Source organism: Salinibacterium sp. NSLL17 (assembly GCF_015864935.1).
Classification (GTDB): Bacteria; Actinomycetota; Actinomycetes; order Actinomycetales; family Microbacteriaceae; genus Rhodoglobus.
Genome location: NZ_JADYWH010000001.1, coordinates 1 through 114391 on the forward strand (window position 1 = coordinate 1; position 114391 = coordinate 114391).

Here is a 114391-nt window from a genome sequence, read left to right on the forward strand (position 1 = left end):
GCTTCACCCCAGGGCTTTCAAAACCTGTGTTGGCAACCTCCGCTGAAAGCGAAAGGCAACCTGTCTAACTTACCAGCATTACCGCGCTTGTCAAACCAGCAGAACTGCACCAGAACGGCACACAACAACTGGTCAACACGCGAATAAAGCGGGTTCTCATCCTAAGATCTGACACCGCAACCCACAAGAGGTAAACCGATGTTTGACTCGACCCAAACCTAAAAGATTTCGGAGGATGGTGGCCCCCACTTGAGGCCGGAAACCTAGCAGCAGAACTGCCCGGGACTTCCGCACCTTTGGGGTGACAAGAGGAAACATTACGTGCATTTTGCCCCCCTCGCCAACACCGCCCACATCCCGGGCGTGTCGCAAAAATGAGGCCCCCAAAACACTGTGTTTAGGATGCTCGAAGTCGCACCCGGTATCCCGGAGCGAAGAGAGCAGGAGGCAGCTCGATACCTACGCGCCGATAGACCTCGCGAGGAATCCCAATGTCAGCCAGCCAGAGCGCGCCGACGGCTTCGGCATCCAACCCCGTCTTCGGAGCAGCGAGAGTCATCGTGTGGGTGGCGGTGACGTGATCCCCTGGCGCTACGCCGGTCGTGGAATCGACCCCGGATGGGATGTCGAGGGAGACGACCGGGGCGGGGTGGCGCGACATCCATCTGATGAGTTCGGCAGCTGCCCCGTGCGGTGCACCACCGAGGCTGTAGCCCAACACGGCATCGACGAGCAGGTCAGCATCCACGGTGTCGAGGTCAGCGACCGTCGCAACTCGTGCGCCAGTGGCGCGGTAGAGCGCGAGTTGGTCAGCAGGAACGCCCTTGAGATGAGACGGGTTAGAGATCACCAGAGTGACATTGCCACCGTGGTTGGCCAGATGGCGGGCGGCGCAGATTCCGCCGCCACCATTGCCGCCGGTTCCGGCCAGCACCATTATCGGTGCTGACGGCCAGCGATCGCCGAGGAGCTCCACACACAGCGACGCCAGATTGCGGCCCGCGTTCTCCATCATTTGATAGAGATTGGGCCCCAGCTCCTCGACCGCAACCCGATCGACCTCGCGCATCTGCGTCCTCGTAATAGCAGGCACGACAAGCCCGGTTTTTGTTCGAAAGCTGCTCGCTGCCATGACCCGCGCTCTTAGCTCGCAGAAGTCGACGGAAAGAAGTGCGTCTTGGCCTGAGTGAGCTCGATGCCATCGATGAACATGTCGAGCTTCTCGTTATAGAACGCCACGAGGCCGGCAATTGGCAACAGTTGTCGCGTGGGGAACGAGTACGACCACGCCAAATCGTCGTGGACCGTGCCGCCCACCTCCACCGACCAGTAGTCGGTAGTGGTTCCCTTATAAGGGCACTCGGTCACGGTGTCATTGGCGACGAGATGCTGGAAGTTCACGTCCGTGCGGTTGAGGTAATACCGCGTCGGCAAACCCGTTTCATAAACCATGACCGGAGACGAGGACTCGGCGAGCACAACCCCCTCGAGTTCGACGCGCACCGTGCGGGTCGAGCGCACGGCATCCACTCGGGCATAGGGGCTTCGAGGGTGCACAAAAACTTGCTCATCCTCCTCGAACCAGGAGTCGAGAGCATCCCACTCAAAACGCACCATGTCGGCGAGGCCCTCTAGCCCGTCGCCAGCGTAAACCTTGGCTGCTGCCGGATGCTCGCGCTCCCCCACCGCAAGACCCTGGACGTGATAGGTGCCGCGCGCGGGATGGTGCTCCTGCCCTTCATCGACGAGGAACTCAGACTTCACATCGGCGAGCGGGATGTAGAACTGCGGATACGGAGCCCACTCCCACACATACAGCGCTGCTGTCGTGTCGAAGATGAGCTCGCCCGCGAAATAGCCGCGAATGCGACGCGGGACAGGCTCGATGAGGTTTTTCTTGGAAATCATTCCTGGATAGTCGTTCATCAGAACCCTCTTTCGTCAGTGGGTCCAGCCTGTCACCGTCGCCTGTGAGGGACAATCAGCGGCCGAGGGTTGGCTACCTAAAGTTCACTCCACCATTGATGTCGATGACCTGACCGGTCACGAACGACGCGAGGTCGGAAGCCAAGTAGAGAACGGCGCCCGCGACGTCATCCACGTTTCCGGCACGGCCGATCGGGATGCCGGCGATGATTCCCGCGCGTGCGTCATCCGGAGTGAAGGTGTCGTGGAAGGGCGTGCCCTCGATGAAGCCAGGGGCCAAAGAGTTGACCGTGATGTTCTTGGCAGCCAGTTCCTTGGCCAGTGCGCGCGTGAAACCGACGACGCCGGCCTTCGACGTTGCGTAGGCGACGGCTCCCCCGCCTCCGCCGTTTTCTGCCGCCAAGGATGCCATCGTGACGATTCGGCCAGCCGACGACTTCTCCAAGTGCGCGATTGCTGCGCGGCACACGTAGAACGTGCTTGCGAGGTTGACGTCGAGCACCTTCATCCAGTGGTCATCTGACATCGTGGCGACGGGCGCACGCCCCACCAGGTGGCCGGCGTTCGTCACGACGATGTCGAGCCCGCCGAGAAACTCGGCTGCGGTAGCGACAAGGTGGTCGGCCTGAGCCGAGTCGGTGAGATCCGCTTGCACAGCCAGCGCTTGACCGCCGAGAGCCTGGATGAGGTTCACGGTTTCAGCAGCCTCATCGGCACTGCCGTTGTAGTGCACGACAACATTGGCGCCCGCACGGGCGAGACCGAGCGCGATTCCTGCGCCAATTCCGCGCCCGCCACCGGTAACAAGCACTCGTCGAGAAGTGAGATCGATCATTGTTTTTTACGTCCTAACCATTCGCCGTCGACTAGGACGGCTGTTCCATTGATGTAATTTGCAGCGCGTGAAGTCAGAACTGTCACTACAGCGGAGTGCCAGTTCTGTCAGCGAGGGCGGTCGTGGAGCCGGGGGATATTCCCTCGGCAGACATCAGGCTGAGAGACGAACGTTCGCGGATGCCCCGAGCAACTTGGAGATGGTGTCAGCGGTCTGTCGCACGAGAGGCCCCAGCACTAAGTCCAACTCTTCGGTTACCTTTGCCGCTGGCCCTGCGATGCTCACCGACGCGACGACCGAATCAGTGTGGTCGAAAATAGCTGCGGCATAACCACGAATGCCCTCGCGGTTCTCCATGTTGTCAATCGCAAAGCCCCGCTCACGCGTCACCGCGAGATCTGCCATCAGTGCATCCCGCGTCGTGATGGTGTTCTCGGTGCGAGCAGTCAAGGTTGCAGGAAGACGACGCTCGAGCCGGTCAGCACTGGTCCACGCCAAGATCGCCTTGCCAACACCAGTAGCAAACGCGGGAACCGAGTCGCCGACGCGGCTGAAGATTCGAACAGGCTCAGGGCTATCGACGACCTCGATGTAGACGACATCCGACTCGCTCAGCGTCGCCAAGTGAGCGGTGTCGCGGCTCTCCGCCACGAGCTCCCGCATCGCCGGAAGCGCAATGCGACGCAGGTCGATCCGGCGCAAGTACTCAGAGCCGATTCGCAAGTTGGCCACGCCCAGGCTGTAGACCATCGTTTCTTCGTCGTACGCGAGGAAATCGCGCGCCACGAGAGTGCGGAGCATCCGATGCGTCGTGGCCTTGCTGTACTTCAGCATCGTGCTGCATGCGGCCAAAGTGAGCCCTGGCTCCGGACTGTCGGCGATCGTGATCAGCACTTCAAGCGCGCGATCGAGACTCTGGGTTCCCGCAATCGGCGCGTCGTCGCTTAGCTTGTCGGTGCTCATAAGAACTCCTCAGTCAAAAAGTCAGATGCGATCGGGTAATCGCGGTCGGGATTCATTCGCCAAGCTCAATAACTGAGACTTGGTCCATATCGGTGAAGCTTTGATTCTCCCCCGCCATGACCCAAACGAACGAGTAATTCGTTGTTCCGGCGCCGAGATGAACTGACCAACTGGGCGAGATCACTGCTTCGTGATTGCGCACAGCCACAGCTTTCGGCTCGGCCGGAAGACCCATAAAGTGCTGGATGCGGTGCTCCGAAGGTAGATCCATATAGAGATAGACCTCGGTGCGGCGGTCGTGCGTATGCGGAGGCATGCTGTTCCACACGCTACCCGGCTTCAAGGCCGTGATGCCAAGAACGAGCTGGGCCGTGCGCACCCCGTCTTCGTGCAAATGCTTGTAGATCGTGCGTTCGTTAGCAGTCGAGGAGTCGCCTGCCTCGGCACGCAACGCCTCACCCAACGGCACGAGAGTAGTGGGATAGGTCACGTGAGCCGTGGCCGAGGCGAGATAAAAGGATGCTTCTGCCCCCTCAGACTCGAAGCTAATCTCCTTCGCGCCCCGGCCAACATAGAGAACGTCTTTGGCAGCCATCTCGTAGCGAACACCATCCACCGTTACCGAGCCGGGCGCTGCAACAGCAACGATTGCGAGCTCGCGACGCTGGCAGAAGTACTCCGAGCGAAGTTGATCGGGAGCCTCGAGCGTGAGCGGCGTTCCCGCCGTGGGCACAGCACCGCCCAACACCATGCGGTCATGGTGGCTATAAACGAGAGAAACCTTGCCTGGCGTAAAGAGGTCACCGACGACGAACCTCGACTTGAGGCTCGTGAGGTCAAGTGCGGCGAAGTCGTCGGGATGTGTTGCGTAGCGAGTCTGCATGGGAGGCTTCCTAGTCGATGACGTTCGTCGGTGTGCCTGCGGCAAACGCCACAATGTTCTCGCCCGCGAGACGGAAAACGTCGTCGGCTTCATCCGTGTGAAAACCGATGTGAGGCGCAAGAACGCTGTTTGTCGCTGCGCCCGGAATCACGGATGCCGACGGCGGCTCCTCCACGAAGACGTCGAGACCCGCACCGAAGATGGCTCCGGCCTCAACGATTTCTTTGAGCGCGACGTTGTCCATGACTTCGGCACGCGCGGTGTTCACAAGGATGGCGGTGGGGCGCATGCGCTCCAAGAGAGAACGCCCGATCATGCCGTCGGTCTCTTTGTTGTGGATGAGGTGCAGCGAAACCACGTCGCAGGTCTCGAAGAGCTCCTCGAGTTCCACCCGCGGCGCACCGAGCGCTTCGTCACGCTCCGGTGACGCTGTTCTACTCCAGTAGACGACATCCATTCCGAGCGCCTTAGCCATGGTGATGACACGGGCGCCGATGGCTCCGGCCCCCACAACGCCGAGGCGGCGGCCGGCAAGCTTCAGGCCTTGGTTCTTCGCCCACTCCCCCGAACGCACGATTGCATCGCCTTCGACAACGCGACGTGCGACAGCAAACATCAGCGCGATGGCGTGCTCGGCGACACTCTGGCTCGCGAAGTCAGGCACGTTAGTGACGGTGACTCCGCTTGCTGCGGCTTCATCCATCGAGACGAATCGGCGAGCGCCCGTTCCAACAAAACTCACCATGCGGAGCCCGGGATTGTTCTTCATGAGGCCGGCAGGAACCGGACCTTGATCGCCCACGACGTAGAGCACGTCGTAGCCAGCGGCGCGGGCCGTTGCTGCCTCGATGTCATCAAACGACTCTTCGAACCAGTCGAAGGTGTGGCCCAGCTTTTCGAGGGGGATCTTTACATCCCGCTCAACGATTTCTCGGTACTGGGACTCGCCGTCGATGCAAACGATCTTCATGGTGTGTGTTCCTTATCTTCGTGCGGTGTGATGCCAAGAGGTGGATGCTCGCGCCAAGTGATCAGCGCGAGCATCCGATTAATTGATTACTGCCCGACCCAGCGGTTGAACTGGTCGAGAACCTCAGTGAGGCTCTCTAGGTAGTAGTCGCTGTCCTGAAGAACGGAGCCATCAACGTTCGAGCCCACGGGCAAGAACGCCTGAACCTGTTCGGGGAAGTCGGTCGGGCTCAGAGCCTTGACCGATGCCGGGATGGGAGTCGGAACAACAGAAGCGAAAGCGATCTGGCCTTCGGTGTTGTTGATCACGTGAGCGAGCAGTTCCTGCGCGGCGGCCGCGTTGGGCGCACCGGCGGGAATCGACCACACGCTGTTGGAGTACCCAGCTTCGTTCCACGTGATGTTCATCGGGAAGCCGTTGGCATCCAATGCCGTGAAGGCACGGTTGGCCCAAAGGATTCCGATGTCGCACGAACCGTTCTCGAAGGACTCGATTGACTGAGCTCCGCTGGTCCACCAGGTGATGTCGTTCTTGATCTCATCGAGCTTCTCGAGCGCGCGGTCGACATCCAGCGGGTAGAGGTCATCTGCTGCAACGCCATCGGCGAGCAACGCAGCCTCAAGGGTCCAGCCGTACTGGGGGTTGTTGAAGAAGCAGCGTTTTCCGGGGAAGGTGTCGAGATCCCAGAGGTCAGCCATTTCCGTCGGCTTTGTGTCGGGGTAAGCGTCGTCATCCCAAGCGAGCACCATTCCGAAGGTTCCCACCTCGATGCCGTACTCGTTGTAGGTACCGTCGACGAGCTTGTCGACGGGAACGATCGACGTGTCGATCTTCTCAAGCAGGCCATCCGCAGCGGCAGTGGCAGCATCGTTAACCGTGGGGAAGAGCATCAGGCTCCACGGCATCGATCCGGCTTCTGCGGAAGCGAAGAACTTCGTCGCGGCTTCGTTGTAATCATCAGTCACTGAGACGCCAGTGTCGTCAGTGAAGTCAGCGAAAAGCGTTGCCGCTTCCGCCTCGTAGACCACGCCACCGCTGGTGTCGTAGAACAGGATGTCGCCGGAAATGGCACCAGCCGAGCCCGAATCTGCTGGCTCACTGGTAGTACACGAACTCAGTGCGAGGGCCGCAACGAGTGAACTCGCTCCGACGATCGAGAGTCGTCTGATTGTCTTCTTCATGGATCTCCTCGTTTCTCTGGTATCTGTAACGTGCTGCTTTGGTGCTGTAGTGATGTGGTGCGGTGGTGCGGTGGTGAATCTCTAGGCGGTTTCGCGCGGTACGAGCGCTGACTCGCCAATGCGAACGGAAAGGGTGACCCGTTCGCCGACGGCGGGGATCTGACCGTAAGGATCAAGATCTGCCGAACATTCCATGGAGTCCGTCGCGATGCGCACGCTCTGCCTCTGGCCGAGGAAGCGGCTGTCGGTGACGACACCGGTGGTGAGTTTGTGGTGGCCCTCGGGTACGACATCCCCGCTGAGCACGATCTGTTCGGGTCGAACAGAGCAGTACACCGACGATGATCCGCCGGGAACTCCGGGGCGTGCGGTGACCTGGTGGTCTCCGATTCGAACGACGGCACCCTCGGATGACTCGCTCAGCACTTCTGCCTCGAACAGGTTTGTCTTTCCCAAGAATCGAGCCACGAACAGGTCTTTGGGTGCGCGGTAGAGCTCCTCGGGGGTTCCGATCTGAGAGACCTTGCCGTCGCGCATGACGCCCATCCGGTCAGAAAGAATGAAGGCTTCATCCTGATCGTGGGTGACATAGACCGCAGTGGTCTGAGCCTCACGCTGAATGCGTCGGATCTCGGCGCCCAGATCTTGACGGAGCGCACGGTCGAGAGCGCCAAGAGGCTCGTCAAGCAGGAGCACGCGGGGGCGCTGCGCGAGCGCCCGACCGAGGGCAACACGTTGCTGCTGGCCACCACTGAGTTGAGCCGGGTAGCGGTCGCCCAACCCACCCAGCGCAACGAGTTCGATCATTTCGGCAAGACGAGCGGCGCGCGCTACGGACTTGACCTTGCGCACCTTGAGCCCGAATTCGATGTTCTCGGCAACCGTCAGGTGCGGGAAGAGCGCGTAGTTCTGGAACACGAACCCGATATCGCGGTGCTGAGTGTCCACGTCGGTCACATCAGCGTCGTCGATGGAGATGGTGCCGCGTTGCGGTTCGAGAAGGCCCGCGATGATGCGCAGTAGCGTTGTCTTTCCCGAGCCGGAGGGGCCAAGAAGGGTGAAGAACTCACCTGCGTGGACCTCTACCGACGCATTATCGAGGGCAACGTTCCCGTTGTAGTCCAGTCCGATTCCCGAGGCGAAAACCTGGCCGCGGCGTGAGTGTGAAGCGGTCATCGTGATTCCTCCTGTTGAGCTGCGCGTCGCCGCGCGGATATTGAGCCGACAACGCCTCGAACGACGACGATCAGCACGACTAATGCGATGAGTAGCGAAGCGACAGCGGGAACCGTCGGGATGATGCCACTCTCGAGATATTTGTAAATGGTGACGGGCAAGGTTTTGGTTGGGCCCGTCTGCAGGAAGAGAGCGAGCACGACCTCATCCCATGAGGTCACGAACGCAATCGCGAATGCACCCAATGCACTCGGCAGGATTCCTCGAACAACCACTGTCCAGAATGTCCGGATTCGCGATGCACCCAGAGTCCAGGCTGCAGCTTCGATTCCGCGATCGGCACCCGCCATGGACGCCGCGATGAGTGCGTAGGAGAGGGGCGCCGCAATCACGGTGTGCGCCAAGATGAGCCCGATCACCGTGCCCGTCAGCTTGAGCTGGAGTTCGACGTCGAAGATTCCGATAGCGAGCAGGATGCTCGGCGCAATGATTGGCGCAAAGGCGAGACCGCCAATGATTGCTTTTCCGGTAGTCGACGTCATTTCGCTTGTGACCCGGGCCAGCGCGAGTGCGATACCGACAGACAGCACTGCGGTACCCACGCCGACGATCGAACTCTGCATGATCGGGCCGAGCCAAGTGTCGGTCGTGAACACCTGAACGAACCACTCCAAGGTGAAGCCGCGAGGCGGGAACACCACTGTGCCGGTCTCGCCCGTTGACAACGGGAAGACGAACAACACGGGGATCACCAGAATGGCGATGGTGATTGCCGAAAGCGCGGCCGACATGATCATGATGGGCGACCAGCGGAAAGCCTGCCCCGCGCTCACACCCTTTGCTTGAACCGAGCCGACTCCGCCGGGCTGGAAGGTTCCCGCAATGCGCACCACTCCGACGTAGCAAATGACTGTCGCTATAAGCAGCACCATTCCCATGGCGCTAGCGGTGCCCCACTGGAAGATGTCGATCTGCTGCTGAATATAGACAGCGATCGTCTGATCCCGAGGCCCGCCAAGGATGGCAGGTACAACGAAGAAGCTCAGCGCGAGGATGAAGATCAGTAGCGCACCGCTCAGAAGCGACGAGCGAATCATGGGTATGTAGACACGGAAGAAGGCGTAGCTCGCTGATGCGCCCATCGTTCGAGCAGCCAGCATGAGGTTGCTATCGACTGCGACCATGCCGGCGTAGAGCACCAGAATCATGTACGGCAGAAGGTACATGACGGTACCGACCAGCGTTCCCGCCTGGGTGTATAGCAACGATGTTTCGCCGAACCCGAGCGCGAGACTCGCCTGATTCACCGGGCCGTTCGGGCTGAGGATCGAGGTGACGGCAAAGAGTCGAACCACAATCGACACCCAGAACGGGATCAAGATCAGCAGCAAGAGTACGGATGCTGTCTTCCGGTTGAGCCGGGAGATGAAATAGGCCGTGGGAAACGCGAGTGCCGTCGTAATCAACGTTGAGTTGATCGCGAGCAACAGCGTGCGGCCCTCGATCAGGAGCAGGAAGTCATCACCGATTAGTTGGGCAAAGTTGTCGAGCGTGAAACTCGGTGCTGCCGCATCGAACTTGCCGTCGAGACTCAAGCTGCGAAGAACCACCGTGAGGATGGGCCACAGAAAGAAGATCACATAGAAAGCGATGATCGGGGTCAGCAGCAGCCACCGGGACACAAGGCCTCGAACGCGGCGCGAGGGCGGCCGAGCAGTCAGCGATATCTGCGTAGTTTCCGCCTCGGTACTCATGGCCTTGTCTCCCGTTCCTGTTAGGCCTGCGCCGGGGCGGTCTTGTAGATCGTGTAGAGCTTGCGAGTGGTCTCTTCGATGTACCAAGTGCCCGTCCAGCCGGGAAGGAACTCGACGACGACACCAGCGGCGATCGGCGACACAGTGCCGTCCGGGTGTTCAATGCGGCCTGCGCCGGATACGAACTGAACAACCTCACCGATGTCGTGCTTGACCGAATCGAAAACTCCGGGGGTGACTTCCCACACACCGATCTCTAGGGATCCCGTGTCGACAATCACTTTTTCCTTGCACGTGGGGTCGCCCGAAACGATGCGTGCAGGTGCCGGGCTGGGAGCCAACTCGGCGGTAGCGATGTCGAGCAAGTGGCTGTTGAGCTCAGTCATTTCTGATCCTTCTTTTCAAATTATGGAACAACGTACCAAAAAGATATTTCCGGGGTGTTTCCCCACGAATTCCGGTTCGCGCTAATTGCTAGCGAGTCGCTCGAGCGCGGCCCGATTGGCCACGGTCGGGGCGGGTTTTCCGTCGAGTACTCCCGCGCAACGCTCGGCGAGCAGGTGCCGCAAGCGACGCTCAGACTGCTCGGAGTACCAGGCAATGTGGTTAGTGAGAGTCACGCGCGGGGCGTCAAGAATGGGATCTCCCGCCGGCGGCTCCGCCTCCAACACATCCAGGGCCGCACCGGCGAGACGCCCATCGTGAAGAGCGGCAGCGAGGTCAGCGCTGTTGATCAGGCCGCCGCGCGAGACATTGACGAGAACAGCGCCGGGCTTGACGTGGGCGAGCGCGGCAGCATCAATGAGGTGACGAGTCTGGTCATTAAGCGGGCAGTGGAGGCTAATGACATCGCCAGCAGCCAACGCCTCTTCGAAGCCGAGCAGCTCGACTCCGTCGGCCGGAGCAGCGAACGGGTCGTGAGCGACGATTCGACCGAAGAACGGGCTCATCAAGCGAATGGTTTCGGAACCGATGTGACCGATTCCGATGAGCGACAGAGTCGACTGAGAGAGGGCCTGAATGGGGCGAAGTTCGCTCCACGAGCCCCACGCGCCGTCACGCACGAGCAGGTCTGCTTCGCGGATGCGGCGGGCCGCCCCGAGGATTAGTGCCGCGGCGTGCGTCGCCACTTCCTCTTCGCAGTAGTCGGGAACGTTGACGACGGGAATACCCCGGGACGCGGCAGCCTCAAGATCGATCGTGTCGACTCCGACGCCGTAACGCCCGATGACCTTCCACGAGGGGTTCGCATCCATTTCGGCAGCGCCGATCGTGGCGTACTGCACCAGGACTCCGTCGGCAGGAGAGGTGTTCTCGCGAGCATCCCGCACCGTCACCCCATGCGCGGCTGCGGCTTCGGCTTCGAGCACGACGTCGCCGTAAGAGCTATCGAGAACGGCGAGCGAGCGTTGCATCTTTTATCCCTTGTTCGGATTTTGATACACCGTTTCATATTCTGTAAAAGCTGTCAATCATTTTTTTCTAGAGCCACTCACCACGCGCACAATTGTTCGCTGTCGAATGAGACATTCCGCTGCGGTCGGAGTGACCGTTAACCGCCGAAAACCCCACATTTCTGTGGGGTTTTCGGTTGTTGCACTAGGCGAAGAGTGGCGCGGACCCGCTCCGCGACCGTCGCTTTACATGAGCTTTCATGCCGTGACGTCGCCCAGTGTTACGGGCGAGGCTGGCCTCCTCCGCCGCCGCTTTCGCTTCCCGCTGCTGCGACTCCGGCTGTCACGGTTCCGGCTGAGTCGCCGCCAACCGTGATCGTGTAGGTGTCGCCGTTCGTGATGGCGGCATCCGACAGCACGACCGACTGGAACGACTTGATCGAGGTGAACTCGGCGATCATCGTGCCGCTGCTATCGAGCACCTGCACGGTCTGGTCGGCGCCGTACGCCTGCTCGAGCGAAGCGCTCACCCAGCCCTGCGAAGATGACGTTTCGGGCGCGGTTGCCATGAAGGTCATACCGACCGCCAGGACCGTTCCGCCGTCGACCACGATGGTGCCGTTCGCATCGAGCGCACCCTCACGGTCTTCGGACGAACCGAACACCGTGGTTGTACCGCCCGTGACCAGCATCGACCCGTTGGAGTCGATTCCATCGCCGGCTGAGTTGACCGTGGTCTCGCCGCCGGTGATCGACACCATCGCTCCGTCATCCGCTTCGACGATGCCGCCGATGTCGGTGGTGGTGCTGGTGCCGCTCGTGGCGTTGATGCCGTCATCGCTCGCGTTGACCGCGAGCGCGCCGCCTTCGATCGTGATGTAGTACGACTCGATGCCTTCGTAAGAATTGGTGACAGCGGTTCCGCCGCCCGAGATCACGATGTTGACCTCTGACTTGAGCCCGTCGTCTTCGGCCGCGAGCGTGGTTGAACCGCCCGCGATCACGATGTCGGTCTCGGCCTGCACTCCGTCATCCGCCGCCGTGAGGTCAACAGTGCCTCCCGCGATGTACACGTAGCCGCGCGTTTCGTCTTCTTCGTTGTCTGACTTGAGAGCATCGCCGCCGGCATCCACCGTGACGGTGCCGCCCTCGATGGTCAGCGAGTCTTTGCCCCGCAGGCCGTCATCGCCCGCGGTGACCGTGATGTCGCCCGAGAGGATGACGAGGTCGTCATGGCTCGTGATGCCGTCGTTGACCGAGCTGCTTACTGTGAGCGAGCCGTCGCCCGAGATAGTGAGGTCGGCGTCGCTGAAGAGTGCGGCGTTGTATTCGGCGTCGTCTCCTGTGGAGGAGAGCGTGTTGGTTCCGCTGAGCGAGACCACCACGTCTTCGGCGTTGACGACCGCGATCGCGGCGCTCGTTGAGTTGGAAATTTCTACGCCGTCGAGCACCAGTGCGACGACGTCTTCATCGTCGGTGTCGACGACGACTTGGCCGTCGAGCTGTCCCGAGAGAACGTAGGTGCCGGCCGCCGTGATGGTGATCGTGGAACCCGAGACGCTGACGCCATCGCCGTCGGCGGTCGCAGTGGATCCGTCGAGGGCAATCGAAACTGCGCCATCAAGGGTCCACTCGTCATCGTTCGTGGTCGTGGAGTTCGCGTTTGCCGCAAGAACTTCTGTCGCAACCGGGCCGAGGCTAAGCTCGACGCTCGCATCGCTGACCTCGGCCGTCACGCTGGAGGCGACGGTGGGTGTTTCGACTGCGGTTGTGCATCCGGCCAACAGCACCCCGCCAATCAAAAACGTGCTGACTGCGGCGGTAAGGGTGAAGTGATTTCGCTTCATGATCAAGCTCCTCTGGTGGGTGACGTGTTCCACTACACCGGGGTTCCCTATGACATTCCTATGAACGGGATATGCGTGAGCCGTGGATGTCGAAACGGCGCGACTACCGCGTCTTCTCCTCGTTCAGGAGGGATCACGGTTTCGTGAGCGAAGATGTACGCATGACAGCCGTTAGCGCTTCCGCCGCACCGGTCGGCAACCTCCGCGGTTGGGTTCGCGCGCCGTTCGCCGCCGCGGGCCTGACCTATGACTGCTTCGAAAAGGGTTCGGGGCCAGGAGTGGTGCTCATCCCAGAGATCCCCGGAATCACACCGGAAGTGCTTGGCCTAGCCGAGCACCTCGTCGCTGCCGGCTTCACGGTCGTCGTGCCCTCACCATTCGGCCAGCCAGGCAAAGCAAAGACCGTGGGCTACATGACGCGGATCGTGCTGCGGTTGTGCGTGGCCGCCGAGTTCCGCGCATTTGCGACGAACTCATCTCGGCCCATCACCGACTACTTTCGAGCCGTTGCCTCCGACCTCGCTGCCCGCACTCCGGGGCGAGGTGTTGGCGTGATCGGGCAGTGCTTCACAGGCGGATTCGCCTTAGCCGCGGCGATCGACGACTCGGTGGCGGCATCCGTGCTCAGCCAGCCCGCCGTCCCTTTTCCCGTCGGACGCGCGCACCAGCTCGATGCTGGAGTCTCTACCGACGAGTTCGACCGCATTGCTGCCCGAGCGGATGCCGGCGATGTCTGCGCGCTCGGCTTGCGGTTCAGCGAAGATACCGCCGCCCCGCGCGCCCGCTTCGACACCATTAAGGCCCGTCTCGGCGATGCCTTCGAGATCATCCAGTTGGACTCGTCGCCGGGAAACCCTGACGGCTACGCCGCGACCGCCCACTCGGTGCTCACCGGCGAAGTGCGCGAGAATCCGGCCAACTCGGCGGCGGCGGCCCGCGACCGGGTGGTCGCGTTCTTGCGCGAACGAATCGGGTGAGCGGCGTCTGCTGATCTGATCTAGCCGAGGCTCGATCCTAGGGCACCGACGATGTACGGGATAAGCCAGATTCCCCACACGATGACAGAGAACCGGTGAAAGCTAGTCTTCTCGGCTTCACGGTTGCGCACCAGCACGACGATTGCCCAAGCGAGGTGCACGGCCATGAGAACGATCGCGATCACTCCTGTGACGCCCATCAGCTGGTTCAAAGCGCTCTGCTCGATGCCGGCTGCACGATTCTCGGTCGCGATCAGGTTCATCAAGAACGTGCCCGTGGCATCCGCCGCCAATCCCAGCCCGAAGAGCACGACGTGCCACGGCTTGAGCACCTTCTGCACTCGCTCGCTCCACACCCCGACGGTGTAAAACACGAGGGCCAGAGTGATGAGGATGATCGCAGGCAGCAGCATCCCTCTAGTGTGGCCTGTTCACAGCTCGCGGGCGAAAGTGGTTCGGGCCATTCAGCACCGAACCTGTTCTAGCGCACATCGCGCCGTTGCGCGAAGATTCGAGCGGCGGCTTAGAATTTCGTGGGTCGCAGCACGTCGATATCGCTCATGAACAGGATCATGGCGTAGTCGGCGTAGTAGTGCTCCTGAAGGTACGCGGCGATTGCTTCGGCCGTCTCCGCGTCGCACACCACCTCGATGCGGATGTTGCTACTGGCCTCCCAGCCAGCATCGCGAACGCCGCGGTTACCTTTGCCGCGGGCATCTGTAATGGTGTACCCGTGGGCATTCAGCTGGTCGAGATCTCGAACAAGGGTGCTCTCGAGTGCGGCTTCAGTGATGACGGTTAACAACCTGCGGTGATAGCTCTGCATGGCTCTCATCCTCTCGCGAATGTATGTGCCCACACGGCAAGTGCGTGGTAGATCGGGATGCCGAGCAAGACGTTGAAGGGGAAGGTGATTCCCAGCGCCGCGGCGAGAGACAGCGTGGGGTTCGCCTCGGGCACGGAAATGCGCATTGCCGCCGGCACCGCGATGTATGAGGCACTCGCCGCCAGCGTCGCCAGGATTGCCGTTCCGCCGACGGAGAGGTCAAGAACCCAGCCCAGCCAGGTGCCCACCAGCGCTGAGAAGAGTGGCATCCCGATTCCGAAGGCGACCAGAAATGGCCCGTAGCGGCGAAGGCTGCCGATTTGCTTCGCGGTGATCAGCCCCATCTCCAGCAGAAACACGGCGAGGAATCCCTTGAAGAGATCGAAGAAGAACGGCTCTATCGGCTTCAACCCGTCCGGCCCGGCTGCCCAGCCAATGAGCAGTCCACCCAGCAGCAAAACAATTCCCTTGCCCAGGAACACCTCGTGGGCCACCGACCGCCAGCGCGTCTCGCGCGAAAGGCCCCGCGCCAGCACGATTCCCACGAGGATGGCCGGCACCTCCAACATGACCAGAAGCAGCGGCATGTGTTCTTCGAAGGGGATCTGCCTGCTGCCCAGATAGGCGACCGCCACCGCGAACGTGCCGACGCTCACGGAGCCGTAATGGGCCGCGATAGAGGCGGCATCCGCGCGCGTGAAGCGTCCCAGATAGCGCAGGACGGGGAAGGCGAGCAGTGTGAGGACGAAGCCCATGACTATCACTGCACCCATGTGTGGCAACAGGGTGGAAAAGGGCTGCTTGGCGAGTTCGACGCCACCCTTGAGCCCGATGGAGAGCAGCAGCACGATGCTGACGAACTCGTACACTGCTGCCGGTAGACGCAATTCCGACCTCAGCAGGCCCGCGACGGCTCCGAGCAGGAAGAACAGGATGATGGGATCGATCACGCGGTGACTCTCTGGTTCGCTTACGGTCCGTAGTCCCCAGGCGGAGCCCAAGGGCCAACCTCCTGAATACACGCTGTGCAATACACGATAACCATAGCGTGTATTGCACAGCGCGTGTCACCTAGGATGGAAAGATGAACAGCTGGACCTTCCTGACCAATCACGCACACGTTCTGTTGTGTGTTTCTAGGGATCCCACTATGCGGTTAAGGGACATCGCCGAAGCCGTGGGCATCACCGAACGAGCCGCCCAGCGCATCATCGCCGAACTTGTCGAAGACGGGTACCTCACGCGCAAGCGGGATGGACGACGCAACAGCTACGAGCTCTACCCGGATCTGCCGCTTCGGCACCCTCTCGAGCACCACCACCAGATCGGCGAACTACTCAAGACCCTGGGGTCCGAACCCCGCGCGTAGGTGCATGGCAGCCGAGGGCCTGCCTGTTCGCCCTGGCACCGGGAGCCTTCGCCGCCGAGACTGGCCAAACAAAAAAAGAAAGACCCCGCCAAAACAAGCGGGGCCTTTCTCGAGTGGTGCGCCCGGAGGGATTTGAACCCCCGGCCTATTGATCCGTAGTCGAAAGCCGTTTCCGCGGAGTTGCGCGGAACTGTCCAAAATCTCTGCAAAACACTGGTGACTGGGCGCGACTCCGATGCCGCGCGCTGACGGCGATGCTCCCCAAGTGTGGGTGAAATGTGGGCACGGTCAATCTGATTATTGCTCGGTAACGAGCTACGTCTCCACTGCATCGGTGGAATTAGGGAAAGAGAACAAGCAGCCTTAGATCCACGTCTTCGAAGTTAGGTCCCACGCTGCCGCAGGTTCGACTGCGTCCACGAAGACTGGATTCAGGAATGTCGACACTTCAGTGAGATGATCTTTGAGGACGGCCAAAGCCATGTCCTCGACGACGGACTTCGCACAGCGCGCGGTCCTGCTATCGGGCGATGCGTTGCAGCGCAGCAAAAGTCTGCTCCGGGGTCATGTCAGTATCTCCAAGGCGGTTCGTAGGGGCCGACCGCTCGCGGCAGGGCCTGCGCAATGGCAAACAACCTGGCGGGTTGGGATGCTCTGGGTGCTTCAACCAATTGCGCAACGCCTCAATACCGGTCTCGTACCCGACAATGCCTCGCAGCCTGAACGCGTCGACAATCGAACGCTCAGCCGAATAAAGTTCGATGCTCTGACCTTCGTCCCCTGTCGCGAGCAGAGTGCGACCAATCTCGAACGTGGCACGGTCAAACAGGTGCCAATCAACTCGAAGCGCGCAAGAGCCGACTCCAAACAGGTTGAATGGCCGAGGCTTGTGAGGCAATGTTCTCGACCCGAACGACACTCCCGTTCGCGTCTGCTGATACTTCCGGGGAGTTGCACACAGCATTCAGCATTCTGAAGGAAGAGGTTGCCCGCACCGTCACCGAGCCGGAAGCGGACGCGGCGGCGGCGGCGGCGGAGCTAATCCTGGCGGCAGGCCACGGCATCGTTACCTTGTTGGCCGCGAACAGAATCCCGCCCGACCGCGTGTGCGATCACATCGTTCGTATTGCTGGCTTCGCAGCGGACTCAGCCTCACGTTTCTGACGAGCCACTCTGACCACTATTCTCATCCGAAAGCACGCAAGCGCGACGATTTCCCATGCAGCTCGAACACGGGCGTGACCTGTGTCACAGGGAACCTCTAACGGAGGACCATCGTCATTTTTTCTTCAGACAGCTCAGGGTGACTGGGAAGCTTCGCGTAGTCGCCTGTAGCCCGAAAACCGACACGCTCATAAAACCGGCGCGCTCGTTGGTTCTCGACAACCACCCAGAGAGCAAGCGTTGTCGCACGCATGCCTTTCGCCTAGGCACACATGGCATCGACCACGAGTGTTGCCACCCCAGTTCCCCGCTGTTCGGGGTCGACCCACATCCCTACCAGCTCGTGCCCACCGGTCTCCCGCTTAACGATTCCACTCACCATTCCGATGGGCTCCTCGTCCGCCCAGGCGAGTACCGAGAAGCCGTGCGCGATGCGTTGCCGCCAATCACCCTCGGTGAGAAGGCTTTCTCCGCCCGCGGATGAGCCAAATGCAGACGGCTCACGAGTTAGTGCTCGAAGGCGGATGTCTTGCACGGCGCGCCACTCGTCAGGAACCGCTCTTCGAACGATGACATCCATCACTACATAATGATGGATCCCGGATGAATCCGCAGATCACGACGGCCCGCGGGCCGAACCTTCACCGACATGACCACCGCAGGCGGATCTCCATACGCACGCGCCAGCCCAGCTTCCGAGCCGCGGTCGCCGTCTGCAGGTTATTACCAAGCAGGCGACCGCGAAATTGATTGACGTTCACCTTTAGGGCGCGTAACTTGGCCAGCATCGTTACAAATCATCGAAACGGATCGGGAAGTCAATGAAGCTTCGCAGCCGCAATCAGAAAGTCGTCGTGGCGATCTTAGCAGTTGGTTTAGTGTCCACAATGTCAGTTGGGCTTGGTGTAACCGGGGCGAACGCCTACACCACGACGGGCTGTACCTTGAGTCCGCAGCGGTATCAAAACCTTGGCGGCACGCCGTTCGCATCCGAAGTATCTGCAGCGGTACGCGCTTGGAACGTCACAGACGCGAATCTACTCACCAGCTCCACGGCGGCGTTCACAGTGACCTATAAGAACAATGGGGCGGCGGGATACGACGGTAGGTCGACGTGGGCGTGCGATGGCCACACGGGTGAATCATGGATCAACACCTATTACACGAATTCGTACTCGGTGACGAAGCGCAAGTGCGTTTGGGTCCACGAGATCGGTCACGTGATGGGCCTCAATCATTCTTCGACCGCTACTGCCATTATGAATTCAGTTTCGACAAGCAACTACGCTGCGGGCATCGGCTGCCAACTTGTTGCGGATGACTCTCAAGGAATGAACGCTCTCTACTGATTGGATTGGGACAATGATTTCGCTCCCCAAATACGGCCGACAGTTCCTCATGATGGTGGCAGTTGTCAGCGTTATGTCGCTTGCAGCTTGCGCTCCGGCCGTTACGTTCTCATCTGGTTCACGGGTAAAGCTCTACAACTCCATCAAAGAGCTTGCCGCCGATAGCACGCTCGTGGCAAGCATCGACGTGACGAGTCAGAAAGAGTACCCCGAGACAGATTCTGCTTCTGCCTATACCGCATCCACGGCTGAGATAACGGCGATTTTCCAGCCAGCTGGACTGCCCGATGATGCGAGACTGGACCAGAAGTTTAGCGCCGGTGAGGAAATCGTGATCCGGCAGCTGGCAACTGGCAACTCGGTGTCTGAAGACGGCAGCAAAATCGTCATCGACGCCAGTGGGTCCTATCTCGTATTCTTAGTGGAATCAGGCGTGCCCGGTGCCTCCGGAAATGAGTTCTACATCACGGGTGGCACCGCCGGCCTCTTTGGTGCAGATGGTGATAAATATCAATGGCTAGGCAACGAGGGCGATAAGCTGCCGAACTCGTTGACCGCAGCAGACCTCCAACAGGGATAACTCCTTGCGTCCGAGTTTTATCCGGAATGGCCATGTAGTTCCCCGCCACGAGTTGTGCGGCGAGCTGGTCGACCGGTGGTGCAGTAGGCCGGCGGTGCAGTAGGCCGGCTGCCCTTTTTGAGAGGATGCCTGCACGAGGACCAACCGGTTCTGGACTCATCCTGCCTTGGGCGCCTGCGTCCTACATTTGACCTCAGTGAGTGCATCGAGCAATGCGATGATGCCGGCCGATGCGGCGACCACACCTTCGGACGAGAGTGAGGCTCCTGAGGTCGCTACGGTATGGAAGGCGCTGTCGCCATCGCGATGTCCCGGAGCCGTCGCGATGCAGTTGCGACTCGAACAATTACGAAGCCCGCCTCCTTGAGGACATGCCGGGCTCGGAGCGGTTTCGATGCAAATCGCGCTCCTTTTCGACGGAGCATTCATGAGCGACGGACGATTGCGCGACATCGACGCGGTCGATGTCCGCCGGGGCCGCGTGCGCCGCTTGACCGCCGTCGAACCGCGGGCAGATCGACCTGGATCGATGCGCCGAGGTGCGCTGTAACGTCCATTGATCTCAGCTCCGCGGCCCCGCGTGCACGCGAAACCGAAGCAGCCAGACTCGGCCGGATGTGGTTGATCAAGCACTCGAAGAGCACCGAGCCCGGTCTGGGCCGCCACACGGCCGACCCGGAATCGCAATATCGATCGCGAAGGCGATCTCGGGTAGTAGTTGGCGACTCATGGCGCGTAGGCCGCGCAGGCCGACCCCGGACGCGCCCGACCCGGTACAGGACGGCCCGCACTGCCTGGCAGCGTCCCGTCGCAGCAACCAAACACCGAGGGCAGAAGTGTAAAATTGATCGCTTTGTGGCGGCGTTCTGTGATCGCTATGTGGCGGTATCGCTACCCCGCAAGGGTAACCTGCTGCGGGGCAAATCGACGTTGTCTGTGCAGGATCCGCTTCCGTCGGGCAACGGAAAGACCTTACTTACGCCTCTAGTCCGTGGACCGGAGGTGAGGTTGAACGATGGTGACAGCGTTGCCGTCTGGGTCTTCGAATGTGCCCACGGTGACGGAGCTAACCGTCACGGCGTCGATCGGGAACTCTTGCGTGTCGAATGCCACCTGCAGATTCGCAAGGGACTGGGCGATCACTGTGATGTCTTCCACGTTGATCGTCGTCATCCCACCCCCGGCACGGTCGGCATCCTCCCGAAGTTGAAGCGTGCCATGCTCAGGCACCCGATCAACGGTTAGGTAGTAGTCGGCGATCTGGGGAGCGGGTCGCGCGTCAGGGGCACGACCCAACACCCGCTCGTACCACTCGATCGCAAGCGTCAGATCCCGAACTGGGAGACCTGCGAAAACCGTGAGAGCCGAAAACTCTGTCATGATCCCAGCCTAGCCGCTCTCGGATTGCCGGGCAATTGCCCCCCACCTTCATTCGCCCTCCCACAACCGGGACGAGCAGCGGACGTTCCCGAGCTATCACATGGGGCCGTCAAGAGCGCGGGCGTGTGGTGCCCGTATGACTCACCCGAGATTAAGCCAGATGAAGGTGCGTCAAACGTTCGAGGTGGGTGTCTCAGAAAGCTAAAGCTTTCGAGACACGCGGAACATCTTCCGAGCCTCGGTAGGAAGTGGCAGATTTCCGGGGCTCGATCTGTCTTGGAAACAGGTCTTTCCGCTAAGTGTCTTTGCTCCACTGCTCTGGCAGTTTCCGAGGCAGAAGGGTCTCCTGAGTGTTTCGGTTACTCCCTGACCTGCCCCTAGTTCGGTTACGCGCCGCTAGGCGCAATCACCGTCTACTCAGGCGATTGTTCAGAGGTCAATTGGTCAACTCCGCCCGCTGGACCAAAACCCAGATAAACACTGGGTTCCGCCGAGTAGGACAGGTCGATTTTTGCCCCGAAAGTACGCCCCGTTGTTTTCAAGTGTGGGCAGGATGTGGGCAGAAACCACAACAGGCCTGACCGCACTCCACGAGGAAGTGCCGATCAGACCTGTTTTAGCTGGTGCGCCCGGAGGGATTTGAACCCCCGGCCTATTGATCCGTAGTCAATTGCTCTATCCGCTGAGCTACGGGCGCATCTCATTGACTTTCGCCAACCAGAAAACTATACCAGCGGTTTTGGCCTCCCACTGCCACTTTTGACAGCCGGATGCCGCGAGCGCCTACTTTCTGACGCGAAGGTGCGTCACACCACCATCAACTTCGAGCGCGGTGCCCGTGGTTGAGCCGGAAAGTGGGCTCGCCAAATACGCGACGGCACCGGCGACTTCTTCTGGTGTCACCATGCGTCCGGTGGCCTGGCGGGCATCCAGCGCGGCGCGTTCAGCGACGGGATCGTCGAAGCCCTGCAGCATCCGTTCCACAAAGGGGGTGGAGACGGTGCCGGGGCTGACGGCGTTGACGCGCACCCCATCCGCCACATGGTCGGTGGCCATAGCGTAGGTCAGGGCGAGAACGGCACCCTTGGATGCGCTGTAGAGAGCGCGCTGCGGGAGTCCGTTGAGGGCGGCGATCGAGCAGAGGTTGACGATGGCGGCGTGCTGCGACTTGCGCAACCACGGCAGCGCTGCGGCCGATACTCGCGCCATTCCGGTGACGTTGATGTTGAGCACTCGCGCCCAATCGGCGTCGTCGTTGTCTTCGACAGTGCCGACGGCGCTGATGCCGGCGTTGTTCACGACGATGTCGATGCCGCCCAACTTTGCGGCCGCCGCTGCGACAGCCACGTCGACGGAGGCACGATCAGACACGTCTGCTGCGAATCCGTGCAGGCGAGCATCCAACCCCTCGGGGTTCAGGTCGAGCACGGCCACCGTTGCGCCTCGTTCGGCGAGAGCAAGCGCGGAGGCTAGCCCGATGCCGGATGCTCCCCCGGTGACTACCGCGACGAGGCCGTCGAATTCGGCGCTCATGCTTGCACCATCTCTTGACGTGCACGACCGAGGCCGTCGATCTCGAGCTCAACAACATCGCCAGCGCGCAAATACGGCTGGCCTTCAATACCCATTGCGACACCGGCGGGCGTTCCCGTGTTGATGACATCGCCGGGGCGGAGGACCATGAACTGGCTCAAGTACCAAACGACGTAGTGGACACCGAACGCCATATTCGCGGTCGTGCCATTCTGGCGTTCGACACCATTCACCCACAGCCGCAAGCCCAAGGCTTGAGGGTCGGACACCTCGTCGGCGGTCACCAGCTCAGGCCCGAACGGATTGAAGGTCTCGCAGCTCTTGCCCTTGTCCCAGGTTCCGCCACGTTCGAGTTGGAAAGCGCGCTCGGAAACGTCGTGCGAGACGGCGTAACCGGCAATGACGGCGGCAGCGTCATCCGGGGAGTCAAGGTAACGAGCAGTGGCGCCAATCACGACGCCGAGCTCGACCTCCCAGTCGGTCTTGACGCTCGTGCGCGGGATGAGCACGTTGTCGAAGGCGCCGACCATCGTGCTGGGGTCTTTCATGAAGATGACGGGTTCGTCGGGCAGCGTTGCCCCGGTTTCTTCGGCGTGGTCGCTGTAGTTGAGACCGACGCAGACGATCTTGCCGGGCTGGGCGATTGCCGCACCGACGCGAACGCCCTCGGTCTCGACGGCGGGAAGCGTGCCCGCGGCGATTGCCGCACGAGCAGCGTCGACTCCGCCGGACTCGAAGAAAGCACCGTTGACGTCTGCCGCGATGGGGCGCAGGTCGAACGCCGCTCCGTCGTGCAGGACGACAGGGATTTCTGAGCCAACCGGCCCGAGTCGCGCAAATCTCACTGAGTGTTCTCCTTCGTTGCTAACGCGATACCTTCGCGTTCTTGTGAATCGTATCCAGCTTCAACGACAGCCATAGTACGTATGACGTCTTTTACCGAAGTGGGAAGTTCAGAAATCGAACCCTCGACGTAGCGCTGGAGGGCGCTCATGGAGCCGATGAAAGCATCCGGGAACCAGCTGCCCTCGAAAGGTACCGGCTGCCAGCCGAGCTCGGGCTTGTCCGTGTACGCAATCTCGAGAGCATCCGGGCCACCCCGCGGATAGTCGAGCATGAGACCCATCTGAGCGCGAATGGCACCCTTGGTGCCCTCCCACTTGATGAAACTCTCTTCGAACTTGCCGCCGAATCCGTGATCGTGGTTCGTGCTGATCGTGACCCGCAGCGGTCGATCCCGATAACGCATGATGATCGTCGAGCGAGTGTTCGAGACTTGAGGCTTGGCAGGGTGCCGCACCGTGACCGCACTCACGCCATCCGGGTCGCCCAAGAATGAACGCACGAGATCCATGTAGTGCACGCTGTGCATGTTGAGCTCGAGGCGTTCGATGCCGAGCACATGCGGGAAAATCTCCCAGGGCGTCTCCGTTGCGACGCGGATCTCCATGTCATAGAGCTCGCCGATCGCGCCGTCGGCGATGAGCTTGCGCGCCTCCGCGACGTACGGCGCGAACCGCAGCTGCGTGTTCACGGCAGCAACAAGGTTCTTGCGGTGACAAATCTCAAGGAGCACACGCGCCTCGGTCAGGTTCTGACCGAACGGCTTCTGGATGAGCACGGCCGCGCCATCGGGAAGTTGGTCGAGCACCGTCGGGTATTGCTCGGGCATGAGTGCGAGGTCGTAGACGGCGTCTTTCGGGGCCGCCGCTACGGCATCCGAGAGCGACGTAAACACGTTCGGGATGCCGAACTCATCGGCCAGCGCCTGCGCCTTGGCCGCCGTGCGGTTTACGATCCCCCACACCTCGAACCCCGCCTTGCGGTAGGCCGGGAGGTGCGCATCTTTGACGATACCGCCGGCGCCAATCATGACGATCGGGCGTGGATGATCGGGCATCACGACCGTGTACGCCTCGGCTGGCTGACGTTCGGGAAACTGCGACACGGGGTGCTCCGGCTCTCGTAGGCGGTCAAACTCGTGATCAAACGATATATCAAACGTCTGCACGCGGCAACGCGGCGGGCTTGTAGCTGTCGAGCGTCACCTCCCAATGAGTGGAAACTCAGGAGATTTAAGTGCGCGATCGCCGTATTGGCAGATTGGGAACCCCGGAAAGCCAAATCTCCTGAGTTTCCAACGTCGGCGGGCCGGAAACAGCGCCGGCACCGACGACAAAGTGCGGCCCACCCCGAGGGGCAGACCGCACTTGAGTTACGTCAGTAGGCAGGTTTAGATCGCACCCCGCGGGCCCTGAATCAGATCGTCGTGATGAATCTGGGCAACGTTGGGGTGCGCCCGCATTCGGTAGCGGAGCGCATTGTCTCCATACGTTTCGAGGATCGGGCTGTTCGTGGGGTCGAGCGACAGTCCGCGGGCTTGAGCGGCGAGCTCGGGCGGCAACTGCAACTGGGGAATCACAGTGTCGAGGGCCGGATTGAAGAAGAACGGAATCGAGATGCGGTCATCGCCGATGAGTGGCGAGATGACGCGGTGCAGCGTCGCCTTGAGGTAGCCCTCGGTAGCGAGCTCGAGCATCTCGCCAATGTTCACAACAAACGCACCGGGCTTCGGTGGAACATCCACCCACTCGCCCTGGTAGTCGACCTGCAGCCCGCCCTTGCCCGGCTCCACCATCAGCAGCGTGAGAACTCCACCGTCACGGTGAGCACCGACGCCCTGTTTGGGCTCCGGGTTGGACTCGCCGGGGTATCGCACGATCTTCAACTGCGGGAAAGGCTTGTCGGCAAATGCGTTGTCGAAGACGTCCTCCGGAGCGCCAAGGGCGTGAGCCCACGCGCGCAGAAGGCGCAGCGACACGGCGCTGAGTTTGTCGTTCCATTCGTTGACCAGCTCACGAAGCTGCGGCACGGCATCCGGCCACAGGTTCGGGCCTTCAAGACGCCAGTAGTCAGCGAGCCCGGCAGCGTTGTCGACAACGTCGCGCTCGGGGCCAACATCGATTTGCTCACGCCAGTCGGTCTTGCCCTCGGTCAGCTCGCCCCCGACGCGCGTGTAGCCACGAAACTGTGGGCTGTTGATGTTTTCGACAGCCAACTTCTGCTCGGCGGGCAAAGCGAAGAACTCGCGGGATGCCGCAAGCAGGTCATCCATCAACTTCTCATCGACACCGTGCCCGACAAGGTAAAAGAACCCGACATCGTGGGTGGCACACAGCAAATCGTCCCGGAACTTGGCAGCCGCTTCTGGGCCGCCATCAAGTAGCGAGAGATCAATGACTGGGAGCGCGGAATCGTTCATTTAACGATGTTCACACGCCAAGTCTGAGAGTTTTCCTTTGTTACGCTCACAGCGTGAAGCGCGGGCGTAACACGATCACAGTTCGGAAAATTATGCTCCAACTACGGCGCGTTCGGGAATAACCTGCGGGTGCGTTTGCCCCATATGCTCAATCACGCGCACCACCTGGCTGGTGTAGCCAAACTCGTTGTCGTACCAGACGTACAACACGAGATGCTTGCCCGCGCTGATGGTGGCGAGGCCGTCCACGATGCCCGCACGGTGCGAGCCGGTGAAGTCACTCGAGACAACCTCGGGAGAATCGATGAAGTCGATCTGTTGCTGCAGAGTCGAGTCGAGCGAGAGGTCGCGCAAGTAGCGATTCACTTCGGCGCGCGTGGTTTCAGTCGCGAGATTGAGATTCAGAATCGCCATCGACACATTCGGAGTGGGAACTCGGATGGCGCTGCCGGTGAGCAACCCTGCGAGCTCCGGAACCGCCTTCGCGACGGCCTTCGCCGCCCCCGTTTCGGTAATGACCATGTTCATGGGTGCCGAGCGTCCGCGACGGTCGCCGGAGTGGAAGTTGTCGGTCAAGTTCTGGTCATTCGTGTACGAGTGCACCGTCTCAACATGCCCGTGCTCTATGCCGTACTGGTCGTTGATCGCTTTCAGCACCGGCGAGATCGCGTTCGTCGTGCACGACGCGGCCGAGAGGATGGCATCGGTGTCAGCGATCGAATCGTGGTTGAGCCCGTACACAATGTTCTTGATCTCACCCTTGCCGGGGGCCGTGAGCAAGACACGCTTCACTCCCTGCGACTTGAGGTGCTGACCGAGGCCCTCTTCGTCACGCCAGCGGCCGGTGTTATCGACGACGATGGCATCCGAAATTCCGTACTCGGTGTAGTCGATCGTGGCCGGGTCGTTCGAGTAGATCACCTGGATGAGGGTGCCGTTGGCCAGAATCGTGTTGGCCTCGGTGTCGACCGAGATCGTGCCCTCGAACGGACCATGAACACTGTCGCGTCGCAACAGGCTGGCACGCTTCACGAGGTCATTGTCTGAACCCTTGCGCACGACGATCGCGCGCAAACGGAGTCCCTCGCCGTTGCCAGCGTGCGCGATCAGGATGCGGGCCAACAGTCGACCGATACGTCCGAAACCGTAGAGCACGACATCCGCTCCCGCTGGTTTCGTTTCGCTGCCGTTCTTGAGCACCGGCTCAAGCTCAGCCGCCAAGAAGTCGCCTAGCTCGCCGCCAACTTCGCGAAAACGGTTCACGAGCTTCGCCAAATCAATGGATGCCGAACTCAGCGGCATTGCCGAGAGCGCCACCATGATCGGCATAGTCTCTTCGATCGGCAACTCGCTCTCGTTGAGCTGCCGCGCAAAACGGTGAGCCTTGAGCACCTCGACGGGTGACTGATTGATGAGGCGGCGGCCGTGAATCGAGGTCACGACACCGTGGTTGCGATACAGCCCGCCGATGAGGGGGATCATTGCCTCGGCCAGTTCTTGGCGGGCATTCCACCGGTCAAATTCGTCGCTGTGTTCGCGTTGCATCAGGTTCCTTCCGACTGCGCTGTCTCGGGGCCGCGGGCGCGCTTGTAGCGCGGCTGGTCCCCCATCCATTCTCCCAGAGGGATGCGCGGCACGCGCGCTCAGGAAGCCACAGTTCGGGCAACACTTTAGAGATCGCTAAAGGGGGCGATTCTTAACGGTGCGGCTCGCGGCTCGCGGCTCGCGCGGAAGCTAGCGCGCTGAGTTCAGTGCGGCCGCAGCCCGGATTAGCGCGTGGAAAGCATCAGCGTCAACCGCGTCGCCCTGCTTGAGATCGATCGCTCGCCTGACCTTCGCATCAAGGCTGCTGTTGAAGAGCCCGGCGGGGTCGTCGAGCGAAGCGCCCTGCGCAAACGTCAGCTTGACCTTGTCTTTGTAGGTTTCGCCGGTGCAGATCAGTCCGTCGAGGCTCCATGCGGCAACGCCGGCGGGATTGGAGGGCTTTCGCCACTTGACCTCTTCAACGATCGCGGGCTCAGCCTGCACGATCAGGGCACGAACGCGGGCAAGCGTTTCGACCCGCCAGTCGCTGTGTTCCGGGGTGACGTCATCCATGATGCTCACTCTAGTTCGCTCCATTAGTAGGATAATAAGACTTACTAACGGAGGGGCCCGCCGTGAAGATTGCACGCATCGAAACATTCCTCGTTCCACCACGCTGGTTGTTCGTGCGCATCGAGACTGATAGCGGCATCGTCGGCTGGGGCGAGCCCGTCGTCGAAGGCCAAGCCGACATCGTGCGCGCCGCCGTCGAACAGCACGCCGAATACCTCGTGGGGCTCGACGCCACCCGCATCGAAGACCACTGGCAAGTGCTCACCCGCGGCGGTTTCTACCGCGGCGGCCCCGTCGCCTCCAGCGCTATCGCCGGCATCGATCAAGCGCTGTGGGACATCGCGGGCAAAGCCCACGGAGTTCCCGTTCACGACCTTCTCGGCGGTGCTGTTCGTGACCGCATCCGCATGTACGGCTGGGTTGGCGGCGACGAACCCTCCGAGCTGCGCGACAACATCGCCCAGCAGGTCGAGTCGGGCCTGACCGCGATCAAGATGAATGCAAGCGGACGGATGTCGCCCCTCAGCACCGTCAGTGCTGTCAGCGAAGTCGTGGACCGGGCTGCGCTCGCACGCGAGGTTCTTGGCCCCGATCGGGATTTCGCGATCGACTTTCACGGACGAATGACCGCGGCGAACAGCCGCCGCATCCTTCCCCTTCTCGAACCGCACGCTCCCCTGTTTGTGGAAGAACCGGTCGTGCCCGACAAGTCGCACTTGCTCGATGGCATCGTCTCGTCAACGTCGATCCCGATCGCCACCGGCGAGCGCCTCTTCTCTCGCAATGAGTTCTTGGGACCGCTGCAGGCGGGCATCGCCGTCGTGCAGCCCGACCTCTCCCATGCCGGCGGCATCTCCGAAGTGCGCCGCATCGCCGCCCTCGCTGACATGTTCGATGCTCAACTCGCGCCGCATTGCCCTCTCGGACCGATCGCTCTGGCATCGAGTTTGCAGGTCGGGTTCAACACTCCGAACTTCTTGATTCAAGAACAGAGCATCGGCATCCACTACAACGTCGGATCAGACGTGCTCGAATATCTGATGGATACGAGCGTCTTCGACTTCACTAGTGGCTACATCGAGCGCCTCACTAAGCCAGGCCTCGGCATCGACATCGACGAAGCTGCCGTGCGTGCCGCCGACAAGATCGGGCACCAGTGGCGCTCCCCCGTGTGGCGTCACGATGATGGGTCGCTCGCCGAGTGGTAACCGGTCGGCAACGCCAGCGATAGCCGAGCGCGCGGCCGCGAGTGCCCGCTAAGCGCCGAGCGTCGTTGTCATGCCGCCGTCGACAACGAGCGAAGCGCCCGTGATGTACGAGGCACCGTCGCCAGCCAGAAATTGGATGACCGACGCGACTTCTTCAGGTTTACCCAGCCGCTGCAGGGTGGCCTGGCGTCGCGCCAACTCTTGCGCTTCAGGGGTTTGGTGATCCCACTGCCGAGTCTCGATCGATCCCGGAAGAACGACGTTCACGCGCACGTGCGGCGCATAGTCGAGGGAAAGCTGACGCGTGAGCGAAATCAGCCCGCCCTTCGCCGCCCCATACGCAGGCTGCTCGGCCCAGGACAGCACCCCGTGCACGCTCGACACATTGACCATGCTGCCCTTGGCTTCGGTGAGAGTGTCGTGGAAAGTGCGCATTGCGCGGTAGACGGATGACAGCGTCACCGAAAGCTGCTGATTCCAGTTGTCTTCGCTCTGTTCGTGTGCGATTCCCGCGACTTGGAAAAACGCGTTATTCACGATGACGGCGGGCGGGCGATTCGCGGAGCGCAGCTCACGCGAGAGCTCCTGCCAGTGCTCGGAGTCTGCGACGTCGAGGCGATGGGCGGTGGCGGCGCCACCGGCCGCGACGATCTCGGCGGCAACTGCGGCAGCGGCATCCACGTCAATATCGGTGACGACAACATCGTCGCCGGAGGCAGCGAAGAGGCGTGCAGCAGCGGCACCGATACCGTGGGCTGCGCCCGTGATGAGCACCGTACGGGCCGCCACTAGAGAGCCTGCTTGCGGTTGGCGACGAGCGCCGCGCCGATCGGGTCTTTGCTCACGATCGTGTGCGAATCGAGGTTCGATTGGTCCATCAGGAGCTTCATCGCGGTGTGGGCTGCCTCGGCATCCTGCGCGACAATCGCCGTCACCACTGCGCGATGGTCATCCAAAAATTGGGTTGTTGTTTCGTTCTCAAATGCAAGCTCGTTGCGGGCATGCAGCGCGGGTTCCAGCACAACCTCAAAGCGAGCCAACAGTTCGTTGCCGGATGCCGCCAAGATCGCCCGATGAAAAGCCAAGTCCGCTGCTACGTGTGACGTCACTTCGGTACTCTCGAAGGTCGCGGCCAACGCCGTCATCGCTGCTTCGATCTCGGCACACTGTTCGTCGCTGCGGCGAACGGCAGCCAGTCGAGCCGCCGCGGGCTCGAGCACTTGCCGCACTTCGCTGAGTTCGAGCACGAGCAGCGGGTCGGGCATTCCTTCCGAGCGCCACGTCATGACGTCGCGGTCGAGTAGCTGCCAGCGTTCCCGCGCGGTGACGAAGGTACCGAGGCGCGGCCGCGCGTCCACAAGCCCCTTCGTCGTGAGCACCTTGAGGGCTTCGCGGATTACCGTGCGGCTGACCTGAAATTCGGTGAGCAGCGCATCCGGATCGATGATGTCTCCCGACGCCAGTTCACCGCGCATAATGCGGCGGCCGAGCACATCAACAACGTGCCCGTGCAAACCTCGTCGAGAGAAAGTAGTCATCCCCGCGATAATACTGTGCCTGTCGCGAGCGTGGGGCTGCGTTAGGCCATGACCCCTATCGGCGACACCTTCCACTCGGGGAAGATGATGCTGGCGTCGGCCGCGCTGAGATCAAGGCGGTTCATGACGACCTCGCCCAGAAGATCGCGGAAGTCGTTGCTACCAGGAACGTCGCCGTGATCGAGCACATCGGCACCGAGGCCCTCCCACTTGCCGTGCACGCCACCGGTGACGCCACCGCCGAGCACCATGGCAAGGCCGCCGTGACCGTGGTCAACACCCGAGCTGTCGTTCTGACCGACACGACGACCAAACTCACTCATGAGCACCACCGTGGTGGTGTCAGCCTTCGGACCAAGGTCAGCGAAGAACGCGGCGAGACCGTTGCCCACAGCGCTGAGCATGTCGTGCATGTCGCCCTTGTCTGGCGTGCCGATGTCGGTGTGCATGTCCCAGCCACCAAGGTCCAACGTGCCAACTCGAAGTCCCACGTTCGCCCGGATGAGACTGGCCAAGGTCGCAAGATCGCTAGAGAAGTTGTCGTCCCCATAGCCACGCGCTTTCGCATCACCGGCGGATGCTGCAATTTCGGATGCTTCGCTGGAGGCGCTCAAGGCGAGGTTGGCCTGCTGCGCGATGGGATGATCCAGCCCGGTGTAGAGGCTTGCAAGGGCCGTGCGAGTGGGCTCGAGGAGCGAGTCATCCACGTCGATCGCCATGCGTTCAAGGTCGGGAACGACCAGCGCATTCGAACCGCCCACGAGAGAGCGAGCAAGTCGATCGCTTGCCCCCACCCCGCGCCAGGTCGTTCCTGGGCCACTCTGCTCAAGCGCGCGGTTGAGCCACCCTGTCTGCGAAGCGCTGCCAGCGGAGCCACCGCGTTCGAGGCAATCTTGCGCCTGAAAATGGCTGCGGGACAGATCGGGGGTGCCAATCGCTGGCACGGCAGCGATCTTGCCTTGAGCCAACATTGGCTTCAAAGCAGACAACGCCGGGTGTAGTCCGAACCCGCGTTCGAACGGGATCAATCCCGAATTCTCCTTAACGGCAATACCGGGGCGCGCCTTCAAGAGGTCGGCGTCGGTTGCCGGAACGAGCACGGAGAGGCCGTCCATTCCTCCGCGGAGGAAGATCACGATGAGTGCGCCCGTGTCTGGCGAACCCGGAGCCGCGTAGGACGCCTGCGTGGTGACAATCTGGGAGCCGATGGCGGCGACTCCGGCCATAAGCCCGCCCTGCAACATCCGTCGTCGAGTGAAGCCTTTCGACCACAACTCGCGTCGGGCCGCCTCTTCGGCCACCACGATTTCGCTATGGGCTCGCACCGCGGAATCTAAGTCGGTTGGCCCCAGCTGTCGCCAGTCGGGGCAGTCAGGGTGGAGGAAACGGGTCTCGGTCATTAGGAGGTTCTTTCTCGAGTCGGGTTCGAGCTACTGGGGAGGGTAATGCGGGTCAGCGCGGTTGATTAGCGCGGTTGATTAGCGCAATTGAAAATAGGGCGAGTCGAGCACGAGCGCCGCGAGAGCCGGAACTTGCCACGCATCGCCCGCCTCGGCCTCGGCCGAACCATCGGCACCGAGATAGGACAGCAGCACCGCACGATGGGTGTCGCTCAGCGGACGGCCGATCATGTGCTGAGCAATGCTGTCGATCCATTGAGAGTTCGACTGGCCCACGGTGGGAGCCAATTCTTCACTGAGCTTGGCTGGCGGAGTAAGCCCCTTCATCCAGCCACCGGTCAGGCTCCGGTGCAGATTCCAGCGCGAGACCGTCTGGCTGGCAGAAAGCCACGCTCCCGTGACGTCGGGGAATCCGTTAGGTGGGGTCCACGTGAGCGGCGCGTGACCAAGATTCTGCAGAACCCAGTAAAGATTCTTGGCACCATCGGCAAGCTTGTCGCTGGGCTTGGCACCAACGGCACGAGCCGAGCCCACCGCATCTTCGAGCGGACGCCGTGCCTTCTCGCCGATTGCCGACCAGAACTCGTTGCTGGCGAAAAGCTGCTTGAGCACCGGAAGGATCGCGGTGTCATTGTCGAGGTACGTCTGAGCCAGACGGTCGAGCAGGGCCTGGGGCGGTGAATCCGAGACGAAACGAACCGCGAGTTTTCTGACAACCGTTGCTGCTGTTGCCGGATGGTGCGCCAGCACACTCACATAACGGTCGCCCATGTCGAGCCCGCCCTCAGCGGTCGCGTTCTCGTCGGCAAAGAACGAGGTGGCTACGGGGCCGACATAGTGTCGGTCAGCGCGATAGCGAAATTCGCCGGTCTCGTAATCAATGCCACGGCCCGAGAGGATCATGGCGCTGTTGCGCACATCGCCCTCGGTGTAACCGGAGGCGACCCCCAGCGTGTGCAGCTCCAGCAGCTCACGACCGAGGTTCTCGTTGACGTTTACCTTGTTCGACTTCTCGTTGTTGAGATAGGTCAACATGGCGGGGTGCCGCATCGCCGCGTGCAACATGGCGGCGTAGGTGCCGAGAGCGTTCGCCCGGATAACCGAGTTCGCATAGTCGGGACCGGTAGCCCAGACGCTGTCCGACGGAGTCGTGACATTGAGCAGGTTCGAGAACACGTCAACAACAACCTCGAAGAGCTGGCGCTTGCTGAAGACCTGAGCAGCCAGAGTCGCTTGACCCGTCTGTCGTGCGGCATCCCAGCTGTACTGATTAACCGACGAGCGCACTTTAGCGGTGGACGACTTTGCCAGCGGGAAGGCAGCCCACGCGGCATCGCCATCCGGGTCTGCGATGGATGCCGGAGCGAGCTGGGCACCCAACCATTTGTCGATCCCCATGGTTGACACATCCACGAAGTCGCTGCTGCGGGGGCCAAACGTCGCACGCGCCAGTAGATGGGCGTGGGTTTGGTCGTTGTCTGCAACGCCGGTGGAGACGAACTCGGGAGCCGTTGAACCCTTCTGCGGGGTTGGCTTGGTCGCTGGCTTCGCGGCCGATGGCGTGTCGGCACGAGGTGTTGTGCCCGTTCCCGCACCCGGGTTTGCGTAACTCTGGTCGCGGTCGGCCGGCGGGTTTGCCGTTGCCGGTGAACGCGGGTCTTGAGTCGCGGGTGGGTTCGTGCCCCCGGTCGGGTTCTTCGTGGCCGGCGGTTTCGTGGATGTCGCGCTCGGCGTCGGAGTGGTCGGCACCGGAGTGTTGCGGGGAGCAGATCCTGTCGACGGAGGCGTGACGGGAGGGCTCGCCCCGTCGGGAAGCAGCGAGATTGTGCTCGCGGGGCCGAATGCGGCGCTGCTCGCCGCGGCCGCGCCCACAGCGGCAAGCGCTGCGACACCACTCGTGATGATCATGCGGCGAGCGAGTAGAGCCTCGCCGTCACCTCGCGGACGTACGTCGGGATCTACAGGAGGATTCACGCCAAAGTCCTTCGTCGGGCTCACGCACGCTGCTGCCGACTAGGTTTCGACAGCCCTACACGCACTACTGAATAACGATTCAGCATCGACCTTATGGCGAGAAACACCCCTCTGTCTACCCCCATCAGGGGGACACGCGGGTAATTGTGAAAAACTTTCGCCGAACGAGGCGTGCACGACTCAGTGCGCGGGCGCTACCGTTCCGCGCGCGGGATAATCGGTCTCGGTGACGTACTCGAGACCATGAATGATGGCCTTCACGGGCATCCGACCGAAAGGCATGCTGGAAACAGTACTCCAGAACACGGTGTTGTCGGCGTCAAGAATGAACATGCCCGGCTCGCTAAACAGCTCCGGTTCGCCCTTCTTGAAACCGCTCGAGAGGAAGAGACCCCACTCGCGAGCCTGCTCTTCGCTCAGCCCATAAGCAATCGGAAGCCGACTGAGTTCCCAATCCTCGATCGATATCGTGGCGCGCTTGAGGGTGTCCATGCTGATGGCCACGACGCGACCCACCCCGGCTTCACGCAACGCATCCATGTTGTCGTCAAGTTCGCGAAGCTGCTTGCGGCACACCGGGCAGTGCAAGCCGCGGTAGAAAATGATGAGAGTGAAGCGCCCGTCAACGCCCGTGCCGAGCGCGAGATCCTCAATGGTGCCGCCTCGCGCGAGGGGCAGCGAAAGGGCAGGAGGCTGGGTGCGCGGCAGAATAGTCATCTTCTAGACCAACATAGTGGTGGGCCGCATTCATTCCGCCACGTCGTGAACGTCTATTTATTCGACGTCGTGGGTGTGCAGCGCCGAACTCACCGTCGTGCCGTTGAGTTCCAAATAGAGTTGCCCCTCCGTCACCGACAGGGTGACGGCGTTGCGTCGTTCGAGAGCGGCCACAGCATCCTCGATGAAACCGGGATCAAAGCTGCGGAAGACGATCTCGCTTGCGTTGTGGATCTTCTTGCCCGCCCAGGGAGCAGCAACCTTCACCGGGTCGCGGTGCGTGTAGATGGCGACCCTGTCGGCCAGCTTGCTGCCGTAGTGAAGTCGCGCAGCATCCGGTGCCCCGATTTCAATCCAGGCCGTAATCGTGCCGGTGAGATCGCGCACGAGCACCGCAGGTTCATCGGTCGACGAGACTCCCTCGCTAAACACGATGCCCTCTTCATACTCGAGGCAGTACGCGAGAACCCGAGTAATCATGTACAGATCGGTTTCAGAGGGATGCCGTGCCACGCGAAGCGTGAAGTCGTCGTAGACACCGCGATCCACATCTGCCAGTTGCACCGTGAAGGTGTGGATCGTTGCGCCAGTTGCCATAACGCCCGAGCCTAGCCTGTGGATGCGACGGCGCCAGCCAGCCTTTACGTTGCCGTGACGACGGCGTCGGCTCGGTCACGCGTCGTGCGGATGAGCACGGCATTGGGTTCGTCGACGTCGGCAACCCAGCGGGCCGCATCCGTCGCCGACCGCCCGTAGCGTCGGTGGCGAGCGATAAGCCTGTCTCGACGCAGATCATCGTCGATGTCGAGATACCAAACCTCGTCGAGTAGCGGTCGAATCGCACCCCAGCCGTCTTGGTCGTGGAGAAGGTAGTTGCCTTCCGTCACAATCAACGGGGCATCACCGGGGAGAAGGATCGAGCCAGCAATTGAAGCATCGCGGTCGCGATCGAACCGCGGAGCTACGACAGTCTCGCCCGAACGCAGCCGGCGCAATGTTGAGGCGAAGCCCGCGGCATCGAAAGTGTCAGGGGCACCCTTGCGCGAACGAAGACCTAGTCGGTCAAGGTGTTCATTGGCGAAGTGGTAACCGTCCATCGGGAGGATGGGCGCCGCGAGTTGTTCAACGAAAGTGGATTTGCCCGCGCCTGGCGGCCCGACCATGCCGAGCAGAAAGGGCACGGTTGTGTCGCGCTGGGCAAGAACGCCAATTCGCGCGACAGCTTCGGCGACAGTGTAGGTCTCCACGAGGTCCCTTCACGCTGGCAAAAATGTGGTGGCGCTTAACGCAAGAAAACCCTTGAAAAATCAAGGGTTTTCTTCGCAGAGCGGAGACGGAGAGATTTGAACTCTCGGTACCCTTACGGGTACTCCACCTTAGCAGGGTGGTGCACTAGGCCGGACTATGCGACGTCTCCAGACGTACTCAGCAATCATAACCGCTCATGAGCGGAACGACGAACCGAGCCACAAATCGACTGATTTAGTAGTTGTTGGTTACCGAGCACGTGTAGTCAGCAGCGTTCTGACCGCGGATGTCGAGAACGGGAAGATCTTCCTCAACCGGTGCTGCCGTAGCGCCGTCAGTTGGCTCTGGCGTAGCCTCGGCTTCGGGAGCGTTGGGGTCGAGGATCGCGCCAACACCGTCGCCGGCTTCTTCAAGGCTGAACGGTTGGTCGGCAGCGATGAATTCCATCATCTGGTTGCCCAGGTACTCGTTGGGCTGAACCTTGCCCGAGTACACGCCCGTTCCGCCAGTGCCGCCTGGGTACTGCACGAACTGAACGCGTTCGAGGGGAATGTCTTTCAGCGCGAGAGCGATCGACACCATGGTCGGAACATCCGCGAGACTGTTCGAGAGCTGCATGTTGGTGATGGCAGCATCGGCGAGGTTGTACAGCTTCTTGTAGTCGCTGAGAGTGTCTGAACTCTTGAGTGTGCGCACGAGCGAGGAGAGGTAGACCTGCTGCGAGCTGATGCGGGTCAAGTCACTACCGTCGCCAACGCCGTGACGTGAACGCAAGAATGCGAGAGCCTTCCAACCCTTGAGGTTGTACGTGCCCGCCTTGGGAAGATCGATCCCGGTGTACGGGTCGACGAGAGGCCCATCCACACAGACGTCAACGCCACCGATAGCGTTCGTCATCTCAATAACGCCGTCGAAGGTGATGATTCCGGCGAACTGGATATCGAGGCCGGTGAATTCAGAAAGTGTCAGAACTACGCACGGAAGGCCACCGTAGGAAAGCGCCGTATTGAGGGGCTCAGTCGAGTAGTACTTGTTGTAGTCACCGTCAAGGCTCGGGCACTCGGGGATGCCCATGACCATGTCGCGCGGAAAGCTAATTGCTACAGCGGACTGACGATCTTCGGCAACGTGCAAAATCATGTTGACGTCATTGAGCTCGCCAGAAGCGTCCTCAACTGTTCCGCCGATTCCGCCCTGATCTGCACGCGTGTCACTACCTGCAATGAGAATGTTGAAGCCACCCTCAAAGCTGCCGATTTGGGGCGGCGGGCCTTCGGTCTCGCCAATGAGCGCAACAGTGTCGCGCTGACCGTAAATGCTGTCGAAGGCAACGGCTCCTACGGCCGCGCCACTCACCAAAAGGACGGCGAGCGTTGCAGCAACGACCTTGGCAATCGAACCCCACGGTCCCGGTTTCTTCAACCGACCGTGACGTGCCAGGCCTTGCACTTCGGGCTTTTTCTTAGAGCCAGTGCGGTCGACAGAGCGCGAACGCAACTCTGAGCGCGGACGAAGTTCACTCATCGCACTCCCCTTTCTATTACCGGAAACAAAACATGACACGCGGAGCGGAGGGCGTGGGATTCGAACCCACGAGACATTTCTGCCCACCAGTTTTCAAGACTGGCTCCATCGGCCGCTCGGACAGCCCTCCTTGCGTGACGCAAGTTCAGAGTGTATCTGATGCCCGCAATGCGTACCTGAATGGCAGGCTAGAAGGCTCGAAATGGGGGTAGAGAGGTCTATTCGCGCAACCGAAGAGCCGCCCACACCTCAAGTCGCCCCTCGAAGGACTCCAGATCGAGATTCAGGATGCTCGCCGCCTGGTCGATGCGCGAGCGCACCGTATGCCGGTGAACACCGAGCTTCGCCGCGGTCGCACCCCACGAACAATCGTTCGCAAACCAGGACAGCAACGTCTCCACGAGGGCAGCCCCCTGTTCAGCATCGAAATTGGTGAGCGGCGTGAGGACCCGGTGCGCCACCCGCTCAGCACCAGCAGACTGCAGCACCCCGAGCATCCCGGTGTCCGCAATTTCGGCGAAATCGGTGAGGCCAGCACGGCCACCGCGGGAGTGGAGAGCACTGGATGCCTGCCCGAGCGCTACGGTCAAGGCCGCGTAGTCGGTGGCCGCGGCACTGCCCGCTGCGAGATCGTGGTCGGTGATGAGTTGTTCCACCTCGCGCTGCACGTCGGTCTGTTCAGTGGGCCCGCCAGCTGCCCGCTGAGCTGCAGCCTCGACGAGCACCACAAGCACATCGCCGCGGACCGCAAAGAAGGCACGACCGTCAGCGTCGAGGGCCAGTACATCGAGCGCATCGAGCACGAAATGGCTCTGGGTTTGCCGCGCAATCACCACGACGCTCAGCGGTTCCACCGGAAATGCTCCCCAGACTTCGCTCGCGATTGCCCTCGCTGCGCCGAGGTTGCCGGCAAGCACCAGTTCCAACAACGACGACCTCAGCTGCCCACGCGTTGCATCCAGAGTGCGGTTTTGTTCCAGAGCGAGCGTTGCCATCGCGATCACGCTCGTCACCAGTTCATTCTCGGCACGGTCAAGCGGCACTCCGCGACCGAGGGCGAGTGCTCCACGCAACTCTCCATTTTGGCCGAGGGTCTGGATCGTCACCTGACCCGAATCGAGCGTGAGGGCCGTGGATGACCGGCTGCCCTTGCGCAGCGCCCGCGCCACCTCATCCCGCACCGGCTGCGCAAAACGATCGCCAGATCGCTGCTGCCCCGGAACAGGAACCGGATGACCAGTCGCATCGAAGAGCCCCACCCAACAGGAAAGCTGGCGCTCAAGCTCGATGAGGGTTGACCGCAGGCCCGTGGGCTTGAGGGCGGCATACGAGATCGCCTTGTGCGCGGCGATCGACCAGGCCATTCGACGGCTACGCTCGGCCGCGATCTGGTCGGCCACCTCGCGGATGACCGCAATAAAAGGAACGCGATCCGGAACGTCGATGAGAGGGAAGCCAGCCCGCGCGCACGCTGCAGCAAGCCCGGTCGGCATTCCCTGATGCAGAAAGTGAGTCGCGAAGCCGAGCCCCACAAGACCGGCCTCGATGAGACGCCCCACATAAGAGTCGTAGTCGTAACGTTCAGCATCCGCACCAAAACCGAACTGCGCGCCATCGGTGAGCAAGACGTTGCCACGGCTGAGGAACGGCGTCGGGTCATCGAGATCGGAGCTGTGCACCCACGTAATAGGAGCGGTCATTCGCGACGCGAGCGCGGTGTTGGCGATCAGGCTTTCGCGGGATTGCGTAGGGGTGCCGGCCTCGAGCGCACTGAGCCGCAGCGTGCGCTTCGTGAGCAGCCATTCAATCGTCGGGAGCATCCGGTTCTCCGCTCATCGCCCTGTTGTCACATTATGTCGAACTATTGGCCCGACGGTATACATATTGGCAGCCACAGGCGATTGCGGGCGGACGATAGTGGAGACATCAGCTCCGTCATGAAAGGTGCCCTATGAACTCCGCGCCCGCAACACCCCAGCACAGCAACGCCGACACTGTCGCGCTCGACCGCGCCCACGTATTCCATTCCTGGTCAGCACAGGGCGCGCTCAAACCGCTCGTGCTCGAAGGCGGCCTCGGAAGCATGGTCTGGGACGACGAAGGAAACGAGTACCTCGACTTCTCGAGCCAACTCGTCAACATCAACATCGGCCACCAGCACCCGGCCGTCATCGCCGGCATCAAGGCACAAGCCGACATCATGGCCACCGTCGCCCCGGCACACGCCATCAACATCCGCGGTGAAGCAGCCCGCAAGATCACCGACCACGCACCCGAAGGCATGAACAAGGTCTTCTTCACCAACGGTGGAGCGGATGCCAACGAGAACGCCATGCGCATGGCCCGCCTGCACACTGGTCGCGACAAGATCATCTCGCGCTACCGCTCGTACCACGGCAACACCGGATCAGCCGTCGTCGCTACTGGCGACTGGCGCCGTATCCCCAACGAATACGCGCGCGCCCACGTGCACGTGTTTGGGCCCTACGAGTACCGCTCCGAATTCTGGTCGGACTCCCCCGAACAAGAATCCGAGCGCGCCCTGCACCACCTTGAGCGCACCATCCAAGCTGAGGGTGCAGAGTCAATCGCCGCGATCCTGCTCGAGAGCATTCCCGGCACCGCCGGCGTGCTGACACCGCCGCCCGGCTACATGGCTGGCGTTCGCGCCATCGCCGACAAGTACGGCATCCTGCTGATCCTCGATGAGGTCATGGTTGGTTTCGGCCGCACCGGAAACTGGTTCGCGTTCGAAGCATTCGACGTCAAGCCCGACCTCATCACCTTCGCCAAGGGTGTCAACTCCGGCTACGTGCCCGTCGGTGGCGTCATCATCTCCGACGAGATCGCCGCAACCTTCGACGAGCGCGTCTTTCCCGGCGGCCTCACCTACTCGGGCCACCCGCTCGCTGCCGCCTCCATCGTCGCCTCCATCACCGCGATGGAAGAGGAAGGCATCATCGAGAATGCAGCCATGATCGGTCGCGACCACATTGGCCCCGGCCTTGCCGCTCTCGCCGAGAAGCACGACTGCATCGGCGATGTTCGTGGAAGCGGAGTCTTCTGGGCCCTCGAGCTCGTCGCGAATCGTGAGACCCGCGAACCGCTGAGCGCCGCAGACATGGGCAAGATCAAGGGCGCGCTCGTCAAGCGCGGGCTGCTGCCGTTTATCGCCGACAACCGCATCCACGTCGTACCGCCGGCCGTCGTGACTCCCGAGGAAGTTGCTCGGGCCATGGCGATCTACGACGAAGCGCTCAGCGAGCTCTAACAGAGTTCTGCGCCGAAGGGGTTCAGCGCAGAAAAGGGTGGTTTGGCCGGGCCCGGCGTTCGGGCTTGGGCTCGGCTAAACCGGCGCGTTACGCGTCGAACGCGGCAAGAATGAGCGCGGCACCGTCGTTGACATCACTCTCGGTGACCTCATTGGCCACCGCACGCACGTCATCCGGAGCCTGCCCCATCGCGACGCCGCGGCCGTGACGTGATGCCCATTCGAGCATGTCGATGTCGTTGCGACCATCGCCCATAGCGAGCACTCGCGTGCGCGGGATGCCAAGACGCGAACGCACATTTTCGAGCGCCGTCGACTTGTTGACCCCATCGGGCGCGATGTCGAGCCAGGCCGTCCAGCCGACGTTGTAGCTGACCTTGTGAAGGCCCATCTTCTCGACAACCGAGAGGAAATCGTCAACCTGGTGCTGCGGAGAAATGACAACAACACGCGTGGCCTGCACCTTCACGAGCTCCTCGAAGGCCACATCTTCGCTGATGGCGCCGAGGGCGCCATCAGGGAACTTGCCGTTGACGAAGAACTTGCCCGTCGCATCCTCGACCGCATAGTTCGCCGACCCCAAGTGCTTCTTGATGCTCGTGAGCACCTCTTGGGGGTTGAACATCTCCACAAATTCGCGAGCGTAGCCGCCCTCGCCCAGCGGATCGCGCTTGAGCGTGATCGCCCCGTTGGAGCAGACCACGTACTGCGGCTTCAGGCCCAACTTGTGCAGAATGGGCAGCGTCATGGCGACCGAACGGCCGGTGGCCAACATGACTTCGTGGCCGGCATCCCGAACCTTCGCGACCGCCGCAATCACGGAGTCGTTCATCTCGCCCGACTCGAGCAGCACAGTGCCGTCGATGTCGAGTGCGATCATCCAGCGGTCATCCTGTGCTGCGGTTGTCACGCGATTGGCTCCAAAATCTCAAGGCCGCCCAGGTACGGGCGAAGTGCTTGCGGCACCACGACCGACCCGTCGGACTGTTGGTGGGTTTCAAGAATGGCAACCAGCCAGCGGGTGGTTGCAAGAGTTCCGTTGATGGTCGCTACCGGGGCAGTCTTGCCCGACTCGGTGCGATAGCGGGTGTCGAGACGGCGCGCCTGGTACGTCGTGCAGTTCGAGGTGGAAGTGAGTTCGCGATAGGTGCCCTGAGTGGGAACCCAGGCCTCGATGTCGTACTTGCGAGCAGCACTCGAACCGAGGTCGCCACCGGCAACATCAATCACGCGGTAGCTGAGCTCGCACGCCTGCAGCATCGACTCTTGGAACGACAGCAGCCGTTCGTGCTCGGCCTGAGCATTCTCGGGCAGCACGTAGCTGAACATCTCGAGCTTGTTGAACTGGTGCACGCGCAGAATGCCGCGGTTGTCTTTGCCCGCAGAACCGGCCTCGCGGCGGTAACAGGTTGACCAACCGGCGTAGCGCAGCGGGCCCCTCGACAGATCGAGGATCTCATCAGAGTGGTACCCGGCGAGCGCCACTTCACTCGTACCCGTGAGGTACAAGTCGTCGGCGGGCAGGTAGTAAATCTCGTCGGAGTGCTCACCCAAGAACCCGGTGCCGGCCATCATTTCTGGGCGCACCAGCGTTGGCGTGATGAGCGGGATGAAGTCGCCAGCGATAGCGCGATCGAGGGCCATGTTCATGAGGCCGATTTCGAGTCGCGCTCCAACACCCTTGAGGAAGTAGAACCGGCTGCCCGAAACCTTCACGCCACGGGGGATGTCGATGGCTCCCAGGATTTCGCCGAGATCGGCGTGGTCGCGGGGCTCAAAGTCGAAGGTTGCGGGAGTGCCCACTTCGCGCACGAGCTCCCAGTCATCCTCGCCACCGACAGGTACACCTTCGACAGCGATGTTGCCGAGAGAACCGACGATGCGAGTGAACTCAGCCTCCGCCTCAGTCGAAACCACCTGAGCAGCCTTTACCCGAGCGGCCAGCTTCTGCGCCTCAGCGACGAGTGCCTTCTTCTCCTCGGATGGCGCCTGAGCGACCTTCTTGCCGAAGCTATTTTGCTCGGCCCGCAATGCCTCGAATTCGCCAATGCTGGCGCGACGCTTCTGGTCGGCGGCAATAGCGTCGTCGACCAACTGGACCGAAGCTCCGCGCGCGATTTGCGACTGCCGCACGGCTTCAGGGTTTTCTCTAAGAATTTGGGGGTCAATCACCCCTACAGCCTACCGATTCATGGCGTAGCGTTTATCTGTGCCCACCCCTCGAAACTCAAAACCTAAAGTTGCGGTTGTTTACAACCCCATCAAGGTCGATCTTGCGAAGCTCAAGAAGATGGTCACTGCTGCCGCAAAGGCAGCCGACTGGGCAGCGCCGATCTGGTTCTCTACGACCGTGAAGGATGCCGGCCAAAACGTCACTGGCAGCGCCATCCGACGGGGAGCCACTGTCGTCATCGCGGCAGGCGGCGATGGCACCGTGCGCGCTGTGGCCGAGGCCCTGGGCGGCAGCGGAGTCGCGATGGCTGTCGTCTCGGCAGGCACCGGCAACCTCCTCGCCCGCAACCTTGAGCTTCCGACGAACAGCATCCGCGACAGCATCGAACTGGCCTTCCACGGCGCCGACCACGCCATCGACCTCGGCATGGTCGAGATCGTGCGCGACAATAACGACCACGAAAAGCACGCTTTCTTGGTAATGGCCGGCCTCGGGCTCGACGCCAGGATGATCAAGAACACGAGCACGAAGCTGAAGAAAGCTGTCGGCTGGTTGGCGTATGTCGACGGCATTGCACGATCCATCCCCGAACTGAGGCCCGTAAAACTGCGGTACAGCGTGGATGGCGGCCCCAACCGCTCGCTCAGCGCCCACACCGTGATTATCGGCAACTGCGGATCGCTGCCCGGCGGGCTGCTTCTGCTGCCGGAAGCCCAACCCGACGACGGCATCCTCGACATGGCAGCCCTCGTGCCCCGCGGCCGCTTTGGTTGGCTCAACATTTGGAACAAGATCGCGTGGGAGAACGGTGTGCTGCGCAAGAGCGTCATCGGCCGCCGCATCATCGACCTCTCGAAAGACGTGCGCGACGTTCGCTACGCCAAGGGCAGTGACCTCAACATGATTGTCGACACCCCCGAAGAGTTCCAGCTCGACGGAGACGACTTCGGGCTCGCCAAGTCAGTGCACGCGTGGGTTGAACCCGGCGCCCTCATCATGCGGGTGCCGAAGGTGCACACCCGTGCCGAAGTGAGGGCGCACTCCAAAGCTCAATCGCAGGCGCGAACACACGCCCGCGCGACTGCCCGGACAACCGCACGCACGACCGCTCAAGCCAAAGCGCTCAGCAAGAAGGCTACGGCTCGCGAGTAGCCGAAGGCTCACGGGCGGTGATGGCCCGCAACCAATCACGCGCCTCCACAAAGACGTCGTTGCCATAGCGCGGCGTCACCGTGGTGGCGAGCTTGTCGGCCCGCGGGTAGCTGCCCAAGAAAATCACGTTCGGGCTGAAGCGCTTGAGACCGAGTAGGGCATCTGCCACTCGTTCATCGAGGATGTGCCCCTCAAGGTCGATGACAAAACGGTAGCGACCGAGCTCGTCACCAATCGGTCGCGACTCAATCAAACTCATGTTGACGCCGCGCGTCGCAAACTGCTCAAGCATTTCGAGCAAGCGACCAGGAGCGTTGTCGGGGAGTTCGACGATCACACTCGTCTTGTCAGCACCGGTCGGCTCAGGCAGTTCGGTGTTCGACGAGACCAGCACAAAGCGCGTCACAGAATTCTGATTGTTGGCAATGTTCTCGGCGAGAACCTCGAGCGGGTAGTGCTCGGTGATGCCGGGCGGGGCGACTGCGGCATCCGCAATGCTGTTTTCCAGCAACGATGCCGCGGCAGCAACATTGGAGCTCGCGGGAATGTAGCCGTGTTGCGGCAACTCTGCGTCGAGCCAGCGCCGAGTTTGCCCATAGGCGACCGGATGCGCGTTGACGGTGGTCACGTCGGCGAGCGTCGTGCCTGGTCTGGCCACGAGCACGAAATTCACGGGAACCAAGTATTCGCCCAAGATCCGCAGATTGGGGGTGGTGGTCAACGCATCCTGAGTCACACTGACGCCACCATCGATGGAGTTTTCGATCGCGATCATCGCGGCAGTGCTGCGGCCATTAGTGACATCGTCGAGAGCTTCGCCAACATTGTTGACGCTCTTCCAGTGGGCACCCACCGCTTCGGGAACCTGCTTAAGGGCGGCCTCCGTAAAGGTTCCGGCAGGCCCGAGGTAGCTGTAGCTCACAGTGTCGGGGTGCGGCGTCGAAGTCATGACACGAGTTTAGGGTGCCAGCGGCTAGCCATAGTTCGGCGCGGCAGGCAGCCCAAAGAACTCTTCGAGCGTTTGGATGCCCGTGCTGTGAAGTTCAGCGGCAAGTTCCTTGCCCACGTAGCGCATGTGCCATGGCTCGTACTCGTAACCGGTGATGTCGGTTTTTCCCTCGGGATAGCGGACAGTGAAGCCGTACTTCCACCCATTTGCCGCCAGCCATTGCCCCTGCGGAGTGTCACCAAAGCACTGATCGAGGGTGCAATTCGCAGGCAACGCGCTCACGTCAATCGAGAGACCGGTTTGGTGTTCGCTGTGTCCTGGTCGCGCGCTCGTGAGGTCAGCTGCCTCCTGACCGAGGCTCGATACCCATCCCGCGTACACGCTCTCTTGCGACCAGTAGCTGCGGTACGAGCTCTGCGACTGCATCTGGAGCCCGGTTTCGGCGTTGAACGCGGTGAACATCTCGACCACTGCGGCTGCGGCATCCGGCGTCAGATACGGCTCGTATGCATACGCGACATCGACGAACACGAGGTTTGGTTCGTAGGTTTGCGGGTTGAGCGGACCCAACTTGTTCGCGACGACCCAGAGGCTGGTCGCGTCGTCGTTGGAGAACTGAGCTTTGTCGAACGTGGGCGTGGGGGTAGGTGTCGGCGTCGGGGTGGGCGTGGGAGTCGGTGTCGGCGTGCGGGTTGCGGTCGCAACTGGCTCGGGACTGGGCTCAAGCGCGACAAACGAAGCCACTGCGGCGATAACGATCAGCACAAAGCCTGAGACGGCAATGATGATCAATCGCCGGCGTGACCCGCCGGATTTGGGGGGAGGAGAATCAGACACCCATCGATACTATTCCCATGCTTTGACGCGCCGCAGAACACATCCCCAGCAGAGACACCGCGACTAGGCTTTGAGAATGGCCAGCGAAGTTATCCACGACCCTGCAATGCACCGGTACGAGTTGCTTGTCGATGGCGTGCAGGCCGGGCTCGCCGACTACCAACTGCGCGACGATCAGATCGTTTTTGTGCACACCGAAATTGATCCCAAATTTCGGGGCCGAGGTCGCGGCAGCGAACTAGCCCGCGGTGCCCTCAATCTGGTGCGTGCCGAAAGCGAAACCCGCGTCGTCGCGAAGTGCGAATTCATCGATAAGTTCATCACCGATCACCCCGAGTACCGCGACCTTCTCAGCCGTTAGTCACTCTTCGCGGCCGGTCTTCCTGTCGCTGCCGTCAGCGACGGGGGACGACTACCGGATGCCCACCGACGTCGTGCAAGTCGACGGCGAGACCGTACACGCGCTCTACCCGCTCGGCGGTGAGCACTTCGCTGGGAGTGCCAATCGCGTCGAGAGTGCCGTGAGCAATAAGGGCGAGTCGATCGGAGTAGGCGCCCGCGAGGCTGAGGTCGTGCAGCACGACCACGACGGCACGGCCATCGGCAGCTATCGAGCGAGCGACTCGCATGACATCTTCTTGGTGGCGCAGGTCGAGGGCCGCGGTCGGCTCATCCAAGAACACGACAGGGGTGTGCTGAGCGAGAACCCGCGCGAGCGAGACGCGCGCCTTTTCGCCGCCGGAGAGCGTGGTGAACCGACGCTCCCCCAGATGGGCAACATCCGTCACGGCTAGCGCGTTATTGACGACGGCAACGTCGTCGCGGCTCTCGAGCGATCGCGACCAAGGACTGCGCCCCATGGCGACTACTTCAGACACTCGGAACGGAAAACTCACCGTGTTCTCTTGAGTGAGCACGGCACGCAGTCGGGCGAGCTCCGCATGTCGGATGCCGCCAAGGTCGCGCCCATCAATGGTCACGGTTCCGCTGTCTGGCTTGCGGTCGCCGCTCAAGACTGAGAGCAGCGTCGACTTTCCGGCACCGTTAGGCCCGACGAGTGCGAGGACTTCGCCGGGGGCCACGTCGAGACTGACGTCGTCGAGGATGGCGCGAGAGTCGAGCCGAACGCTGACGTTGCGTGCACTAATCATGCCCAGCCTCCGCTCTGGCGGCGTTGGCGGAACAGGAGGTAGAAGAAGAAGGGGCCGCCGACGAGCGAGGTGAGGAGACCGATCGGCAGGTCACCGCCGGGCACGACGGAGCGGGCGAGCAGGTCGGAGAGCACGAGTAGCACTGCGCCGCCGACAGCGCTCGCGACGATGAGTGGGCGGTGCGCTGGCCCTATTGCCATGCGCATCGCGTGCGGCACAACAAGACCGACGAAGGCAATGATTCCCACGAACGCCACGGCCACACCGGTGAGTAGAGCGACGATCACGATCGACACGATGCGCAGGCGTTCGACGTTCACACCAAGGTGACGAGCGTTGCGCTCCCCCAGCGCGAGCAGGTCGAACGGGCGCGCGAGCACCACGGCGGCAACAAGGCCGATCGCAGTGACGAGAGCGACGATGAGCACTTCGCTCCAGCGCGAACCATTGAGCGAGCCCAGTTGCCAAAACACGATCTGTTCGCGACTGCCCGAGTCGGCGACGAACAGCAAGAACGCGAGGCCTGCGCCAGCGAAGGCGTTCACGGCGATACCGGTCAAGAGCAACGTCACAACTTCGGTGCGACCGTTGGCCCGCGACACGAAGTAGACGAGCAGGGTCGCGAGCAGCCCGCCGACAAAAGCGAAGAGCGCAATCGCACTGTCACCGAGCGCGGCAACGCCCACTACGATCGCAATCGCGGCGCCCAGAGCGGCACCGGATGAGACTCCCACGACGCCAGGCTCCGCCAGCGGGTTGCCAAAGATGGCTTGCATCACGGCACCGGCAACGGCGAGTGCTGCGCCCACGACCATGGCCATCGCAATCCGCGGAAAACGCACCACCCAGAGCGTGGATTCCACAATCGAATCGGTCGGTGCCCAGGCGTTCTGGAAGCCGAGCGAGCGCAGCAGGGACCCGCCAACTTCGGCGGCGCTCACGGGCAGTTGCCCGAGCACGGCCGACGCCACGATGCCGCCCAGCAGCAGCGCGGCAAGGGTGAGCGTGAGGGTCAGGCCGCGGAGAGTGGTGTTCACGGAACGCGCTGCAACCATTCTTCGGTGCCGAACTTTTCAGTCACGAGTTCTTCAGCACGAGCGATCTCGTCACTGGTCAATTCACTCTCAGTGAGACCGTGCAGCCCTCGGAAGGTGGCAACCATGGCGTCGATGATGTCGGCACGTTCCATGCCGGTCTGGCTGCGCAGCGGGTCGACGCGCTTGGCTGCCGACTTGGTGCCCTTGTCGCTCATTTTCTCGCGACCGATGCGCAGCACCTGCACCATCTTTTCGCCATCAATGTCGTAGCTCATGGTCACGTGGTGCAGCACAGCACCCGCCCCGAGACGCTTCTGGGCTGCTCCCCCGATCTTGCCTGTCGGGCTCGCGATGTCGTTAAGGGGTTGGTAGCTGGCGTCAATGCCGAGTGATTTGAGGGCGATGATGACCCACTCGTCGAGAAATGCGTACGAGTCGGCAAAGGTCATGCCCTGCACGAGTTCGACCGGCGCGTAGATCGAGTAGGTGATGACGGTGCCGGCTTCCATAAACATGGCGCCACCACCCGAGATGCGACGAACAACCTCGAAGCCAAATTTCTTCGCGTTCTCAAGGTCAACTTCGTTGCGCAGCGACTGAAAACTGCCGATGACAACGGCGGGCTTGTTCCACTCCCAGATGCGCAGAGTGGGTTGGCGGCGACCGGAGGCTACCTCTTCGGAGAGCACCTGATCCATCGCCATTTGCATGCGCGGCTCAAGAGGCGGCCCAGTGACGATCTGCCAGTCGTAGTCTTTCCAGGTCGTGGCACGTTGCAGTGCACGACGGATGGCCGTGGCGACCGACTCGGCAGAGAAGCCGAGCATGACGGTGCCCTCGGGCAGCGACTGCTGAATCGCGGCCGTGATGGTCTTCGCGTCAGAGTTGGCGGGGAGCCCGTTGATGGCGGCGTTGATGTCTTCGAGAGCGTCATCCGGCTCGAGGAAGAAGTCGCCGGCGAGCCGGAAGTTGGTGATGGCGTCGTCGACAACGTCGAGATCGACCACTACGAGTTTTCCGCCGGGCACCTTGAATTCGCCGTGCATCACTCACCCCTGTCTAGTTGTACTGAATCCAGCCTACTGGGCAGTGTCAGCGTGCGGAATTGACCAGTCGAGCGGCGGCACGAACTCACCATGACCGTGCTCGATCATGCGGGCTCGCAATCGCTGAAAAGCCTCGTCGAGAGCGGCGGCACCCGGGTCACGGTTGATGCCCGTGTGGCTGTATTCATACACATTCCACGACGGCCAGACGTGCAAGTGCGCGTGCGGCACCCGGTAACCCTCGAACATGAGACCGACCCGGTCGGCATCCCACTCGTCACGCTGGGCGAGACCAATAAGCCGCCCGACACGGAAAATATGCATCGCGAGATCTTCGTCGAGCTCGCTCCACCGATCGACCTCGAGGCGCGGGATCACGAGCACATGACCTGGCTTGCGGGGCTCGATCGTGAGAATGGCAAAGACACGGTCATCCGCCCAGATAAAGCGCCCGGGCGAGCGGCCGTTCAGAATCTCAGTGAAAATTGATGCCATTTATTTGGGTTCGGTCGCCTCGGGGTGGGCTGGCGCCGGAGGCGTCGCGTCAGGATGCACGGGCTTGAGCCGAGCATCGAGCCACACCACGAGGTCGGTGATGACATCGTCTTTGTTGGTCTCGTTGAAGATTTCGTGGCGGGCACCCGGATACACGATGGCCTCAACGTCGGTGAGCTTGGAGCGCACCACGTAGTCTGCGGCGAGCGCCTCAATGCTTGCTTCGCCACCGAGCGAATCTTCGTCGCCGATCATGATGAGAATCGGGATGTCGCGAGCGAAGTGCTTTGCTGGGCGCCCCATCAGTCGCAAACCATCAACGGGGCCGAAGAGTTTGAGGGCATCCGCATAGAAGGTCAGCGGGTCGTGAACGAAGTCTTCGGCGATCTGCGGATCCCGGCTGAGCCATTCGTAGCCGGTGGTGCCGAGGTCTTTGTGCTTGGCGTTGAGGTTGCCGCTGTTCATGTGGGCGAAGGTGCGGTGGGCGGTGCCGGTAAGGACCGCTACTTCATATTCCGTGGAATGGTGGTTGAGCACGTCTTGCACCATGAGCGAGCCCCACGAGTGGCCGAGGAGCGCCAACGGAAGGTCGGGGTTGTCGGCCCGAATAATCTTCGTGAGGTCGCGGATGTTTTCGGTCGCCGCCCGCAGGCCACCCTTGCCGAGTTTGCCCAGTTTGCTGGCGTCGCCCGCGTTTTGGTCGAGACCGGTTGCACCGTGCCCACGGTGGTCGTCGGCATACACCGTGTAGCCGGCAGCGACGAGCGCTTGGGCGAGGTATTCGTAGCGGCGGGCGTGGTCGCCGAGGCCGTGCGTGAGCTGAAGCACCGCATGGGCTTTGGGCGACTGCCACACGTAATAGTGAATCGTCACTCCATGGGCATCCGTGTAGGAGTGATCAGTTCGTGGCACTGTGAACTTGGGCATTGGGCCTCCTTGCTGCACCCATTCTACGGCGGTGAAGTTCGAAGCAATATGGGTAAAGTCGGCCAGATTCCCATTTAGTTAGCAAGACTAATTTGCTAAACTAACGAAAGTGCCAGACAAACTAGACGACGAGCTTCGAATCACCCTCATGCGTATCGCTCGTCGCATCCGCCAGCAGCGTCACGACGACACCCTCAGCGACAGCCAACTCTCCGTTCTCTACGTGCTGACTCACCACGGCGGCAGCACCCTCGCCGCCCTCGCCGAACATGAACACGTCACCCCGCCCTCGATGAACCGCACCGTCAACTGCCTCAGCGACGAAGGCCTGATCACCCGCTCCAGCTCGCCAGACGACGGCCGCAAAGTGCTCATTGAAGCCACGGATGCCGGAGTCGAGTTGGTCGACAAGACCCGCCAACGCCGCGCAGCCTGGTTCGCCGCAGAGCTCGAGGGGCTCAGCCGCGAGGAGCATGCCGCCCTGCACGCCGCCATTCCCGTTCTACTGAAGTTGGCCAATTCGTGAGCGCAATGTTCCGCTCGCTTCGCCTCTTCAACTATCGCCTCTGGATCATCGGTGCTGTCGTCTCCAACACCGGCGCCTGGATGCAACGCACCGCCCAAGACTGGATCGTTCTCACCGACCTGACCGATTACGACGCCGCCGCTCTCGGCTTCACCATGGCGCTGCAGTTCGGCCCCATGCTGCTGCTGATGCCACTCACGGGAATCATCGCCGACCGCTTCGACCGCCGCACGGTGCTGCTGTGGACCCAGTTCAGCCAGTTTGCTCTCGCTCTCGGGCTCGGCATCCTCGTGATCTCGGGTCACGTGCAGTTGTGGCAGGTCTACGTCTTCGCACTCCTGCTCGGAGTCGCGACCGCGATCGACGCTCCGGCCCGCCAAGCGTTCGTCTCAGAACTCGTGAGCGCCAAAGACCTACCCAACGCGGTGGCGCTCAACTCAATGTCGTTCCAGACCGCTCGCCTCATCGGGCCCGCCGTCGCGGGCGTGCTCGTCGCCGCGATCGGTGCCGGGCCGGTCTTCATCGTGAACGCGGCATCCTTCGCCGGCGTGCTGGCGTCGCTCTGGTTCATGCGGCGCGGGCAGCTGTTCCCCGTGGCGAAGCTTGGCCGAGCGAAGGGCCAGATTCGGGATGGGCTGCGCTACGTTCGCGGTCGGCCCGACATCCTGATCGTGCTCGTCATGGTCTTTCTCGTCGGAACCTTCGGCTTCAACTTCCCGGTCTTCATCGCGACCATGGCCACGGGAGTCTTCGGCAAGGGAGCGGCCGAATTCGGCCTGCTCTCATCGATGATGGCGGTCGGTGCCGTGGTTGGCTCCCTGCTCGCCGCTCGTCGTGAACATGCCCGCTTCGGGGTCGTCATCGTGGGTTCTGCCTTCTTCGGCCTCGCCTGTCTCCTCGCCGCCTTCGCCCCCAGCTACTGGACGTTCGGCGCCGCCCTCACCATCATTGGCGTTTTCTCGCTCACCATGATGACGACCGCCAACGCCTACGTGCAGACCTCGACAACGCCCATCATGCGCGGTCGCGTCATGGCGCTCTACCTCGCAATCTTCGCGGGCGGCACACCGATCGGCGCCCCCATCGTCGGCTGGGCAGCCAACGAACTCGGACCCCGCTGGGCACTCGGTATCGGCGCCCTTTCGGGCCTGCTTGCCGCTGCTGCCGCCATCATCTGGCTCGTCTACAGTCGCGGGATGCGCGTGGGCCGCGTGCCCGAAAGCCGCTTCCGTCTGCGCTTGCGCTTCCCACCCGAGCCCACGCCCGATGAAGAGCGTGAGCTCGCGACGCAAGAGATCGCGATCGTGGAAACCACGACCCGACGCACCAGTTAGGCCTCGCGGGTAATCTCCACACTCACGAACAGCTTTGAGCCGAAGGGGCCCGCATAGACACCACGGAGCGGCGGCACGTCGTTGTAGTCGCGGCCGCGACCCACGAGCACGTGCCGGTCACCGATGTCGATGAGGTTGGTGGGGTCGTAGCCACGCCACTGCCCGTTGCAGAACCATTCGATCCACGCGTGGGATTCCCCGACGACCGTTTCACCAATCGCGGCATCCGGTTTCGGGTGCAGGTAACCAGACACATAGCGGGCAGGAACGCCAACGGAACGCAGCGCGCCCAAAGCGAGATGCGCAATGTCTTGGCAGACACCCTTGCCTCCGGTCCAGGCCTCTGTCGCCGTCGTCGCTACCCCAGTGACACCGCTCATGTACTGAATCGCGTTACCGATGGCCATCGAAATTTCGAGGGCACCAGCACAGGCATCATCTGACTTAGCCGCGATGTCTTTCGCGAGCGCAATAACTTCTGCCGGAGGTTCGGTGCGCAACGTCTGGCTCAAGTTCTCGACAGCTTCCATCGAGAGCTCAGCCGTGGCTGCCATCTCCGCCCAGCCAATGGACTCGGATTCGTGGGTGCGCTCGTGAACCTCGACCAGACTCGTCGCAGTGAGCGACAACTCCTTGTGACCCGTCAGCACCTCGAACGAGGCAACGCGGGTTCCCCAATAGTCGACGTAGTTGCTCTGGCTCGAGAGCGGCAAGATATCCAAGTTGGAGAACAACACGAGTTGACCCTCAACACTGGCAGGAAGCATCCGCGCCTCGTTATAAGAGGCCGTGACTTCTCCGCCGTAGCTAAACCCTGTGGAGTGAACGATCCTGAGACGCTTCATGAGATCTCTCCAACCCACTCGGGAGCAGCATTCGTGGGGAAGTAGCGCTGACGCACTGCCTCCGAAGCCGCACTCGTTGCTGCCTGCACACGATCCATGTGGTGCGGCAGGTCATCCAAAATTTCGGCAATCGGTCGATATTCGAGCTCACTGCGGATCTTGCCCAACAGTCGCTGAGCATCGTCGCCGACACCCACCCGGTTCATGCGGCGCGGCTCAAGCTCACGCATGCAATCCTCTGCCCGCGACACCGAGAACAGGATGCTGCGCGGGAATAACCGGTCAAGCAGCAAGAATTCGGCCGCATTGCTGGCACTCGGCACACCGCGGTAGGTGCGCAAGTAGGGCTCATAGGCACCACAGGAACGAAGGATGGTCGTCCACGACGGACCACTGGCCTCCGTGAGACTGCGGGTGGCCAGCAGTCGCGCCGTCATGTCTGCGCGTTCGAGGCTGCGACCGAGCGTGAAGAACTGCCACGCTTCGTCCCGGCTCGTCGCGGACTCGATGATTCCCACGGCAAGAGCGGAGCGTTCGCGAACCCAGGCGAAAAAGTCACTGACTTTGTCTCCGGAAATGCGACGCGGCATCCGAGCCTGGGTCGTGTTGAGGCACTCCCACAGTTCGGTCGACACGATCTCGCGAGCACGACGAGCGTTCTCGCGGGCGGCGCCGAGCGAATACGCAATCGAGGCGGGCTCGGTGCGGTCAACGGCGAGGATCGACAGCACATCGCCGCGGGTGAGAACAGCGTCGGCCGGAGCCTCGCTGCCCATCACGCTCAAGAGCGCGCGGCAGGCATCGTCTTCTTCAATCCACGGGTCTTCGAGCAACAGCTGAAGGTGAACGTCGAGGATGCGGGCGGTTCCGTCAGCACGCTCAATGTAGCGCCCGATCCAGAACAGTGATTCTGCAATGCGGCTCAGCATGATTGACCTTCCTCGGTGTCGTCACTCTGCTGTTGCTGCTCTTCTTGGCGTTGACGCTGAGTGAGCGATCGCGTGCTGTCCTGATCTTCAACATGGTCAGCGTGCCCAGATGCTTCGAGAAGCATCTCGGGAGTGATGATCGTGATTGCCTCGGTGTCTGCCTGGCGCTCCACGAGACCCTGGAGCGTGCTCTCGGACTCCTGGACTTTCTCACGACCCACAACCCAGGTGTCTTTCGAGCCACCACCCTGCGAGCTGTTGACCACCAGTTGGCCTTCCGGCAAGGCGACACGAGTGAGGCCACCCGGCAACACCCAGACATCGTTTCCGTCGTTGACCGCGAAGGGGCGAAGGTCGGCGTGACGCGGGCGCATACCGTCGTCCACGACCGTCGGAATCGTCGACAGTTGCACGACAGGCTGCGCAATCCAGCCCCGGGGATCCTTGAGGAGCTGTTTCTTGAGCGTCTCTAGTTCAGCCTTGGATGCCGCTGGGCCAATCACGAGACCCTTTCCGCCGGAGCCGTCAACGGGCTTGATCACGAGCTCATCAAGACGGTCGAGCACTTCTTCGAGTGCTCCCGGATCTTCGAGCCGCCACGTATCAACGTTCGGGATGATCGACTTCTCGCCGAGGTAGTACTCGGTGAGATCGGGCAGGTAGGTATACACGAGCTTGTCGTCGGCCACACCGTTTCCGACCGCGTTGGCGATCGTGACGTTTCCGAGGCGAGCAGCGAGCATCATGCCCGGGCTGCCCAACATCGAGTCCGCGCGGAACTGCAGCGGGTCGAGGAACTCGTCGTCAACCCGGCGATAGATCACGTCGACGCGGGTGGGACCGGCGGTGGTGCGCATCCAGACCCGACCACCAGAACAGAAGAGGTCACGACCCTCCACGAGCTCGACGCCCATGAGGCGGGCGAGCAGCGTGTGCTCGAAGTACGCGGAGTTGTAGACACCCGGAGTGAGCACAACGACGTTGGGTTCATCCACGCCGCCGGGCGCACTGGCGCGCAGAGCCTGCAGCAGCTTGTGCGGGTAGTCGCCGACGGGGCGAACCCGCATTGAGACGAACAGTTCAGGCAGCGTCTGCGCCATCACTCGACGGTTCGAGATCACGTAGCTCACACCGCTGGGCACGCGCACGTTGTCTTCAAGAACGCGCCACGCACCGACCTCGTCGCGGATGAGGTCGATACCGCTGACCTGAATGCGCACGCCATTAGCCGGCTCAATACCGGCCGCCTGCCGATGGAAATGGCTGGATGAGGTGATCATCCGAGCGGGAATCACACCATCTTTGATGGCATTCTGGGGCCCGTAGATGTCGGCCAGGAATGCTTCGAGCGCTCGAACGCGCTGCTTAACCCCCGACTCAACCTGTTTCCACTCGGAGAGATCAATAACTCTGGGAACAGCATCCAGAGGAAAGGGTCTCTCTTCGCCAGCAAAGTCGAAGGTAACGCCCTGGGCGAGGTAGCTGTCGGCGAGTGCTTCAGTACGTCCGCGCAACTCTTCTTGCGTCATTTGCGCCAGCGCGTCATGAATCTCGCGGTAGGGGCGACGTATCTCGCTATCGGCAGAGAACATCTCATCCCACGCGGCTGGTCCGGTGCGTTTGGAGGCGCTTGATGTGTATCCGTCAAACAAATCTGCCATGTACAGACCCTAGGCCGATTGTGTAATTTCCGCTCGCTAGTGCGTTGATTCAGCCGAAATGTCTTGCACAATTTACAGTTAAGTAATGGCTGCCAACCTCCCCACAATTCTTGTTCTCCCCGGCGGAGGGTATTCGCGACTCGCACCCCACGAAGGCGAGCCCGTTGCTGCCTGGTTGCGATCGATTGGCTGGAATGCCCGCGTCGTTGAGTACCCCGTCAGCACGAAGCATCCAGCCCCTTTGCTGGCAATTCAGTCTGAAATTGCGAAAGAACGTGCGCTAGGGGCCCCGTTGGTGGGTGTTCTCGGGTTCTCAGCCGGTGGCCATTTGGCCGGCCACGCCGCCGTCGCGCCCGTCGCTAAGCCAGAAGAGCGCCCCGATTTTGCAGTGCTCGGCTACCCCGTTGTCAGCATGGTGACCCCGACGCACGCCGGGTCACGCAAAGAGCTCATTGGGCTGGATGCCAACGATTATCTTCGGGAAGACACCTCCCTTGAGTCGCTGGTGACGCCCGCCACTCCCCCGATGTTTATCTGGCACACCGCCGCTGACGAGCCCGTTCCGGTCGCAGAGCACTCCTACCCACTCGCTGCGGCATTGGCAGCGGCCGGAGTGCGCCACGAACTGCACGTCTTCGCCGACGGCAAGCACGGCTTGGGCCTAGCCGAAGGCACACCAGCCGAAGCGTGGCAGGCGCTCTGCGAGATCTGGTTGAGCTCGCTGCGCTAACAGCCGCTCGCGCGCACCGACTTCTTGGTCATCCCGTTAGCGGCGGAGGCTGAAGGCTTCCGCTTTGTTTGTGGGGCCGGAAACAAGAATGGTGTCGTCGGCGGCGATCAGAGTGTCTTGGTCGGTGTAAGTCCACGCTCCGCCCTGCGGGCGCACCGCGGTAATCGTCACGCCCGCAGTGGCACGCACGCGGGATTCGCCCAGAGTCTTGCCCACAATGCTGGCTGGCGGCGCCATCTTCACGAGCGAAAACCCGTCGCCGATCTCGAGGTAGTCCTGCATCGAACCCCGCACGAGATGAGCGACCCGGCGACCCATCTCCTTTTCGGGATAGATCACGTGACTCACGCCGAGCTGCTCCAGGATCGTGCCGTGCGCGTCGCTCACCGCCTTCGCCCACACGTGGGCAACGTTGAACCGCAACAGCAGTGAGGTCGTGAGGATGCTCGCCTGAATGTCACTACCGATCGCGACAACCACGCGGTCGAACTCGGGCACGGCCAGCTGCTGCAGCACCTCTTCGCGCGTGGAGTCAGCCGCAACAACATGGGTGAGCTGGCCGTTGAGTTCTTGCACGATCGACTCATCAAGATCGACTCCGAGCACTTCGGTGCCGTTGGCCATGAGCTCCAGTGCGAGAGCGCGACCGAAACGGCCAAGCCCGATCACCGCCACCGAATCTGCCGCAGCCACGGTAGAGGCATCCGAACCAGAAAACATGCGCAACTTAGCCAATGATCGGCCTTTCTTTGGGAAGTTCATACAGGACAGCGCGCTCACGCAGAGCGAGCGCGGTAGCAAAACCAATCGGGCCAAGACGGCCCACAAACATGAGCACCGCAAGAATCAGTTGCGCCGCCACTGGCAGCTCCGGCGTAATGCCCTCCGACAGGCCCACCGTTCCGAAGGCCGACACCGTCTCGAACAGCACGGGGCCCAGCGGCAGCCCCGAGAGCAGCATGATGGCGATGGTGGATGTCGCGACGACGCCCACCGAGAGCAAGACCACCGCGATCGCTTGGCGGTGCACCGCGCGCGACAGTCTCTTGCCGAACACGTTCACGACGCCGTCTCCGCGCACCTCCGCGAGGAGGATGAAGAACAGCACCGCAAACGTCGTGACCTTGATGCCGCCGGCAGTGCCGGCGGGGCCGCCTCCGATGAACATGAGCGCGGTCATCCCGAACTGGGTCGCTTCGCTCATGGCGCCGATATCGATGCTGTTGAAGCCGGCGGTGCGGGTTTGCACGGATTGGAAGAAGCCGGCCAGAAGCTTGGTGTGCCAGTCGAGCGGGCCGAGGGTGGCGGGATTGTTCCACTCGATGAGCGTGATGTAGGCGGCACCCGCGACGAGCAGCAGCGGTGTCGCGGCGACGACGATGCGCGTGTTCATGCTCCACTTGAGGCGGTTGCCGCCAAAGCGCAGCAGTTGAATGATCACCGGGAAGCCGAGGCCGCCCAGGATGATTTCGGCACACAGTGTGAGTGAGACCACCGGGTCGTCAACGAACGACATCATGTTGTCGCTGAAGAGCGCGAAGCCGGCGTTGTTGAACGACGAGACTGCGTGGAAGACCGCAAGCCACGCCGCCTCTCCCACGCTGTAGCCGTAGCGAAGCAAGAACCAGAAGAACAGGATGAGCGCACCGGCGCCCTCAATGATCAACGAAATCTTGAGCACACCGAGAACCAGCGACCGCACGTCACCGAAACCAACATTCTTGGTTTCGGCGGCGGCCGTAATCCGAGAGCGCAGCGAGAGGCGGCGAACCACCGCGATGCCGATAATGGAGGCGAAGGTCATGACACCGAAGCCGCCCACCTGGATGAGCACCATGATGACGACTTGGCCGAAGCCCGTCCAGTAAGTAGAGGTATCGACGATCACGTGGCCGGTCACACACATCGCTGAGACCGCAGTGAAGAACGCCTCAACGAGAGTGGCGCCGCCGGGACCGGTACGCGAAATAGGTAGCGCCAGCAGGGCGGTGCCCGCTGCGATACCGATCAGAAACCCGAGAAGGGTGAGCTGCGCTGGGTGTACCAGTTTTCGCTTATTACCCGTCCCGCGAAGGATGTTGTGCACCGGCATACAGTACGCCTGTTTGGGGCCAAACGTAACGACTTCTCATTCGCTATTCTTAACATCAACCACCGCAACGACCGGAGACCTCGCCGTGCCCGACACCCCGGACGACCGGACTCGGGGCGAGCGCACCCCCACCGATCGAACGCAGGCCGAAGCCGACGAACTTCACGCACCCCTCCGACGGCCGTGGTATTTCCCGCGCTGGCGCCGACGCCTTCGGGCGCGGCTGCCCATGAACAGCGACATTGAGATAACCCGCACCGTTGTGGGGATGCCGGAGATGATCCGCATCCGGCCCCGCCATCTTGCGCTCGCTGCCCTCGGAGGCGGTCTCGGTGCTGCAGTGCGGTTCATCATTGCGCAGACCACCCCGATTTGGGAGACCCTGTCGCTCGGCACCGTCGTCGTCAACATCGCCGGCCCGTTCCTGCTCGGGCTGCTGCTGCAGACCCTGGCCGAACGTCAGGAATCGAGACGGATGCGCGTCATCCGCCTGCTCACCGCCGTCGGCTTCTTGGGAGCCCTCACGAGCTATGCGCAGCTCGCGGTTGACATCGTGATCGTCTCGGAACACCACCACGTGCTGCTCGCGGTTGCCTATGGCAGCGCAACCCTCATCGCCGGAGCGGGAGCGGTCTGGCTTGGCGTCTTCACGTCGAAGAGCTGGTACCGCATTGTGCGCCAACACGAACGGTTGGTTCGATGATCATCGGGGCGCTCTTCATCACCGTCGCGGGCGGGATGGGTGCCGCTCTTCGACTGGCGGTGAACGCGTTCGTGCACCGCCGCATCCGCACCAACTATCCGGTGGCGATGTCGATCATTAACATCAGCGGATCGTTCCTGTTCGGCCTGATCACCGGGATGACAGCCGGGCACTTTGTGCCCGAAGAACTCGGTCTCTATGCCGGGGTCGGGATGGTCGGAGGCTTCACCGCGTTCAGCACGACGAGCTTTCAGACCCTGCGCCTGCTGCAAGAAAACCGGGTGTGGCTCGCGATCGCGAACTCCTTCGGCATGCTTGCCGTTGCCGTACTGATGGCGGCACTCGGGCTCATGCTGGGTCGGGCACTCTGACCCGACCGTCCGCTCGGTCCCCACGGCGCGCTTAGGCGCTGATCGGCTCCAACACGAAGACCGGAATCTCGCGCTCGGTCTTGGCCTGGTAATCCGCATAGTCGGGGTACGCCGCGACCGAACGCTCCCACCAGAGAGCCTTCTCGTCACCGGTCACTTCGCGGGCCATAAAGTCGCCCTTGACACCCACATCGTGCAGCTCAACGTGCGGCTGAGCGACAATGTTGTGGTACCAGACCGGATGCTTCGGCGCCCCACCCAGCGAGGCAACAACGGCATAGTGGCCATCGTGTTCCACTCGCATGAGCGCGGTCTTGCGCAGCTTGCCGGATTTGGCGCCCACCGTGGTCAACACAATGATTGGCATCCCGCGCATGAGGTTGCCCTCATGGCCGTTACTGTTCTCAAAAACGTCGGCCTGATTGCGGGCCCACTCTGACGTGCTGGGTTCGTACTCTCCTGTAAGCGGCATGGCTCCACGTTACCCGCCGAGCCTGAGCCTGTTACTCAGAGATAGGTAGTTTCTACTCACGCGCCCGAGCATGGCCGAGGAGTTTACTTGGCGCATGATCACTTCACAGCGCGCGCTGAAAAGCGCCATCGCCATCTCCCTTGCGGCAGGGCTCTCCGTCTCCCTCTCCGGTTGCTTCGGCAACCCGCTCGAGGACTTCACAGACAACCTCATCGAGAACACCGTTGAGAACGCGATTGAGGGCGCAACCGGTGTCGACGTGGATGTCGATGGCGACGGCACGGGAGGCTCGTTGCCGAAGTCGTGGCCTGCAGAAGTGCCAGCGCCAGACGGCGACATCCTCTTCTCGCTCGGCATCGATGATGGCTACAGCGCCACCATCAACGTGGGGGATGAAGCGGGCGCTCAAGCCGGCTACGACACGCTCATTTCCAGCGGCTTTGAAATGGTGTCCGAGATCTCTCTCGGCGACGAGGGATTCCTCTACGGTCTGCAAAACGACAACTGGATCATTCAATATTCCTGGGGAACCACCGAAGAAGACGGCACGATCGTGAACATGATCGTGTCTGCAAACGAGGGGTAACGACCCACCGCGTTCTCGCCACAGCTACAGCTCGGCAAGAACCTCTTCAAGCTCAACCCGACCCTTGACACCCAGCTTGCGATAAATGCGAGCCAGATGGTTGTCAACGGTTCTCACAGACAACCCGAGCTGCTGGCCAATCTCGCGACTGCGTTTGCGGCCAGCAGCAGCCCGGGCAATTGTCCACTCCCGTTCAGTGAGCTCGGCAGCGTGAGACTCCCCCGGCACCTGATCCATATCGGCAGCGAGGCGGCGGGCGAGCAACGTTGCCTTGCGCTCCAACTCGCGCCGGTCAGCCTTAGCCGCGCAGCGCGCACCGTTGAGAAGACCATCGACCGCGAGCGCAGCCACTCCCGACGAGGCAAGGGCAGGGGCGAGTTCACAGAGGCGAGCGACATCCGCTTCGGCTGCCACCTCTGCCCAGTCGCGGATGCTGGCCACCAGCGGCGACGGCGAGAGGTGCGTCAGAAGTTCCAGTTGTTCGCGCGCAACAGCGGGATGCCCCACCCGAATCGCCACAGTAAGAGTGAGGGCACTCAGCAAGAAGTGACCAAGGATGATGCCCTCGGCGGCAGCAGCGACGATCACGCCGGCCGCTTCGTCGGTGCGCCCCTCGGCCGCGAGCAGCCAAGCCTCGCACTCGGCCCGCTGCAAAATGACTTTGGCGTCGCCGGCATTCTCTGGAGTGATTTCGGAGAGCAGCTCTCTGGCTGATTCGGGCTCACCCAACTGCGCGTCGACGGTGGCGTGCAAGGCAATAGCGGTGCCCAGCAATCCCGTGAAGTCGCGCCATCTCAATTGCTCAACGGCGAGAGTCGCGAGTGATTGGGCGTCGCTCAACCGCCCCTCGTGAAGGCGCACAGTGGCGAGCGCATAGGACCACACGCCTGCGGAGTCTGCGAAACGGTCGAGGCGTCGCTGGGCGGCAAAATCGCGGGCACGAACCATCTCCGCGGCGGCAACGAGTGCCAAAAACTCGGAGAGGTCGAGAAGCGAGCTCGCAAAGGGTGCTTCGAAACGGAAGGCATCAGCAAGGGGGCGGGTGTGAGCAATTGCCGCAAAAGCATCCTCAGGGTTGCCCGCCATCGTTGCCATCATCGCCGCTGTGAGGCCCGCGTTGACGGCGCCGAGTCCGCCATCTGACGACACCGGGTCAGCGGCGTGGGCGAGGGCGTGAGCGTCTCCGGTCATGAGCTGCCACTTGGCGAGTTCTGGCCGCAGCACGGCCTGGCCGCGAGCATCCATTCTCGATAGTTCGCACGTGACCCGATCGACCGCATCGGAGGGGCGGGACAGCCGGTAAACCATGTGCTGCCCCCAGCGGGCGAGCGCCATGGCACGCTGTTCGTCGTCATTCGCAAGACGGATCGCAGACTCAAACACCGCAGAAGAACGATCAGACTCCGCTAGCGCAGAAAGCGCACTGGCCAACACGAGCTCGGGCGCAAAGCGCCGCTCAGTGAGCTGGGCGCGTTCCGCGAGTGAGGCCGCAACAGCATGGTCGCCCGCCGCATGCGCGTAACTCGCTGCCCAATCGAGGTCGTCGTCGCTGATCGCGGCGTCGGTCGAGGTAAGCAGAACAGTCGCGGTGAATCGCAGTTGCTGATCGCCCATCGGCAGCAGTCGGCCCGCGATCGCTTTCACTAGTTCCGCACGTTCGGCCTGCAGGAGATCGATCGTGAGTGCCTCCGCGAAGAGAGGGTGGGCAAGCCTCACCAGCGGGGTGAGCTCATCGCCGGTGTCTTCCACGATGCCCTCGCTCGTGAGGAAGGCGAGCGCATCGCCTTCGGCCTCACGGATCACGGCTCGCGGAATCGGCTGCGCAATAGCGATGAGCTGAGCGAGACGACGCTCGGCCGCAGTGAGCTGCTGAACTCGATCGGCAATCGTTGCGCGCACGTGCTTCGGTAGGGTCGCGACCGACACCTCGACACCAAAATCACCGCTGCGGATGCCGCCAGCTCGCCCAGCCGCGAAGATCAGTTCGCGCAGCATCAGCGGGTTGCCGCGGCTCGCCTCGAACAGGGCACGAAGGCTCTCGGGGCGCAGTGTTCCGCCCAAATACTGTTGGAGGATCGACTGGCTGTGTTCGAGACTCAACCCGTCGAGCTCGACAATGTCGATGAGGTTTTCGTGCAGCAGCCGAGCAAGGGGGCCGACGACTTCGTGGGAGTCGCGGGCGGTCAGCAGCGTTGTGACGCCGAAGACGCGCACCAGTTGGTAGAGCACGCTCGCCGAAACAGCATCCAAGAGCGGAGCGTCATCGATGACGAGCACGAACTTCTGCGGGTTCTCCCCCACCACCCCAACGAGAGCTTGAACACGGTCACTCACGCTCTCGATGTCGTGCCTGCCCGAGCTCGCCAACACCGGGGCGAGGGCACCGAGGGGAACATCCACGAGTTCAGCCAAGCCAATGACGGGGATCACGGTGCGTCCATCGGCGCGCAAAGCCTGCGAGATGTGGGCGCCCAATGTTGTCTTGCCGACGCCACTCGGGCCGCGCAACATCACCGAACGTGGTCGAGGGCCGCGAAGGGCCGCAAGCACAGCATCCCGCTCACTTTCACGGGGCAGAACCGGCCACCGTGCCATGACCTGCCTCCCCGCCTCGACCAATGATGTGGCCGCCAGCATAGTGGCCGGGCGTTACAACCTGAATAACCATCCATAAGGCATGCTGGAATGATCGCCGCCCGATGCCCCACTCAGGAGACCAGCGCCATGATCACCATCGCCCTACCGGACCAGCACATTCACGACCGACTGGCTCCGCAATTGCCCGACGTGAACGTCATTCTCTGGGGTCCAGCCGACGGTGCTCCCCCGGTGCACGTCGACCTCGCGCTCCTCGGCTACCTCGGCGCGAGTGGCGGTCTCGCATCCTTTGCCGGAATGGATGTCGCAGCACTCCAGTCGCAATCCCTCGGTTATGACGGCGTCGAGAGCCGTCTGCCGGCTGGCATCACCTACTGCAACGCCATCGGTGTGCACGAAGCCTCCACCGCGGAGCTCGCGGTCGGCATGATCATCTCTGAGCAGCGCGGCTTTCCTCAGCACTTCGCTCACCAACAGACCGGCATCTGGGACCAGCACGAACAGCCCGGTGTCGCTGGCACAACCGTCGTCATCGTCGGCGCCGGTGGCGTCGGCAACCAGATCGCCGACAAGCTTGCCCCCTTCGACGCCAACGTTGTGCGCGTAGCCCGCACCAACCGCAGCGATGCCCGCGGCGCCGTGCAATCAATGGATGCCCTGCCCGCGTTACTCGCCAAAGCCGACATCGTGGCAATCGCCGTGCCCCTCAGCGACGACACCACGGGGCTCGTCGACGCCTCCTTCCTGGAGGCGATGAAACCCGGCGCGCTGCTCGTGAATGTGTCTCGCGGCAAAATCGTCGACACCGACGCACTCGTGGCTGCGGCATCCGCTGGCCATGTTCGAGCAGCACTCGACGTCACCGAGCCGGAACCGCTGCCCAGCGATCACCCGCTCTGGTCGACGCCCGGCGTCACCATCACCCCGCACATCGGCGGCGCAACCTCAGCCATGCACGCCCGAGTGGATGCCGTCATGCGCGAGCAAGCACGTCGGCTCGTGGCTGGCGAACCGCTTGCCCACGTGGTGATTGACGGGCGCTAGGGCTTTAGCTACGAAAATGGCCCACCGGTTTCTCAACCGATGGGCCATTCGTGCGTTGCGGGAGACTTAGAAGTCGAAGTCCGCGATGTTGTCCTTGTTGAAGGTGTACGGGTCGCCCAACAGCACAACGCCGTCGGCGCCGACCGTGTAGCTTCCGAGCTTTCCAGCGTCGAACTCGTCGCCTTCTGCACCAGTGATGTCGCCCTCGATCAGTGCCTTGGCACCGTAAGCAGCAAGGTAACCGAGGTCACCCGGGTTCCACAGAGCGAATGCTGTGACGGTTCCGTCATTGACGAAGTCACGCATCTGGTTCGGGGTTCCGAGGCCAGTCAGCTGAACCTTGCCCTTGAAGGACGAGTCCTGGAGGTAACGAGCCGCAGCCGAGATACCAACAGTGGTGGGCGAAACGATGCCCTTGAGCTCCGGGTAGGTCTGCAGCAGTGCTGCAGTCTTGTCGAAGGACGTCTGGTCGTCGTCGTCACCGTAAACGACCTCGACGAGTTCGATGTCGGGGTGGTTGGCGGCGAGCTCAGTCTTCATGAGTTCGATCCACGCGTTCTGGTTCGTTGCGTTGGCGGTAGCCGAAAGGATAGCGATCTGTCCTGCGTCACCGATCTGCTCTGCGATCAGGTCAACCTGAACCTTAGCGATTCCTTCGGAGTCAGCCTGGTTGATGAAGAGGTCGCGGCAGTCGGCGCTGGTGTCAGCATCGAACGTGACAACCTTGACGCCAGCATCCCGTGCCTCGCCGATGGCGTCGCAGAGAGCCGAGGGGTCGTTAGCCGAGAGAGCAATCGCTCCAACACCCTGCTGGGTAAGCGTGTTGATGTAGCTGACCTGTCCGTCGGGGCTTCCCGTTGCGGGGCCAACTTCAGCGAAGGTTCCACCGAACTCGGCGATGGCTTCTTCTCCACCGGCATCCGAAGTATCGAAGTAAGCGTTTCCGAGGTTCTTGGGCAGGAAGGTGATGGCCAAGTTGCCATCGCCGTCGCCACTGCTGTCGCCACCGGTTGCAGCACAACCTGTGGCCACAAGCGCGAAGCTCACTGCGAGTGCAGCGAATGCTCCGGCGCGCTTTGAAGAGTTAAACATCGTCGTTCTCCTTTGGGGATGTGAGTCGATGACTGTGACACCGACACTGGTGCAAGAAACTCAACCGGTCGCGGTCGGTGAGCTCCCTTTGGTTCCTCCAGGACGAGCGCGCTTATTGCGCACCCAAGCCAAGAAGCTTGTTCCCACCACGGACGCGATCAGCAGCGTTCCTGTGATGACGTTGATGACGTCAGACGTGACGTTGGCGAGCCGAAGTGCGCTCGCGAGGGTTCCGATGAGCAGCGCTCCGGCGAGTACACCGGGAAGAGCGCCACGACCACCGAAGATCGAGACCCCGCCGAGAAGCACGGCGGCGATTACCGACAGCTCAAGGCCCGTCGCGTTGTCGCCACGAGCGCTGCCGAAGCGAAGGGTGTAATAGATCCCCGCGAGTGCCGAGACGATACCGCTCAGCATGAAGAGGATGAACTTGGTGCGTTCGACGTTCACGCCCGAGAAGCGAGCTGCCTCAGGGCTGAGCCCGATCGCGAAGATGCCCCGGCCGAAGGTTGTGAAGTGGAGCAGGATGCCGAACACCAGTGCCAGCACCACGATCAGAATCACCACACTGGGGATCGCAGTGTCGCCGATCTTGGACTTAGCGAGGTCAGTCCAGAACTTGTTGAACTCGGTAACCGCGGTCGTGCCGAGGAGGCCCACAGCGAGCCCGCGGTACAGCGCGAGCGTGCCGATGGTCACGGCAAGAGACGGAAGCCCCACCATAGTGATGAGCGCTCCGTTGATTGCACCGGCGATGAGACCCACCAAGAGCGCGACCAGCGCAGCAGCAGGAATCGGCACCCCATTTTGGTGAAGCACACCGACGGTGACACTCGACAGACCAACAATGCTGGCCACCGAAAGGTCAATCTCGCCCGTGATGATCACGAGGGTCATGGGCAGTGCGATCAAAAGAATGGGCGCAATGTCGAGGAACAGGTAAGTGATCGTGATCGGCTGAGCGAAGGCCCGCACGGAGATCATCGAGACGATGATGACGAGGGCGAGGGCGCCGATGACGGCGGCTTCGCGGGAGATGAGGAGACGGCGCCAGAGGGGCTGAGAGTAGTCGCGGTACGTACGTGCCGCTGTGGTGCCGGTCATGACTCGTCCCTCATTTCCAGTAGTTTGCGAGATTGTCGAAGCGCGAGGACGCGGTCAAGCACGATCGCGCCGATGATGAGAACGCCGACCACCGCTCGTTGCCAGAAGTCCTGAACGCCCAAAATCGGCAGCGCACGGTTGATGGTGAGCAAGAGGAACGCACCGATTGCGGCGCCCCAGACCGTTCCGCTGCCACCGAAGATGGCGACACCACCGATCACAGCAGCACCGACGGCCTGCAGCTCAAGGTTGACTCCGGCTTGGGAACTCACGGTTCCATAGCGGGCGGCGTAGAGAACACCGGCGAGCCCGGCAAGAGCTCCCGAGAAAACAAACGCAACGAGAACGCGCTGAGTGACCTTGAGCCCGTAGAGGTTCGCGGCTTCAGGATCGGACCCGATCGCGTACAACTCGCGACCGGCGCGCTGCGTGCGCAGGAACCATCCGGCAGCCACCAGCACAACGAGGGCGATGATGGTGAGCCACGGGATTCCGAAGAGCGAACTCGTGCCGAGGCTCAAGAACGCGGTCGGAAGGTCCGAACCGTTGATGCGGTCGCTACCGGTCCACAACACATTGATGCCGCGGTAGGCATACAACGTGCCCAGAGTAATGACGAGTGCCGGTACTTTCGCGAACGCCACCAAGGCACCGTTGATAAGCCCTAAGAGGCCACCGAAGACGATTCCAATGAGAAACACCGCGATGATCGGGATGCCAGGCAGATCAATGAAGAGACGGCCGGTTAAGTAGGCCGTGAGCCCCAGCACTGAGCCGACCGAAAGGTCGACGCTGCGCGTGATGATGACGATCGCCTGGCCGACCGCAAGAAGCAGCAGGATCGACGGTGTCAGCAGCAGGTCCCGAAAACCGTCAGGGCTGAAGAGGAACGTAGGGTTGCGCGCTGTCGCGACAACCACCACGAGGATGAGCGCGATCATAATGCCGGTCTCGCGCGCCTTGATCAGTTTGCTGAGGACTCTCATGAGGCCACCTCCGCGTGGGTTGCGGCGAACATGACGGACTCAGCCGTGGCATCCGCTCGATCAATTTCTGCCGTGATGCGACCTTCGTGCACCACGAGAACTCGGTCGGCCATGCCCAATACTTCAGGCAGTTCGCTCGAGATCATGATGATGGCGAGGCCCTCAACGGCGAGTTCGGAGAGCAGACGGTGCACTTCGGCTTTCGTACCCACGTCGATTCCACGGGTTGGTTCGTCGACGATGAGCAAGCTCGGGTTAGTGGCAAGCCACTTAGCCAGCACCACCTTCTGCTGGTTTCCCCCGCTGAGGGTGCCGACTTCGGTATCGAGCGCCGATGTCTTCACTTCAAGTTTTTGAGCCCAGGTGCGGGCGCTCGCGTTCTCCACGGCACTCGTAATAAAACCGAACTTGGCCAGTGCTGAGCGAATAGCGAGCGTCGCATTCTTACCGACGGATGATTCGAGAACGAGCCCTTGGCGACGACGATCCTCTGGCACGAGCGCAAGCCCGAGGTTCATGGCTGCGGCCGGATTGCGTTTCGGAACGCGCACTCCGTTGATGGTGACGGTGCCCGCCTTGTAGGGATCGACTCCGAAGATGGCTCGTGCGATCTCGCTGCGGCCGGCCCCGACGAGCCCCGCCAGCGCGACGATCTCACCGGAACGAACCGAGAAGCTGATGTCGTGGAACTCGCCCGGCTCGGTGAGCCCGGAGACCACAAGAACTTCGTCTCCGATGGGAGCATCGATCTTGGGGAACAACTCTGCGACATCACGGCCGACCATTTGACGAACGATCTCGTCTACGGTCGTCTCGGCAATGGGGCTGGTAGCGATGTAGGCACCGTCGCGCATGATGGTGACGGTGTCGCAGAGTTCGAAGACTTCCTCGAAACGGTGCGAAATGAAGAGGAGCGCCCGGCCTTCGTCGCGCAGGCTGCGGGCGACGGCGAAGAGCCGTTCAACCTCAACGCCGCTGAGGGCGGCGGTCGGCTCATCCATCACGAGCACTTTGGCGTCAAGGGAGATGGCTTTTGCGATCTCAATGATCTGCTGATCAGCGATTGAGAGCCCCTGGGTGGGGCGATCAGGATCGATGCGCACTCCAAGGCGTTCAAAAAGGCCGAGTGCTTCGGTATGCATCTTCTTGCGATCGATGCGCCCGAGCGACTTGACGGGCTGGCGACCCATGAAAATATTCTCGGTCACCGACAGATCAGGAAAAAGCGTCGGTTCTTGGTAGATGACAGCGATGCCCGCGCTCTTGGACTGAGCGGTCGAGGTGAAGTCGACGGTTGTGCCTTCGAGAGTGAAGTCGCCGCCATCGCGCTGGTAGAGACCGGCGATGATTTTCACCAGGGTGGACTTGCCCGCGCCGTTTTCTCCGACGAGAGCGTGAATCGAACCGGGGTGCAGCGCGAGGGTTCCGTCGGTCAGCGCGACGACAGAACCAAAAGTCTTGGCGATGTGTGAGAGCTCAAGCGTCGGTGCGCTTGGCTTCGTGCTTATCGACATCGTTGTCTACCTCGTTGTAATAGATGAGCTTAAGTGAAACGATTCACTGCTGTTCAGAAACGATAGGTGGCGATCACTGTTCCCGTCAAGTCCAGCCATCGAATTGGGCATACTCTGTGATCAGAAATGCCGGAACTGCGGTTATCCTCGAGCCTTTTCGCGGGATAGCGCCGCACGCCCCGCTGCGGCCGAGGGCGCCAACCGATCTACCAGAAGGAACAAAATGACTCGCGTGTGCTTCCAATTACAGGTTCGACCAGAGCGACTCGACGAGTACCTCGAGCGCCACACCGCGGTCTGGCCTCGAATGCTCGAGGTGATCGCCGCATCCGGCCGCCGCAACTACTCGCTCTTCGTGCGCCAAGACGGAATGCTCATCGGCTACTACGAAACGGACTTCGTAGAAGCGTCGCAGGACTACCTCGATCGCAGCGAGATCGCGGCCAAGTGGGAAGCCGAAATGGCCGAGTTCTTTGTCGCGCTCGACGGGCGGCCCGACCAAGTCGCGACGACACTCCCCGAAGTTTTCAACCTCGACGACCAGCTCGCCGCCGCGCGCTAGACAGCGTCGACAGCGCTAGCCGAGGTAGAGCGACGCACAACGAGCTCCGGCTGAAACTCGACGTGACGCGGAGCAGCCTCAGGGTCTGCGACCTCTTCGAGCAGGATCTCAAGCGCAGTGTGCCCGATCATCCCGGCCGGCTGACGGATCGAGGACAGCGGAACCACTGCGGCTGACGCGAAGTCGATATCGTCGTAACCAATGAGGGCGATGTCCTCAGGAACGCGAACGTTCGACCCCTGCAGCATCAGCGCTTGCAGCACTCCCATTGCCACCAGGTCGTTCGCCGCGAAGATAGCGTCAGGTTGCTCGGAGCGGGCAGCAATAGCCGCGCCGGCCTTGCGCCCCGCAATCACGCTGAGCGAGTCGAGCGCGACTACCTCGAGAGAAACACCCGCTCGCGACTGCACTGCAAGTTCTGCACCCTCGAGTCGGTCAGCGACCTGGCGGATCGAGAGCGGCCCACCGACGAACACGATGCGAGTGCGGCCTTCGGCAATCAGATGTTCGACCGCCATACGGCCACCGGCTACGTCATCGACCGTGACCGAGCTAAAGCTTCGATCGGGGCTTGCCCGGTCGACCAGAACGGCGGGAATGCCGCGCGCACGCAGTGCCCTGAGTCGGGCGCTAATGTCACCAATCGGCGAAATCAGCACACCATGGGAGCGCTGCTGCTCGAAGAGTTCTAAATAAGCCTGTTCACGCGCCGGGTCTTCATCGCTGTTGCCGAGAATGACCGAGAGGCCTTCTTGACTTGCCCGCGTTTCTGCGCCGCGGGCGACATCCGTAAAGAAGGGGTTGCGCACATCAAGAACGACAAGGCCAACAGTCTTGCTGTGGCCATCGCGCAGTTGCCGGGCCGCGTCGTTCCGAACGAAACCGAGCGCCTCGATCGCATGCTGGACTTTCGTGACCGTTGCTGGCGCGACTTTCGACGGGTGATTCATCACGTTGGAGACGGTGCCCACCGACACTCCCGCATGCCTGGCGACATCTTTTACGCTGACCCCGCTCATGCACTCCCACTTTCTCAGCCGCGTTGCTGACTAGCTTTTTGAATCGTTCAATAGTGGCACGAAATCGAACCACCTTGACGAAAACCCACACAAGACCTTATTCTCGATCTGAACAGTTAAAACGATTCAATGAAGAGTTGATGAGTGAGACACAGCCACTCGCTGCCCGAGTGTGCCCCGTCATCGCTTCGCAAGAACAAAGGACCAGCAGTGACCAGCTTCAGCTCAATCGCACCCCGCCTCGAAGAGCAGGCCATCGAGCTCCCGTCATGGGCCTTCGGCAACTCGGGCACACGATTCAAGGTTTTCGGCACCCCCGGCACTCCCCGCACTCCGGAGGAGAAAATCGCGGATGCCGCCCAAGTCAACAAGTACACGGCACTGTCTCCGACGGTCGCCCTGCACATCCCGTGGGACAAGGTCGACGACTACAGCGCACTGCGCAGCTTCGCTCAAGACCACGGTGTTGACCTCGGAACGGTGAACTCCAACACCTTCCAAGACGACGACTACAAGTTCGGTTCGCTCACTCACGTCGACCCCACGATTCGCCAGAAGGCCATCGACCACCACTTCGAGTGCATCGACGTCATGGACCAAACCGGGTCACGCGACCTCAAGATCTGGCTTGCCGACGGCTCCAACTACCCCGGCCAGGCCGACATCCGCGGTCGCCAAGATCGCCTCGCCGACTCACTTGAGCAGATCTATGGTCGTCTCGGGCAAGAGCAGCGCATGGTGCTCGAGTACAAGTTCTTCGAACCCGCTTTTTACCACATGGATGTGCCGGACTGGGGAACCAGCTACGCCCAAGTAGCAGCCCTCGGCGAGCGCGCTCTCGTGTGCCTCGACACCGGCCACCACGCGCCGGGCACCAACATCGAGTTCATCGTGATGCAGCTGCTGCGCCTCGGCAAGCTGGGTTCGTTCGACTTCAACTCGCGCTTCTATGCCGATGACGACCTCATCGTGGGGGCGGCTGACCCGTTCCAGTTGTTCCGCATCCTGTACGAAGTGGTTCGCGGCGGCGGGTACGGCACCGATAGCGGTGTGGCGTTCATGCTCGACCAGTGCCACAACGTCGAAGACAAGGTTCCCGGACAGTTGCGTTCGGTACTCAACGTTCAAGAAATGACGGCGCGTGCGCTTCTTGTCGACTCGGATGCTCTGACTGCAGCCCAAGAGGCGGGCGACGTTCTCGGTGCCAACGCCATCATGATGGATGCCTTCTATACCGACGTGCGTGCTGACCTCGCCGCGTGGCGTGAATCGCGCGGCCTACCTGCCGACCCGATGGCAGCGTACGCGGCATCCGGCTACCAGCAGAAGATCGCGGACGAGCGTGTTGGTGGCGTTCAGGCTGGGTGGGGTGCCTAAGCCCCCGAACTAGCCTGCGGCCAGCAAATATGGGGTGTACGCTTACTCTGGGTTTGGTTCATTGAATCAAAGGCAGCGGAAGGCGCAATGGCGAACATTCGGGACGTAGCACGGCACGCGGGAGTGTCGGCGGGTACGGTCAGCAACGTACTCAACCGACCGAGCTATGTCAATGCGGCCACCCGCGAAAAGGTGTTGAGCTCAATCAAAGAGCTCGAGTTCGTTCCGGTTGCCAACGCTCGCCAGTATCGACCCGGACGCGAGCGAACCCTCGGGTTCGCTCTTGCCGACATGGGCAATCCTTTCTTCGTCGACGTTGCCCTCGGCGCAGAAGCTGCCGCTAAAGAATTTGGCGTTGGCGTGGTGATAGTTCACAACGGCGAAGATCCCGCCCGCGAACAGCAAAACCTCGATCTTCTGGTGCAGCAGCGCGTGCACGGCATCATGATCACCCCGGTTGATGAACGCAACCCGCGACTCGAAGAACTTATTGCGCGCGGAGTGCCCGTGGTCTACGTCGACCGCATTTCAGGCGATCATCCCTGCTGCTCACTTGCCACAGACGACTTCGCCGGCGGAAAGCTCGCCGGGGAACACCTCTTCGACCTCGGACACTCGCAGATTGCCTTTGTGGGCGGATCCGCCATCTCCCGCCAGGTTGATGAGCGCTTCGATGGGCTCATCGCCGCCGCAACGAAGGCAGGGCTCTCCCCGTCAGACATCGAACGCATCGACGTTCCGTCGTGGAAGTTCGCCGAAGGCCGTCACGCCGGCCGACTCATCGCTGAGCGTCCGCGCGATGAACGACCGACTGCGGTGTTCTGCGCCAACGACATGCTCGCCCTCGGCGTGCTTCAAGAGTTCGTGCTCGACGGCATCTCGGTGCCCGACGAAATCTCAATTATCGGCTTTGACGACCTCGATTGGGCCAGCGCCGCCACGGTTCCCCTCACGACCGTGCGCCAGCCGCGAGAGGAACTCGGCCGCACCGCGGTGCGGATGATTCTTGACGAGATCGAACAGGGCGCCGCCCACGAGCACGAACACGTTATTTTCGCGCCGGAGCTCGTCGTGCGAGCATCCACTGGCCCCGCACCGAAGCTACGGAACGTCGCACCAAGCGCGCTGCTTGTCTGACGTTTCGACCGCCTCGATCACTTTCTGAATCTCCCACGCTTCTCGGAAGTCGGGTGATGACGTTGTGCCCGCTGCAATCGCATCGATGAACTTCTTGACCTCAAAGATCTTGAGTTCGTGGAGCCCAATATTGATGCCAGACATCGGCCACAGGTCGGCATAGTCGCCGTGGCCCTCGCCCAGCTCGATCGTGCGAAAACCGTGAGTGCTGAGGCCATCCGAATCTAAGGACACCTCCAGCTTGTGGCTATCCTGCTGACTGAAACGGATTGCTCCGCGAGTGCCGGTGAGCGTAAACGACACCTCAAAGGCACGCCCGACCGCCACGCGGCTGGCGTGCATCGAGCCAATGGCTCCGTTCGCGAACTCGAGCAGGGACAAAGAATAGTCATCGTTATCGACAACGTGACGGACGCCATCCGCGTCAGTGCGTTCGGGAACAACAATCTTTGTCATGCCGCTCACTCGTGCAACGCCCCCGACGAGATGGCGGGCGATGGAGATCATGTGCGAACCCAGATCGCCCAGCGCTCCCCCGCCGGCCCGTGACCGGTCGGTGCGCCACGTAAACGGCACGTCCGGGTCGATCATGGTGTCGGCGCTGAAGAAGCCGGTAAAGGAAATGATTTGGCCAAGCTCGCCTGCGTCAACAAGGTGACGGGCAAGGGCGATGCCGGGGTTTTGCAGATAGGTGAAACCGACCTGCGTGGTGATGCCTGCTGCTTCAGCGGCCTCGGTCATCGCGAGCGCGCCCTCGACCGAGAGCGCTAGTGGCTTCTCGCACCACACGTGTTTGCCCGCGCGCGCTGCAGCGATAGCGACTTCTTCGTGGAACGCATTAGGCGTCACGATATTGATGACATCGATTTCGGGGTCGTTGACGACGTCCTTCCACGAGTCGGATGCCCGCTCGAAGCCATATTGAGCGGCCGCTGTTTCAGCTCGAGCCAGAGTCGGATGAACAAGCGTGACAAGCCGCGGTTCGAGCGGCACGTCGCCGAAGACAGCACGCACATTTCGCCATGCCATCGAATGCTCTTTCGCCATCAACCCGTCACCGATGAGGCCGATCCCAATGGTCTTTACCGCCGTGCTAGCCATGCGCTTGTTCTCCTCTTCATTAAGGAATGGGATTAAGAACGTGGGGCCACGCTTCTCAGCGTGGCCCCACCAATTCTTGCTCGCTCTCGACTTAGAGAGCAGGCTCCAAGTCGTCAACGTTGTTGATGTCGACGATGGTGTTCTCCAGCGGAACCATTTCAGGAACGGTTTCGCCCTTCATCACGGAGATGAGGGTTTCAATGGCAAGCTCACCGTTGCGGAAAGGAGGCTGAAGGATAGTGCTGTACTGCTTTCCATCACGGATGTTCTCGAAAGCGCCTTCTTCACCGTTGATACCGACGACGATGGGAACGATGTCGAGTCCGCTCTCTTCCAGCGCCTGCAGGAAGCCCTTGGCCATCGTGTCATCCTGAGCGTAGACACCCTTGATCTGGTCACCGAACTTGGTGATGAGGTCGCGCGAGGCTACGAGTGCCTTCTGCTGGTCGAAGTCGGCGTTGACCGTAGCGAGGATCTCGAGTCCCGAGCCCATGCTTTCGAGCTCGTCGACGAAGCCAGCGCTGCGAGCGATCTCGGTACCGTTTCCAGCCTGACCGGCGATGACAACGATGCCACCAGTGCTGTCGAGTGCGCCGTCAAGCTGTTGGGCGCTGATCTTGCCCTGGTCGTACTTGTCAGCACCAGCAAATGACTGGATGAGTTCCATCGACTCGTCACCAGCGCGGGTGTCGATAGCTACGACGGGGATGCCCTCCTGCTCAGCCTTGAGCAGTCCGGGCAGGTAGCTGTTCTCGTCTGCTGGCCAGAGCAGGATGCCGTCAACGCCGCGCGAGACGCACGAGTTGAGCTGTTCTGCCCCGGTCTGGGCCGAGAACTCTTCACTGACGATGGTGAGCTCAACGCCGGCTGCATCAGCAGCGGCCTGAGCGCCCTCGTTGGCGGGAGTGACGTAGGGGTGCGAGTTGGCGAGCGTGATGTAGCAAATGCTCTGGCCTTCGACACTGCCTGCGTCGCCGGATGCTGAGTCCGTGCCTGTATCGGCGGCGGTGCAGCCTGCTACTGCGAACAGAAGCGTGGCAGCGGCCGATGCGACGAGGATATTACGACGTGCAATCATGCGGTCCTCCTAGGAAGTGGTGTGTTTCTTGGTGCGACCCTCACGCTTCTCTGCGCGCGGGAAGATGCGCCGCCATGTCCGGAGACAATGCGGTCGAGGCTGATCAGCAGGATCAGCAGAAGGCCGGTGTAGATGGCCTGGGTGTACGACGGAACCCCGTTGTATTCGAGGGCTGTCGTGAGTGCGCCGAGGGCGAGAACACCGCCGAGGGTGGCGAGCGAGGATCCGCGCCCACCTTCGAGTCGGGTTCCACCGATGACGACGGCGGTAATCGCGGGGATCAGCATCACGGCGCCGGCAACAGGCGACCCTGCAGCCGTGCTCAGTGATTGCATCATCCCGGCAAGCCCGGCAAAGAAGCCCGACAGCACGAAGGATGCCGCGATGTAGCCGTTAGCGTAGATACCGCTCGAGGTAGCTGCGCCCGCATCGCTTCCGACGGCGTAGAGGTTGCGGCCAGTGGGAGTGAGCTTCAACCACACGAACATCAGCACGGCAGCGGTCAAGAAAATCGCCGATCGTGGGGTGAGTATCCACAGAAAGTCAGCAGTCAACGGGAGACCGAAGATCGGGTCTTCCGAACTCAGCGGGTAGGAGTTGGTCAGCAGCAGCGCAAGCGAAGCGAAGATCAATAGTGTCGCCAAGGTGGCTACGAGTGAGTTGATCTTGAACACCACGACCATCAGAGCGTTGATCGCTCCGATCAGTACACCGACCGCGACTCCGGCTGCGGCCGCTGGAACGTTACCGATGACGGGCTGCATGAAGATTGTCGTGATGCCTGCCATCGACATCATCGATCCGATCGAGAGGTCGATCTGGCCGGCGATCAGCACCGGGGTGAGCCCCAGCGCCAAGAACCCAACGACCGTTGCGCGGTCGAGTACCGACTGCAGTGTGTTGACGGTGAGGAAGTCGTCGAGGCTGAGGCCACCGAAGACGGCGACAGCGACCAACATGATGACGAGGCGGTATTGCACCGCACGGGTGCCCAGTAGAGCAAAGTCGAAGTTTTTCACAGTCTTCCTGCCTTCCGACGAAAGTACGCGTCGATGCCGACGGCGGCGAGCACAATGGCGCCCGTGATGAGTCCGGTTGCTTGGCTGGGAAAGCCGAGCAAGATGATCAGGTTGCCGATGAGCGCGGTGATGAGCACGCCGCCAACGGTGCGCAACACGCTTCCGTTGCCGCCGAACACGCTCGTTCCGCCGATTACCACTGCGGTGATAGCGACGAACTCGTAGCCGGTGCCGATGATGGGTCGCGCTTGACCGTTGCTAAGCGCAAGAAGCACTCCGCACAGCCCTGCGAGAAAGCCGGTCATGGCGAACGCTGCGGCTTTGGTAAATCGCACGGGAACCGCGCTGGCCTGAGCCGCTTGATAGTTGCCACCAACCGCCAAACTCCACCGACCAAACGAGGTGCGGGCGAGCAGCGGATGCAAGATCAGCGCCACGAAAATGAAGATCCAGATGAACACGGGGATGCCCAGGATGCTGCTCTTCACGAAGGTGGAGAGGGCGCTCGGCTGCGCGTAGACGATGCCCCCGCCGACGAGCAGTTGGCTGAGGCCAAGTAACACTGAGCCGGTGCCGAGCGTCGCGATGATGGGGTTGATCCGCAAGTAGCCGATCAGGATGCCGTTGACGACACCGCCCATGCTCGCGACAAGCAAGCCCATCAGTGCAGCGAGGCCAGTGCCCATCGACTCTTGAGCGCCGAGGGTAACGAGCGCGCCCATAGCGACGTTGGCGGGAACTGAGAGATCGGCGAGACCTCCCGAGACCATCACGAAGGTCATACCGAGCGCGATGAGACCTACGGCCGAGTTGGCGTTGAGCACGTTGGTCAAGTTGTTGACCGTCAAGAACGACGGCGATGCTAGTGACCCAATGACGACGAGAACCAAGATCGCGATCGGAATACTCAGCGTGCTGAAGAGTGCTCCGGGCGTTTTGCTCTTATCGAGACTTTTCGCGGGTGCGACGAGCTGATTCATGCGGCCACCTCCTGACCTGTTGCGGCGCGCATGACCGACTCTTCAGTGGCATCCGCGCGGGAAATTTCGGCCGCGATAGCGCCTTCGTGCAAGACGAAGATGCGGTCACAGACAGCGAGCAGTTCGGGCAGTTCAGAGCTGATCATGAGCACTCCGCCGCCGTCTTGAGCGAACTCGCCAATGATGTGGTGGATGTCGGCCTTAGCTCCCACATCGACACCACGGGTGGGCTCGTCGAGGATGAGCAGCTTCGGTTCCGACAGCAGCCACTTGCCCAGAACCACCTTCTGCTGGTTTCCTCCGCTGAAGACATTGAGCGGACGCTCAACCTGAGGCGGATTGACCTTGAGGCGGTCGGCGAGCTCGGTGACGATCTTGCGTTCCTTGCCTAAGAAGATGAGGAACGCGTTCGTGATCCGGGTAATGACCGGCAGCGTGAAGTTTTCACGAACCGACAGCCCGGGGATGATGCCTTGACCTTTGCGGTCTTCGGGAACCAGTGCGATTCCAGCAGCTACACCCTGGCGGGGTGAGCGGATCTTGACGGTCTTGCCGCCGAGAGTGATGGTGCCCTCCTCCAGCGGATCGAGTCCGAACAGGGCGCGAGCAACTTCGGTTCGACCTGAGCCAACAAGGCCTGCGAGCCCGACGATTTCGTGCTTGCGAACATCCAGCGATACATTGTCGAACTGGCCGGCACGCGAAGCACCAGAGACAGTCAACACTTGCTCGCCGAGCTCGAGATCGAACTTGGGGAACATTTCGTTGAGGTCGCGACCGACCATGAGACTGACCATCTCATCCGGGGTGATTCCAGCCACGTCCCGAGTTTCGATGTGACGTCCGTCGCGAAGAACCGTTACGCGGTCGCCAATTTCCATCACTTCTTGGAGGCGGTGGCTGATGTAAATGATCGCAATGCCGCGGTCACGCATTGTGGTTATGACATCGAAGAGAACGCGCGTCTCTTTGTCGCCCAGCGACGAGGTGGGTTCGTCGAACACGACGACGTTGGGCTGGCGCGCAACAACCTTAGCTATCTCGACCAACTGCTGCTGGCTAATAGAGAGGTCGCCCAAACGTGTACCGGGGTCAATGTCGGTGTCGAGTTCACGCAACACCGCTTCGGCCTTGGCGTTCATCGCGCGGTAGTCAACAAAAGGACCACGCTTGGGCATGGCGCCGAGACTGATGTTTTCGGAGACCGATAGGTCGGGCACCAAATTAAGCTCTTGGTAGATCATGCCGATTCCGCGGCTGCGAGCTTCGCGCGGCGTCCAGTGAATAGCCTTGCGGCCACCGACCTCGATCTCTCCTTTATCGGGCTGGTAAAAACCCGCGAGGATCTTCATGAGCGTGGACTTGCCAGCGCCGTTCTCTCCGACGATGGCATGCACCTCGCCCTCGTTGATTTCCAGATCAACGTCTTGAAGCGCCATCACGCCAGGAAAAGACTTGGTAATTCCGGTCATCCGCAGAGCGATTGCTGGTGTCGACTCGGTTGTCATACTGAACTCCCCTCATCGCGAACACCGTCGGATTCGTTTATTCGCTGAAGTGTGAATCGCACACTGTAGCGGACGCTCTCCCCAGCGGGGATCGAGCCAAGCTCGCCTGCCGCTCGAGCTGCGCTGCGTCCGAAAACATTGGGCGTGTTGGTTGGTTCGATGCCCAAGGCGTAGTGGCCCTGCCCCACCATCTTCCATTGGAAGAGCCACGGAAGCTCAAGGCCAGAGAATTCGACGATGAGCTCCACACCGAGATCGGGGTTGGATACTCGAACCTGCGCCGACGGCTGGTCGCCAATCGTGTGGCGGAATACTTGCTCGGCGAATCCGGGAGTGGGCGCCGCACCGGTCTGCCAGGCGTCGATCCCCTTCTCCCCCTCGGCGTCGCGTGCGACGGTTTCGCGGGTGGGGATGTCGACGATGGTGCTCTCCGACAGCAGCGGCCATCCGAGATTGATGTGGTACAAAATCATGTGCGGCTGCTCGGCGAATGACTCATTCGTCACGATGTCTTCGAGCAGGAACGAATTCGCGCCAACCTCAGCAGAGATGACTCGGTGTAGCGTCAGGTTCTCGCCGAAAACGGCGGCCTGACGAGTGACCGCTTCGACGACAACTTCGCGGTCGTTGGCTTCGGCTCGGATAACGCGAGCTTTCTGAGCGCCAATCCGGCCATGCAGCCCCAGGGTTTGCCCCGCATCTTCCCCGGCCGGCCCGAACGTGTCGAGGCCGCAGGTCGCCAGTAGTCCACCGCCGAAGGTGCGGAGCCATCCCGCGCCCTCCGGCTCAAACGCCTCGGGGGAGGTAATTTCTGTGGGCGAGATCCACGCGATGGGAATTCCTTCGAATGTCACCTGCCCGATGTCGAGCGCACGGTCAGGATGAAGTTCGATCTCGATCCCGCTGCCGTTCACCATCCGTAGACGGCGCGCACCTCGCGCGGGCCCTTCGGCCTCCACGAAGCTGTCGAGGCGAACGACCTGAGAGAGCGAACCTATGCGCTCTCTCAGGGCCGTTGTCTCGCGACCAAAAACGTTAGACATGGAGTCCCAATTCGGCGTTCTCGGGACCAAAGTGCTTGAGAATGACGAGGTCCTGAGTAGACGAGCGGTTGGTGATGGCGACTCCGGCACGAGCAGCGGACTCGGTGACGAAAAACTCGTCTTGGCTTAACTGACCGAACCGGATGAGCGTGGCGGCAGCGATGTCGTGGTTACCGAGCGTTCCGGTTCCCTGCACGGCGATGAGGCCGTAGGCATCAGCATCGGTCACTGTCACGGACTGGCCGGGGCGCACCGTCAGCTCCTTAGCGCTGAAGTGCGGCGAGCGGAAGACGATCCACTTCTCGACGTAGGCAATCTCACCATCGGCGAGCGACTGCGCGGTTGAGTATGGCGCCATGAACCGGTTGGTCACGAAGTTGGGGTCGATGTTCTTTTCCCAGTCGAGCAGGGAAATGATGAAGTCGTAGTCGCCGTGGTGCTCGGGCGGAACGTCTTTCCAGAGGAGTTCCTCTGGCACTTCGCGGTTATTGCTCCACGACTCGCACATGCAGAAAACGTCGCAGGCGGCCTGGGGCTCGTAAGTACAGATGCTTGCAGGCGCGTGCAGCACGCCGGAAGGGATGTCCCAACCGGTGCCGAGCTGGGTGCGGTAACCACGGGCCAAGTCGGTGATGCGGTTATCCCCGCCGTCGGCGAAACGCATGAGGCGCGCCTTGACCTGATCGGTCGTTACTTCGGGCTGGAACCCGAGGAATGAGATGGGCTGGTCGCCCAAGTGGTTGTTCATGTGAGGCGAGTAGTAATAGGCCTCGGGCTTGCCGGGCTTGTTGACGAGCGCAGCCTTTTCGTCGGTGTGATGCACGTGGAAGGGCAGCGCCTGCTGGTTGTCGAAGAACTTCGAGTACATCGGCCACTTCTCGTGCTGTGTCCACAAGCGCTCACCGATCGCTTCGCCTTTGTGGTGTCCGACGAACTCGTCGAACGGGAGCAGTGCTCCACCATCCGGGTCAACAACGAGGCTGAGGCCTTCGTTGGCACCGGTGAGCGGGCCGTTGTCAGCGCGAACAGCGGAGGAGAGCCAGCGCTCATCAATGCCACCGCGACCCTGCGCGAAGGGGAAGTAGTCATCCGGGTGAAGGCGGATGCGACGGCCAGGGGTGCAAAACGCGCGGGGAACCCAGGTGGGGGCGAGCTGAACAATGCCCTGCCCTGCTTCCAAAGCGCGATCCATTCCGGATGCGCTGGATGCGACGTTCTCGTACGCTCCGTCGACCATGTGCGATTCTCCTTCTTCCGAGCCAGTGCTGCAGCTGGGCGAATCGCACAGGCTGCTCTGCCTTATCAAGTTCATATCTGGTTCAATGAACCGGTGTTCAGTGAACCTATCATTCGTTACGGGACAGTGTCAACGCTCATTCGAATTGGTGCAAAATCAGGAGGGCGGCCTGCCCCGCTCTGTGAGAACCCGTGGGTTGTAACATGAAATCTCACACGAACACCGAGGAGCACCATGGCCACTGTCGGCACTCTGGGCGCACAACAACGCAGAGCGATGCTGCAAGAGCGCCTCAACCACGATGGCGCTCTGCGTCTCGACGACATCGCGGAAGAACTCTCGGTCTCCGCCATGACCGTTCGGCGCGACCTCGATGACATGGAAGCCGAAGGACTGCTGCGTCGCGTCCGCGGTGGCGCGATCTCGATCGCCGGGCCCCGCCCCTTTGACGAACGCCGGGCAGTGCGCTCCCGCGCCAAGCAGGTCATCGCCAGCAAAGCCGCCGCCCTCATCCCCCAGTCCGGATCGATCGCCCTCGACGCCTCCACCACCACCGGCACCATCGCCAGCACACTTGGCCAACGCGAAGGCCTCTCGGTCGCGACCAACTCCCTCGAAAACTTTGTGGTGCTGCGAGCGATTCCCGGCGTCACCGGAATGGTGACCGGCGGCGAATCAGAGCCGAACACCGAAAGTCTGGTGGGGCTCCTCGCCTGCCAGGGTGCGGCATCCGTTCTGTATTCGCGTTTTTTCTCTTCGGCGAGCGCCGTTGACCCAGTACTCGGTAGCTCGGAAGTTTCGCTGGCGGAGAGCCAAGTGAAGCAAGCGTTCGCGAGTGCGGCCCGCGAAACAATCCTTTGCGTTGATTCGTCGAAGCTCGATGACCGCTCGATCTCTGTGAGCTTCAATTTGCGCGACGTGGCCATGCTCATCACTGAACTTGACCCCCGCGACTCTCGTCTCGATGCGTACCGCGAGCATGTTGAGTTGCTGTGATGCCCCCTTGCGCTTCAGCGTAAGTTATTGTTAGATTTCACAAATACTTACAAACGCGACGACACAGGACACTCGGATGACAAACCCCACTGCAGCTGAACTCATCGCACGCTCGAACCGTCTCGGTTCCGATCCGCGCGTCACCAACTACGCCGGCGGCAACACGTCGGCTAAGGGCACCGAAACGGATCCCGTTACCGGCGAGCCCATCGAGCTCATGTGGGTGAAGGGCTCCGGCGGAGACCTCGGCACCCTGAAGGAAGCCGGCCTCGCCGTGCTGCGCCTCGACCGCCTGCGTTCGATGACGAACGTCTACCCGGGCATCGACCGCGAAGACGAAATGGTTGCCGCGTTCGACTACACGCTGCACGGCAAGGGTGGCGCCGCGCCATCCATCGACACCGCCATGCACGGACTCGTGGATGCTGCGCACGTCGACCACCTGCACCCTGATTCCGGTATCGCCATCGCGACCGCCAAGGATGGCAAGAAGCTCACCAAGAAGGCTTTCGGCGACAAGGTTGTCTGGGTTGACTGGCGCCGCCCCGGCTTCCAGCTCGGACTCGACATCGCCGCCATCAAGGAAAAGAACCCGAAGGCCATCGGCTGCATCCTCGGTGGTCACGGCATCACGGCGTGGGGCGACACGAGCGATGAGGCCGAAGCCAACAGCCTCTGGATCATTAAGACTGCCGAAGAGTTCATCGCCGCCAAGGGCAAGAAGGCCCCGTTCGGTCGCACCGTCGCCAAGAACGCCGCGCTGCCTGAAGAGGAGCGTCGCACCAAGGCCGCTGCCCTCGCCGCCACCATCCGTGGCATCGCCAGCCACGACCGCCCCATGGTCGGTCACTTCACCGACGCCGACGTCGTTCTCGACTTCTTGGCTTCCGCTAACGCCCCAAAGCTCGCCGCCCTCGGCACGAGCTGCCCCGACCACTTCTTGCGCACCAAGGTGAAGCCGCTGCTGCTCGACCTGCCCGCCAACGCCTCGATTGAGAAGAGCATCGAGCGCCTGAAGGAACTCCACGAGGAGTACCGCAAGGACTACACCGCGTACTACGACAAGCACGCCACCGATGACTCCCCCGAGATCCGTGGCGCTGACCCGCTCATCGTTCTCGTTCCCGGTGTCGGAATGTTCAGCTACGGCGCCAACAAGCAGACCGCCCGCGTTGCTGGCGAGTTCTACGTCAACGCCATCAACGTGATGCGCGGCGCCGAAGCCCTCTCCACCTACGCTCCGATCAGCGATGCCGAGAAATTCAACATCGAATACTGGGCACTCGAAGAAGCCAAGCTGCAGCGGATGCCGAAGCCCAAGTCGCACGCGACGCGCGTCGCTCTCGTGACTGGCGCAGCATCCGGTATCGGCAAAGCCATCGCTACCCGTCTGGCAGCGGATGGCGCCTGCGTCGTCATTGCTGACCTCGACCTTGAGAAGGCCCAGGCCGCTGCTGCCGAAATCGGCAACACGGATGTCGCAATCGGCCTCAAGGTCAATGTGACCGACGCTGCTGCCATCGAGCGCATGGTGCAGGATGCCGTCCTCGCCTTCGGCGGTATCGACATCGTGGTGAACAATGCGGGCGTTTCACTCTCGAAGCCCCTGCTGGAGACCACCGAGCAGGACTGGGACTTCCAGCACGACATCATGGCCAAGGGTTCGTTCTTGGTCTCGAAGGCTACCGCGCCGGTTCTCATTGAGCAGGCCATGGGCGGCGACGTCATTTACATTTCGTCAAAGAACGCGGTCTTCGCTGGCCCCAACAACATTGCGTACTCGGCCACCAAGGCCGACCAGGCTCACCAGGTGCGCCTGCTCGCGGTCGAGCTGGGCGAGCACGGCGTGAAGGTCAACGGCATCAACCCCGATGGCGTTGTGCGTGGTTCGGGAATCTTTGCGGCAGGCTGGGGCGCCAACCGCGCCAAGACCTACGGCGTTGAAGAAGAGGACCTCGGCAAGTTCTACGCTCAGCGCACGATCCTCAAGCGTGAGGTTCTGCCCGAGAACGTTGCCAACGCTGTCTCGGTGCTCACGGGCCCCGACCTCAGCCACACCACGGGTCTTCACATCCCCGTTGATGCTGGTGTTGCGGCGGCCTTCCTCCGATGAACGCACAAGTTGTCGCCGCGGTCGATCTGGGTGCGACCAGTGGCCGAGTCATGCTCGGCCACGTGGGTCACAACGAGCTCACGGTTCGTCCCGTGGCACGTTTTCCCAACGGGCCAGTTCGCCGCGCCGATGGCTTGCACTGGGACATTGATGCGCTCTACTCGAGCGTGCTCGCCGGTTTGGCGGCGGCGGTTCGTGAAGAGCCGCAGTTGTCGAGCATCGGTGTTGACTCGTGGGCGGTCGACTACGCGTTGATGACGGACGGGCAGATGGTTGCTCCTCCGTTCCACTACCGTGACGATCGCACCGCGGCCGGAGTAGAGCGCGTGCACGCGATTGCCGATCACGCCGAGCTCTATGCCTCAAACGGGTTGCAGTTTCTCCCCTTTAATACGCTGTACCAGTTCGCCGCCGAGCAGAACCTTGCCGACGCCGATGGTTTCTTGCTCGTGCCCGACCTCATCAACTACTGGTTGACAGGCCGTCAGGTTGCCGAGCAGACCAACGCCTCGACCACGGGATTGCTCAACATTGCAACCGGCCAATGGGATGACGCGCTCATCGAGAAACTCGGATACTCCCGCAGCCTCTTCCCCGAGCTGGTTACTCCCGGCACTACGTTGGGGCCGGTGCGCGACGAGCTCGGCATCCGTGCCGACGTGGTCGCCGTTGGATCGCATGACACGGCATCCGCTGTCGTCGCGGTTCCGGCAACGAACGACGACTTCGCCTACATCTCGTGCGGCACTTGGGGGCTCGTAGGCGTCGAGCTGAACTCCCCCGTGCTCACCGAGGCCAGCCGGGCCGCCAACTTCACCAACGAGGGCGGCGTCGACGGACGGGTGCGTTACCTGCACAACGTCATGGGCCTGTGGCTGCTGAGCGAATGCGTGCGCGACTGGCAGAAGGATGACGCCAGCGTTGACCTTCTCGAACTGTTGGCTGCGGCATCCGCTCTCACGACAACGGTGCCGATCTTTGACGCCAACGACCCACGCTTTCTCGCCCCCGACGGCATGCCGGAGCGCATCGCCGCCTGGTGCACCGAACACGATGTGGCAGCACCGCAATCGCGCGTTGAGTTTGTGCGCAGCATCATCGAAAGCCTCAGCGTTGCTTTTGTGGATGCCGTCCACACGGCATCAGACCTCTCCGGAAAGTCGGTGTCGGTCATCCATATCGTCGGCGGTGGCTCGCAGAACGAGTTGCTCTGCCAACTGATCGCGGACCGCAGTGGAATGCCGGTGCTCGCCGGCCCCGTGGAAGCCACGGCGATCGGCAATGTGCTCGTTCAAGCGCGGGCTCAAGGTTTCGTCGAGGGCTCGTTGGAGGCGTTGCGTTCGCTCGTCACCACCGCGTTCTCGCCCAAGCGCTACCTTCCGCGTTCGCGCTAGGGTCCACGCTTTCGTTTAACAACACAGCGCCTGCCACCGTTCGATTCGGTAGCAGGCGCTGTGTTGTTGAACCGCGTTAGCGCGCGCTAGCTTTCGTCGAGCATCGGGTAGGTAAGCCCAATCTGGCGGCGGATCTCGTCGAGCGTGTGCATGATCTCGATGGTCTCGCTCGGCGACAGAATGTCGTTGGCGATCTCGCCTGCGGTGACGAGGCGCTCGAGTTCGGCGGCCTGAAACTGCATGCCGCGACCGGTGACGGTGCCATCGAATTCTTCGACAACAGTGCCCTTGCCATCGAAGCGCGTGTAGGTCGTGGGCGCGTACCAAGTCTCGGCGATTTCGATGCGGCCTTCGGTTCCGACAATTACGGCGCGCGTGGGGCCAGCGAGGTCGAGGGTGGTCTGCAGCACCGCTTGGGCTTCGTCGCCGTAGCTGAAGATCATCGAGGTCTGGCGGTCGACATCCGTCACTGTCTTGGTGGCGACGGCCACGATGCTCGTGGGAGCGCCGAGGATGTCGTAGGTGAACGACACGGGGTAGATACCGAGGTCGAGCAGCGCTCCGCCGCCAAGCAACGGGTTGTTGAGGCGGTGCAGCGGATCCATTGAGATGTTCTGGTTGTGGTCGGCCATCACACTGCGGATCTTTCCGAGCGCGCCCTCGGCGATGAGCTGGCGGATGCGCACCATGTGGGGCAGGTAGCGCGTCCACATTGCTTCGAGCACAACAAGGTTCAGTTCGGATGCCCGGGAGACGACGTTCTCGGCCTGGGCAGCGTTCATCGTGAACGCCTTCTCCACGAGCACATGCTTGCCGGCGTTGAGGGCCAGCAGCGCGTGCTCTTCGTGGAACGGGTGGGGAGTAGCGACGTAGATGGCGTCAACGTTGGGGTCGGCAACGAGGTCTTCATAGCTGCCGTGAGCGGTCGGGATGCCGTACTCGGCAGCGAACTTGTCGGCCGATTCCGCGGTGCGTGATCCCACTGCAACAACGTTGTGGCCGTGCTCAATGAGGTCGCTGGTTTGCAGGCCCGCGATCCACCCGGTGCCCAGAATTCCCCATGCCACTTGCTTCGTCATGCCATCTCCTTTGTTGTGCACGAAAACATATGAAATCAATCTAACAGGTGTCTATTTTGCTTTGTCTTACATTCTGTTAGATTGTTTGACAATCCGAATCAACGAAGAGGGAGCGCACCATGATTGAGAACGCTGCAGTGCTCCCCGAGACCGTTGCTCAGAAGCTTCGCGCCGACATCATCGCCCAGCGCGATGCCCCCGGATCGGCCATCACCGAGTCGGCCGTCGCCCTGCGGTTCGGCGTTGCCCGCCCCACCGCACGCATCGCCATCGACCGCCTCGTCGCTGATGGCATCCTGCGTCGCGAAGCTCACCGGGCCGCACGCGTGCCCGAGCTCAGCTACGACGACGTGCTCGACCTCTTTGACACTCGTTCCATCGTGGAGACCGCCGCGATGGCGGCGCTAGCCGAGGCCGGCGCGATTCCGGCAGAAGCGCTGGCAGCCCATCGGGCGCTCACGGCCACCGATGATTTCGCGCACCACGACATCCAATTCCACCGTGCGCTCGTCGCCGGTCAGGCCAGCTCTCGCCTCACTCGTCTGCACGAACTGCTCATGGGCGAAGTCGAGCTGTGTATTGGGCAGGTTCAGTCCGCTCAACTCATTACCGCCCACGAGGTGGCCGAACAACACCAGGGCATTCTCGATGCCATCACCGCCGGGGATGCCGCCGCCGCAGAGCACCTCACCCGCGACCACATTCTGGGGGCGCGCGATCGCCTCCTCACCCACCTCGACACCGACACCGATCTCGACACCGACAGCTAAGGCACCTCATGGTTAAGCGTCAATTTCCGAACCCCGTAGAGCTTGCGAAGCTCATGAAATTCAAGGGCCCCGAGCTCAACGGTAAGAAGCGCCGACTCGACAGCGCGCTCACGATCTACGACCTCAAAGACATCGCCAAGCGCCGCACGCCCAAGGCTGCCTACGACTACACGGATGGCTCGGCCGAAGGCGAAATCTCGCTCAGCCGTGCGCGCCAAGCATTCGAAGACATCGAGTTTCACCCGTCGATCCTTCGCGATGCGTCCAACGTTTCCACCACCACCCAGGTTCTGGGCGGCACCTCCGCGATGCCCTTCGGTATTGCGCCAACGGGATTCACACGCCTCATGCAGACCGAGGGCGAGATTGCGGGCGCGGGCGCCGCAGCGGCAGCAGGCATTCCGTTCACTCTCTCGACGCTCGGCACGACATCCATTGAAGACGTGAAGGCCGCGAACCCGAACGGTCGCAATTGGTTCCAGCTGTACGTCATGCGCGAGCGCGAAATCTCGTACGGACTCGTCGAACGCGCGGCCGCCGCCGGCTACGACACCCTCATGTTCACGGTCGATACCCCCATCGCCGGTGCCCGCTTGCGCGACACCCGCAACGGATTCTCGATTCCGCCGCAGCTGACGCTCGGCACGATCGTTAACGCGATCCCCCGCCCCTGGTGGTGGTTCGACTTCCTCACGACTCCCCCGCTGGAGTTTGCGTCACTCTCCTCGACCGGCGGCCGCACCGTCGGCGAACTGCTCAACTCGGCGATGGACCCGTCGATCAACTACGAAGACCTCAAGGTCATCCGCGCCATGTGGCCGGGCAAGATCGTCATCAAGGGAGTGCAAAACCTCGAAGACTCGAAGCGCCTTGCCGACCTTGGTGTTGACGGCATCCTGCTCTCGAACCACGGTGGCCGCCAGCTCGACCGCGCGCCCATCCCGTTCCACCTGCTGCCCGAAGTCGCCCGCGAGGTCGGCAACGACGTCGAAGTAATGGTCGACACCGGCATCATGAACGGTGCGGATGTTGTGGCTTCGATGGCGCTCGGCGCCAAGTTCACGCTCATCGGCCGCGCCTACCTCTATGGCCTCATGGCCGGAGGACGCGAGGGCGTCGACCGTACGATCGAGATTCTCTCCAGCCAAATCGTGCGCACCATGAAGCTGCTGGAAGTCACCAGCATCGAAGAACTCGAGCCCAAGCACGTCACCCAGTTGCAGCGCCTCGCACCCCGTGCCGTCGCGCCGAGTGCCGCCGCCGCGGTTCCCGCTAAGCGTGCTGCGCCGCGCAAGGCTGCCACGTCAGCTCCGGCCACAGCGAAGGCCGTCACCAAGAACGCTGCCGTAAAGAAGTAAGGCCACTCGCGCCGCAGGTTGTGGTGGGCTGCCGCGCGAGTTCTCTACCCCCGCCGAGTCTGGCTTCTGACGTGAGTCGGCTAGGACTCGGCGGGGCATAGGGTTAATCACCGTGACTCAGAACTCCCTCGATACTCCTCCGCCTGTGTGGCGCGCTCCCGGAATGCCAGCCTTGCTGGTGCTGACGGCGGCAGGCTTCGGGGGTTTCGTTGTGCTGATTCCCGTCGCTCCCTTGTGGGCCATTCAGGGCGGCGCGACAGAAGCAGGCTCCGGTCTCGTCAACGGTTTGTTGCTGCTCGTCACCGTCATGACGCAACCCTTTGTTCCACGCCTGCTCGATCATTTCGGCACCGGGCGCGTACTGGCCGCCGGGCTTGTGCTCCTGGGGGCTCCCCCTCTGCTGCTCCTTCTCTCTGATCAGCTGGCATGGATTCTCACTATCTCGGCGGTGCGCGGTGTTGGCTTCGGCATCCTGACCGTCACAGGTTCGACCGTGGTGGCGAATCTCGTCGATCGCGCTCAGCACGGTGCCGCCGTCGGAATCTACGGTGCCGCGATTGCTATTCCGCAAATTCTGCTCGTGCCGACCGCAACGCTGCTTGCCGATTCCGTCGGCTTCTGGGCCGTCTTCGCCCTCGGTGCGCTCCCCCTCCTCGGCATCAGTTCTGCACCACGCCTTGCACGCATTCTTCGCGGGCAGGCCGCCGAACGCGACCTTCTGCCGCCCACCGGTTCCACGCCGATCGTGTCGACTGACGGCGGAAAATCTCAGCGACGGATGCTCGCCATCAGCCTTCTACGCCCGATGATGTTGCTCAGCGGTGTCACCCTCGCCGGTGGTGCACTGCTCACCTTCGCGCCGCAGATGAGCTCCTCGCCGGCAGCAACAGCCGGCGCGCTCGCGCTGTTGACCCTCAGCGCCGCCGTCACGCGCTGGGCCATCGGTGGGCTCTCCGACCGCTACGGCGCCCACCGCTTTCTGTGGCCGCTCGTCGTCATTTCGGTCGCGGGCCTCCTCGCGATCGCCCAAGCCGTGCAGAGCCCAGACGCGACCGGCATCCTGCTGTTCCTCCTCGGCATGACCCTTGTTGGCATCGCCTACGGCGGACTGCAAAACCTCACCCTCGTGATCTCGCTCGCCGCCGTGCAACGCAAGCAATACGGCACCGCTAGCGCCGTGTGGAACATCGGCTTCGATCTCGGAACAGCGCTCGGCTCCGTGCTCGTCGGAACCCTCGCGACCGCGTTCGGATTCCCGCCCGCCGTTTTGGTCGCAGCCGCAATCTCGCTAATGACCCTGCCACTCGCGTTTATGCGCAGACCAAAGGTCACCGACTAGCGAACGCGCGGGGCGCGATCAGCAGTGCTCGAAGGTGTACCCGGCTGCGCCAGACGGCGGGAGGGCGCTGGGCTCAGCTGTTAGCGGAGCTGAGGCCGAGCATCCGGCCAGCACGACGAACACCGCCGCGACACAGAGCGCAGGTAGCGATGATCGCCGCGCGCGCTGTCATGCGGTGGAGCTTAGGCCGCTCCGGTGCGACGCGAGATGTACGTCGCACGCATGTGGGAGCGATGAGGTGGCAGCTCTGCCCGAATGAGCGCGAAGCTCGAAACGATTGCCAACAGAGCAGAAAGACCCAACACCAGGGTCGGAAGCGGTGGGATGCCCGCGGCTACGTCAAGCCCGGTGCCGGCCACGATCAGCCAGACGGCGGCTGCCGCAGCGGCGGTAAGGCTCGCCAGAAGAACCACTACCCACCCGAATACTTTCTTATTCATAATTGCCCCCGTGCTTTCAGCTCTGCCTGGTTAATGCGACTGTGTAGCGTGAGCGAAAGCCTGAGGCTTTCTCTCTACTTGAACGCTAGACCCCAAATGGGGGCCAATCTAGTCGTCATTAAGGCGGACTAGCTCGTGTCGCTCTAGGCGAGTCGAAGCAGTCGAGCGCGCAGTTCTTTAGGCGTCGATTCGGGCATTGCTGAGGAGAGTTCGCTGCGCTGGGGTAGCGCTCCGCCTTCGGAGACAATCGTGATGGCGCGGGCGAGGCTGCCACGGCCGACGTGCACGAGGGCGTTGTCATCGGCGTGCATTTCGAGCAAGAGGGCGACTTCGCGGGAGGCGTTGCGCGCGGTGGGCAGCCAGGGCAGCGACACTTTCCACGCGGTGAAGAAGATCAGCACGATGTCGTGGCGCAGACGAACGTGGGCTCGTTCATGCTCGATGACCGCTTGAAGCTCTTCTTCGTCGAGCAGTTGCAGCAGCCCAGCGCTCAGCACAGTGATGGAGGTGAGTGCGCCGGGGAGGCAGTACGCGACGGGAGCGGGGGTGTTGATGACTCGCGTGCCGGGGCGATCAGACATCGGTTCGCTCAGCAGGGTGATGAGTTGGGAGTGCCGCGCGCGTTCACGCTCCGCGTAGACGACGGTGACGAGGAGATTGAGCAGCAGGTGCGCGGTGAGGAAGAGAGCTCCCGAGAGGGCGAGTAACGACCACACCGAGGAGCCTTCGGGGAGTTCGTTGTGGGTGACGAAGCGCCACATGCCAGTGGCGGCATCCGGAAGGTCGGTTGCGAAGGTCGCCGCACCGAGCAGCACGAGTGAGACGATCATGCTGAAACCACCGACGAGCGCGACAAGTTGCCACACCAGCAGACCGAGGGTGGGGCGACGATAGGCCCAGGTTGCTCCGGCCAGCAGTGCGGGCAGAGGCCACGCCAGCAGGATTGCGATGAGGCCGAGCGTGATCGCGGCGGCTACCACGGCTAGCGTCCGGCGAGAATGCGGCGGAGGGTTTCGGCTTCTTCGTTCGTGACCTGCCCGACGAAGCGCTCAAGAACAGCGGTGCGGTCGTTGGCCCCGCCCAGCACTTCGTGCATGAGGTCGGCCATGTGCTCAGCACGAACAGAAGCGGCACGGTAACGGTGGGGGCGCACGTCGCGCTCACGCACCACGAAGTTTTTCTTTTCGAGACGGGAAAGAACGGTGAGCACGGTCGTGGCAGCGAGCTCGCGGCCCGACGATTCAGGGGATGCGAGTGCGGCCTGCAGGTCGTAGGCCGAGAGGCTTTCGCTATTCGCCCACAGCAGGTCCATCACGCTGCGTTCGAGTTCACCAAGGGAATTCATGAGCCAATTCTACCCTAAGTAGAAATAATTTCTACGAGGGTGTAGAAATGTATACACAGCAGTTCTACAGAATGTAGAACTAGAGCGCCGTCACACAGCAGCAGCAGAAAGGTCCGGAGTGGATCCCCTAGAAATCGCCAGATGGCAATTCGGAATCACCACCGTCTACCACTTCATCATGGTTCCGCTCACGCTCGGCCTCGGCCCTGTCGTGGCGCTCATGCAAACCCAGTGGGTGCGCACGGGCGACGAGAAGTGGCTGCGCATGACCAAGTTCTGGGGCAAGTTATACCTCATCAACTTCATTATGGGTGTGGCCACCGGCCTCGTTCAGGAGTTCCAATTCGGCATGGCCTGGAGCGAGTACTCCCGCTACGTCGGTGACGTCTTTGGTGCCCCGCTCGCCATGGAGGGCCTGCTCGCCTTCTTCTTCGAATCCGTCTTCCTCGGTCTCTGGATCTTCGGCTGGGATCGTCTCGGCAAGAAACTTCACCTCGCGACCCTCTGGATCGCCGTTGCCGGTTCCGTCGTCTCCGCCTTCTTCATCATCGTGGCCAACTCGTGGATGCAGCACCCGGTTGGTGTTGAGCTCATCGACGGTCGCCCCGTCATGACCGACATCTGGGCCGTGCTCACCAACAACACCGCTCTCTCCGCCTACTCGCACACCGTCATGGGTGCCATCGCGGTGGGTGCTGGCTTCGTCGTCGGCATCTCTTGGTACCAACTCTGGCAGCGTCGTCGCGATGGCATCGATACCGTGGATGCCACGGGCCGTGTCGTCGTCGGCGAGAACCTCAGCATCCCCGGCCGCGACCGCAAGGACCACTCGGTTTGGCTCACGAGCATCCGCATCGGTGCTGTTATTGCAATCGTCGGATTCGGCGGGGTCGCCATCACCGGCGACCTGCAGGCCAAGCTCATGTTCGAACAGCAGCCGCTCAAGATGGCCGCCGCAGAAGCGGCCTGCCACGACGGCACGAGCTTCTCGGTGCTCTCGATTGGCCCACTCGGCAGCCAGAACTGTGAAGACGTCGTGGGTATCATCGAGATTCCCGGCATCCTCTCTTTCTTGGCCCATGGTGACTTCGACACCGAGATCAAGGGTGTGAACACTCTCATTCCCGAGTACCAGGCGTTGTACGGCACCAACCTGCCGGATGACCCGCTGTACGGCGAGCGTGCCGGCCAGGAGATCAACTACCTGCCCATCATGGAGGTCACCTACTGGGGCTTCCGCCTCATGATTGGCTTCGGAATGCTCGCGGCCGCGTTTGCTGCCCTGACCCTGTGGATTGTTCGCAAGGGAACCGTTCCGCAGTCCAAGTTCCTGATGGGAACCGCTCTGCTCAGCATTGCCGCCCCCTTCGGCGCCAACATCGCCGGCTGGGTCTTCACCGAAATGGGCCGCCAGCCCTTCGTGGTCGTGCCCAACCCGACGCCCGGTGGCGTTGACGGCGTGTACATGTTCACCGCGGCCGCCGTCTCCCCTGGAGTCAGTGGCGAAGAGATCATCTTCTCGCTCGCGGCGCTCGCTCTCGTCTACGCCTTCCTGCTGGTCTTCGAGGTCAAGCTGCTCATCAAGTACGTGCGCGGTGGCGTTGCCTCAGCGATGCCCGAGCTCGGGCATCCCGAAGGCGACACCGGCGATGGCAGCGACCCAGACGATCCCAACAAACCAGACAAGCGCGACGACGTTCTCGCGTTCGCCTACTAAGCAGAAGGGCAGCTAATCATGGAACTTCTTCCTACAATCTGGTTTATCGCGATCGCGGCCTTGTGGATCGGCTACCTCCTTCTCGAAGGCTTCGACCTGGGCGTCGGGATGCTGCTGCTCTTCAGCACCCGCAAAGACCGTGAGCGTCGCCTCATGCTCAATGCCATCGGCCCGGTCTGGGACGGCAACGAGGTCTGGCTGATCACGGCCGGAGCCGCCACCTTCGCTGCATTCCCGTTCTGGTATGCATCGCTCTTCTCGGCGCTGTACATCCCGCTGACGATTGTGCTCGTAAGCCTTATCTTCCGCGCGGTTGCGATTGAGTACCGCGGCAAAGGCTCCACCGACAAGTGGCGCATGTGGTGGGACCGCGCTCTCGGCCTCGGCTCGCTCGGTTCGGCTTTCGGTATCGGCGCAGCCCTCGCGCTCACCACCACCGGCCTTCCCATCGACGCCAACGGAGACCGTGTTGGCGGTGCCTTCGCCTGGTTTACGCCGTACGCCGTCCTCGGTGGCCTCGCAGTAGTTGGCTTCTCTCTCGTTCACGCCTCCGTCTTCCTCGGCCTCAAAACCGATGGCGCCGTGCGTGTTCGTGCCCGCAACTTTGTGGTGCGGTGGAGCCCCGTTGCCCTGCTTCCGATCGTCGCGTGGGTGCTGATCATCCAGTTCCAGAACGGCACCCTCATTACGTGGTTGCTTGTGGTCATCGCCGTGATCGCGGTGGTCTTCGGCTGGATCAGTGCGCGTGCCGGGCGTGAAGGCTGGGCCTTCATCGGTATCGCAGCGTTCTTGGTGGCCGGAGCGTCATCCATCTTCGCCGCGGTCTACCCCGTGGTGCTGCCGTCGACGCTTGACCCGGCGTTCAACCTGACTATCTCTAACGCGGCGAGCGGCGAATATACGCTTGGCGTCATGAGCGTCGTGACCGCGTTTGGTCTGCCACTGGTGTTCATCTACCAGGGCTGGACCTACTGGGTCTTCCGCAACCGCCTGAGCGATCACCACCTCCCTGAGGCGCACATCGTGAAGCCTGCGGTTGCCCCCGCTTCTCCAGCTAGTCCCCCCGCTTCTTCAGCGAGCTAGGGCACGATGGAGGGCATGAGAGCCAAACTCCACGAACGACTCGCAGCGGGCTTTGGCCCGGGCGGTGTGCACACACTGTTCGGGCTGGGGTTGCTGTCGTCCCTCAAGGGATTGGCGCTCGTGCTCATGGCCGAGGCGGTTGCTCGAGGTGTCGTCGGCGTCATTGAAGCGGATGCCGCAGCCTGGCAGTTCGCAATCGTTCTTGGTATCGCGGCTGGCCTCCTCCGCGCGGCTACCGCGTGGGCTACGGAGAGTTTCGCGACCCGCGCCGCGTTAGGCGCCAAGGAGGCTCTGCGCCACGAACTCGCGGAGCGAGTACTCACCGGCTCCGACGCCCGCTCGGGAGCGAGCACCGCGATTGCGACCGTCGGTCTTGATGAGCTCGACAACTACTTCCGCGTGGTGCTGCCGGCGATTGTGATGACCGCAACGGTTCCGCTGCTGGTCGGCCTCCGCATCCTCTCGGTCGACTGGGTGAGTGCGCTCATTGTTGTGCTGACGATTCCGCTCGTTCCGGTGTTCATGGTTCTTGTCGGCGGCCACACGCGCGAGCGTGCCGATGCGGCCAGCGCCAGCCTCGAACGGCTCTCTGATCATCTGGTCGAGTTGGCCCGCGGCCTTCCCGTTCTGGTGGGTCTTGGCCGTGTCGCCGAGCAGTCGAAAGCCTTGCGGTCGATCTCCGCAGAGAACCGCACGAAGACGATGGAAACCTTGCGCACCGCGTTTCTTTCGGCGCTCGTGCTCGAACTCATCGCCACCATTTCGGTCGCGGTCGTTGCTGTCTTTGTGGGCGTACGGCTGGTGGATGACCAGCTCTCCCTCACCGTCGGCCTTATCGCGCTCGTACTCGCCCCGGAGTGTTTCGCACCCTTTCGCGAGCTGGGCGCCGCGTTCCACTCCTCCGAGAATGGGCTCACCGCGCTGCGTCGTGCTCGCACGATCATCGACGCACCGCGCGCTCGGGAGCATCGCCAAAGCGCTGGCGCCTTCCGCGTCGTGAACCTCACGATCGCCTACGAGGGTCGTGCCCTTCCTGCAGTCAACGAGCTCAACTTCCGCGCGACGCCCGGCACCATCACTGCTCTGGATGGGCCGAGCGGCAGCGGAAAATCCAGTGTTCTTGAGGTGCTCGCAGGCAATCGCGAGCCCAGCGGCGGTAGCGTGTGGGGCATCGACGTTTCCCGCGTGGCCTGGGTTCCGCAGCATCCGCACACCGTTGCTGACACTGTGCTCGACGAACTTCGTCTCTACAGCAGCGACGAAAAAGCCATCAAGTCGGTGCTGCTTGATCTCGGCCTCACCGCCGTTGCCGAGGCCGACCCGCGCCAGGTGAGCCCTGGCGAGCTGCGCCGCATTGCCGTCGCGCGCGGACTGCTGCGCGTCGAAGCGGGCGCCACCCTGTTGCTGCTCGATGAGCCGACCGCCCACCTCGACCCGGCATCCGCTGCCCGCGTTGAAGCCGCGATTGCTGAGCTGCGCGGTCGCCCCGTCACCGTGCTGGTCGCGTCGCACGAGGCGGGCATTGCGGCGCTGGCCGATCAGGTGGTGGCCGTGGGCGCTTCGGGCGGCACCCGTGCCGTCGAGGCACGCGTTGATCCGCTGACGGTTGACGGCGAGGTGGATGCTGACGCTCTTGACGCGCCCCGCACAACCCGTGCGACTCTCGCCAGCCTGCTCGAGTTTGTGCGCCCCTCCCTCGGGACTCTCGTCGGAGCAATTGCTCTCGGCGTCGGCGCGAGCCTCTTCGCGATCTCGCTGACTGCCATCTCGGGGTGGCTAATTGTGCGGGCGAGCGAGCATCCGCCCATCATGTTCTTGCTCGTGGCCATTGTGGGAGTGCGTTTCTTCGGCATCGGTCGCGCGGCTCTGCGTTACGCGGAACGCCTCGCCACCCACCGCGCCGTGCTCGGTTCGGTGATCGAGCTGCGAGTTGCCCTGTGGAATGGTCTGGGCGCTCGGGCGCTCGGTTCGCGCGCCCTTGCCAATGGCGGGGTTGCGCTCGACTACCTCGTCGCTGCCTCTGACCGGGTGCGCGATCTCGTGCCCCGCGTCGTGCTGCCTCCCGCCGTTGCTCTGGGCACGTCGCTCGCCGCGCTCATTGCGGTCGGGTTGCTGCACGCTCCCGCGGTTCCCGTGTTGCTCGCGGGGCTCGCGGTCGGGCTCATTGCGGCACCCATCATCGCCGTGATCATCGACCGCTCGGCCGCCAACGGCATCGCCGAAGTGCAGTCCCGCGTCGTGCGCGCCTTCGCCGCCATGACCGGTGCGGCCAGCGACCTGCGCGCCAACGGTGTCGGCCAACGTATGCTCGCCCGCCTCGATCACATCGACGCCGAAGCTGGCGCACTCTCCCGCCGCAGCGCCCGCGCCCTCGGAATTGGCAACGCCGTCGTCGTACTCGCCTGCTCCGTGACCGCCGTCGCGATGCTACCTATCGCCGCTCCCGCCGTCGTCGCCGGAACCCTTCCCATCGGAATCGTCGCCGTACTCGTGCTCATCCCCATCGGTCTCGTGGACTCGTTGATCGCGTTCGTCGACTCCGTGCAGCAGTGGCCGGCGCTCAGTGCTGCGCTTGCGAAGGTTCGCGGGGTTACTGCGGGAGTTGAGCGTGCGGATGCTGCTGGTGCGAGCGCAGACCGACCACTTTCTGACGTGACCGTTCTTGAATTGCGGGAGCTCGGCATCCGCTGGCCTTCGAGCCCGACGCTGGCTTTCTCGGGCGCAACCGCTCGGGTCGAACGTGGCGAATGGCTTGTCGTCGAGGGTCCGTCGGGCGCGGGCAAGTCGACGTTGTTGGCGGCGCTGCTCGGGTATCTTCCGGCGGCCGCTGGCTCGTGGAGTCTCAACGGGGTGGATGCGCGCGAGCTGTCGCCCGAGCAATTGCGCGCGGCGGTCACGTGGTGCCCGCAGGAGTCGCACCTCTTCGATTCGACGATTCGCGCAAACCTGCTGTTGGGCCGCGCGCACGATGATCAGCCGACCGAGCAGGAGCTCGTCGCGGTGCTGCGTCAGGTAGGTCTTGGCCCGCTCTTCGATTCGCTCGACCGTGGCCTCGACACTCGGGTGGGTTCGGCGGGCGAGAGCCTGTCGGGCGGTGAGCGTCAGCGCCTCGCGGTTGCCCGCACCCTGCTGACGCGGGCAGATGTCGTGCTGCTCGATGAGCCGACAGCCCACTTGGATGCCGCGAGCGCCGAGCAACTCATCACCGACCTGCGCACGGCTCTCGCCGACAAGATCGTGGTGCTCGTCAGCCATCACGATGATGAGCGTCGCGACTCCGATGTGAGCTTGCGGCTCGGGGCGCGCGAGCAGGTTGCTGCGGTCTAGCTCGGTTACCCGTACACGCGGTGAGCGGCTTCGATAGTTACCATTGAGACAACGTCGTTTTTCAGAACAGTTGCCGGAGGAAGCGATGACACGCAAGATGAAAGCTACCGAAGCGTTGTTCTGGGCCGGGGTGATTCTTGCTGGCGGCTCCCTGATCCTTCTTCTAGTGCGAGTAATAGTGGACAGTCTGACCCCGCTGGCGGTCCTTGCTCATCTCCTTACTCTCGCCTCGGGATTAGTGCTCATTTGGCAGCACCGGCGCGCGACAAAGAAACCCTAGACCTTGCACCCGCGCCGAAACCTCAAGGACATCGCCGCCGTCCTCGGTTGCATCGTGGTGGCATTGGCGCTGGGCACTGTGCTCGTAGTGCTGGGAACTGGCTCAACAGGCTCGGAGCTGCTGCACGCTTTCGCCCGTGCAACCGCAGTGGGGCTCCCGGTGGCCGCCCTGTTCGGTGTGCCAACGTGGTTGTGGCTGAGCGCACGACTTCCCGCTCGAGCGCTCCCCATCGCACTATTCATCGCGCTGAGTCCACTCTTCGGGATCGTGCCCGGTGTCGCCGTCTTGGTGACGGGGCTCATCTTCCACCTCGACAGCCCCGTGTTCCTGAGCATGTTCATGATCGCGGCTGGAGCGTGGACCGCACCTCTCGCGACTGCGCTGTACTACCTAGTTCTGGGCAAGCGACCGCGTATCGCAATCTCACTCGGCGGCATCGTGGTTGTTCTCGCGCTGCTGGGCTGGGTGAGCATCTGGCTCAGCTCCGTCTAGCGTTTCAGCGAGCGCGTCACCGCGAAGTCCGATTTCCGCGAGTTGTGCGGCCCCGTCCGCCCGATACTGATGAGGTGAATACCTCAAGTTCGGATGCCACGCGATGACGATTGCTACGTTCGCAGCGCTCATCGTGTTCCTCTTTCCGTTGGCGTACAGCCCGGGACCGGGCAACACGTTCTTTGCGGCGATCGGAGCATCGCGCGGACCTCGGGCTGCCGTGCCCGCTCTCGCCGGCTATCACGCAGCAACATTCATCGTGACGGCGGCGATCGGCTTGGGCCTTGGCGCGACAGTGCTGATGCATCCCGCCTTTGTCGTCGTGCTGAGCGCTGCCGGCAGTCTGTATGTGTTGTGGCTCGCGTTCACGTTCATCCGCAGCGCTCGGGCTCGTGCTCGGGCTCGGGCAGGGGCTCTCTCCGAGGCACTAGCTGCAGAACTGGTCGCGTCGAACTCAGCGGCGACTTCGGCAGAATCGACCGAGTCGCCGACGCCAGCACTCCCTGAGCCTGCGCAAAAGATCGGCTTCTGGAGCGGCGCATTAGTGCTGCTCTTGAACCCCAAGGCGTATTACATCATCGTCGTCATGTTCGCCCAGTTCCTGCGCCCCGAGGCGAACAGCGGGCTCGCAGCCGTGCTGCTCATCACTGCAATCTTCACGCTCAACAACCTGATCGCCTTCATCATCTGGACGGCAGGCGGGCGGATGCTCACCGCTCTCTTTCACGGCGAACGAGCCCAACAGCTCATCGACTACCTCTTCGCGGCAACCCTCATCGGCGTCGCAATCTGGATGGCGCTGCCGCTGTTCGGGCTCGGTTAGAGACTCGACTCCCCGAAGCGCTCGCTTCCGAGTACCCACTGCACGTCCTCCGGTGCAGACACGAGCCCCACAGCCCAGTCGACATCCAGCCGGATGCCTGATCCGGGCGGGCCAGCCAGATCGTTGCTCACAATGGCATCGGCAATGCTCGCCGCATCATGCGGCTCGAACTCTGCGGTCAGCTCGTCCACGTCAAAGGCTGCTCCGAAAAGCGTCGGGCTCTCCAACCAGCGGCACAGCACAACGAGTCGCGTTTCGCTGAGGGTGCGCCCGGCCACGAATTGCGTCTCGCGCGAAACCGCGGTCGCCTCCGCCGCGCGCTGAACAAAGAGCGCCTCAATCGCGGTGAGCAGTTCACTTGCGTTCGTCATGTTTCACTTCCCACCTAGCTCCCGAACAGGTCGCTCGCGACGGTCTTGTACACCGATTCCGGGTTCGAGGGGTGGTAGATGCCGGCGAGCACATCGCGTTGCAGGCGCGAGAGTTCGCTCGTGCTGCGGAAGGCTCCTCCCCCGGCTGAGCGCATCACCTGGTCGACAACGTGGCGTGCGGTTTCGATACTGCGGTGCTTCACACCGGTCAGTTTGCGGAACCACCCAGCCCCGTGATCCACGAGCCCATCAACGTCATCGACGATGCTGTGCAGTTGGGGTTCGATCGCATCGAGCGCGAGGGCGGCATCTGCCATTCGCCAGCGCAGATCCGGATGCTCGGAGTACGCCTCTCCGCTGATGGCCGAGCTGCGCTGCTGCAGTGCTTCGACCCCGAGTTCGAGGGCGCGGTCGGCAAGGCCCGCATACACGGAGGCGATGAGCGGCAAGAAGTTGGCGAACACCGCGAAGATGAACGGATCGGCATTGGGGCCGACGGGTAGCACGCGGGCGACGCGGTTTGCCGGAACGAAGGCGCCATCCAGCACCGTGGTGTGACTTTGAGTGGCGCGCATGCCGAGGGTGTCCCAGTCGCCGAGCGACCGCCAGCCGGGCTCATCGCGAGAGATGAAACCGTGCACGAGGGTTTCGGTGCCGTCGTCGGCGGTGTGCTTGCCGAAGAGTCCGAGCTGGGTCCATGCGGGAGACAGCGAGGTGAAGATCTTGGTGCCCGTAAAGGCGTAACCGCCCTCGACGGTTTCGGCGGTGGTGAGGGAGTCCCACATGACGAGATCGTTGCCGGGTTCGCTCAAGCCGAAAGCAAATATTTCGCCGGCTTCGGCATCCGCCAACAGCCAGTCGAGGCTCGAGTCGCCGCGCTCGCGCAGAGCCCAGGCGACGCCGATCCACACGAGGTGCATGTTGATGGCGAGCGCCGTGGCCGGGGCGTACGCGGCGAGGAGGCGCTGATCATCCGACAGCTCACGCAAACTGCGCGGCTTCAAGTAGCCAACGGCACGCAGCTCTTGCAGGTCTTCGGTGAAGAAGATGTTCTCGCGGTCGTAGCGCGCGGCCCGCGACCGGATGCGATCAAGCAGTGCTGGGGTGAGTACCGTCATGGGTCAACGCTACTCGGTGTCGATAATCGCTTGGTCTGCCTGATCGCGGCGTCGGACGCCGAACCCAATTCGTCCGCGCGGCGCCGCCTCATAGGGCAGAGCGAGCGAAACAAGCGTCGCAACATCATTGCTGGTGAGCGGGTTAGGCCAAAACTCGCGTTTCACGCGCTCTGGGTCCACCCGCCCGGAACCATCAGGGCTCTTTTCCGCCTTACGGACCTCCGGGTCAATGCTAAATGTGAGGAGCAAGGCACCGCGATCTGGACGACTCAAGGCCTCCGCAGCGGGGCCTGCGAGGACTGTCTGACCCGGCTTCTCCGTAATAACTTCAAGGGCCGCTCTATGGCGGCGCTCGCTACCGGCGAATCCCGGGCGGTCACTTCGACGCCGACGTTCCATTATCGAGACAGTGATGTCGCCAACAATCCGACGGTGGCTCACGCCGAGTTCGGGGACCAGAACCGCCCAGTCCTTAATTAGACCTTCTTCCGACGCCTTTTTGATCAGGCTTATTGTCGGAGAAAATTGGTCACGCGAGAGCATCTCGAACTGTCCAAGTGCGGTGATCACTTCTTCGCTGGTTAAGATTGCTGTTCGAGCCTCGAACTTGGTGCCTTCGATTCCGAAGTATTCGCCAACACCGGCCGACAACTTTGGAATCCACGCAGAAACTGCGTCAAAGTGCTTCTTATTACGAGCACCATCCCCGCGGTAGTCGTGGGCGTTGAAGTCTTTGACAACTCCCCCAGTGCCTTCATATTGCAGCACCGCGTTGTACATTTTATTCGCACCAGTCGGGCGGAGCCAAGGCAGTTGCTGAAAGACCATAGGTGGAACATGGATGGGGCGTACTACGGGCTTGCCCTCCTCTGTTCTGTCAGCAAATTTCTTGAGTTGGTCGCGAAATTCCTCTTCGTCTTCGACGATCGACGTAAACGCGCCATAAAGATCAAAGGACTTTTTTCGGCCGTCGAGCACCTCTCGTCCGATGTATAACCGCACGAGGTCGTTATGTCCCGGTCGATATCCGAACCATCGTCCCATTTGCATGAGTGTGTCCGCTGCTATGGTGCGTCTTCGGTAATACGAAACGGTGAGCCCTTCTACAGTGAAGCCACGACTGAGCTTGGCACCGCCGACCATGATGCGCCAATATGGTCGAACCTGAAAGTCCATCGCGCTGTAATCGCTCTCTTTAGACCCGTTCACGACAACCACCGGGTCACTGTCGGCCGTAATTGCGTCAACAGCAAGACCGATGTAAGGCTTCAACTCATCGAAATTGTGGGGCATCGGCAAATGCCCCCATTCTGATCGAGACTCGGTTACGGGCAAGAAATCATCGACAAATAGGCCTAAGAGTCGCGCGAAGCCCCTCGGCGAGCTATACCCAGCCTCGCCCCAGACGGATCGAAATGTCGCTGCAAGCTCAGAATGGTCTGCGACTCTGATGGACGAATGCACAAGCATCGTGTGGTGCCGATATCCGAACTTGCTGTCCTGATCTTCACGCCACTTCTTGATGGCGCCGCTGAGCACAAACGCGTCGATAGCACTCCGGATTTCTAAGCGTTCAGCCTCTGGGTCCTCAATCCCGTCAGCACGCAGGTCTCGGACAAAAGCGGCCTCGTTCGAAACCCCGGGATCGCCTTTGTGGGCTGGGTCGAAGCCGGATAGATCATGGAATTGTCGCCCTCCCATATACTCCGCTGACGGCTCAAGGCTGACGATAAAGTCCTTCGGAAAGATGTCTTCGGAGTCATCTGGCGAAATAAATACGTTTGCAAAAGGTGTTGCTGTATATCCGATGTACTGAGCCCTGGGCAAGGTCGTAAGCAGCTCATTGATGAGCTTGTTTATCGCGCTGCGCTTCTTTTGCTCATCTGCCGCCGCTTTCTTGGAACGCGGGTTCACCGTATTAACAGAGGCTTGATCCGCTTCGTCATCAATGATGAGCACAGGGATTTCACGCACATCCGCACGAATATTTTTTAGATCTTGCAACAGGTCGCTGAGCGCCTTGGGGTGTTTTTTCATCACGGCGATGCGCGCATCTACTGAGTGAATATTGTCTGCGTGATAGACAGGCTTCTCCGGCTCCCGCAACTCTCCCGTCCGGCGGAAGTCCAAGGCATCACGACCGAGTCGGAGCTTTCTGAAGTCCTTACCGACTGTGGTCAACCGCTTAATCGCCGGAATTCCTGGGGTTGAATGAATGTCCACCGCGTGCCGAAGAAACTTTCCGTCGTACCAATCTGTGTCCTGCGTGCCGATGTAGTCGATGTCTCGGATCGCTGTTTCGTCGGTCCTGTCGACACCTTCGAGAATATTCTCTTCGCCCACTAATTCCATATCGAGTCGGCGCTGAGTCTGCTGTCGGAGTAGTTCAATTGTTCCGGTCAACACGATTACGAGTCGATATCCAGCGTCAACTGCCTTTGCCACGATTCCGGTGAAGTTCGCCGTCTTGCCGCTTTGGACGTGACCAACGACTAACCCTTTTGCCTGATAGCCCACCTCGGCGCTCGGATCAGACAACCGTCCGACGATGTCTGTCGTCGACTTGTTGAGATTCGTAAGTGCGTCAACGTCCCATCCTTTGCGCTCGAGGACGCCACGGTACGCTTGCCAATAGAAATCGTTCGACCTCTGCCGATCTGCCGTGTACCAGGGGTTCCAAAGCTCGGAATCAACGATCATCGCGTCCATCTGCGACGCACTTGGGATTTTGGTATCCAGCTCCTCTCGCGCTCCTGTGGAGAGCTCGAGCCGTTCATAGATAAGGTCTCGACGTTCAGCGCTCCAAGGTTTAGTGCCAGTCGACCAAGGGGCCGGTGAAACTGCATCCCACTGCGCGAGAGCCATGTGCATTGCTCTCCACGTTGGGTCCGTCTTATCTCTAGAGACGATTGCGTTCAAAACGACCTGCTCAGTCACCTCCACAGCATCTCGACGCAACTTGAATTCGACGAGCTCAAGCAAGGGTTCTGGCCCCGATTCTCGAATTCCATTTAGCGAATCTCGGATCGCCGACTCAATAATCGAAGAAATGCCGTCATTCATACGATGTCCTCACAGAATCCATCGAGCGGTGCCGGCACCTCGGCGTAGGGAAGGTGCGTTGCGTCTAGACGATAGGAGACACGAGTGACAAGACTGCGCTGTGGAACGACTGAGTCGAGGCGAGCTGCCGTAATGGCGGGGAACGCATCGTCGACCAGATAACCGCGGGGCACTGATCGCAATTGATATCGAATTCCGTAGAGATCGCCGTCGCGGTCCCTCCACCCAAGTCCCTCGATCGCAGAGTCAAAGGATCTCGACGCATGGTGGAGTTTTGACCGCACGGACGCAATAAGAGATGGAAGAGTGAAGGAGTCGGAGGCTCCTCCTGCACGAGTTATCTGAACAGAAATAAGATATAGCGGCCGTTCAGGTTCTGGCTGAAGTTGAGTGTCAGACCCGATCACGTGCGCCCGACCTTCGGAGCGAGTGCATTTCACCTCTGCGTCGAAATCCCCAAAGCCAAAGTCGTGTTCCTCTGAGAGCGGCCCGAGCCATGCTGCGATCGCGGCATCTTCGCCGTCAGCATCGATCACATGCGAGAGCACGAGCAACTCCCCGATCAGACCAGTTATCCGCTCTTCAGTAAGTCGCGAACGGCTAGCAAGCAAGTCCTTTAGCCCCTCGAGCGACTCAGATACGGCATGCCTAAATGACGCTCCGGCTCGCAACTGATCAACGATCGACTCCACGAGAACGTATCCCTCGTACCGCATATCAGTGCTGTCGACTGTCATTTCGTACCAGTCGGCGGTGGCGTCATTAGGACGCTGGCGCTTGATCGAGATTCTTTCGTACGCGGTCACCTCCGGCGGACTTCCCGCAGCTGGCGTAAGAAGCTGGATTTCGTCCCGAACGGGATCTATGACGAGTCGCGCGTCGGGCTCTTCGCTCAGAGTGAAGGCTGTGCGAATTCCCAATCGGAAGTACTCCTCGACTACATCCGGGGTCAGATGCTGCGGGTTTATGACTTCACTCATCTTTTCGTTTTCCAGATTCCGGTGGTCGAGGGGACCGCGTTTCCCGCAAAACTACAGCGAGCCACTAAACCCATTTCGTTGTCCCTAACTATTCCTAAGCGCGCCCCCCCCTAAAGCAACTCCACGAGGTTTCGTATTCCAGAGTGCCAAAAGCTCATCTCCACGAACGCGCACACCCTTTCTATCTCATTCTTGAAATATTTGATGGTCACTCGCCTTTACCTACCCGAGGAATCATCCCTGTGGCCCTCGGACTGGGTGCGCACACGTCGAGTGCTCTCTCTTCAAAGGAGCAGTGCAGCACTTGCACCCGCGAACTGGAGGGCGACGAATGTCGCCACGCACTAATACGATGAAGAAATGCTCAACAAGCCCGCAACCGACGCGCTCGACACTTCCGTTGTCGATGAAGACGTCGCCAGCGTGGTGTCCCTCAAGCCCGACCCGTCAGTTCTCAGCGCCATTGGACGCGGTCACTCTCTCAACAGTGCGATCGCGGACCTCATAGACAACTCGATCGATGCGGGAGCAGAACGCATCAGCATCCGTTTCATGGTCGATAGCGGTCTGGTTAAAAGCATACGTATCGCGGACGACGGCACGGGCATGAATAGCGATCAGCTCATAGACGCCATGACCCTCGGCAAACAGCGCAAATACGACGCGGACTCACTGGGCCACTTCGGTATGGGACTAAAAGCAGCATCAATGAGCCAGGGTGCCTGTCTGCGAGTGTTTACTAGTTGCGGCTACGAAGCAATGCACGGCGTACGCATGCTCCGCAATGATGTTGGCGGCAACTTCGACATCGAAGTCCTCACCGAGTCAGCCGCGTGGACTGGCTACCACCTCGGAACTCACCGTGGGATCCAATCAACCGGCACAGTTGTCGAATGGTCGATACTCGACGCTGTCTCCGTTGCTGCGGCTCCATCGGTTAGGCAGAAATGGCTTGACGGACTAATAAACGACCTCCGCGGTGAGCTGGGACTCACGTTTCACCGGCCTATCGCAGAAGGCGCGCTGCGCATAGAAATCGACGAGTTCGATATCGAATTCAGCGAGTCTGGTGCTCCACGAACCGTCGAATCGGTTGACCCCTTCGGCTTCAATCACTCAGGCCGAACCGGGTACCCGAAAACGATCGCTGCCGATCTGCCCGATGGAGGAGTGCTCTCCGCGAAATGTCACATTCTCCCGCCGAATTCGCAGGCACCTGCAGCCAAGCTCTTGGGCAAGCCGCGAATCGACGGTCAAGGCCTCTACATCTATCGCAACGGCAGAATGCTTCAAGCAGGTGGCTGGCATTCGCTCCTCCCCGATCATCGAACCGAGTCGCAGCTCGCCCGAGTGTCAATCGATATAAGCAAAGAGATGCTTAGTGCGATAGCCATCAATCCAGAGAAGCGCGGAGTGGTCCTCCGCCCTGAATTCATGCACGCCCTCGAAGCAGCAATAGCTGACGATGAGACAGATTTTCGGCAGTACCTAGAACACGCCCGCGAGACGATGCAAGCCGCAAACGTTAGGCGGGTCGGCCCGAAACCGATAACTGCGCTTGGAGCAGGCCTTTCCGACGCTACCCGCAGCCTCGTCCAAGAGATGCTGGTGTCGAGAGATGATTCAGAACCCGCGTCGATCCGTTGGCGGGTACTCGACGACGACCGACTATTCCAGTTCGACCATCGCCGGCGCACCCTGTGGATGAACGCTGGCTACCGCGCCGCGCTCACTGGAAGTGACGGGCTCTCGCTCTCGATTTACCTTCTGGTGGAAAAGCACTTCGCCAGCGAGCGACCTCAACAAAGCACGCTCGATCAGCTCGAAGCCTGGCAACGCGTCCTCGCGCTCACCACGATCGCCGAGATCGGCGCAAAAGCGTTCGACCCAACGGTCGCCGAACCAGACGACGCCGATGCCCTTCCTGTTTTTGCGGTGCCAGACGACAATTCAACGGTCAGCGAAGACGAGGCACAGGCGCCGGAAAGCGAAATGAGCGGCCCTGAATCTCACGGACAGCCGACTCCCGCGGATATTGATCGCGTCGTCTCCGCTCGGATCAAACGAGAAGTTGCCCAAGACGCGGAACAAGCAGCTCTTCAAGCCGCTAAAGATGAAGCGCGCAATGCGCGGTATGCGCGCGAGGCAGCCCGAGGCGAGCTAACGGACGACGGCGAAAGAATGCAGTTGATTCCCAATGTGCTCGGAGCATCAGACGATCTCGTCCTCGATCTGCGACAACGCCTTAATGACTTTCCTCTTCTCAGCGCTGACCAGGAAGTGTCACTCGCAAAAGAAATCGAAGCGGGCCTCTTCGCTCAAGAACAATTGGACCTGCTCGATAGACGCGAACAACGTTCACCATTGGGTCGTGAGTTCCAATGGGTCGCCAAAAATGGTGAAAAGGCATTTGCCCGGTTCGCCGCGTCCAACTACCGTTTGGTGTTTTCAATTGCACGCCGCTATGTCAATCATGGTTTGGACTATGCCGACCTCATTCAAGAGGGCGCGTTTGGACTGTTACGTGCGATACAGAAGTTCGATTACATGAAAGGGTTCAAGTTTTCCACCTATGCGACCTGGTGGGTCCGTCAGGCGATCACACGTGCCCTCGCCGATCAGGGCCGCACAATTCGCATCCCCGTCCACATGGTGGAGCAGCAAAGCAAACTGCGTCAAACGGCGCGCAGCTTCGAGCTTCAGAACGACCGTGAGCCGACCATTTCGGAACTCGCCGCTGCGGCCGAAGTCACAGAGCAAGAAGCAGCGAGCGCTCTAGGCTACGAATACTCGTTCTTTTCGATAGACAAGGAACTAGATCCCGGTGAGGGCTTCGGATCGTTCCACAACACTTTGATCGACGAGTCGGTCGCGCCCGTTGACCTGCTGATCCATGCTGAGTTCCGTGGCTCTATGAACAATGTGCTTAGCGCCCTGCCCAAGCGAGAAGCAACGACAATCCAGATGCGATTCGGCATCGGGGGTCAAGACCCCGCAACTCTTGATCACATTGGCGATATCTTCGGCGTAACTCGCGAACGCATCCGACAAATCGAGAAAAAGACAATGGAAAGTCTTCGTTCCAGTACAGAAGTTCGAGGCCACTTGGAGGACTTTCTCGACGCAGAACTTGATCGCGAGGGCAGCGACCTCCTCGAACCATTTCGCAGTCGGCCACGAGCGTTTGTCGCGACGCCTCCCGTCCCCCTCGGAAAAGGACCTTCCTCGCAGGCCGCAGCACGTATCGAAGCACCCGAGCCAGAGGCCCCCGATCAACAGGTCCCGATCGAGCTCGGCAGCGACGCGCACATCGTCGACCTTTACCGTCAGGGCTGGTCCCTCGCCGCAATCGAGGCCGAAGCCGAAGTCGATATCCGCTACGTAGCTACGCGTCTCAGCAAAGTAGTACTCGCCCTAAACGGCGCAATCGACGATGAGTCCTTAGCTCCCCGCCATGGGCTCGCATGGGAACCTGCAGAGCGCGAGCGGATATTTAGTGCGTATCGAAAAGGTACTGGCGTCAGCCGCATAGCGCACGATCAAGGGCGCACTCAACTTGCAATTGCTTGGCAGCTCCTCGATAGCCCCCGCAGACCTGTAGTGCCAAGCAAGAAACTTGTCCGAAGGCTTCGCGGTGACCACGCAAGCCGCTTACGACCAGAAGACACTGGCGCCGGCTAGACTTGCGAAGTGCCCACGCTTTCCCCACCCACGCCTGTGCAATCGGAGACCCCAGCTATGGCGAACTCTGGGACTATTCGTCGACGCAAGAAAACGATCCGCGTGATCGATCTGTTCGCGGGCGCTGGCGGACTCACCGCAGGCTTCAAAAAGGCATCAGCTCGATACGAGACTGTACGCGCAGTGGAATGGGACACCGCAGCCGCTGCATCCTACGAAGCCACCTTTGGTCTAGACATTGTTTATTCGGGCAGCATCCAAGACTGGCTCAAAAGCGAGAAAGTTCCCCGAGCTGATCTGATCGTCGGAGGCCCCCCTTGCCAAGGCTTCTCGACCTTGGGTAAGCAGGACGCTGAGGACGATCGAAACTCGCTCTGGGAGCAGTACGTCCAAACGATCCTCCGCGCAAAACCCAAGTATTTTGTCGTCGAGAATGTGGCGGCTTTTGCTAAATCATCTCAGTACGATCAATTTCTCGCCGAAACCTCCGAGGGCGGAGCCCTCGAGAATTACACGTTCCAGCACAGAGTGCTCAACGCTGCCGACTATGGAGCGCCTCAAGCGCGAAAACGCGCTGTAATTATCGGTCATCTCAAGACTCTTCCGTTCCCAGGGTTTCCAACTCCGACCCACGCTGGAAGGCATGTGCCCGTAAAGAGCGTGCTAGCGAACGTCTCAGCATCAGTCGTGACAACTGCCATGAGCCCAGGACGCTCGACCTCTTTCAACGACAAGAATCTCGCAGGCCCCTTCACGCCCGCAGAGATGCACGTCGGGCGCGCCTACACCGAACTCTCGCTCGCCCGTTTTGCAGCCATCCCTGAAAACGGCAACAGGTTTGACCTCGCAAAGAACCGCCCCGACCTTCTGCCTGAGTGCTGGAAAAACCATACGACCGGCTCCGGTGACGTGATGGGCCGACTCAACTGGGACAAACCGTCAGTGACGATTCGCACCGAGTTCTTCAAGCCAGAAAAGGGGCGCTATTTGCACCCCACCGAGCACCGCGCGATCACCCACTACGAGGCCGCCCTCATCCAGGGTTTCCCTGCAGACCACAAGTTTGTCGGGTCCAAGACGGCGATTGCGCGGCAAATCGGAAACGCGGTCCCGATTCCCCTAGGCGAAGCCATTGCGCGCCAACTGGAGCCGTACCTGTAGCAAAGAAAAAGCCCGACACGTCTGCCGCGAAACGATCGCAAATACGGATCGAAGCTCGACTGACGAAACCGCGTGCCCGAGGTCAATCAGCGACGTGTGGCGGGGTTCAACGTTTAGCTATTGTGAGTCACCTTGATCGATAAACGCCGGACTAGGAGTGCCCTGATGATGCAGCGCTACTTCGCCGCGCGTTCGCATGTTTCGTGAAGTGACGCTCAATTCGACGCTTACGCATCCCTTAGCACCTCCACAGTCACCGCAACCTCGAAGCTGCCGGGCTCGATGTCAAGCCAGAGGCCAATTATTTCTCGAGCTACATTTTCGATCTCTGTCGCGCTCTTGGCTTGACCCACGGCTTCCAGTTCGGGCACTTTGATGGACCACCATCATCCGTTTTGATGCGCGGTGACTCCATATGATTGTCGAGTTGCCATAGGCATTCTCCTATCGTCACACTCGCGTAGCCCGAGCGGCATGACCTGGGGTTGGGGCTTTTGCCGTTCAACCCACAGATCGTAGCTGGTCTGCATTCCGAGCCATAGCTCGGCGCTCGTGCCAAGAAGTATCCCGAGGCGAACAGCCATATCCGCGCTCACTGACGCGTGCCCATTCCGGATGCGCGACAGCGTGGCCCTCGTGACGCCCAAACGTCGAGCGGCTTCCGCAATGCTGATGTCACCGAGATAGTCCTCGAGAAGGACGCCGGGGTGGGGAGGGTTATACATGCTCAATGTCCTGCTCCTTCTAGTGATAGTCGAGGTAGTCAACGAGGTATACGTCTGTGCGCTCGAATGTGAAAACCACACGCCAATTGCCGCTGTAGTTTCTTCGCGTGATCCGGTCGGATCCCTGATTTCTTGCCGCTCACAAAGAATGCTTCGAGGCCCTTGTGGCGAAACGACTTGATCACGCCATAAGTGTATTGTCACACTATACGTATAGCAAGGGCATACGGTCTCGCCGTCAGGCGTCCGTTACCCTCCCTGCGGCGTCACGCCTTGATAACCGACAGCACATTCCCGGCAGGATCCTTGAACCACGCAATCTCCGGCCCGTGCCCGCGCATGATGCCTTTCGCGTCAGTGCCGAGGTCGCCCATGAGGTCGCCGTCGCCATAGATCTTGGTGACCACGCCACGCTCGTTGAGCGCATCGACGGCAGCTTCGACATCCTCCACCGCAAAGTTCAGGATGGTGAAGCTCGCCGGTTCGTGGTTCTCCTTGGGGTAGATGGTCACTTCGGCGCCGCCGGGGAGCGTGAGGCGCAGCGTGCCCATTCCGCCATCGGCGACTGCGAGGCCGAGGCTGTCACGGTAGAAGGCTGCAGCGGCTTCCAGATCGTTGACGCTGAATCCAGAGAATGCATCTTTCGGAGCAAACATCGTGTTCCGCCCTCTCTTTGCTAGTCCTGCTTGGCCTCAAGTTTTGCTGCGCGCATGCGTCCCGTCAATAGTGCGACCGCCAGCAGAATTACCGAGACCACCGCAATAGCCACGGCTACGCCGATAGTGCCGATGGCGGATGCTGCCAGCGGCAGCGCCAGCATCACGAGTACCGCAACGACGGTTGCCGATCGCGGAATCGACACCCGCTCCACCATGGGCGCGTGCAACAGCCACAGCAGCAGAACGAAGAGCGCGACGGGCAGCGCCAGTGAGTAGCCGACCACGAGCTCGCTCGACTCGAGGTCTGTCGTGACGGATCGCACCGCCACTTCAATGCCGGTTCCGACGGCGGCGAGCGCCGCAAACAAGAAGTAGTGACCGTAGTTCCAAAACAGGTAGCGATCGCGCCTGTTTTCTAGGCCCTCGGCGGCGGGTTCAGAGAAGTACAGCCACCACAGCGCGAACAGCAGCACGAGCCCAGCAACCGACGCCACGATGAGCGACGGCGACAGACCCTCCTCGAGCGCCTCCTGCACCGCGAACGTCGAGGCGAGCACGCTTTCGCCGAGCACCAAAATCGTGAACTTTCCATAGCGCTCCGCGATGTGGTGCGGATGCCAGGACAGTCGCTGTGCACGATCAGCCCAGAGCGGCACGGCCAGTTCGGCGAGCACGATGATGACGAACGACACCATGGCCAGCTCGGCGGGAAGCAGCAGCCGCAACAACCAGCCAACCTGCACGACCCCAATACCGAGCGCGTAACGGCCAGCGGTCGCGCGCGTTTCGGGATCATCTTTTACCGCGCGCAGCAGGGTCGCGATAAGCCCGATTCGCAAGATCAGGTATCCAGCGGTGACGGCCGCAAAGTTGCCGTCGTCGAAGGCCATGGGAATTCCGGCGGCGAGAACGAGGATGCCGCCCATCTGCAGCATGGTGAAGAGACGGTAGGGAACGTCATCCGTGTCGTACGCCGAGGCCAGCCATGTGAACTGATTCCACGCCCACCAGATGGAGAAGAAGACCATCAGGAACGGCGCGATGGCTTCGAAAGCATGCCCCACCTCGACGGCGTGCGTCAGCTGCCGCACGACCGAGGCGACCGCGACCACGAAGGTCAGGTCGAAGAGCAGCTCAAGGGGAGTCGTTTTGCGGTGCGGCTCGTCGATATCGCGAGCCACCACCCGCGAGCGCAGTGCGTTCATGCAACAACTTTACGCACCAGCATCCCCACTCGCCTGAATCCCGGCCCGCCAGAGGCGAGTACGATTTTGGCTATGCGTTGCGGCAGGAGTCGCAACGCCAAGCGCTGGCCCGACGGTGGGTACGAAGGGTTGAGTGGTTGTGGTTTCCTCTGACGTGAACGTGGCTCAGTCGCGCCGAGGTTCTCCGGCACAGCGGTCGCCCGTGCGGTGGCTGCCGTGGGTGAGCTTGGTCGTGGCTGCGGGCGTCCTCTCGGTGATGACCGCTCCGGGCCAGACCGCCGGAATCTCCGTCTTCACCGACCCCCTCATCGCTGAACTCGACGTCTCACGCACCGGCATCTCGATCAGTTACTTCTTCGGCACGATCGTTGGTGCCGCCGCGCAACCGTTCGTCGGCCGCGCCCTCGACCGCTTCGGCGCCCGCTACGTCACCATCGTCATCGGCGCCCTGTTCGCAAGTGTGCTGCTTGGCCTGAGTTTCGTCGACGGCATCGCTGGTCTCACCGCCGGTTTCGTGGGGGTGCGGATGCTCGGCCAGGGCGCCCTCAGCCTCGCCGCCACCACGGCGGTCGCCCGCGCCATCACCCACCGCCGCGGACTGGCGCTGGGCATCACGGCCGCCATCGGATCCGCCGGAATCTCCCTCGCCCCCGTCGGTCTCGAACGGCTCATCTCGGCTGTCGGCATCCACGCCGCCTGGCGGTGGGAAGCCGCGATCGTGCTCGCCGTCGTCGTACCCCTCGCGTTCATCCTGCCGAAGCGCAGCCGAGTTGCCGCCCAGACCGAAGATCTCTCGACGGCGCAGATCGTCATCCAGAAAGAATCGTGGATGCTCGGCGAAGCAGCCCGCACCGGCATGTTCTGGGTCATCGCCTCCTCCCTCGCCGTCTCGGGCATGCTGAGCACCGGCCTCGCCTTCCACCAAATCGCGATCCTCGGCGAGCGCGGCCTCACCCCATTCGAAGCGGCCGCCAACTTTCTGCCGCAAACCGTCACCGGCATCGCGGCAACCCTGATTGTCGGAGCGTTCGTCGACCGCGTGAGCCCCAAGCTGTTCGTGATCTTCTCGATGCTCACGCTCGCCGGCTCACTGCTGTTGCTCTCCGTCGTCGGCCCTGACGGCACAGCCATTCTCTACGGTCTCGTTCTCGGCGCTGCCGGCGGAAGCCTGCGCGGGATGGAAGCGGCAGCCTACGTGCGCTACTACGGCACCGCCCACATCGGCTCCATTCGCGGCGTCACGACCGCGATCGCCCTGGGCTCCACGGCTCTCGGCCCGATCGCCCTCGCCCTTGCCGTCGACGTCAGCGGTAACTTCACTGAGCCGGCCGTGTGGTTTGCGAGCCTGCCGATAGCCGTCGCAGTGCTCGCACTCTTCGTGCGCCCACCGCAGCGCCGCGCGAGAATAGACCTATGAGCACTAGCAACCGCCTCAGCGACCTCGGCATGAAACTCATGAACGGCGTGCACCGCGCGATCCTTGCCGTATCGGGCGGTCGCCTGGGCTGGACTCTGGGCGGCATGCCCTCACTTGAGCTTCACACCACGGGTCGGGTGTCGGGCATCCGCCGGTCAACGATGCTGACTGCTCCCGTGCACGGCAAAGGCCGCTGGGTGATTGTCGCGTCAAAGGGCGGCGACGATCGCGACCCCCTCTGGTACCGCAACCTGCAAGCGGATCCGGATGCCGAACTCACCGTGCGCGGACGCACCATCCCCGTGCACACCCACACCGCGGATGCCGCAGAGAAGGCTGAGCTGTGGCCCCAGATTGTGGCCGCCAATTCGCGCTATGCCGAGTACCAGACCAAGACCGAGCGCGACATCCCCGTGGTGATCTGCGAAGAGCGCTAGCCCGCGCAGTACGGCAGCAAAAACACGAATGGCCCGCGCTCGAGTCGCAGGCCATTCGTTCTGTTCAGTGCGCCAGGCGCATCTCGCCGCTAGCGGCGAAGTTATCGGTACCGTGCCGCTAGCGGCGCAGTTCCAGGGTGCAGCACTTCACGCCGCCACCGCCGAGCAGCAGTTCGGAGAGGTCAACGCCGATGGGGTTGTAGCCGCGTTCCTTGAGCTGACGCTCGAAGTCTTTGGCGCGGGCAGCGATGACGACG

At 61.7% G+C, this 114391-nt stretch carries 107 protein-coding genes and 3 tRNA genes (1 of these 110 cut by a window edge); 34 read left to right on the forward strand and 76 right to left on the reverse strand.

The annotated features are described in order from the left end of the window. Window positions 1–397 precede the first annotated feature (397 nt). The 12 genes from I6E51_RS00005 to I6E51_RS00060 form a co-directional block, all read right to left on the reverse strand. Window positions 398–1069 (reverse strand): NAD(P)H-hydrate epimerase, encoded by a 672-nt coding sequence (locus I6E51_RS00005; protein WP_231599604.1) that lies wholly within the window; start codon window positions 1067–1069, stop codon window positions 398–400. 74 nt (window positions 1070–1143) lie between these two features. Then, window positions 1144–1908, reverse strand: a complete 765-nt coding sequence (locus tag I6E51_RS00010) for a DUF427 domain-containing protein (RefSeq protein ID WP_231599605.1) — start codon at window positions 1906–1908, stop codon at window positions 1144–1146. A gap of 91 nt (window positions 1909–1999) precedes the next feature. Beyond that, complete coding sequence (locus I6E51_RS00015; protein WP_197109035.1) at window positions 2000–2761, reverse strand: SDR family NAD(P)-dependent oxidoreductase; 762 nt, start codon at window positions 2759–2761, stop codon at window positions 2000–2002. A gap of 153 nt (window positions 2762–2914) precedes the next feature. After that, window positions 2915–3724, reverse strand: coding sequence for an IclR family transcriptional regulator (locus I6E51_RS00020; RefSeq protein ID WP_197109036.1), 810 nt, complete (start codon window positions 3722–3724; stop codon window positions 2915–2917). 52 nt (window positions 3725–3776) lie between these two features. Continuing rightward, window positions 3777–4607 carry a 5-dehydro-4-deoxy-D-glucuronate isomerase gene (kduI, locus tag I6E51_RS00025; protein WP_197109037.1) on the reverse strand — a complete coding sequence of 277 codons (831 nt, stop codon included), beginning with the start codon at window positions 4605–4607 and terminating at the stop codon, window positions 3777–3779. 10 nt (window positions 4608–4617) lie between these two features. After that, a complete protein-coding gene (locus I6E51_RS00030; protein WP_197109038.1) occupies window positions 4618–5577 on the reverse strand; it encodes a 2-hydroxyacid dehydrogenase in 960 nt (319 codons plus the stop codon). An 86-nt stretch (window positions 5578–5663) separates the two neighbouring features. Next, window positions 5664–6758, reverse strand: coding sequence for an extracellular solute-binding protein (locus I6E51_RS00035; protein WP_197109039.1), 1095 nt, complete (start codon window positions 6756–6758; stop codon window positions 5664–5666). A gap of 81 nt (window positions 6759–6839) precedes the next feature. Further along, window positions 6840–7934: an ABC transporter ATP-binding protein gene (locus I6E51_RS00040; protein ID WP_197107083.1), complete on the reverse strand. Its 1095-nt coding sequence runs from the start codon at window positions 7932–7934 to the stop codon at window positions 6840–6842. Then, a complete protein-coding gene (locus I6E51_RS00045; RefSeq protein ID WP_197107082.1) occupies window positions 7931–9688 on the reverse strand; it encodes an ABC transporter permease subunit in 1758 nt (585 codons plus the stop codon). Before I6E51_RS00045 ends, I6E51_RS00040 begins: the two co-directional genes overlap by 4 nt. Before the next feature lie 20 nt (window positions 9689–9708). Then, entirely contained in the window at window positions 9709–10074 is a 366-nt protein-coding gene (locus I6E51_RS00050) for a cupin domain-containing protein (RefSeq protein WP_197107081.1), read from the reverse strand. A gap of 81 nt (window positions 10075–10155) precedes the next feature. Further along, window positions 10156–11103 carry a C-terminal binding protein gene (locus I6E51_RS00055; RefSeq protein ID WP_197107080.1) on the reverse strand — a complete coding sequence of 316 codons (948 nt, stop codon included), beginning with the start codon at window positions 11101–11103 and terminating at the stop codon, window positions 10156–10158. Between the two features lie 260 nt (window positions 11104–11363). After that, the gene (locus tag I6E51_RS00060; protein ID WP_197109040.1) at window positions 11364–12929 is read right to left on the reverse strand and encodes a carbohydrate-binding domain-containing protein; all 1566 of its coding nucleotides are present in this window, start codon (window positions 12927–12929) and stop codon (window positions 11364–11366) included. A 161-nt stretch (window positions 12930–13090) separates the two neighbouring features. On the opposite strand from I6E51_RS00060, the gene I6E51_RS00065 reads away from it, so the two are divergent. Further along, complete coding sequence (locus I6E51_RS00065; protein ID WP_197109041.1) at window positions 13091–13906, forward strand: dienelactone hydrolase family protein; 816 nt, start codon at window positions 13091–13093, stop codon at window positions 13904–13906. 20 nt (window positions 13907–13926) lie between these two features. Here I6E51_RS00065 and I6E51_RS00070 read toward each other — a convergent pair whose 3' ends face one another. From I6E51_RS00070 to I6E51_RS00080, 3 genes are all read right to left on the reverse strand, one after another. Beyond that, complete coding sequence (locus I6E51_RS00070) at window positions 13927–14319, reverse strand: HsmA family protein (protein WP_197107077.1); 393 nt, start codon at window positions 14317–14319, stop codon at window positions 13927–13929. Window positions 14320–14429: 110 nt separating this feature from the next. Then, complete coding sequence (locus I6E51_RS00075; protein WP_197109042.1) at window positions 14430–14732, reverse strand: transcriptional regulator; 303 nt, start codon at window positions 14730–14732, stop codon at window positions 14430–14432. 5 nt (window positions 14733–14737) lie between these two features. Beyond that, the gene (locus tag I6E51_RS00080; RefSeq protein WP_197109043.1) at window positions 14738–15682 is read right to left on the reverse strand and encodes a sodium-dependent bicarbonate transport family permease; all 945 of its coding nucleotides are present in this window, start codon (window positions 15680–15682) and stop codon (window positions 14738–14740) included. Window positions 15683–15816: 134 nt separating this feature from the next. On the opposite strand from I6E51_RS00080, the gene I6E51_RS00085 reads away from it, so the two are divergent. Both I6E51_RS00085 and I6E51_RS00090 read left to right on the forward strand, forming a co-directional pair. Beyond that, complete coding sequence (locus I6E51_RS00085; RefSeq protein WP_197107073.1) at window positions 15817–16101, forward strand: winged helix-turn-helix domain-containing protein; 285 nt, start codon at window positions 15817–15819, stop codon at window positions 16099–16101. Between the two features lie 897 nt (window positions 16102–16998). Continuing rightward, window positions 16999–17265 (forward strand): hypothetical protein, encoded by a 267-nt coding sequence (locus I6E51_RS00090; RefSeq protein WP_197109044.1) that lies wholly within the window; start codon window positions 16999–17001, stop codon window positions 17263–17265. Window positions 17266–17362: 97 nt separating this feature from the next. Here the strand turns inward: I6E51_RS00090 and I6E51_RS00095 are convergent, their stop codons facing one another. Both I6E51_RS00095 and I6E51_RS00100 read right to left on the reverse strand, forming a co-directional pair. Continuing rightward, on the reverse strand, window positions 17363–17518 hold the full coding sequence (locus tag I6E51_RS00095) for a GNAT family N-acetyltransferase (RefSeq protein ID WP_197109045.1): 156 nt from the start codon (window positions 17516–17518) through the stop codon (window positions 17363–17365). A gap of 9 nt (window positions 17519–17527) precedes the next feature. Beyond that, window positions 17528–17845, reverse strand: coding sequence for a GNAT family N-acetyltransferase (locus I6E51_RS00100; protein ID WP_197109046.1), 318 nt, complete (start codon window positions 17843–17845; stop codon window positions 17528–17530). Between the two features lie 307 nt (window positions 17846–18152). On the opposite strand from I6E51_RS00100, the gene I6E51_RS00105 reads away from it, so the two are divergent. Both I6E51_RS00105 and I6E51_RS00110 read left to right on the forward strand, forming a co-directional pair. Beyond that, entirely contained in the window at window positions 18153–18614 is a 462-nt protein-coding gene (locus I6E51_RS00105) for a M57 family metalloprotease (RefSeq protein ID WP_197109047.1), read from the forward strand. Window positions 18615–18627: 13 nt separating this feature from the next. Continuing rightward, a complete protein-coding gene (locus tag I6E51_RS00110) occupies window positions 18628–19194 on the forward strand; it encodes a hypothetical protein (RefSeq protein WP_197109048.1) in 567 nt (188 codons plus the stop codon). A 984-nt stretch (window positions 19195–20178) separates the two neighbouring features. On the opposite strand, the gene I6E51_RS00115 is transcribed toward I6E51_RS00110, so the two are convergent. The 8 genes from I6E51_RS00115 to I6E51_RS00150 all read right to left on the reverse strand — a co-directional run bounded on the left by I6E51_RS00115 (window position 20179) and on the right by I6E51_RS00150 (window position 27466). Next, window positions 20179–20574 (reverse strand): VOC family protein, encoded by a 396-nt coding sequence (locus I6E51_RS00115; protein ID WP_197109049.1) that lies wholly within the window; start codon window positions 20572–20574, stop codon window positions 20179–20181. A 621-nt stretch (window positions 20575–21195) separates the two neighbouring features. Then, a tRNA-Arg gene (locus tag I6E51_RS00120) sits at window positions 21196–21271 on the reverse strand. A gap of 86 nt (window positions 21272–21357) precedes the next feature. Continuing rightward, window positions 21358–22107, reverse strand: a complete 750-nt coding sequence (locus I6E51_RS00125; RefSeq protein ID WP_197109050.1) for an SDR family NAD(P)-dependent oxidoreductase — start codon at window positions 22105–22107, stop codon at window positions 21358–21360. After that, entirely contained in the window at window positions 22104–22952 is an 849-nt protein-coding gene (locus tag I6E51_RS00130) for a fumarylacetoacetate hydrolase family protein (protein WP_197109051.1), read from the reverse strand. Before I6E51_RS00130 ends, I6E51_RS00125 begins: the two co-directional genes overlap by 4 nt. Then, window positions 22949–24055 (reverse strand): Gfo/Idh/MocA family protein, encoded by a 1107-nt coding sequence (locus tag I6E51_RS00135; protein WP_197109052.1) that lies wholly within the window; start codon window positions 24053–24055, stop codon window positions 22949–22951. Before I6E51_RS00135 ends, I6E51_RS00130 begins: the two co-directional genes overlap by 4 nt. Window positions 24056–24340: 285 nt before the next feature. After that, window positions 24341–25369: an isopenicillin N synthase family oxygenase gene (locus tag I6E51_RS00140; protein WP_197107069.1), complete on the reverse strand. Its 1029-nt coding sequence runs from the start codon at window positions 25367–25369 to the stop codon at window positions 24341–24343. A gap of 90 nt (window positions 25370–25459) precedes the next feature. Next, on the reverse strand, window positions 25460–26914 hold the full coding sequence (locus tag I6E51_RS00145) for a glyceraldehyde-3-phosphate dehydrogenase (protein WP_197109053.1): 1455 nt from the start codon (window positions 26912–26914) through the stop codon (window positions 25460–25462). Window positions 26915–27103: 189 nt separating this feature from the next. Continuing rightward, entirely contained in the window at window positions 27104–27466 is a 363-nt protein-coding gene (locus I6E51_RS00150) for a DUF1801 domain-containing protein (protein WP_197109054.1), read from the reverse strand. A 62-nt stretch (window positions 27467–27528) separates the two neighbouring features. On the opposite strand from I6E51_RS00150, the gene dgoD reads away from it, so the two are divergent. Next, entirely contained in the window at window positions 27529–28674 is a 1146-nt protein-coding gene (gene dgoD / locus I6E51_RS00155) for a galactonate dehydratase (RefSeq protein ID WP_197109055.1), read from the forward strand. A gap of 48 nt (window positions 28675–28722) precedes the next feature. Here the strand turns inward: dgoD and I6E51_RS00160 are convergent, their stop codons facing one another. The 11 genes from I6E51_RS00160 to I6E51_RS00210 all read right to left on the reverse strand — a co-directional run bounded on the left by I6E51_RS00160 (window position 28723) and on the right by I6E51_RS00210 (window position 38895). Next, on the reverse strand, window positions 28723–29463 hold the full coding sequence (locus I6E51_RS00160) for an SDR family oxidoreductase (RefSeq protein WP_307783727.1): 741 nt from the start codon (window positions 29461–29463) through the stop codon (window positions 28723–28725). Further along, window positions 29463–30212: a FadR/GntR family transcriptional regulator gene (locus I6E51_RS00165; RefSeq protein WP_197109056.1), complete on the reverse strand. Its 750-nt coding sequence runs from the start codon at window positions 30210–30212 to the stop codon at window positions 29463–29465. Before I6E51_RS00165 ends, I6E51_RS00160 begins: the two co-directional genes overlap by 1 nt. Window positions 30213–30253: 41 nt before the next feature. Beyond that, the gene (locus I6E51_RS00170) at window positions 30254–31612 is read right to left on the reverse strand and encodes a DUF1501 domain-containing protein (protein ID WP_197107063.1); all 1359 of its coding nucleotides are present in this window, start codon (window positions 31610–31612) and stop codon (window positions 30254–30256) included. Between the two features lie 78 nt (window positions 31613–31690). Next, window positions 31691–33586 (reverse strand): DUF1800 domain-containing protein, encoded by a 1896-nt coding sequence (locus I6E51_RS00175; protein ID WP_197109057.1) that lies wholly within the window; start codon window positions 33584–33586, stop codon window positions 31691–31693. Window positions 33587–33766: 180 nt separating this feature from the next. After that, a complete protein-coding gene (locus I6E51_RS00180; RefSeq protein ID WP_197109058.1) occupies window positions 33767–34303 on the reverse strand; it encodes a redoxin domain-containing protein in 537 nt (178 codons plus the stop codon). 57 nt (window positions 34304–34360) lie between these two features. Continuing rightward, window positions 34361–34900, reverse strand: coding sequence for a YaeQ family protein (locus tag I6E51_RS00185; RefSeq protein ID WP_197107060.1), 540 nt, complete (start codon window positions 34898–34900; stop codon window positions 34361–34363). A 44-nt stretch (window positions 34901–34944) separates the two neighbouring features. Next, window positions 34945–35550: a nucleoside/nucleotide kinase family protein gene (locus I6E51_RS00190; protein ID WP_197109059.1), complete on the reverse strand. Its 606-nt coding sequence runs from the start codon at window positions 35548–35550 to the stop codon at window positions 34945–34947. 81 nt (window positions 35551–35631) lie between these two features. Continuing rightward, window positions 35632–35720 (reverse strand) — tRNA-Ser (locus I6E51_RS00195). A gap of 65 nt (window positions 35721–35785) precedes the next feature. After that, window positions 35786–37075: an LCP family protein gene (locus I6E51_RS00200; protein WP_197109060.1), complete on the reverse strand. Its 1290-nt coding sequence runs from the start codon at window positions 37073–37075 to the stop codon at window positions 35786–35788. A 45-nt stretch (window positions 37076–37120) separates the two neighbouring features. After that, window positions 37121–37205: transfer RNA gene (locus I6E51_RS00205), tRNA-Ser, on the reverse strand. 88 nt (window positions 37206–37293) lie between these two features. Then, on the reverse strand, window positions 37294–38895 hold the full coding sequence (locus tag I6E51_RS00210; RefSeq protein WP_197109061.1) for a PucR family transcriptional regulator: 1602 nt from the start codon (window positions 38893–38895) through the stop codon (window positions 37294–37296). A 131-nt stretch (window positions 38896–39026) separates the two neighbouring features. Between I6E51_RS00210 and I6E51_RS00215 the strand changes: the two genes are divergently transcribed. Beyond that, window positions 39027–40346, forward strand: a complete 1320-nt coding sequence (locus tag I6E51_RS00215) for an aspartate aminotransferase family protein (protein ID WP_197109062.1) — start codon at window positions 39027–39029, stop codon at window positions 40344–40346. An 88-nt stretch (window positions 40347–40434) separates the two neighbouring features. Here I6E51_RS00215 and I6E51_RS00220 read toward each other — a convergent pair whose 3' ends face one another. Further along, window positions 40435–41256, reverse strand: coding sequence for an HAD-IIB family hydrolase (locus I6E51_RS00220; RefSeq protein WP_307783729.1), 822 nt, complete (start codon window positions 41254–41256; stop codon window positions 40435–40437). Beyond that, a complete protein-coding gene (serS, locus tag I6E51_RS00225) occupies window positions 41253–42518 on the reverse strand; it encodes a serine--tRNA ligase (protein WP_197109063.1) in 1266 nt (421 codons plus the stop codon). The genes I6E51_RS00220 and serS overlap by 4 nt, the downstream gene beginning before the upstream one ends. Window positions 42519–42555: 37 nt before the next feature. Here serS and I6E51_RS00230 point away from each other — a divergent pair, with 37 nt between their 5' ends. Then, entirely contained in the window at window positions 42556–43671 is a 1116-nt protein-coding gene (locus I6E51_RS00230; RefSeq protein WP_197107054.1) for a diacylglycerol kinase family protein, read from the forward strand. Here I6E51_RS00230 and pheA read toward each other — a convergent pair. Next, entirely contained in the window at window positions 43655–44620 is a 966-nt protein-coding gene (gene pheA, locus I6E51_RS00235; RefSeq protein WP_197109064.1) for a prephenate dehydratase, read from the reverse strand. The genes I6E51_RS00230 and pheA overlap by 17 nt on opposite strands. Window positions 44621–44644: 24 nt before the next feature. After that, entirely contained in the window at window positions 44645–45457 is an 813-nt protein-coding gene (locus tag I6E51_RS14120) for a M15 family metallopeptidase (protein ID WP_197109065.1), read from the reverse strand. A 76-nt stretch (window positions 45458–45533) separates the two neighbouring features. Here I6E51_RS14120 and I6E51_RS00245 point away from each other — a divergent pair, with 76 nt between their 5' ends. Then, complete coding sequence (locus I6E51_RS00245) at window positions 45534–45818, forward strand: GNAT family N-acetyltransferase (RefSeq protein WP_197107051.1); 285 nt, start codon at window positions 45534–45536, stop codon at window positions 45816–45818. Between the two features lie 34 nt (window positions 45819–45852). On the opposite strand, the gene I6E51_RS00250 is transcribed toward I6E51_RS00245, so the two are convergent. The 5 genes from I6E51_RS00250 to I6E51_RS00270 are packed head-to-tail and all read right to left on the reverse strand — an operon-like array spanning window position 45853 to window position 50113. After that, a complete protein-coding gene (locus tag I6E51_RS00250) occupies window positions 45853–46608 on the reverse strand; it encodes a heme ABC transporter ATP-binding protein (protein ID WP_197107050.1) in 756 nt (251 codons plus the stop codon). Then, entirely contained in the window at window positions 46605–47663 is a 1059-nt protein-coding gene (locus tag I6E51_RS00255) for an iron ABC transporter permease (protein ID WP_197109066.1), read from the reverse strand. Before I6E51_RS00255 ends, I6E51_RS00250 begins: the two co-directional genes overlap by 4 nt. Further along, on the reverse strand, window positions 47642–48691 hold the full coding sequence (locus I6E51_RS00260; protein WP_197107236.1) for a biotin/lipoate A/B protein ligase family protein: 1050 nt from the start codon (window positions 48689–48691) through the stop codon (window positions 47642–47644). Before I6E51_RS00260 ends, I6E51_RS00255 begins: the two co-directional genes overlap by 22 nt. A gap of 33 nt (window positions 48692–48724) precedes the next feature. Further along, complete coding sequence (locus I6E51_RS00265; protein WP_197107048.1) at window positions 48725–49186, reverse strand: HIT family protein; 462 nt, start codon at window positions 49184–49186, stop codon at window positions 48725–48727. Continuing rightward, window positions 49187–50113, reverse strand: a complete 927-nt coding sequence (locus tag I6E51_RS00270; RefSeq protein ID WP_197107047.1) for an alpha/beta hydrolase — start codon at window positions 50111–50113, stop codon at window positions 49187–49189. A gap of 109 nt (window positions 50114–50222) precedes the next feature. Between I6E51_RS00270 and I6E51_RS00275 the strand changes: the two genes are divergently transcribed. Then, window positions 50223–50639: a MarR family winged helix-turn-helix transcriptional regulator gene (locus I6E51_RS00275; protein WP_197109067.1), complete on the forward strand. Its 417-nt coding sequence runs from the start codon at window positions 50223–50225 to the stop codon at window positions 50637–50639. A gap of 5 nt (window positions 50640–50644) precedes the next feature. After that, a complete protein-coding gene (locus I6E51_RS00280; RefSeq protein ID WP_231599726.1) occupies window positions 50645–51973 on the forward strand; it encodes an MFS transporter in 1329 nt (442 codons plus the stop codon). On the opposite strand, the gene I6E51_RS00285 is transcribed toward I6E51_RS00280, so the two are convergent. From I6E51_RS00285 to I6E51_RS00295, 3 genes are read right to left on the reverse strand one after another with little or no spacing between them, the layout of a single operon-like run. Beyond that, window positions 51970–52818, reverse strand: coding sequence for a transglutaminase family protein (locus tag I6E51_RS00285; RefSeq protein WP_197109069.1), 849 nt, complete (start codon window positions 52816–52818; stop codon window positions 51970–51972). The two genes, I6E51_RS00280 and I6E51_RS00285, sit on opposite strands and share 4 nt — an antisense overlap. Continuing rightward, window positions 52815–53747 carry an alpha-E domain-containing protein gene (locus I6E51_RS00290; RefSeq protein WP_197107043.1) on the reverse strand — a complete coding sequence of 311 codons (933 nt, stop codon included), beginning with the start codon at window positions 53745–53747 and terminating at the stop codon, window positions 52815–52817. Before I6E51_RS00290 ends, I6E51_RS00285 begins: the two co-directional genes overlap by 4 nt. Further along, on the reverse strand, window positions 53741–55408 hold the full coding sequence (locus I6E51_RS00295; RefSeq protein WP_197107042.1) for a circularly permuted type 2 ATP-grasp protein: 1668 nt from the start codon (window positions 55406–55408) through the stop codon (window positions 53741–53743). Before I6E51_RS00295 ends, I6E51_RS00290 begins: the two co-directional genes overlap by 7 nt. 85 nt (window positions 55409–55493) lie before the next feature. Between I6E51_RS00295 and I6E51_RS00300 the strand changes: the two genes are divergently transcribed. Then, window positions 55494–56138, forward strand: coding sequence for an alpha/beta hydrolase (locus tag I6E51_RS00300; RefSeq protein WP_197109070.1), 645 nt, complete (start codon window positions 55494–55496; stop codon window positions 56136–56138). Between the two features lie 36 nt (window positions 56139–56174). Here the strand turns inward: I6E51_RS00300 and I6E51_RS00305 are convergent, their stop codons facing one another. Then, complete coding sequence (locus I6E51_RS00305; RefSeq protein ID WP_231599606.1) at window positions 56175–56873, reverse strand: TrkA family potassium uptake protein; 699 nt, start codon at window positions 56871–56873, stop codon at window positions 56175–56177. Next, window positions 56866–58224 carry a TrkH family potassium uptake protein gene (locus I6E51_RS00310; protein WP_197107040.1) on the reverse strand — a complete coding sequence of 453 codons (1359 nt, stop codon included), beginning with the start codon at window positions 58222–58224 and terminating at the stop codon, window positions 56866–56868. Before I6E51_RS00310 ends, I6E51_RS00305 begins: the two co-directional genes overlap by 8 nt. Window positions 58225–58315: 91 nt before the next feature. On the opposite strand from I6E51_RS00310, the gene I6E51_RS00315 reads away from it, so the two are divergent. Further along, complete coding sequence (locus I6E51_RS00315; RefSeq protein WP_197107039.1) at window positions 58316–58933, forward strand: CrcB family protein; 618 nt, start codon at window positions 58316–58318, stop codon at window positions 58931–58933. Continuing rightward, entirely contained in the window at window positions 58930–59304 is a 375-nt protein-coding gene (locus I6E51_RS00320; protein ID WP_197109071.1) for a CrcB family protein, read from the forward strand. The genes I6E51_RS00315 and I6E51_RS00320 overlap by 4 nt, the downstream gene beginning before the upstream one ends. Before the next feature lie 31 nt (window positions 59305–59335). On the opposite strand, the gene I6E51_RS00325 is transcribed toward I6E51_RS00320, so the two are convergent. Then, window positions 59336–59776: a nitroreductase family deazaflavin-dependent oxidoreductase gene (locus tag I6E51_RS00325; RefSeq protein WP_197107037.1), complete on the reverse strand. Its 441-nt coding sequence runs from the start codon at window positions 59774–59776 to the stop codon at window positions 59336–59338. Window positions 59777–59870: 94 nt separating this feature from the next. Here I6E51_RS00325 and I6E51_RS00330 point away from each other — a divergent pair, with 94 nt between their 5' ends. Next, complete coding sequence (locus I6E51_RS00330; protein WP_197109072.1) at window positions 59871–60362, forward strand: hypothetical protein; 492 nt, start codon at window positions 59871–59873, stop codon at window positions 60360–60362. 24 nt (window positions 60363–60386) lie between these two features. Here the strand turns inward: I6E51_RS00330 and I6E51_RS00335 are convergent, their stop codons facing one another. After that, window positions 60387–62957 carry a LuxR family transcriptional regulator gene (locus tag I6E51_RS00335; protein ID WP_197109073.1) on the reverse strand — a complete coding sequence of 857 codons (2571 nt, stop codon included), beginning with the start codon at window positions 62955–62957 and terminating at the stop codon, window positions 60387–60389. Window positions 62958–63047: 90 nt separating this feature from the next. Here I6E51_RS00335 and I6E51_RS00340 point away from each other — a divergent pair, with 90 nt between their 5' ends. Next, on the forward strand, window positions 63048–64004 hold the full coding sequence (locus I6E51_RS00340; RefSeq protein ID WP_231599608.1) for an NAD(P)-dependent oxidoreductase: 957 nt from the start codon (window positions 63048–63050) through the stop codon (window positions 64002–64004). A 66-nt stretch (window positions 64005–64070) separates the two neighbouring features. Here the strand turns inward: I6E51_RS00340 and rhaS are convergent, their stop codons facing one another. From rhaS to I6E51_RS00360, 4 genes are read right to left on the reverse strand one after another with little or no spacing between them, the layout of a single operon-like run. After that, a complete protein-coding gene (gene rhaS, locus I6E51_RS00345; protein WP_197107033.1) occupies window positions 64071–65096 on the reverse strand; it encodes a rhamnose ABC transporter substrate-binding protein in 1026 nt (341 codons plus the stop codon). Window positions 65097–65156: 60 nt separating this feature from the next. Next, complete coding sequence (locus I6E51_RS00350; RefSeq protein ID WP_197107032.1) at window positions 65157–66200, reverse strand: ABC transporter permease; 1044 nt, start codon at window positions 66198–66200, stop codon at window positions 65157–65159. Beyond that, window positions 66197–67186 carry an ABC transporter permease gene (locus tag I6E51_RS00355; protein WP_197107031.1) on the reverse strand — a complete coding sequence of 330 codons (990 nt, stop codon included), beginning with the start codon at window positions 67184–67186 and terminating at the stop codon, window positions 66197–66199. The genes I6E51_RS00350 and I6E51_RS00355 overlap by 4 nt, the downstream gene beginning before the upstream one ends. Then, entirely contained in the window at window positions 67183–68700 is a 1518-nt protein-coding gene (locus tag I6E51_RS00360; protein WP_197109074.1) for a sugar ABC transporter ATP-binding protein, read from the reverse strand. The genes I6E51_RS00355 and I6E51_RS00360 overlap by 4 nt, the downstream gene beginning before the upstream one ends. A 223-nt stretch (window positions 68701–68923) precedes the next feature. Here I6E51_RS00360 and I6E51_RS00365 point away from each other — a divergent pair, with 223 nt between their 5' ends. Beyond that, complete coding sequence (locus I6E51_RS00365) at window positions 68924–69262, forward strand: L-rhamnose mutarotase (RefSeq protein WP_197109075.1); 339 nt, start codon at window positions 68924–68926, stop codon at window positions 69260–69262. Here the strand turns inward: I6E51_RS00365 and I6E51_RS00370 are convergent. Continuing rightward, on the reverse strand, window positions 69259–70281 hold the full coding sequence (locus tag I6E51_RS00370; protein ID WP_197107028.1) for a LacI family DNA-binding transcriptional regulator: 1023 nt from the start codon (window positions 70279–70281) through the stop codon (window positions 69259–69261). The two genes, I6E51_RS00365 and I6E51_RS00370, sit on opposite strands and share 4 nt — an antisense overlap. Before the next feature lie 210 nt (window positions 70282–70491). Between I6E51_RS00370 and rhaI the strand changes: the two genes are divergently transcribed. Both rhaI and I6E51_RS00380 read left to right on the forward strand, forming a co-directional pair. Next, window positions 70492–71658 (forward strand): L-rhamnose isomerase, encoded by a 1167-nt coding sequence (gene rhaI, locus I6E51_RS00375; protein ID WP_197110096.1) that lies wholly within the window; start codon window positions 70492–70494, stop codon window positions 71656–71658. An 87-nt stretch (window positions 71659–71745) separates the two neighbouring features. Next, the gene (locus tag I6E51_RS00380; protein WP_197109076.1) at window positions 71746–72795 is read left to right on the forward strand and encodes a LacI family DNA-binding transcriptional regulator; all 1050 of its coding nucleotides are present in this window, start codon (window positions 71746–71748) and stop codon (window positions 72793–72795) included. Here I6E51_RS00380 and I6E51_RS00385 read toward each other — a convergent pair. From I6E51_RS00385 to I6E51_RS00415, 7 genes are all read right to left on the reverse strand, one after another. After that, window positions 72760–73896: a Gfo/Idh/MocA family protein gene (locus tag I6E51_RS00385; RefSeq protein WP_197107026.1), complete on the reverse strand. Its 1137-nt coding sequence runs from the start codon at window positions 73894–73896 to the stop codon at window positions 72760–72762. The genes I6E51_RS00380 and I6E51_RS00385 overlap by 36 nt on opposite strands. A 91-nt stretch (window positions 73897–73987) precedes the next feature. After that, window positions 73988–74974 carry a sugar ABC transporter substrate-binding protein gene (locus I6E51_RS00390; protein WP_197107025.1) on the reverse strand — a complete coding sequence of 329 codons (987 nt, stop codon included), beginning with the start codon at window positions 74972–74974 and terminating at the stop codon, window positions 73988–73990. Continuing rightward, on the reverse strand, window positions 74971–75993 hold the full coding sequence (locus I6E51_RS00395) for an ABC transporter permease (protein ID WP_197109077.1): 1023 nt from the start codon (window positions 75991–75993) through the stop codon (window positions 74971–74973). Before I6E51_RS00395 ends, I6E51_RS00390 begins: the two co-directional genes overlap by 4 nt. After that, window positions 75990–76973 (reverse strand): ABC transporter permease, encoded by a 984-nt coding sequence (locus I6E51_RS00400; RefSeq protein WP_197107023.1) that lies wholly within the window; start codon window positions 76971–76973, stop codon window positions 75990–75992. Before I6E51_RS00400 ends, I6E51_RS00395 begins: the two co-directional genes overlap by 4 nt. After that, on the reverse strand, window positions 76970–78481 hold the full coding sequence (locus I6E51_RS00405) for a sugar ABC transporter ATP-binding protein (RefSeq protein ID WP_231599609.1): 1512 nt from the start codon (window positions 78479–78481) through the stop codon (window positions 76970–76972). Before I6E51_RS00405 ends, I6E51_RS00400 begins: the two co-directional genes overlap by 4 nt. Further along, the gene (locus I6E51_RS00410; RefSeq protein WP_197109078.1) at window positions 78478–79524 is read right to left on the reverse strand and encodes an aldose 1-epimerase family protein; all 1047 of its coding nucleotides are present in this window, start codon (window positions 79522–79524) and stop codon (window positions 78478–78480) included. Before I6E51_RS00410 ends, I6E51_RS00405 begins: the two co-directional genes overlap by 4 nt. Next, the gene (locus I6E51_RS00415; RefSeq protein ID WP_197107021.1) at window positions 79517–80761 is read right to left on the reverse strand and encodes a hypothetical protein; all 1245 of its coding nucleotides are present in this window, start codon (window positions 80759–80761) and stop codon (window positions 79517–79519) included. The genes I6E51_RS00410 and I6E51_RS00415 overlap by 8 nt, the downstream gene beginning before the upstream one ends. Window positions 80762–80995: 234 nt before the next feature. Between I6E51_RS00415 and I6E51_RS00420 the strand changes: the two genes are divergently transcribed. The 3 genes from I6E51_RS00420 to I6E51_RS00430 all read left to right on the forward strand — a co-directional run bounded on the left by I6E51_RS00420 (window position 80996) and on the right by I6E51_RS00430 (window position 85264). Then, window positions 80996–81757: a DeoR/GlpR family DNA-binding transcription regulator gene (locus I6E51_RS00420; RefSeq protein WP_197107020.1), complete on the forward strand. Its 762-nt coding sequence runs from the start codon at window positions 80996–80998 to the stop codon at window positions 81755–81757. 76 nt (window positions 81758–81833) lie between these two features. After that, the gene (locus I6E51_RS00425; protein ID WP_197107019.1) at window positions 81834–83870 is read left to right on the forward strand and encodes a bifunctional aldolase/short-chain dehydrogenase; all 2037 of its coding nucleotides are present in this window, start codon (window positions 81834–81836) and stop codon (window positions 83868–83870) included. Continuing rightward, on the forward strand, window positions 83867–85264 hold the full coding sequence (locus I6E51_RS00430; RefSeq protein WP_197109079.1) for a rhamnulokinase family protein: 1398 nt from the start codon (window positions 83867–83869) through the stop codon (window positions 85262–85264). Before I6E51_RS00425 ends, I6E51_RS00430 begins: the two co-directional genes overlap by 4 nt. A gap of 86 nt (window positions 85265–85350) precedes the next feature. On the opposite strand, the gene I6E51_RS00435 is transcribed toward I6E51_RS00430, so the two are convergent. Then, window positions 85351–86343, reverse strand: coding sequence for a Gfo/Idh/MocA family protein (locus I6E51_RS00435; RefSeq protein ID WP_197109080.1), 993 nt, complete (start codon window positions 86341–86343; stop codon window positions 85351–85353). 119 nt (window positions 86344–86462) lie between these two features. On the opposite strand from I6E51_RS00435, the gene I6E51_RS00440 reads away from it, so the two are divergent. The 3 genes from I6E51_RS00440 (at window position 86463) to I6E51_RS00450 (ending at window position 89810) form a co-directional block, all read left to right on the forward strand. Beyond that, window positions 86463–87113, forward strand: a complete 651-nt coding sequence (locus I6E51_RS00440) for a GntR family transcriptional regulator (RefSeq protein ID WP_197109081.1) — start codon at window positions 86463–86465, stop codon at window positions 87111–87113. A gap of 8 nt (window positions 87114–87121) precedes the next feature. Then, window positions 87122–88471 (forward strand): alpha-hydroxy acid oxidase, encoded by a 1350-nt coding sequence (locus I6E51_RS00445; RefSeq protein ID WP_197109082.1) that lies wholly within the window; start codon window positions 87122–87124, stop codon window positions 88469–88471. A 112-nt stretch (window positions 88472–88583) separates the two neighbouring features. Continuing rightward, window positions 88584–89810, forward strand: coding sequence for an MFS transporter (locus tag I6E51_RS00450; protein WP_307783732.1), 1227 nt, complete (start codon window positions 88584–88586; stop codon window positions 89808–89810). Window positions 89811–89992: 182 nt separating this feature from the next. Here the strand turns inward: I6E51_RS00450 and I6E51_RS00455 are convergent, their stop codons facing one another. The 3 genes from I6E51_RS00455 to I6E51_RS00465 form a co-directional block, all read right to left on the reverse strand. Next, window positions 89993–90250: a hypothetical protein gene (locus I6E51_RS00455; protein WP_197107014.1), complete on the reverse strand. Its 258-nt coding sequence runs from the start codon at window positions 90248–90250 to the stop codon at window positions 89993–89995. Between the two features lie 143 nt (window positions 90251–90393). Beyond that, window positions 90394–91230 (reverse strand): M56 family metallopeptidase, encoded by an 837-nt coding sequence (locus I6E51_RS00460; protein ID WP_197107013.1) that lies wholly within the window; start codon window positions 91228–91230, stop codon window positions 90394–90396. A gap of 2 nt (window positions 91231–91232) precedes the next feature. Further along, on the reverse strand, window positions 91233–91595 hold the full coding sequence (locus I6E51_RS00465) for a BlaI/MecI/CopY family transcriptional regulator (protein ID WP_197107012.1): 363 nt from the start codon (window positions 91593–91595) through the stop codon (window positions 91233–91235). Between the two features lie 118 nt (window positions 91596–91713). Between I6E51_RS00465 and I6E51_RS00470 the strand changes: the two genes are divergently transcribed. The 5 genes from I6E51_RS00470 (at window position 91714) to I6E51_RS00490 (ending at window position 99317) form a co-directional block, all read left to right on the forward strand. Then, window positions 91714–93312, forward strand: coding sequence for a cytochrome ubiquinol oxidase subunit I (locus I6E51_RS00470; RefSeq protein ID WP_197109083.1), 1599 nt, complete (start codon window positions 91714–91716; stop codon window positions 93310–93312). 18 nt (window positions 93313–93330) lie between these two features. Further along, window positions 93331–94395, forward strand: a complete 1065-nt coding sequence (gene cydB / locus I6E51_RS00475) for a cytochrome d ubiquinol oxidase subunit II (protein WP_197109084.1) — start codon at window positions 93331–93333, stop codon at window positions 94393–94395. 15 nt (window positions 94396–94410) lie between these two features. Continuing rightward, window positions 94411–97722, forward strand: a complete 3312-nt coding sequence (gene cydD / locus I6E51_RS00480; RefSeq protein WP_197109085.1) for a thiol reductant ABC exporter subunit CydD — start codon at window positions 94411–94413, stop codon at window positions 97720–97722. Window positions 97723–98005: 283 nt separating this feature from the next. Next, a complete protein-coding gene (locus I6E51_RS00485) occupies window positions 98006–98494 on the forward strand; it encodes a hypothetical protein (protein WP_197107008.1) in 489 nt (162 codons plus the stop codon). Window positions 98495–98597: 103 nt separating this feature from the next. Then, window positions 98598–99317, forward strand: coding sequence for a LysE family translocator (locus tag I6E51_RS00490; protein WP_197107007.1), 720 nt, complete (start codon window positions 98598–98600; stop codon window positions 99315–99317). Here I6E51_RS00490 and I6E51_RS00495 read toward each other — a convergent pair. Genes I6E51_RS00495 through I6E51_RS00510 form a run of 4 tightly spaced genes read right to left on the reverse strand, consistent with a single transcriptional unit; the run spans window position 99314 to window position 104849 of the window. After that, the gene (locus tag I6E51_RS00495; RefSeq protein WP_197107006.1) at window positions 99314–99688 is read right to left on the reverse strand and encodes a hypothetical protein; all 375 of its coding nucleotides are present in this window, start codon (window positions 99686–99688) and stop codon (window positions 99314–99316) included. The two genes, I6E51_RS00490 and I6E51_RS00495, sit on opposite strands and share 4 nt — an antisense overlap. A 14-nt stretch (window positions 99689–99702) precedes the next feature. Continuing rightward, entirely contained in the window at window positions 99703–100806 is a 1104-nt protein-coding gene (locus I6E51_RS00500; RefSeq protein ID WP_197109086.1) for an acyl-CoA dehydrogenase family protein, read from the reverse strand. Between the two features lie 9 nt (window positions 100807–100815). Continuing rightward, window positions 100816–103869: a Z1 domain-containing protein gene (locus I6E51_RS00505; protein WP_197109087.1), complete on the reverse strand. Its 3054-nt coding sequence runs from the start codon at window positions 103867–103869 to the stop codon at window positions 100816–100818. Then, a complete protein-coding gene (locus I6E51_RS00510) occupies window positions 103866–104849 on the reverse strand; it encodes a PD-(D/E)XK motif protein (RefSeq protein ID WP_197109088.1) in 984 nt (327 codons plus the stop codon). The genes I6E51_RS00505 and I6E51_RS00510 overlap by 4 nt, the downstream gene beginning before the upstream one ends. A 360-nt stretch (window positions 104850–105209) precedes the next feature. On the opposite strand from I6E51_RS00510, the gene I6E51_RS00515 reads away from it, so the two are divergent. Both I6E51_RS00515 and I6E51_RS00520 read left to right on the forward strand, forming a co-directional pair. Continuing rightward, entirely contained in the window at window positions 105210–108530 is a 3321-nt protein-coding gene (locus I6E51_RS00515) for a sigma-70 family RNA polymerase sigma factor (protein ID WP_197109089.1), read from the forward strand. A gap of 57 nt (window positions 108531–108587) precedes the next feature. Then, window positions 108588–109691, forward strand: a complete 1104-nt coding sequence (locus I6E51_RS00520) for a DNA cytosine methyltransferase (RefSeq protein WP_197109090.1) — start codon at window positions 108588–108590, stop codon at window positions 109689–109691. Between the two features lie 386 nt (window positions 109692–110077). On the opposite strand, the gene I6E51_RS00525 is transcribed toward I6E51_RS00520, so the two are convergent. The 3 genes from I6E51_RS00525 to I6E51_RS00535 form a co-directional block, all read right to left on the reverse strand. Next, window positions 110078–110416, reverse strand: coding sequence for a HigA family addiction module antitoxin (locus I6E51_RS00525; RefSeq protein WP_231599732.1), 339 nt, complete (start codon window positions 110414–110416; stop codon window positions 110078–110080). A 266-nt stretch (window positions 110417–110682) separates the two neighbouring features. Further along, window positions 110683–111072: a VOC family protein gene (locus tag I6E51_RS00530; RefSeq protein ID WP_197109092.1), complete on the reverse strand. Its 390-nt coding sequence runs from the start codon at window positions 111070–111072 to the stop codon at window positions 110683–110685. A gap of 20 nt (window positions 111073–111092) precedes the next feature. Then, window positions 111093–112280 carry a low temperature requirement protein A gene (locus I6E51_RS00535; protein ID WP_197109093.1) on the reverse strand — a complete coding sequence of 396 codons (1188 nt, stop codon included), beginning with the start codon at window positions 112278–112280 and terminating at the stop codon, window positions 111093–111095. 139 nt (window positions 112281–112419) lie between these two features. Here I6E51_RS00535 and I6E51_RS00540 point away from each other — a divergent pair, with 139 nt between their 5' ends. Both I6E51_RS00540 and I6E51_RS00545 read left to right on the forward strand, forming a co-directional pair. Then, a complete protein-coding gene (locus I6E51_RS00540) occupies window positions 112420–113697 on the forward strand; it encodes an MFS transporter (RefSeq protein WP_307783734.1) in 1278 nt (425 codons plus the stop codon). Next, a complete protein-coding gene (locus I6E51_RS00545) occupies window positions 113694–114134 on the forward strand; it encodes a nitroreductase family deazaflavin-dependent oxidoreductase (RefSeq protein ID WP_197109095.1) in 441 nt (146 codons plus the stop codon). The genes I6E51_RS00540 and I6E51_RS00545 overlap by 4 nt, the downstream gene beginning before the upstream one ends. 118 nt (window positions 114135–114252) lie before the next feature. Here the strand turns inward: I6E51_RS00545 and ddaH are convergent, their stop codons facing one another. Then, window positions 114253–114391, reverse strand: the 3' portion of a protein-coding gene (gene ddaH, locus I6E51_RS00550; RefSeq protein WP_197106999.1) for a dimethylargininase. The gene runs 698 nt beyond the window's last position; 139 of the gene's 837 nt are visible here — the last part of the coding sequence; its start codon lies beyond the right edge, outside the window — the gene reads right to left on this strand; the stop codon is at window positions 114253–114255.

Coding starts and splice junctions, on each gene's coding strand:
- I6E51_RS00005 (WP_231599604.1), bottom strand. CDS start 1,069: ATGCGCGAGGTCGATCGGGTTGCGGTCGAGGAGCTGGGGCCCAATCTC.
- I6E51_RS00010 (WP_231599605.1), bottom strand. CDS start 1,908: ATGATTTCCAAGAAAAACCTCATCGAGCCTGTCCCGCGTCGCATTCGC.
- I6E51_RS00015 (WP_197109035.1), bottom strand. CDS start 2,761: ATGATCGATCTCACTTCTCGACGAGTGCTTGTTACCGGTGGCGGGCGC.
- I6E51_RS00020 (WP_197109036.1), bottom strand. CDS start 3,724: ATGAGCACCGACAAGCTAAGCGACGACGCGCCGATTGCGGGAACCCAG.
- kduI (WP_197109037.1), bottom strand. CDS start 4,607: ATGCAGACTCGCTACGCAACACATCCCGACGACTTCGCCGCACTTGAC.
- I6E51_RS00030 (WP_197109038.1), bottom strand. CDS start 5,577: ATGAAGATCGTTTGCATCGACGGCGAGTCCCAGTACCGAGAAATCGTT.
- I6E51_RS00035 (WP_197109039.1), bottom strand. CDS start 6,758: ATGAAGAAGACAATCAGACGACTCTCGATCGTCGGAGCGAGTTCACTC.
- I6E51_RS00040 (WP_197107083.1), bottom strand. CDS start 7,934: ATGACCGCTTCACACTCACGCCGCGGCCAGGTTTTCGCCTCGGGAATC.
- I6E51_RS00045 (WP_197107082.1), bottom strand. CDS start 9,688: ATGAGTACCGAGGCGGAAACTACGCAGATATCGCTGACTGCTCGGCCG.
- I6E51_RS00050 (WP_197107081.1), bottom strand. CDS start 10,074: ATGACTGAGCTCAACAGCCACTTGCTCGACATCGCTACCGCCGAGTTG.
- I6E51_RS00055 (WP_197107080.1), bottom strand. CDS start 11,103: ATGCAACGCTCGCTCGCCGTTCTCGATAGCTCTTACGGCGACGTCGTG.
- I6E51_RS00060 (WP_197109040.1), bottom strand. CDS start 12,929: ATGAAGCGAAATCACTTCACCCTTACCGCCGCAGTCAGCACGTTTTTG.
- I6E51_RS00065 (WP_197109041.1), top strand. CDS start 13,091: ATGACAGCCGTTAGCGCTTCCGCCGCACCGGTCGGCAACCTCCGCGGT.
- I6E51_RS00070 (WP_197107077.1), bottom strand. CDS start 14,319: ATGCTGCTGCCTGCGATCATCCTCATCACTCTGGCCCTCGTGTTTTAC.
- I6E51_RS00075 (WP_197109042.1), bottom strand. CDS start 14,732: ATGCAGAGCTATCACCGCAGGTTGTTAACCGTCATCACTGAAGCCGCA.
- I6E51_RS00085 (WP_197107073.1), top strand. CDS start 15,817: ATGAACAGCTGGACCTTCCTGACCAATCACGCACACGTTCTGTTGTGT.
- I6E51_RS00090 (WP_197109044.1), top strand. CDS start 16,999: ATGTTCTCGACCCGAACGACACTCCCGTTCGCGTCTGCTGATACTTCC.
- I6E51_RS00095 (WP_197109045.1), bottom strand. CDS start 17,518: ATGCGTGCGACAACGCTTGCTCTCTGGGTGGTTGTCGAGAACCAACGA.
- I6E51_RS00100 (WP_197109046.1), bottom strand. CDS start 17,845: ATGGATGTCATCGTTCGAAGAGCGGTTCCTGACGAGTGGCGCGCCGTG.
- I6E51_RS00105 (WP_197109047.1), top strand. CDS start 18,153: ATGTCAGTTGGGCTTGGTGTAACCGGGGCGAACGCCTACACCACGACG.
- I6E51_RS00110 (WP_197109048.1), top strand. CDS start 18,628: ATGATTTCGCTCCCCAAATACGGCCGACAGTTCCTCATGATGGTGGCA.
- I6E51_RS00115 (WP_197109049.1), bottom strand. CDS start 20,574: ATGACAGAGTTTTCGGCTCTCACGGTTTTCGCAGGTCTCCCAGTTCGG.
- I6E51_RS00125 (WP_197109050.1), bottom strand. CDS start 22,107: ATGAGCGCCGAATTCGACGGCCTCGTCGCGGTAGTCACCGGGGGAGCA.
- I6E51_RS00140 (WP_197107069.1), bottom strand. CDS start 25,369: ATGAACGATTCCGCGCTCCCAGTCATTGATCTCTCGCTACTTGATGGC.
- I6E51_RS00145 (WP_197109053.1), bottom strand. CDS start 26,914: ATGCAACGCGAACACAGCGACGAATTTGACCGGTGGAATGCCCGCCAA.
- I6E51_RS00150 (WP_197109054.1), bottom strand. CDS start 27,466: ATGGATGACGTCACCCCGGAACACAGCGACTGGCGGGTCGAAACGCTT.
- I6E51_RS00165 (WP_197109056.1), bottom strand. CDS start 30,212: ATGACTACTTTCTCTCGACGAGGTTTGCACGGGCACGTTGTTGATGTG.
- I6E51_RS00170 (WP_197107063.1), bottom strand. CDS start 31,612: ATGACCGAGACCCGTTTCCTCCACCCTGACTGCCCCGACTGGCGACAG.
- I6E51_RS00180 (WP_197109058.1), bottom strand. CDS start 34,303: ATGACTATTCTGCCGCGCACCCAGCCTCCTGCCCTTTCGCTGCCCCTC.
- I6E51_RS00185 (WP_197107060.1), bottom strand. CDS start 34,900: ATGGCAACTGGCGCAACGATCCACACCTTCACGGTGCAACTGGCAGAT.
- I6E51_RS00200 (WP_197109060.1), bottom strand. CDS start 37,075: ATGAGTGAACTTCGTCCGCGCTCAGAGTTGCGTTCGCGCTCTGTCGAC.
- I6E51_RS00210 (WP_197109061.1), bottom strand. CDS start 38,895: ATGCTCCCGACGATTGAATGGCTGCTCACGAAGCGCACGCTGCGGCTC.
- I6E51_RS00215 (WP_197109062.1), top strand. CDS start 39,027: ATGAACTCCGCGCCCGCAACACCCCAGCACAGCAACGCCGACACTGTC.
- pheA (WP_197109064.1), bottom strand. CDS start 44,620: ATGACTTCGACGCCGCACCCCGACACTGTGAGCTACAGCTACCTCGGG.
- I6E51_RS00245 (WP_197107051.1), top strand. CDS start 45,534: ATGGCCAGCGAAGTTATCCACGACCCTGCAATGCACCGGTACGAGTTG.
- I6E51_RS00250 (WP_197107050.1), bottom strand. CDS start 46,608: ATGATTAGTGCACGCAACGTCAGCGTTCGGCTCGACTCTCGCGCCATC.
- I6E51_RS00255 (WP_197109066.1), bottom strand. CDS start 47,663: ATGGTTGCAGCGCGTTCCGTGAACACCACTCTCCGCGGCCTGACCCTC.
- I6E51_RS00260 (WP_197107236.1), bottom strand. CDS start 48,691: ATGCACGGCGAATTCAAGGTGCCCGGCGGAAAACTCGTAGTGGTCGAT.
- I6E51_RS00265 (WP_197107048.1), bottom strand. CDS start 49,186: ATGGCATCAATTTTCACTGAGATTCTGAACGGCCGCTCGCCCGGGCGC.
- I6E51_RS00270 (WP_197107047.1), bottom strand. CDS start 50,113: ATGCCCAAGTTCACAGTGCCACGAACTGATCACTCCTACACGGATGCC.
- I6E51_RS00280 (WP_231599726.1), top strand. CDS start 50,645: ATGTTCCGCTCGCTTCGCCTCTTCAACTATCGCCTCTGGATCATCGGT.
- I6E51_RS00285 (WP_197109069.1), bottom strand. CDS start 52,818: ATGAAGCGTCTCAGGATCGTTCACTCCACAGGGTTTAGCTACGGCGGA.
- I6E51_RS00290 (WP_197107043.1), bottom strand. CDS start 53,747: ATGCTGAGCCGCATTGCAGAATCACTGTTCTGGATCGGGCGCTACATT.
- I6E51_RS00295 (WP_197107042.1), bottom strand. CDS start 55,408: ATGGCAGATTTGTTTGACGGATACACATCAAGCGCCTCCAAACGCACC.
- I6E51_RS00300 (WP_197109070.1), top strand. CDS start 55,494: ATGGCTGCCAACCTCCCCACAATTCTTGTTCTCCCCGGCGGAGGGTAT.
- I6E51_RS00320 (WP_197109071.1), top strand. CDS start 58,930: ATGATCATCGGGGCGCTCTTCATCACCGTCGCGGGCGGGATGGGTGCC.
- I6E51_RS00325 (WP_197107037.1), bottom strand. CDS start 59,776: ATGCCGCTTACAGGAGAGTACGAACCCAGCACGTCAGAGTGGGCCCGC.
- I6E51_RS00330 (WP_197109072.1), top strand. CDS start 59,871: ATGATCACTTCACAGCGCGCGCTGAAAAGCGCCATCGCCATCTCCCTT.
- I6E51_RS00335 (WP_197109073.1), bottom strand. CDS start 62,957: ATGGCACGGTGGCCGGTTCTGCCCCGTGAAAGTGAGCGGGATGCTGTG.
- I6E51_RS00340 (WP_231599608.1), top strand. CDS start 63,048: ATGATCGCCGCCCGATGCCCCACTCAGGAGACCAGCGCCATGATCACC.
- rhaS (WP_197107033.1), bottom strand. CDS start 65,096: ATGTTTAACTCTTCAAAGCGCGCCGGAGCATTCGCTGCACTCGCAGTG.
- I6E51_RS00350 (WP_197107032.1), bottom strand. CDS start 66,200: ATGACCGGCACCACAGCGGCACGTACGTACCGCGACTACTCTCAGCCC.
- I6E51_RS00355 (WP_197107031.1), bottom strand. CDS start 67,186: ATGAGAGTCCTCAGCAAACTGATCAAGGCGCGCGAGACCGGCATTATG.
- I6E51_RS00360 (WP_197109074.1), bottom strand. CDS start 68,700: ATGTCGATAAGCACGAAGCCAAGCGCACCGACGCTTGAGCTCTCACAC.
- I6E51_RS00365 (WP_197109075.1), top strand. CDS start 68,924: ATGACTCGCGTGTGCTTCCAATTACAGGTTCGACCAGAGCGACTCGAC.
- I6E51_RS00370 (WP_197107028.1), bottom strand. CDS start 70,281: ATGAGCGGGGTCAGCGTAAAAGATGTCGCCAGGCATGCGGGAGTGTCG.
- I6E51_RS00380 (WP_197109076.1), top strand. CDS start 71,746: ATGGCGAACATTCGGGACGTAGCACGGCACGCGGGAGTGTCGGCGGGT.
- I6E51_RS00385 (WP_197107026.1), bottom strand. CDS start 73,896: ATGGCTAGCACGGCGGTAAAGACCATTGGGATCGGCCTCATCGGTGAC.
- I6E51_RS00390 (WP_197107025.1), bottom strand. CDS start 74,974: ATGATTGCACGTCGTAATATCCTCGTCGCATCGGCCGCTGCCACGCTT.
- I6E51_RS00400 (WP_197107023.1), bottom strand. CDS start 76,973: ATGAATCAGCTCGTCGCACCCGCGAAAAGTCTCGATAAGAGCAAAACG.
- I6E51_RS00405 (WP_231599609.1), bottom strand. CDS start 78,481: ATGACAACCGAGTCGACACCAGCAATCGCTCTGCGGATGACCGGAATT.
- I6E51_RS00410 (WP_197109078.1), bottom strand. CDS start 79,524: ATGTCTAACGTTTTTGGTCGCGAGACAACGGCCCTGAGAGAGCGCATA.
- I6E51_RS00415 (WP_197107021.1), bottom strand. CDS start 80,761: ATGGTCGACGGAGCGTACGAGAACGTCGCATCCAGCGCATCCGGAATG.
- I6E51_RS00420 (WP_197107020.1), top strand. CDS start 80,996: ATGGCCACTGTCGGCACTCTGGGCGCACAACAACGCAGAGCGATGCTG.
- I6E51_RS00425 (WP_197107019.1), top strand. CDS start 81,834: ATGACAAACCCCACTGCAGCTGAACTCATCGCACGCTCGAACCGTCTC.
- I6E51_RS00430 (WP_197109079.1), top strand. CDS start 83,867: ATGAACGCACAAGTTGTCGCCGCGGTCGATCTGGGTGCGACCAGTGGC.
- I6E51_RS00435 (WP_197109080.1), bottom strand. CDS start 86,343: ATGACGAAGCAAGTGGCATGGGGAATTCTGGGCACCGGGTGGATCGCG.
- I6E51_RS00440 (WP_197109081.1), top strand. CDS start 86,463: ATGATTGAGAACGCTGCAGTGCTCCCCGAGACCGTTGCTCAGAAGCTT.
- I6E51_RS00445 (WP_197109082.1), top strand. CDS start 87,122: ATGGTTAAGCGTCAATTTCCGAACCCCGTAGAGCTTGCGAAGCTCATG.
- I6E51_RS00455 (WP_197107014.1), bottom strand. CDS start 90,250: ATGAATAAGAAAGTATTCGGGTGGGTAGTGGTTCTTCTGGCGAGCCTT.
- I6E51_RS00465 (WP_197107012.1), bottom strand. CDS start 91,595: ATGAATTCCCTTGGTGAACTCGAACGCAGCGTGATGGACCTGCTGTGG.
- cydB (WP_197109084.1), top strand. CDS start 93,331: ATGGAACTTCTTCCTACAATCTGGTTTATCGCGATCGCGGCCTTGTGG.
- cydD (WP_197109085.1), top strand. CDS start 94,411: ATGAGAGCCAAACTCCACGAACGACTCGCAGCGGGCTTTGGCCCGGGC.
- I6E51_RS00490 (WP_197107007.1), top strand. CDS start 98,598: ATGACGATTGCTACGTTCGCAGCGCTCATCGTGTTCCTCTTTCCGTTG.
- I6E51_RS00495 (WP_197107006.1), bottom strand. CDS start 99,688: ATGACGAACGCAAGTGAACTGCTCACCGCGATTGAGGCGCTCTTTGTT.
- I6E51_RS00500 (WP_197109086.1), bottom strand. CDS start 100,806: ATGACGGTACTCACCCCAGCACTGCTTGATCGCATCCGGTCGCGGGCC.
- I6E51_RS00505 (WP_197109087.1), bottom strand. CDS start 103,869: ATGAATGACGGCATTTCTTCGATTATTGAGTCGGCGATCCGAGATTCG.
- I6E51_RS00510 (WP_197109088.1), bottom strand. CDS start 104,849: ATGAGTGAAGTCATAAACCCGCAGCATCTGACCCCGGATGTAGTCGAG.
- I6E51_RS00515 (WP_197109089.1), top strand. CDS start 105,210: ATGCTCAACAAGCCCGCAACCGACGCGCTCGACACTTCCGTTGTCGAT.
- I6E51_RS00520 (WP_197109090.1), top strand. CDS start 108,588: ATGGCGAACTCTGGGACTATTCGTCGACGCAAGAAAACGATCCGCGTG.
- I6E51_RS00525 (WP_231599732.1), bottom strand. CDS start 110,416: ATGTATAACCCTCCCCACCCCGGCGTCCTTCTCGAGGACTATCTCGGT.
- I6E51_RS00530 (WP_197109092.1), bottom strand. CDS start 111,072: ATGTTTGCTCCGAAAGATGCATTCTCTGGATTCAGCGTCAACGATCTG.
- I6E51_RS00535 (WP_197109093.1), bottom strand. CDS start 112,280: ATGAACGCACTGCGCTCGCGGGTGGTGGCTCGCGATATCGACGAGCCG.
- I6E51_RS00545 (WP_197109095.1), top strand. CDS start 113,694: ATGAGCACTAGCAACCGCCTCAGCGACCTCGGCATGAAACTCATGAAC.